General features: G+C 61.2%; 110 protein-coding genes (2 of these 110 only partly in view). 87 read left to right on the plus strand and 23 right to left on the minus strand.

The genetic code is table 11. The features are described 5' to 3' along the window. From Q8O96_RS00265 to Q8O96_RS00510, 50 genes are all read left to right on the plus strand, one after another. Positions 1-606 carry the 3' portion of a cephalosporin hydroxylase family protein gene (locus Q8O96_RS00265; RefSeq protein WP_102864042.1) on the plus strand. 132 nt of this gene lie to the left of the window's left edge, so the window shows 606 of its 738 coding nt (coding positions 133-738); its start codon lies beyond the left edge, outside the window; the stop codon is at positions 604-606. A gap of 51 nt (positions 607-657) precedes the next feature. Further along, positions 658-3,591 carry a TIGR00180 family glycosyltransferase gene (locus tag Q8O96_RS00270; protein ID WP_305948203.1) on the plus strand — a complete coding sequence of 978 codons (2,934 nt, stop codon included), beginning with the start codon at positions 658-660 and terminating at the stop codon, positions 3,589-3,591. Between the two features lie 10 nt (positions 3,592-3,601). Further along, complete coding sequence (pseB, locus tag Q8O96_RS00275) at positions 3,602-4,603, plus strand: UDP-N-acetylglucosamine 4,6-dehydratase (inverting) (RefSeq protein WP_305948204.1); 1,002 nt, start codon at positions 3,602-3,604, stop codon at positions 4,601-4,603. Beyond that, positions 4,600-5,772 (plus strand): UDP-4-amino-4,6-dideoxy-N-acetyl-beta-L-altrosamine transaminase, encoded by a 1,173-nt coding sequence (pseC, locus tag Q8O96_RS00280; RefSeq protein ID WP_305948205.1) that lies wholly within the window; start codon positions 4,600-4,602, stop codon positions 5,770-5,772. Before pseB ends, pseC begins: the two co-directional genes overlap by 4 nt. Beyond that, complete coding sequence (pseF, locus tag Q8O96_RS00285; protein ID WP_305948206.1) at positions 5,769-6,476, plus strand: pseudaminic acid cytidylyltransferase; 708 nt, start codon at positions 5,769-5,771, stop codon at positions 6,474-6,476. The genes pseC and pseF overlap by 4 nt, the downstream gene beginning before the upstream one ends. Further along, positions 6,473-7,978 (plus strand): UDP-2,4-diacetamido-2,4,6-trideoxy-beta-L-altropyranose hydrolase, encoded by a 1,506-nt coding sequence (gene pseG, locus Q8O96_RS00290; protein WP_250329304.1) that lies wholly within the window; start codon positions 6,473-6,475, stop codon positions 7,976-7,978. Before pseF ends, pseG begins: the two co-directional genes overlap by 4 nt. Then, positions 7,971-9,023 carry a pseudaminic acid synthase gene (gene pseI, locus Q8O96_RS00295; protein ID WP_102864036.1) on the plus strand — a complete coding sequence of 351 codons (1,053 nt, stop codon included), beginning with the start codon at positions 7,971-7,973 and terminating at the stop codon, positions 9,021-9,023. Before pseG ends, pseI begins: the two co-directional genes overlap by 8 nt. A gap of 231 nt (positions 9,024-9,254) precedes the next feature. Then, positions 9,255-10,181 carry a ketoacyl-ACP synthase III gene (locus Q8O96_RS00300; RefSeq protein WP_305948207.1) on the plus strand — a complete coding sequence of 309 codons (927 nt, stop codon included), beginning with the start codon at positions 9,255-9,257 and terminating at the stop codon, positions 10,179-10,181. A gap of 82 nt (positions 10,182-10,263) precedes the next feature. Further along, complete coding sequence (locus tag Q8O96_RS00305) at positions 10,264-11,553, plus strand: motility associated factor glycosyltransferase family protein (RefSeq protein WP_305948208.1); 1,290 nt, start codon at positions 10,264-10,266, stop codon at positions 11,551-11,553. Next, entirely contained in the window at positions 11,550-11,819 is a 270-nt protein-coding gene (locus Q8O96_RS00310) for a hypothetical protein (RefSeq protein ID WP_102864033.1), read from the plus strand. The genes Q8O96_RS00305 and Q8O96_RS00310 overlap by 4 nt, the downstream gene beginning before the upstream one ends. A gap of 243 nt (positions 11,820-12,062) precedes the next feature. Next, positions 12,063-12,914, plus strand: coding sequence for a flagellin domain-containing protein (locus tag Q8O96_RS00315; protein ID WP_102864032.1), 852 nt, complete (start codon positions 12,063-12,065; stop codon positions 12,912-12,914). 73 nt (positions 12,915-12,987) lie between these two features. Beyond that, entirely contained in the window at positions 12,988-13,359 is a 372-nt protein-coding gene (locus Q8O96_RS00320; protein WP_102864031.1) for a flagellar protein FlaG, read from the plus strand. Between the two features lie 82 nt (positions 13,360-13,441). Continuing rightward, positions 13,442-14,887: a flagellar filament capping protein FliD gene (gene fliD / locus Q8O96_RS00325; RefSeq protein WP_102864030.1), complete on the plus strand. Its 1,446-nt coding sequence runs from the start codon at positions 13,442-13,444 to the stop codon at positions 14,885-14,887. A gap of 129 nt (positions 14,888-15,016) precedes the next feature. Continuing rightward, positions 15,017-15,412: a flagellar export chaperone FliS gene (gene fliS, locus Q8O96_RS00330; RefSeq protein ID WP_102864029.1), complete on the plus strand. Its 396-nt coding sequence runs from the start codon at positions 15,017-15,019 to the stop codon at positions 15,410-15,412. An 11-nt stretch (positions 15,413-15,423) separates the two neighbouring features. Continuing rightward, positions 15,424-15,720: a flagellar protein FliT gene (locus tag Q8O96_RS00335; protein ID WP_102864028.1), complete on the plus strand. Its 297-nt coding sequence runs from the start codon at positions 15,424-15,426 to the stop codon at positions 15,718-15,720. A gap of 170 nt (positions 15,721-15,890) precedes the next feature. Beyond that, positions 15,891-17,366: a sigma-54 dependent transcriptional regulator gene (locus Q8O96_RS00340; protein ID WP_011059970.1), complete on the plus strand. Its 1,476-nt coding sequence runs from the start codon at positions 15,891-15,893 to the stop codon at positions 17,364-17,366. Between the two features lie 128 nt (positions 17,367-17,494). Next, a complete protein-coding gene (locus tag Q8O96_RS00345; protein ID WP_162884116.1) occupies positions 17,495-18,688 on the plus strand; it encodes a PAS domain-containing sensor histidine kinase in 1,194 nt (397 codons plus the stop codon). Positions 18,689-18,693: 5 nt separating this feature from the next. Beyond that, positions 18,694-20,100 (plus strand): sigma-54 dependent transcriptional regulator, encoded by a 1,407-nt coding sequence (locus Q8O96_RS00350; protein ID WP_102864026.1) that lies wholly within the window; start codon positions 18,694-18,696, stop codon positions 20,098-20,100. A gap of 129 nt (positions 20,101-20,229) precedes the next feature. Next, positions 20,230-20,556 (plus strand): flagellar hook-basal body complex protein FliE, encoded by a 327-nt coding sequence (gene fliE / locus Q8O96_RS00355; protein ID WP_102864025.1) that lies wholly within the window; start codon positions 20,230-20,232, stop codon positions 20,554-20,556. A 15-nt stretch (positions 20,557-20,571) separates the two neighbouring features. Further along, positions 20,572-22,359 carry a flagellar basal-body MS-ring/collar protein FliF gene (fliF, locus tag Q8O96_RS00360; protein ID WP_102864024.1) on the plus strand — a complete coding sequence of 596 codons (1,788 nt, stop codon included), beginning with the start codon at positions 20,572-20,574 and terminating at the stop codon, positions 22,357-22,359. Continuing rightward, a complete protein-coding gene (gene fliG, locus Q8O96_RS00365) occupies positions 22,352-23,371 on the plus strand; it encodes a flagellar motor switch protein FliG (RefSeq protein ID WP_011059975.1) in 1,020 nt (339 codons plus the stop codon). Before fliF ends, fliG begins: the two co-directional genes overlap by 8 nt. Before the next feature lie 9 nt (positions 23,372-23,380). Continuing rightward, complete coding sequence (fliH, locus tag Q8O96_RS00370) at positions 23,381-24,217, plus strand: flagellar assembly protein FliH (protein ID WP_102864023.1); 837 nt, start codon at positions 23,381-23,383, stop codon at positions 24,215-24,217. Further along, the gene (gene fliI / locus Q8O96_RS00375) at positions 24,207-25,565 is read left to right on the plus strand and encodes a flagellar protein export ATPase FliI (protein ID WP_102864022.1); all 1,359 of its coding nucleotides are present in this window, start codon (positions 24,207-24,209) and stop codon (positions 25,563-25,565) included. Before fliH ends, fliI begins: the two co-directional genes overlap by 11 nt. 6 nt (positions 25,566-25,571) lie before the next feature. After that, the gene (gene fliJ / locus Q8O96_RS00380) at positions 25,572-26,021 is read left to right on the plus strand and encodes a flagellar export protein FliJ (protein ID WP_102864021.1); all 450 of its coding nucleotides are present in this window, start codon (positions 25,572-25,574) and stop codon (positions 26,019-26,021) included. Positions 26,022-26,108: 87 nt separating this feature from the next. After that, positions 26,109-26,414, plus strand: coding sequence for an STAS domain-containing protein (locus tag Q8O96_RS00385; protein WP_011059979.1), 306 nt, complete (start codon positions 26,109-26,111; stop codon positions 26,412-26,414). A 5-nt stretch (positions 26,415-26,419) separates the two neighbouring features. Further along, positions 26,420-28,126, plus strand: a complete 1,707-nt coding sequence (locus Q8O96_RS00390; RefSeq protein ID WP_305948209.1) for a fused response regulator/phosphatase — start codon at positions 26,420-26,422, stop codon at positions 28,124-28,126. Positions 28,127-28,156: 30 nt separating this feature from the next. After that, positions 28,157-28,501 (plus strand): Hpt domain-containing protein, encoded by a 345-nt coding sequence (locus Q8O96_RS00395; protein WP_102864019.1) that lies wholly within the window; start codon positions 28,157-28,159, stop codon positions 28,499-28,501. A 98-nt stretch (positions 28,502-28,599) separates the two neighbouring features. Next, positions 28,600-30,003 carry a flagellar hook-length control protein FliK gene (locus Q8O96_RS00400; protein WP_115581862.1) on the plus strand — a complete coding sequence of 468 codons (1,404 nt, stop codon included), beginning with the start codon at positions 28,600-28,602 and terminating at the stop codon, positions 30,001-30,003. Between the two features lie 155 nt (positions 30,004-30,158). Further along, the gene (gene fliL, locus Q8O96_RS00405) at positions 30,159-30,659 is read left to right on the plus strand and encodes a flagellar basal body-associated protein FliL (protein WP_102864017.1); all 501 of its coding nucleotides are present in this window, start codon (positions 30,159-30,161) and stop codon (positions 30,657-30,659) included. Between the two features lie 9 nt (positions 30,660-30,668). After that, complete coding sequence (fliM, locus tag Q8O96_RS00410; protein WP_011059984.1) at positions 30,669-31,637, plus strand: flagellar motor switch protein FliM; 969 nt, start codon at positions 30,669-30,671, stop codon at positions 31,635-31,637. Positions 31,638-31,692: 55 nt separating this feature from the next. Further along, a complete protein-coding gene (fliN, locus tag Q8O96_RS00415; RefSeq protein WP_102864016.1) occupies positions 31,693-32,154 on the plus strand; it encodes a flagellar motor switch protein FliN in 462 nt (153 codons plus the stop codon). Continuing rightward, complete coding sequence (gene fliO / locus Q8O96_RS00420) at positions 32,155-32,595, plus strand: flagellar biosynthetic protein FliO (protein ID WP_102864015.1); 441 nt, start codon at positions 32,155-32,157, stop codon at positions 32,593-32,595. Then, positions 32,595-33,344: a flagellar type III secretion system pore protein FliP gene (fliP, locus tag Q8O96_RS00425; protein ID WP_102864014.1), complete on the plus strand. Its 750-nt coding sequence runs from the start codon at positions 32,595-32,597 to the stop codon at positions 33,342-33,344. Before fliO ends, fliP begins: the two co-directional genes overlap by 1 nt. 24 nt (positions 33,345-33,368) lie before the next feature. Further along, positions 33,369-33,638 carry a flagellar biosynthesis protein FliQ gene (gene fliQ / locus Q8O96_RS00430; protein WP_102864013.1) on the plus strand — a complete coding sequence of 90 codons (270 nt, stop codon included), beginning with the start codon at positions 33,369-33,371 and terminating at the stop codon, positions 33,636-33,638. Between the two features lie 4 nt (positions 33,639-33,642). Next, positions 33,643-34,425 (plus strand): flagellar biosynthetic protein FliR, encoded by a 783-nt coding sequence (gene fliR / locus Q8O96_RS00435; RefSeq protein ID WP_102864012.1) that lies wholly within the window; start codon positions 33,643-33,645, stop codon positions 34,423-34,425. Between the two features lie 3 nt (positions 34,426-34,428). Further along, positions 34,429-35,604, plus strand: coding sequence for a flagellar biosynthesis protein FlhB (flhB, locus tag Q8O96_RS00440; protein WP_102864011.1), 1,176 nt, complete (start codon positions 34,429-34,431; stop codon positions 35,602-35,604). A gap of 282 nt (positions 35,605-35,886) precedes the next feature. Beyond that, the gene (flhA, locus tag Q8O96_RS00445) at positions 35,887-38,016 is read left to right on the plus strand and encodes a flagellar biosynthesis protein FlhA (protein WP_102864010.1); all 2,130 of its coding nucleotides are present in this window, start codon (positions 35,887-35,889) and stop codon (positions 38,014-38,016) included. Positions 38,017-38,027: 11 nt separating this feature from the next. Then, a complete protein-coding gene (gene flhF, locus Q8O96_RS00450; RefSeq protein ID WP_102864009.1) occupies positions 38,028-39,350 on the plus strand; it encodes a flagellar biosynthesis protein FlhF in 1,323 nt (440 codons plus the stop codon). 118 nt (positions 39,351-39,468) lie between these two features. Further along, on the plus strand, positions 39,469-40,299 hold the full coding sequence (gene fleN, locus Q8O96_RS00455) for a flagellar synthesis regulator FleN (protein ID WP_016963180.1): 831 nt from the start codon (positions 39,469-39,471) through the stop codon (positions 40,297-40,299). After that, positions 40,296-41,036, plus strand: a complete 741-nt coding sequence (gene fliA / locus Q8O96_RS00460) for an RNA polymerase sigma factor FliA (RefSeq protein ID WP_011060003.1) — start codon at positions 40,296-40,298, stop codon at positions 41,034-41,036. Before fleN ends, fliA begins: the two co-directional genes overlap by 4 nt. Positions 41,037-41,201: 165 nt before the next feature. Next, positions 41,202-41,573 (plus strand): chemotaxis response regulator CheY, encoded by a 372-nt coding sequence (locus Q8O96_RS00465; RefSeq protein WP_003183998.1) that lies wholly within the window; start codon positions 41,202-41,204, stop codon positions 41,571-41,573. A 30-nt stretch (positions 41,574-41,603) separates the two neighbouring features. Then, on the plus strand, positions 41,604-42,392 hold the full coding sequence (locus Q8O96_RS00470; protein WP_102864008.1) for a protein phosphatase CheZ: 789 nt from the start codon (positions 41,604-41,606) through the stop codon (positions 42,390-42,392). A gap of 12 nt (positions 42,393-42,404) precedes the next feature. Next, the gene (locus Q8O96_RS00475; RefSeq protein ID WP_207167264.1) at positions 42,405-44,678 is read left to right on the plus strand and encodes a chemotaxis protein CheA; all 2,274 of its coding nucleotides are present in this window, start codon (positions 42,405-42,407) and stop codon (positions 44,676-44,678) included. Positions 44,679-44,725: 47 nt separating this feature from the next. After that, entirely contained in the window at positions 44,726-45,841 is a 1,116-nt protein-coding gene (locus Q8O96_RS00480; RefSeq protein WP_102864006.1) for a chemotaxis response regulator protein-glutamate methylesterase, read from the plus strand. Further along, entirely contained in the window at positions 45,841-46,581 is a 741-nt protein-coding gene (locus Q8O96_RS00485) for a flagellar motor protein (protein ID WP_102864005.1), read from the plus strand. Before Q8O96_RS00480 ends, Q8O96_RS00485 begins: the two co-directional genes overlap by 1 nt. Beyond that, positions 46,581-47,468: a flagellar motor protein MotD gene (gene motD / locus Q8O96_RS00490; protein ID WP_371826159.1), complete on the plus strand. Its 888-nt coding sequence runs from the start codon at positions 46,581-46,583 to the stop codon at positions 47,466-47,468. Before Q8O96_RS00485 ends, motD begins: the two co-directional genes overlap by 1 nt. Positions 47,469-47,518: 50 nt before the next feature. Further along, positions 47,519-48,307 (plus strand): ParA family protein, encoded by a 789-nt coding sequence (locus tag Q8O96_RS00495; protein ID WP_102864003.1) that lies wholly within the window; start codon positions 47,519-47,521, stop codon positions 48,305-48,307. An 84-nt stretch (positions 48,308-48,391) separates the two neighbouring features. Further along, positions 48,392-49,276, plus strand: a complete 885-nt coding sequence (locus Q8O96_RS00500) for a CheW domain-containing protein (protein WP_102864002.1) — start codon at positions 48,392-48,394, stop codon at positions 49,274-49,276. A 79-nt stretch (positions 49,277-49,355) separates the two neighbouring features. After that, a complete protein-coding gene (locus Q8O96_RS00505) occupies positions 49,356-49,838 on the plus strand; it encodes a chemotaxis protein CheW (RefSeq protein ID WP_011060011.1) in 483 nt (160 codons plus the stop codon). Further along, positions 49,839-50,231, plus strand: a complete 393-nt coding sequence (locus Q8O96_RS00510) for a DUF2802 domain-containing protein (protein ID WP_102864001.1) — start codon at positions 49,839-49,841, stop codon at positions 50,229-50,231. It abuts the gene before it with no gap. 59 nt (positions 50,232-50,290) lie between these two features. On the opposite strand, the gene Q8O96_RS00515 is transcribed toward Q8O96_RS00510, so the two are convergent. Both Q8O96_RS00515 and Q8O96_RS00520 read right to left on the minus strand, forming a co-directional pair. After that, positions 50,291-50,620 (minus strand): EscU/YscU/HrcU family type III secretion system export apparatus switch protein, encoded by a 330-nt coding sequence (locus tag Q8O96_RS00515; protein WP_305948210.1) that lies wholly within the window; start codon positions 50,618-50,620, stop codon positions 50,291-50,293. Next, a complete protein-coding gene (locus Q8O96_RS00520; protein WP_102863999.1) occupies positions 50,617-52,200 on the minus strand; it encodes a flagellar hook-length control protein FliK in 1,584 nt (527 codons plus the stop codon). Before Q8O96_RS00520 ends, Q8O96_RS00515 begins: the two co-directional genes overlap by 4 nt. A 196-nt stretch (positions 52,201-52,396) precedes the next feature. Between Q8O96_RS00520 and ccmA the strand changes: the two genes are divergently transcribed. The 11 genes from ccmA to Q8O96_RS00575 all read left to right on the plus strand — a co-directional run bounded on the left by ccmA (position 52,397) and on the right by Q8O96_RS00575 (position 61,052). Then, on the plus strand, positions 52,397-53,032 hold the full coding sequence (ccmA, locus tag Q8O96_RS00525) for a cytochrome c biogenesis heme-transporting ATPase CcmA (protein WP_115581867.1): 636 nt from the start codon (positions 52,397-52,399) through the stop codon (positions 53,030-53,032). Continuing rightward, positions 53,029-53,697, plus strand: a complete 669-nt coding sequence (gene ccmB / locus Q8O96_RS00530) for a heme exporter protein CcmB (protein WP_102864110.1) — start codon at positions 53,029-53,031, stop codon at positions 53,695-53,697. Before ccmA ends, ccmB begins: the two co-directional genes overlap by 4 nt. Before the next feature lie 78 nt (positions 53,698-53,775). Continuing rightward, positions 53,776-54,531 (plus strand): heme ABC transporter permease, encoded by a 756-nt coding sequence (locus tag Q8O96_RS00535; RefSeq protein ID WP_102863997.1) that lies wholly within the window; start codon positions 53,776-53,778, stop codon positions 54,529-54,531. Beyond that, positions 54,528-54,704 (plus strand): heme exporter protein CcmD, encoded by a 177-nt coding sequence (gene ccmD / locus Q8O96_RS00540; protein WP_011060018.1) that lies wholly within the window; start codon positions 54,528-54,530, stop codon positions 54,702-54,704. Before Q8O96_RS00535 ends, ccmD begins: the two co-directional genes overlap by 4 nt. Further along, positions 54,701-55,156 (plus strand): cytochrome c maturation protein CcmE, encoded by a 456-nt coding sequence (gene ccmE / locus Q8O96_RS00545; RefSeq protein ID WP_102863996.1) that lies wholly within the window; start codon positions 54,701-54,703, stop codon positions 55,154-55,156. Before ccmD ends, ccmE begins: the two co-directional genes overlap by 4 nt. 3 nt (positions 55,157-55,159) lie before the next feature. Beyond that, on the plus strand, positions 55,160-57,148 hold the full coding sequence (locus tag Q8O96_RS00550; protein ID WP_110595165.1) for a heme lyase CcmF/NrfE family subunit: 1,989 nt from the start codon (positions 55,160-55,162) through the stop codon (positions 57,146-57,148). Beyond that, positions 57,145-57,681, plus strand: coding sequence for a DsbE family thiol:disulfide interchange protein (locus Q8O96_RS00555; RefSeq protein ID WP_060838164.1), 537 nt, complete (start codon positions 57,145-57,147; stop codon positions 57,679-57,681). The genes Q8O96_RS00550 and Q8O96_RS00555 overlap by 4 nt, the downstream gene beginning before the upstream one ends. Then, positions 57,678-58,151 (plus strand): cytochrome c-type biogenesis protein, encoded by a 474-nt coding sequence (locus tag Q8O96_RS00560; RefSeq protein WP_102863994.1) that lies wholly within the window; start codon positions 57,678-57,680, stop codon positions 58,149-58,151. The genes Q8O96_RS00555 and Q8O96_RS00560 overlap by 4 nt, the downstream gene beginning before the upstream one ends. Further along, the gene (ccmI, locus tag Q8O96_RS00565; RefSeq protein WP_102863993.1) at positions 58,144-59,349 is read left to right on the plus strand and encodes a c-type cytochrome biogenesis protein CcmI; all 1,206 of its coding nucleotides are present in this window, start codon (positions 58,144-58,146) and stop codon (positions 59,347-59,349) included. The genes Q8O96_RS00560 and ccmI overlap by 8 nt, the downstream gene beginning before the upstream one ends. Positions 59,350-59,363: 14 nt before the next feature. Beyond that, positions 59,364-59,771, plus strand: a complete 408-nt coding sequence (locus tag Q8O96_RS00570) for a hypothetical protein (RefSeq protein WP_102863992.1) — start codon at positions 59,364-59,366, stop codon at positions 59,769-59,771. A 138-nt stretch (positions 59,772-59,909) separates the two neighbouring features. After that, a complete protein-coding gene (locus tag Q8O96_RS00575; protein WP_305948211.1) occupies positions 59,910-61,052 on the plus strand; it encodes a hypothetical protein in 1,143 nt (380 codons plus the stop codon). 10 nt (positions 61,053-61,062) lie between these two features. Here the strand turns inward: Q8O96_RS00575 and Q8O96_RS00580 are convergent, their stop codons facing one another. Continuing rightward, positions 61,063-61,947, minus strand: coding sequence for a LysR family transcriptional regulator (locus Q8O96_RS00580; RefSeq protein WP_102863990.1), 885 nt, complete (start codon positions 61,945-61,947; stop codon positions 61,063-61,065). A gap of 78 nt (positions 61,948-62,025) precedes the next feature. Then, positions 62,026-63,234, minus strand: a complete 1,209-nt coding sequence (locus Q8O96_RS00585; protein ID WP_305948212.1) for an MFS transporter — start codon at positions 63,232-63,234, stop codon at positions 62,026-62,028. Positions 63,235-63,580: 346 nt separating this feature from the next. On the opposite strand from Q8O96_RS00585, the gene Q8O96_RS00590 reads away from it, so the two are divergent. Beyond that, positions 63,581-64,030: a RidA family protein gene (locus Q8O96_RS00590; RefSeq protein ID WP_102863988.1), complete on the plus strand. Its 450-nt coding sequence runs from the start codon at positions 63,581-63,583 to the stop codon at positions 64,028-64,030. A gap of 64 nt (positions 64,031-64,094) precedes the next feature. On the opposite strand, the gene Q8O96_RS00595 is transcribed toward Q8O96_RS00590, so the two are convergent. From Q8O96_RS00595 to gcl, 8 genes are all read right to left on the minus strand, one after another. Further along, the gene (locus tag Q8O96_RS00595) at positions 64,095-65,096 is read right to left on the minus strand and encodes a sulfate ABC transporter substrate-binding protein (protein ID WP_058433729.1); all 1,002 of its coding nucleotides are present in this window, start codon (positions 65,094-65,096) and stop codon (positions 64,095-64,097) included. 90 nt (positions 65,097-65,186) lie between these two features. After that, a complete protein-coding gene (locus Q8O96_RS00600; protein ID WP_102863987.1) occupies positions 65,187-66,011 on the minus strand; it encodes an ion transporter in 825 nt (274 codons plus the stop codon). 21 nt (positions 66,012-66,032) lie between these two features. Continuing rightward, positions 66,033-66,953, minus strand: a complete 921-nt coding sequence (locus tag Q8O96_RS00605; protein WP_102878877.1) for an urea transporter — start codon at positions 66,951-66,953, stop codon at positions 66,033-66,035. 100 nt (positions 66,954-67,053) lie between these two features. Continuing rightward, entirely contained in the window at positions 67,054-68,469 is a 1,416-nt protein-coding gene (gene pyk, locus Q8O96_RS00610; RefSeq protein ID WP_305948213.1) for a pyruvate kinase, read from the minus strand. Next, positions 68,459-69,739 carry a glycerate kinase gene (locus tag Q8O96_RS00615; RefSeq protein WP_305948214.1) on the minus strand — a complete coding sequence of 427 codons (1,281 nt, stop codon included), beginning with the start codon at positions 69,737-69,739 and terminating at the stop codon, positions 68,459-68,461. Before Q8O96_RS00615 ends, pyk begins: the two co-directional genes overlap by 11 nt. Positions 69,740-69,892: 153 nt before the next feature. Then, positions 69,893-70,786 carry a 2-hydroxy-3-oxopropionate reductase gene (locus Q8O96_RS00620; protein WP_102863983.1) on the minus strand — a complete coding sequence of 298 codons (894 nt, stop codon included), beginning with the start codon at positions 70,784-70,786 and terminating at the stop codon, positions 69,893-69,895. A 124-nt stretch (positions 70,787-70,910) separates the two neighbouring features. Continuing rightward, the gene (gene hyi, locus Q8O96_RS00625) at positions 70,911-71,693 is read right to left on the minus strand and encodes a hydroxypyruvate isomerase (RefSeq protein ID WP_102863982.1); all 783 of its coding nucleotides are present in this window, start codon (positions 71,691-71,693) and stop codon (positions 70,911-70,913) included. Positions 71,694-71,840: 147 nt separating this feature from the next. Beyond that, a complete protein-coding gene (gene gcl / locus Q8O96_RS00630) occupies positions 71,841-73,616 on the minus strand; it encodes a glyoxylate carboligase (protein WP_102863981.1) in 1,776 nt (591 codons plus the stop codon). Between the two features lie 268 nt (positions 73,617-73,884). Between gcl and Q8O96_RS00635 the strand changes: the two genes are divergently transcribed. Next, positions 73,885-74,325, plus strand: coding sequence for a heme-binding protein (locus tag Q8O96_RS00635; protein WP_102863980.1), 441 nt, complete (start codon positions 73,885-73,887; stop codon positions 74,323-74,325). Between the two features lie 150 nt (positions 74,326-74,475). Here the strand turns inward: Q8O96_RS00635 and Q8O96_RS00640 are convergent, their stop codons facing one another. Next, on the minus strand, positions 74,476-75,084 hold the full coding sequence (locus Q8O96_RS00640) for a TetR/AcrR family transcriptional regulator (RefSeq protein ID WP_305948215.1): 609 nt from the start codon (positions 75,082-75,084) through the stop codon (positions 74,476-74,478). Positions 75,085-75,252: 168 nt separating this feature from the next. On the opposite strand from Q8O96_RS00640, the gene Q8O96_RS00645 reads away from it, so the two are divergent. Continuing rightward, positions 75,253-76,176 carry a DUF808 domain-containing protein gene (locus Q8O96_RS00645; RefSeq protein ID WP_305948216.1) on the plus strand — a complete coding sequence of 308 codons (924 nt, stop codon included), beginning with the start codon at positions 75,253-75,255 and terminating at the stop codon, positions 76,174-76,176. 51 nt (positions 76,177-76,227) lie between these two features. On the opposite strand, the gene Q8O96_RS00650 is transcribed toward Q8O96_RS00645, so the two are convergent. Next, on the minus strand, positions 76,228-77,016 hold the full coding sequence (locus tag Q8O96_RS00650) for a VacJ family lipoprotein (protein WP_102863977.1): 789 nt from the start codon (positions 77,014-77,016) through the stop codon (positions 76,228-76,230). Further along, positions 77,009-78,307: a serine/threonine protein kinase gene (locus Q8O96_RS00655; protein WP_102863976.1), complete on the minus strand. Its 1,299-nt coding sequence runs from the start codon at positions 78,305-78,307 to the stop codon at positions 77,009-77,011. Before Q8O96_RS00655 ends, Q8O96_RS00650 begins: the two co-directional genes overlap by 8 nt. Positions 78,308-78,541: 234 nt before the next feature. Here Q8O96_RS00655 and Q8O96_RS00660 point away from each other — a divergent pair, with 234 nt between their 5' ends. Then, complete coding sequence (locus Q8O96_RS00660; protein WP_102863975.1) at positions 78,542-78,907, plus strand: hypothetical protein; 366 nt, start codon at positions 78,542-78,544, stop codon at positions 78,905-78,907. Positions 78,908-78,939: 32 nt separating this feature from the next. Here Q8O96_RS00660 and Q8O96_RS00665 read toward each other — a convergent pair whose 3' ends face one another. Then, positions 78,940-80,493: a beta (1-6) glucans synthase gene (locus tag Q8O96_RS00665; RefSeq protein WP_102864109.1), complete on the minus strand. Its 1,554-nt coding sequence runs from the start codon at positions 80,491-80,493 to the stop codon at positions 78,940-78,942. A gap of 330 nt (positions 80,494-80,823) precedes the next feature. On the opposite strand from Q8O96_RS00665, the gene Q8O96_RS00670 reads away from it, so the two are divergent. From Q8O96_RS00670 to Q8O96_RS00680, 3 genes are all read left to right on the plus strand, one after another. Then, positions 80,824-81,675: a glycine betaine ABC transporter substrate-binding protein gene (locus Q8O96_RS00670; protein ID WP_102863974.1), complete on the plus strand. Its 852-nt coding sequence runs from the start codon at positions 80,824-80,826 to the stop codon at positions 81,673-81,675. Positions 81,676-81,865: 190 nt separating this feature from the next. Beyond that, the gene (locus tag Q8O96_RS00675) at positions 81,866-82,177 is read left to right on the plus strand and encodes a DUF485 domain-containing protein (protein ID WP_102863973.1); all 312 of its coding nucleotides are present in this window, start codon (positions 81,866-81,868) and stop codon (positions 82,175-82,177) included. Then, positions 82,174-83,832 (plus strand): cation acetate symporter, encoded by a 1,659-nt coding sequence (locus Q8O96_RS00680; RefSeq protein WP_102863972.1) that lies wholly within the window; start codon positions 82,174-82,176, stop codon positions 83,830-83,832. The genes Q8O96_RS00675 and Q8O96_RS00680 overlap by 4 nt, the downstream gene beginning before the upstream one ends. Positions 83,833-84,139: 307 nt before the next feature. Here the strand turns inward: Q8O96_RS00680 and gltA are convergent, their stop codons facing one another. Continuing rightward, positions 84,140-85,429, minus strand: a complete 1,290-nt coding sequence (gene gltA, locus Q8O96_RS00685) for a citrate synthase (RefSeq protein ID WP_011060047.1) — start codon at positions 85,427-85,429, stop codon at positions 84,140-84,142. 350 nt (positions 85,430-85,779) lie between these two features. On the opposite strand from gltA, the gene sdhC reads away from it, so the two are divergent. From sdhC to Q8O96_RS00745, 12 genes are all read left to right on the plus strand, one after another. Beyond that, the gene (sdhC, locus tag Q8O96_RS00690) at positions 85,780-86,166 is read left to right on the plus strand and encodes a succinate dehydrogenase, cytochrome b556 subunit (RefSeq protein ID WP_015634665.1); all 387 of its coding nucleotides are present in this window, start codon (positions 85,780-85,782) and stop codon (positions 86,164-86,166) included. After that, positions 86,160-86,528, plus strand: coding sequence for a succinate dehydrogenase, hydrophobic membrane anchor protein (gene sdhD, locus Q8O96_RS00695; RefSeq protein WP_011060049.1), 369 nt, complete (start codon positions 86,160-86,162; stop codon positions 86,526-86,528). The genes sdhC and sdhD overlap by 7 nt, the downstream gene beginning before the upstream one ends. Before the next feature lie 3 nt (positions 86,529-86,531). Beyond that, positions 86,532-88,304: a succinate dehydrogenase flavoprotein subunit gene (gene sdhA, locus Q8O96_RS00700; protein ID WP_102878886.1), complete on the plus strand. Its 1,773-nt coding sequence runs from the start codon at positions 86,532-86,534 to the stop codon at positions 88,302-88,304. Between the two features lie 12 nt (positions 88,305-88,316). Further along, the gene (locus Q8O96_RS00705) at positions 88,317-89,021 is read left to right on the plus strand and encodes a succinate dehydrogenase iron-sulfur subunit (RefSeq protein ID WP_011060051.1); all 705 of its coding nucleotides are present in this window, start codon (positions 88,317-88,319) and stop codon (positions 89,019-89,021) included. A gap of 263 nt (positions 89,022-89,284) precedes the next feature. Further along, positions 89,285-92,116 carry a 2-oxoglutarate dehydrogenase E1 component gene (locus tag Q8O96_RS00710; protein ID WP_102863970.1) on the plus strand — a complete coding sequence of 944 codons (2,832 nt, stop codon included), beginning with the start codon at positions 89,285-89,287 and terminating at the stop codon, positions 92,114-92,116. A gap of 42 nt (positions 92,117-92,158) precedes the next feature. Then, the gene (odhB, locus tag Q8O96_RS00715) at positions 92,159-93,379 is read left to right on the plus strand and encodes a 2-oxoglutarate dehydrogenase complex dihydrolipoyllysine-residue succinyltransferase (protein WP_305948217.1); all 1,221 of its coding nucleotides are present in this window, start codon (positions 92,159-92,161) and stop codon (positions 93,377-93,379) included. A gap of 103 nt (positions 93,380-93,482) precedes the next feature. Next, entirely contained in the window at positions 93,483-94,919 is a 1,437-nt protein-coding gene (gene lpdA, locus Q8O96_RS00720; RefSeq protein WP_102863968.1) for a dihydrolipoyl dehydrogenase, read from the plus strand. 229 nt (positions 94,920-95,148) lie between these two features. Beyond that, positions 95,149-96,315 carry an ADP-forming succinate--CoA ligase subunit beta gene (gene sucC / locus Q8O96_RS00725; protein ID WP_009047768.1) on the plus strand — a complete coding sequence of 389 codons (1,167 nt, stop codon included), beginning with the start codon at positions 95,149-95,151 and terminating at the stop codon, positions 96,313-96,315. Then, on the plus strand, positions 96,315-97,196 hold the full coding sequence (sucD, locus tag Q8O96_RS00730) for a succinate--CoA ligase subunit alpha (RefSeq protein ID WP_068587916.1): 882 nt from the start codon (positions 96,315-96,317) through the stop codon (positions 97,194-97,196). Before sucC ends, sucD begins: the two co-directional genes overlap by 1 nt. Positions 97,197-97,653: 457 nt before the next feature. Next, positions 97,654-98,967 carry a branched-chain amino acid transport system II carrier protein gene (brnQ, locus tag Q8O96_RS00735; protein WP_102863967.1) on the plus strand — a complete coding sequence of 438 codons (1,314 nt, stop codon included), beginning with the start codon at positions 97,654-97,656 and terminating at the stop codon, positions 98,965-98,967. Between the two features lie 169 nt (positions 98,968-99,136). Beyond that, positions 99,137-99,874 carry a DUF599 domain-containing protein gene (locus tag Q8O96_RS00740; protein WP_102863966.1) on the plus strand — a complete coding sequence of 246 codons (738 nt, stop codon included), beginning with the start codon at positions 99,137-99,139 and terminating at the stop codon, positions 99,872-99,874. Between the two features lie 51 nt (positions 99,875-99,925). Then, positions 99,926-100,396 carry a hypothetical protein gene (locus Q8O96_RS00745; protein WP_207167272.1) on the plus strand — a complete coding sequence of 157 codons (471 nt, stop codon included), beginning with the start codon at positions 99,926-99,928 and terminating at the stop codon, positions 100,394-100,396. A gap of 115 nt (positions 100,397-100,511) precedes the next feature. Here the strand turns inward: Q8O96_RS00745 and Q8O96_RS00750 are convergent, their stop codons facing one another. Next, entirely contained in the window at positions 100,512-100,763 is a 252-nt protein-coding gene (locus Q8O96_RS00750) for a hypothetical protein (protein ID WP_016968094.1), read from the minus strand. Between the two features lie 158 nt (positions 100,764-100,921). Here Q8O96_RS00750 and Q8O96_RS00755 point away from each other — a divergent pair, with 158 nt between their 5' ends. From Q8O96_RS00755 to Q8O96_RS00770, 4 genes are all read left to right on the plus strand, one after another. Further along, positions 100,922-101,398, plus strand: coding sequence for a PaaI family thioesterase (locus Q8O96_RS00755; protein WP_102863964.1), 477 nt, complete (start codon positions 100,922-100,924; stop codon positions 101,396-101,398). Then, positions 101,395-101,847, plus strand: coding sequence for a PaaI family thioesterase (locus Q8O96_RS00760; protein ID WP_115581881.1), 453 nt, complete (start codon positions 101,395-101,397; stop codon positions 101,845-101,847). The genes Q8O96_RS00755 and Q8O96_RS00760 overlap by 4 nt, the downstream gene beginning before the upstream one ends. Positions 101,848-101,937: 90 nt before the next feature. Then, entirely contained in the window at positions 101,938-103,842 is a 1,905-nt protein-coding gene (gene htpG / locus Q8O96_RS00765) for a molecular chaperone HtpG (protein WP_102864108.1), read from the plus strand. 71 nt (positions 103,843-103,913) lie between these two features. Continuing rightward, entirely contained in the window at positions 103,914-104,642 is a 729-nt protein-coding gene (locus tag Q8O96_RS00770) for a dienelactone hydrolase family protein (RefSeq protein WP_115581882.1), read from the plus strand. 100 nt (positions 104,643-104,742) lie between these two features. On the opposite strand, the gene Q8O96_RS00775 is transcribed toward Q8O96_RS00770, so the two are convergent. Together Q8O96_RS00775 and Q8O96_RS00780 are read right to left on the minus strand one after the other, a co-directional pair. Further along, positions 104,743-105,615, minus strand: a complete 873-nt coding sequence (locus tag Q8O96_RS00775) for a pirin family protein (RefSeq protein WP_102878894.1) — start codon at positions 105,613-105,615, stop codon at positions 104,743-104,745. A gap of 62 nt (positions 105,616-105,677) precedes the next feature. Next, positions 105,678-106,094 carry an OsmC family protein gene (locus tag Q8O96_RS00780; RefSeq protein WP_102863960.1) on the minus strand — a complete coding sequence of 139 codons (417 nt, stop codon included), beginning with the start codon at positions 106,092-106,094 and terminating at the stop codon, positions 105,678-105,680. A gap of 193 nt (positions 106,095-106,287) precedes the next feature. Between Q8O96_RS00780 and Q8O96_RS00785 the strand changes: the two genes are divergently transcribed. The 3 genes from Q8O96_RS00785 to Q8O96_RS00795 all read left to right on the plus strand — a co-directional run bounded on the left by Q8O96_RS00785 (position 106,288) and on the right by Q8O96_RS00795 (position 109,567). Continuing rightward, positions 106,288-107,265: an amidohydrolase family protein gene (locus tag Q8O96_RS00785; RefSeq protein WP_305948218.1), complete on the plus strand. Its 978-nt coding sequence runs from the start codon at positions 106,288-106,290 to the stop codon at positions 107,263-107,265. 72 nt (positions 107,266-107,337) lie between these two features. Continuing rightward, positions 107,338-107,802, plus strand: a complete 465-nt coding sequence (locus tag Q8O96_RS00790; RefSeq protein ID WP_102863958.1) for a DUF3859 domain-containing protein — start codon at positions 107,338-107,340, stop codon at positions 107,800-107,802. Between the two features lie 139 nt (positions 107,803-107,941). Then, entirely contained in the window at positions 107,942-109,567 is a 1,626-nt protein-coding gene (locus Q8O96_RS00795; RefSeq protein ID WP_102863957.1) for a methyl-accepting chemotaxis protein, read from the plus strand. Between the two features lie 120 nt (positions 109,568-109,687). Here the strand turns inward: Q8O96_RS00795 and fabB are convergent, their stop codons facing one another. The 3 genes from fabB to Q8O96_RS00810 all read right to left on the minus strand — a co-directional run. Next, entirely contained in the window at positions 109,688-110,908 is a 1,221-nt protein-coding gene (gene fabB / locus Q8O96_RS00800; protein ID WP_047302756.1) for a beta-ketoacyl-ACP synthase I, read from the minus strand. An 11-nt stretch (positions 110,909-110,919) separates the two neighbouring features. Continuing rightward, the gene (fabA, locus tag Q8O96_RS00805) at positions 110,920-111,435 is read right to left on the minus strand and encodes a 3-hydroxyacyl-[acyl-carrier-protein] dehydratase FabA (RefSeq protein ID WP_011060067.1); all 516 of its coding nucleotides are present in this window, start codon (positions 111,433-111,435) and stop codon (positions 110,920-110,922) included. A gap of 246 nt (positions 111,436-111,681) precedes the next feature. Continuing rightward, positions 111,682-112,861: the 3' portion of an ATP-binding protein gene (locus tag Q8O96_RS00810; protein ID WP_102863956.1), read on the minus strand. Its footprint extends 722 nt past the window's final position; only the last 1,180 of its 1,902 coding nucleotides appear in the window; its start codon lies off the right edge, out of view; the stop codon is at positions 111,682-111,684.

The following is a 112,861-nucleotide window of genomic DNA, read 5'->3' on the forward strand; positions in this document are numbered from 1 at the left end:
TATCACTTTTCCTGGATGGGCCGGCCGATCATCCAGCTGCCCCAGGACATGATGGCGATGCAGGAGATCATCTGGCAGGTCAAGCCGGACCTGGTGATCGAATGCGGTATCGCCCACGGCGGCTCGATCATCTACTACGCCTCGCTGCTGGAGTTGCAGGGCCATGGCGAAGTGCTGGGCATCGACCTGGATATCCGCCCGCACAACCGCGAAGCCATCGAGCAGCATCCGATGAGCAAGCGGATCCGCATGATCGAAGGTTCGAGCATCGACCCGGCCATCGCCGAGCAGGTACGGGCTGCAGCCGCCGGCAAGAAGGTGATTCTGGTCCTGGACTCCAACCACACCCACGAGCACGTGCTCGAAGAGCTGCGTCTGTATGCGCCGCTGGTGTCGGTGGACAGCTACTGCGTGGTCATGGACACCGTGGTCGAGGACATGCCGCCGGAGTTCTTCCCGGATCGTCCGTGGGGCCCGGGTGACAACCCGAAAACCGCAGTCTGGGCCTATCTGGAGGAGAACCGCGATTTCGAGATCGACTATCAGATGCAGAACAAGTTGCTGATCACCGTGGCGCCGGACGGTTACCTGCGTCGGGTTCGTTAACTATCAATGGTTGCAGGTTCAAGGCGTTTGGCCGGTTGTGGGGAAGTACCTATGTGGGTTGGAGACAAAGCAATGAATGACAAAGCACCCCTGAGTGAGCGTTTCACCCTTGTGCTGTTGTCCCACAACCGCAAAGCGTTCATGCGGCGCACCTTGCAGTATTACAGCACCTATCCGTGCTCGATCCTGGTACTGGATTCGTCGCTGGAGGCGGATGAGTCCCTGGCGCAGCTCTATCCCCAGGTCGACTATCGGCATCTGCCGCAGTTCGGCTACAAGGGGCTGCAGGACAAGCTGACCTACGGCATGAGCCTGGTGACCACGCCCTACATGGCGTTCGCTGCCGATGACGATTTTCTCCTCCATGATGCGCTGACCAGCTCCCTGGAGTTTCTTGAGGCCCATCCCGACTACGGGCTGTGCCATGGCTACGGGATGATGTACCTGGCCCGGGCTTCGGAAACCAATTACTACCGCCGTGATCGCCGGGTCATGGAGGACTATGACGCCGATGATGCCCAGGATCGGGTGATGAACTTCATGGGGCATTTCCTGCCGCCGTTCTATGCGGTAACCCGCACCGACCTGCTGCGCCAGTGGTATGAGCTGCTGCCGCCAGGGGTGAGTTTCGAATGGCAGGAAATCGGTCATTCCTTCTTCCTGCTGGCCTGCGCCAAGGCGCGGATCCTGCCGATTCCGTTTGCCGTGCGTGAGGCCAACTACGGGGCCTCGGAGCACAACACCAATGTGCTGACGGTGCTGACCTACAAGGACGCGCAATCGGTGGCCCAGCGTGAGGCGTTCGCCGAGTTCCTCGCCTCGCTGCCCACCGGTTTCAGTGGTCGGGACCCCGAGCAGGTGAAGCAGATCGCCCTGGACAGTTTCACCGCCATGGCCGACTGCTTGCTCAGCGGACGCTCCCTCAAGGGCACGGCGATCTTTCGTTCGGCCTGGGTCGAGGTCGGGGCCGAGCCGGTACGCTCCTTCGGTCCCGAGCAGTTCGTCGAGATGCCGTTCTACAACCAGCCGATGTTCGATCTGCTGACCGAGTTGGAATTCCTCATGCATGCCATGCCCACCGGGCGTCTGCAGCTCAAAGAGCTGGAGGGTGTGTTGCTGCGTCAGGAAGAGTTGATGCGGGTTCATCCCAACGACACACCAGAGAGCCTGCGCGCCCGCTTGTGGGAAGCGCTGACCCTGAACCTGTTCAACCGCGAGGTGGTCAAGCGCCTGGCCGAGTCGATGCAAGACAGCGACGAGCCCGAGGAGGCGCGCAAGCTGCAGGCCTGGGCCGAGCGCCTGGCGTCGGTACCGGGGTCGGACAGTCGTGCGCTGTTCAACGCGACCGAGTCGGGACGCTTGCTCAAATGGCTCGAGGCCCGTGCTCCGGAGCCGGCACAGCTGAGTGCCATCGCTGCGCACCTGGCCCGCCATGCTGGTGGCCCGCAAGTGCAGATCCTGCTGCTGGACCTGGACGCTGACCTGGTCAAGTTGCAGGCCACGCTCGACAGCCTGCTGGCCGGTCATTACAAGGCGTTCAAACTGGTGGTGTTCACCACGGGTGAGCTGCCAGCCACCACCACGGCCCAGGACACCTTGCATTTCGTCAAGGTCACGGAAAACAACTACGTCGAGCGCATCAATCAGGCCATGGCCCAGTCCCGTGCCGACTGGGTGCTGTTGGCCGAGGCCGGTGATCAGTTCACCGCCAGCGGCCTGCTGCGGGCGAGCCTGGAATTGCTCGGCGCCGAAGGCATTCGTGCCGTGGCCATGGACGAGATCCAGCGCCGTGCCGATGCCACTTTGACTTCGGTGTTCCGCCCCGGGGTCAACCTCGATCAATTGCAAGGCACACCGGCGCTGATGGCCCGGCATTGGTTGCTGGACCGCGAGACTGTGTTGCAGGCTGGTGGTTTCTCCCGTGAGCTCAAGCAGGCGCTGGAGCTGGACCTGTTGCTGCGCCTGATCCAGGACGGTGGCCTGTCCGGTCTGGCCCACCTGGCCGAGCCCTTGCTGATTTGTCAGGCCCCGGGGGATGAGGCTGACGCCGAAGAGCGGCAGGTGCTGACCCGGCACCTGGCCGCACGAGGTTATCGCGCTCAGGTCGGTTCGGCGCAGCCGGGTACCTACCAGATCGAGTATCAGCACGCCGAGCGCCCTCTGGTGTCGATCATCCTGCCCAGCCAGGACAATTTCGCCGAGTTGCAACGCTGCCTGGTCAGCGTGCTGCAGCGCACCCGCTACCAGCGCTATGAAGTGCTGATCGCCGAAAACCACAACCAGAGTGTCGAGCTCGACAGCTGGCTGACCAGCCTGGAAGGCCGCGGCGAGCGCATTCGTGTGTTGCGCAGCGGCCAACGCCTGAGCGCTTCGGCCTTGTTCAACATGGCGTGCCGGGAAGCTCGGGGCGAGTACCTGGTGCTGCTTGCGGCCGATGCTGAGGTGGTCAACGCCAACTGGATCGAGAGCTTGCTCAACCAGGCCCAGCGTCCGGAAGTCGGGATTGTTGGCGCCAAGCTGGTGAACGAAAACGGCGTGACCACCCAGGCCGGGCTGATCCTGGGGTTCGACGGCCACCTGGGTGCGGCCTTCGCCGGTGAGACCAAGGAGGCTGCGGGCTACATGAATAGCCTGTGGGTGGAGAAGAATTATTCAGCGGTGTCCGGTGCCTGTCTGATGATCGGCAAAGCGCTGTTCGAGGCGGTGGGCGGGCTGGATGAAGAGCATTTCGACCAGGCTTTCGCCGATGTCGACCTGTGCCTGAAAGTGGCCGATGCCGGTTACCTCACGGTACTGACGCCCCAGGCCCAGGTGCAGCATCCGGGGACGTTGCCGCAACACCCACAGGCGGCCGCGGCCCTGCAAGACAAATGGGCGGCACGCTTTGCCCAGGATATTGCCTATAACCAGAACCTGGCGTTGAGCGGCAAGGGTTTTGCCCTGGGTGCTGCCAGTGCGGTCAACTGGACCCAGTTGCTCGGATAAGGATTCAGTCATGTTCAACGGCAAGTCGATTTTCATTTCCGGTGGCACCGGTTCGTTCGGGCGCAATTTCATTCGTCGTCTGCTGGAGCAGTATCAGCCCAAGCGGGTGGTGGTGTTTTCCCGTGACGAACTCAAACAGTATGAAATGCAGCAAACCTTCAATGCCCCCTGCATGCGTTATTTTCTCGGCGATGTGCGTGATGCCGAGCGTTTGCGCCAAGCCATGCGTGGCATCGACTATGTGATCCATGCTGCCGCCCTGAAGCAGGTGCCGGCTGCCGAGTACAACCCCACGGAATGCATTCGCACCAACGTCAATGGTGCGGAGAACATCATTGCCGCGGCCATCGACAACGGGGTGAAGAAGGTCGTGGCCTTGTCCACCGACAAGGCGGCGAGCCCGATCAACCTGTACGGCGCCACCAAACTGCTGTCGGACAAGCTGTTTGTGGCGGCGAACAATATTGCCGGTGAGCAGCCAACCCGGTTTGCTGTGGTGCGCTACGGCAATGTCGCCGGCTCCCGTGGTTCGGTCGTGCCGTTCTTCAGCAAGCTGATTGCCGAGGGCGCCAGGGAACTGCCGATCACCGATGAGCGCATGACGCGGTTCTGGATCACGCTGGATCACGGCGTGCAGTTTGTTCTGGACAGCTTTGCCCGTATGCATGGCGGTGAGATCTTCGTGCCCAAGATTCCCTCGATTCGCATTGTCGATCTGGCGTCGGGCATGGCCTCTCATCTGCCGCAGAAGCAGGTGGGCATCCGTCCTGGGGAGAAGCTCCATGAGTTGATGGTGCCTCTGGATGATGCGCGCATGACCCTGGAGTTTGCCGATCACTACACGATTCAACCGTCCATTCGCTTCACCAGTGTCAATGTCGATTTTGCCGTTGATGGGGTCGGGGAGAGGGGCGTTTCGGTCGCCGAGGATTTCGAGTACCGCTCCGATACCAATCCGCACTTTCTCTCGGTGGAGCAGATTGCCGAGTTGCATGACGGGATTTCGGCATGATTCCGTACGGCCGCCAGAGCGTGGATCAGGCCGATATTGATGCGGTTCTGGCCGTCCTGCAGTCCGACTGGCTGACTCAGGGGCCCACCATAGATGCCTTTGAGCAGGCCGTGGCGGTCCGTTGCGAAGCAGCCTATGGGGTGGCCGTCTGCAATGCCACGGCGGCCTTGCACATTGCTTGCCTGGCGGCCGGCCTGGGGCCAGGCGATTGGCTGTGGACCAGCCCCAACACTTTTCTGGCTTCGGCCAACTGCGGGCGTTATTGCGGCGCGGATGTGGATTTTGTCGATATCGATCCGCAGACCTGGAATCTTGATGTCGAGGCCTTGGCTGGCAAGCTGCAGGTTGCCCAGGCCATGGGGCGCCTGCCCAAGGTGGTGGTGGCGGTGGCTTTTTCCGGACAGAGCTGTGACATGCGCCAGTTGGCGGAACTGGCCGAGCGTTATGCCTTCACCGTGATCGAGGACGCCTCTCACGCGGTGGGTGCGCGCTATGCCGGCCGGCCTGTCGGGTGCGGCGAGTTTGCCGCCATGACCGTGTTCAGCTTTCATCCGGTGAAGATCATTACCAGTGCCGAGGGAGGGATGGTTCTGACCAATCGTCCTGAGTTGGCGGATCGTTTACGGCGCTTGCGTAGCCACGGTATGACCCGTGATCCGCAACAGATGAGTGAGGCCAGCCATGGTCCCTGGTATTACCAGCAAGTGGAGCTGGGCTTCAACTATCGAATGACCGATCTTCAGGCGGCGCTGGGCTTGTCACAGTTGAAAAAACTGGATGGCTTTGTAGCGCGACGCCAGTACCTGGCAACCCGATACCAGCAGCTGTTGCAGGACTTGCCGTTGACGCTGCCCAAGGCTCAGGCTGATGCGCAGTCAGCCTGGCACCTGTATGTGGTGCGCTTGCAGCTCGACGGACTGCAGCGCTCCCATCGGCAGGTCTTCGAGGGGCTGCGTGAGGCGGGAATCGGGGTCAACCTGCATTACATTCCGGTGCACCTGCAGCCCTATTACCAGGCATTGGGCTTCGCCCAGGGGGACTTTCCCGAGGCTGAGCACTATTACGCAGAAGCCATCAGCCTGCCGATTTATCCCGGGTTGAGTGACAGCGAGCAGGACTATGTTGTCCAGCAGGTGCGACGCTGGATTCAGGAGCCGTCAATATCGTGAGCGCAATCGCCATCATTCCTGCCCGAGGCGGCAGCAAGCGTATCGCGCGCAAGAACCTCAGGGCCTTTGACGGCGTGCCGATGCTCGCTCGCTCCATCGACAAGGCATTGAGTTGCGGATTGTTCCAGCGAGTGGTGGTCAGCACCGACGATCCAGAGATCGCCGAACTGGCGCTCGCCTGTGGCGCCGAGGTGCCGTTTATTCGGCCACAGTCCCTGGCAGATGACTTCACCGGCACGGCAGCGGTGATTGTCCATGCCCTGCAGGTGTTGCAGGAGCAGGGGCAGGTGTTTGAGTACGCGTGTTGTATCTACGCCACCGCGCCCTTGCTGCAGGTGCGTTATCTGCGCCAGGGGCTGGAGACGCTGGTGCAGCACCCGGACAAGGCGTTCGCCTTCTCGGTATGCAGCTTCGGCTTTCCCGTGCAGCGGGCGCTGACTCTCGATGAGCAAGGGGCGCTCAATGCCCTGTACCCGGAATTTCGCCAGAGCCGTTCCCAGGATCTGCCACCGGCCTATCAGGATGCCGGGCAGTTCTACTGGGGCAGGAGCCAGGCCTGGCTGGAGGGGGAGGTGCTGTTCTCGCCCCGCAGCCTGCCGGTGATCCTGCCCCGTCATCTGGTGCAGGACATCGATACCGAAGAGGACTGGCAGCGAGCTGAATACCTGTATGCCGCGCTGAAGGCCGCAGGAGAGCTGGAGTGAGGGTGCTGATTCGCGCCGACGCGTCGCCGGCCATCGGCAGTGGCCACGTGGCCCGCTGCCTGACCCTGGCCCAGGAACTGCGCCGTCAGGGCGCTGATGTGGCGTTCGCCTGTCGGCGTCTGCCCGGTCATCGCCTGGAGGCGCTGCGGGCCGAGGGCTTCCAGGCCTTTGAATTGCCGGAGTGCTACGTCGGCGAGCATCCAGAACTGGGGATCGAGGCGCCCTTGCCCTGGCAGGCGGACATTGCCGCGCTGCAGCTGGCATTGGCCTCTCAGCCGGCCTTCGACTGGGTGCTGGTGGATCATTACGGCCTTGATCATCAATGGCAGAGCGCCGCTCGCCAATGGGCGCCGAGGATTGCCGCGATCGATGATCTGGCCAACCGCAAGCATGCCGTGGACCTGTTGCTGGACCAGAATTTCAGCGGCAGTGCCCAGGCTTATTCCGGATTGCACGATGCGTCGTGCCGGACCCTGTTCGGTCCGCACTACGCCTTGCTGCGCGAAGAGTTCCGCCGTCCACCGATATCGATCCGGCCACAGGCGCGGCGCTTGCTGGTGAACTTCGGCGGCTTCGATGCCGCCGGTCAGACCCACAAGGCCATGTTGGCGCTGCTGGAATTTCACGATCTGCAGGTGGACTTCGTCGCCGGCAGCGGCAACCCGGACTGGCAGGCCATGCAGGCCCTGGCTGCCGAACGGCCGCACTGGCGACTGCACAGCTATGTGAAGGATTTTGCCGGGCTGTTGGCCGAGGCCGACCTGTGCCTGGGCGCGGGAGGCGGTACCAGCTGGGAGCGGGCGGTATTGGGCGTGCCTACGCTGTGCATCACCGTGGCCGCTAACCAGGAGGCCAATGCCCGGTTGCTGGCCGAGGCGGGTGCCCACTTGTACCTGGGGGCCTGTGAGCAGGTCAGCGTGGAGCAGGTGCGCCAGGCCCTGAGCCTGTTGCTGGGCAATCCGGGGCTGCGGCATAGCCTGTCTCGCCGGGCCCGCGAGCTGGTGGATGGTCGGGGCGTGCAGCGAGTGGCGGCGGCGTTGTTCACTGCGGTACTGCGCTTGCGTCCGGCGACTGTGGAGGATGCCCGGCTACTGTTCGACGGGCGCAATGCTGAGCCTGTCAGGCGTTGGTCCCTGCAGCCTGAGGCGCTTGAGTGGCCGGACCATGTGCGCTGGCTGGAGGCCGCTGTGAGAGATCCGCAGCGGCTGTTGCTGATAGCGGAGACAGCCGCAGGGGCCGTGGGGGTGCTGCGCTATGACCGCCAAGGCGTTCAGGTGGATGTGTCGATCTACCTGTTTGCCGAGCACCTGGGCTTGGGCTGGGGGCGGACGCTGCTGGAGCAGGGCGAGGCTTGGCTGATGCGCCATTGGCCCGATGTGCAGCGTCTGGGGGCTAGGGTGCTGGCAGAGAATCAGGTTTCGCTGACATTGTTTCGCCGGGCCGGCTATTGCCAGGCGCCCTGTGAATTCACCCGTGTGTTGAAGGAACATCTGGATGACTAGTTTCAAGATCGGCTCGCGCTGCGTGGGCGCGGGTGCGGCGCCGTTGATCATCGCCGAGATGAGCGGCAACCATAATCAGTCGCTGGATGTGGCCCTGCAGATTGTCGAGGCCGCAGCCAGGGCCGGTGCCCATGCCCTGAAGTTGCAGACCTACACCGCCGACACCATGACCCTGGACCTGGATCAGGGCGAGTTTTTCATCAAGGACCCGGACAGTCTTTGGGCCGGTTCATCGCTATACGACCTGTACCAGCGTGCCCATACGCCATGGGAGTGGCACGAGCCGATCTTCGCTCGGGCACGTGAGTTGGGCATGCTGGCGTTTTCCACACCGTTCGACGAGAGCGCGGTGGACTTTCTCGAGAGCCTCGACGTTCCGGCCTACAAGATCGCCAGTTTTGAGAACACCGACCTGCCGCTGATTCGCCGGGTCGCTGCCACCGGCAAGCCGCTGATCATTTCCACCGGCATGGCCAGCATCGCCGAGCTGGACGAAAGCGTGCAGGCCGCCAGGCAGGCCGGCTGTCGGGATCTGGTATTGCTCAAGTGCACCAGCACCTATCCGGCTTCGCCGGCCAACAGCAACCTGCTGACTATTCCTCATCTGCGGGAACTGTTCGGCTGTGAGGTGGGCTTGTCCGATCACAGCATGGGGGTTGGGGTCTCGGTGGCTGCTGTGGCCCTGGGCGCCACGGTGATCGAAAAGCACTTCACCCTGGACCGTTCGGCCGGTGGGGTCGACGCCAGTTTTTCCCTGGAGCCAGGGGAGTTGGCCAGCCTGGTGGTGGAAACCGAGCGGGCCTGGCAGGCCATGGGGCAAGTGCGCTATGGCGCTACTCAGGCCGAGAGCAAGTCGCTGATGTACCGTCGGTCGTTGTATGTCACCCGGGACATGCAGGCCGGGGAGCTGTTCAGTGCCGACAACGTGCGGGCAATCCGTCCCGGGCTGGGGCTGGCTCCCAAGCACTACGATGCGCTGCTCGGCCGTCGTGCGCGTCAGGCCCTCAAGCGCGGCACGGCACTGGACTGGGCGCTCATCGAATAGGCCTTTGTGTGGCTGATTCGGCAAAATAGCGTGACCTGTGAGTCATAACGTGCATCTTCACTGTATTGTATTGCCCGGGAAGATGGCGCCAGCCCTGCGTGACAGGACCCGTGATAGCCCTTGGTTCTTCCCGATGCCGTTGTGTTAGGCGCAAGTATCTGTGTTTCTTTCGGCAGCCCCTGCTCAGTGACTGAGCGGGGGTATTGAGCTGTTTATTATTGGGAAGCCGTAATGATTGGCATAAAAAGCATTGCGAGCTACGTGCCTGTAGCCGGCGTGGACAATTACGCACAAGGTGCAAAATTCGCCAAGGATGAAGATTTCATCCTGGGCAAGATTGGTTCTGCTTTTTTGCCGCGCAAAGACGACGGGCAAGAGACTTCCGATCTGTGTGTCGAAGCGGTCAATGCCCTGTTCGCCAGCAACCCGGAACTCAAGCGTGAAGCTATCGACGTATTGATCGTGGTCACCCAGAACGGTGACGAGGAGGGGCTGCCTCACACTGCCGCGATCGTTCAGGACAAACTGGGACTGCCGACCACAGTGGCGGCTTTCGATATTTCGCTGGGCTGTTCCGGGTATGTCTACGGTATCTACGCCATCAAGGGCTTCATGGAAGCTACGGGCCTGAAGAACGGCCTGTTGGTGACCGCCGATCCCTATTCGAAGATCGTCGATCCCGAAGACCGCAACACCACCATGCTGTTCGGCGATGCCGCCACTGCCACCTGGCTGGGCGAGGGCGCGACCTGGCAGTTGGGCAAGGCCAAGTTCGGCACCGATGGCTCCGGTGCTCCGCACCTGAAAGTCAGCGACGGCGTGTTCTTCATGAATGGCCGCCAAGTGTTCAACTTCGCGCTGCTCAAGGTGCCTGCCCACCTGCACGAGTTGCTGGCCGAGTCGGGCTTGCAGCCGGACGATATCGATGCGTTTTGCATTCACCAGGGCAGTGCGGCCATTGTCGACGCCGTGGCCCGGCGCTTTGAGGGCGATCCGGACAAGTTCATCAAGGACATGGTGGAAACCGGTAATACGGTTTCCTCGAGCATTCCGCTGTTGCTGGAAAAACACATGTTCGATTCCAGCTGGAAGCGCGTTGCCTTGAGTGGTTTCGGCGTTGGCTTGTCCTGGGGGTCGGCGATCATCTATCGCTCCTGACGCTCAGCGTTCAGCGGCACACGTAGCGCTCAAGGTGTAATCTTGAGCGCTATTTTTTTGCGCGAGTGATAAGCGAGGCAGCATGAGCGACAGCTTGGAACACAATGCCCGGGTTTTGGGCGAGCGCTGGCCGGTGCTGCTGGAGCGGCTACTGGCTGAAGACAGTGGTGCGCTGCAGGCCGATCTGGTTGAGGGGCTGGGCTCGACCCTGAGCATTGCAGGTATTCAGCTCACCAGTCGTCATGATCGCACCCGTGAGGCGCATACCCAGGCCGCCAGCCTGCCTGAGGCGCCGGTCCTGCATCTGTACGGCTGTGGCTTGGGGGATCTGCAACGGGCGTTGCTCCAGCGGCCGGAGCTGAAGCGCCTGTACGTGCACATCCTCAATGGCGCGGTGTTCAGGCTGGTGCTGCAACTACTTGATCAGCAGGACTGGCTGGCCGATCCTCGGGTCGAGTTGCTGTATGCCGGCGATCTGCCGGAGATTCAACTGCCGTTCTTTGCCCTGCCAGCCGAGTTGGTGCTGGCCGATGATTACAGCGCGAAGATTCGTGATCGGCTGATCAGCGAGACCCATCTGTCCTTCAACAATCGTCTGTTCTCGGCCGATACGCCGGATATCGCCGCGCGTCTGGCCACCATCGAGCCTTGGGTTCGGGCAGATCGAGATGTTGCCGAACTGTTCGATCTTCATCCTGGGCGCGAGGTGTTCGTGATCGCTACTGGACCAAGTCTGGAACAGCATTACCCGGCATTGCGGGCCGTGGCCGGACAACCTGAGCGGCCGTTGTTGATCTGTGTGGATACAGCCTATCTGCCTCTGCTCAAGCAAGGCATCCGGGTGGACCTGGTGGTCAGTATCGATCAGCGAATCTCCACGCGTCACCTGCCGGGCCAGGGTAGTGAAGGCGTCACCCTGGTCTATATGCCTCTGGCGGACCCGCTGGTTCTTGACGGGTGGCAAGGGCCGCGGTATGTGGGCTATTCCTCCAGTCCGGTATTCCAGGCGTTGCGCCAGCGGTTGCCGCGGGCGCAGTTGCATGCCGGAGGCAGCGTGATTCATCCAGCCGTGGATCTCGCGGTGAAGATGGGAGGCAGGCGGATCACTCTGTTTGGTGCTGATTTCGCTTTTCCTCAGAATCGTACTCACGCCGGTTGGCAGGACGGTGATCTCGGGCCTCAGGCCGACGTGGCCCGGCATTGGGTGATGGACGGTTACGGGCAGCGGGTCAAGACTCAGCTCAACTTTCGCAGCTATCTGTGCGAGCTGGAGCGTTACATCGCGAGTCGGCCTGAAGTGGCGTTCTTCAATACCAGTCGCAGTGGCGCGATGATCCTGGGCACCACCTTCCATGGGGACTTTGTTCAATGACGCGACTTGAGCCTGTGTTTGATCGTGCGCGGGAAGTTGCCGATCTGTTCCGGCTGGGCCGGGATGTAGAAGCTGTAGGGGGCATGGTGGAGTTGTTCGAGCCCATACAGTTGTGGGTGGACAGTGCGCCGGTTTCGGTTCAGCAGGACTGGGCTCGGCTGCTGGGCCTGATGCTGGCCTGCCAGGAAATGCAGAACTGGTTGGCTCTGGCTGATTATCTTGAATATGAAATGTTGGATTGGCTGCAGGTTGGGCTCGATGGTTGACGGGGTATCCCATCTGAGGGCTCAAAGTTGGTTTTTGCGTGGGTTTTCTGGCGTCATTTTTTCGCTTGTTGATGGGCTTAACCCCTTGTTTTCCAAGGGGTGGCAGGGTGATGGCAAATATTTTTGAAAAAGCCCTAAAGCAACTTGCATTGGCGACGATAACTATTACGAAGGTTCTCTAGGCCATTACCCGGCGGTTGCCAGGGCCGGAAGCCGCAGTACCCAACCAACGAGGAATTCGTCATGGCTTTAACAGTAAACACTAACGTCACGTCGTTGAACGTTCAGAAGAACCTGAACCGCGCTTCCGACGCTCTGTCGACTTCGATGACTCGCCTGTCTTCCGGCCTGAAAATCAACAGTGCAAAAGACGACGCCGCCGGCCTGCAGATCGCTACCCGTATGACTTCGCAGATCCGTGGTCAGACCATGGCTATCAAGAACGCCAACGACGGTATCTCCATCGCCCAGACCGCTGAAGGCGCGATGCAAGAATCCACCAACATCCTGCAGCGTATGCGTGAACTGGCTGTTCAGGCACGAAACGACTCCAACGGTACTCAAGACCGTGTTGCTCTGAACAAAGAATTTGCTCAGATGTCGGACGAACTGACCCGTATCGCCAAGTCGACCAACCTGAACGGCAAGAACCTGATCGACGGTACTGCTGGCACCATGACCTTCCAGGTTGGTTCCAACACTGGCGCTACCAACCAGATCACCATCACTCTGGCCAGCGGCTTCGACGCTGCAACCCTGAGCGTGGGTTCCGCAACCATCGCCATTACCGGTACTGACAGCACCACTGCTGAAGCCAGCACCAAAGCTGCCATGGACGCCATCGACAAGGCGCTGCAGACCATCAACTCCAGCCGTGCCGACCTCGGTGCTGCCCAGAACCGTCTGACCAGCACCATCTCCAACCTGCAGAACATCAACGAAAACGCCAGTGCTGCACTGGGTCGTGTACAAGATACCGACTTCGCTGCTGAAACTGCCCAGCTGACCAAGCAGCAGACTCTGCAACAAGCTTCGACCGCAGTTCTGGCCCAGGCCAACCAACTGCCGTCCGCTGTACTGAAACTGCTTCAGTAATAGCTGGCTAAGCTTTGGCGGGGGAGTGCGCTGGTCGTGCTCTCTCGCTTTTTTACTTTAAGAGGTGATGGACATGGATATGAGCGTGAAGCTGAACTTGTCTTATCCAGCGGCCAAGCCAGTGACGCCCGTTGCTGACAAGCCCGTGGAGAAGCCTCGAGAGGTGGTGCCTGCTGTGGTTGAAGTTGCCAGTCAGGACAGCAAGAAAGACGCTCAGACCGAGCAGGATAAGTTGAAGATGGCCGTTCAGGAAATCGAGAAATTCGTCCAGTCGGTCAAGCGTAACCTGGAGTTCTCGATCGACGAGCCCTCCGGCCAGGTTGTGGTCAAGGTGATTGCCAGTGATTCGGGTGAGGTGGTTCGTCAGATCCCCAACGAAGAAGTGCTGAGATTGGCCAATAGCTTGAATGACGCCAGCAGTCTGCTGTTCAGCGCGAAAGTCTGATAGCTGGCATGAAACTTGTTGCTGTGTTCTTTTGGACGTTGTAGTGGTCAAAAGTCCGGCGGCACACTGAAGGGAGAAACACATGGCAAGTCCAATTCTACCGGGTACCGGTCTGGGTTCCGGCCTCGACACCGGTGCTATCGTCAAGGCGTTGGTTGCGGCTGATAAAGCGGCCAAGCAGGGTCAGATCGACCGTGCAACTGCCAGCAACAGTGCGAGCATTTCCGGTATCGGCACCTTGCAATCGCTGTTGTCGACTTTTCAGAGCACCCTGTCGGTCACAGGGCTTGGAAGTTCGGTCAATCCCTCCTTTGCCGGCTTTGCGGCGACCTCCAGCGACAATAAAATTGTGGATGCCACAGCCGACAACTATGCGGTAGCTGGCAAATACACTGTTGAGGTGTCCAACCTTGCAACTTCGTCAAAAGTGGCCAGTAAGGCTTTTGCCGGAGGAAATACCAGTGCCATTCCGAGTGGTACGTTGAACATCACTCAAAATGGCATTAACTATCCGCTGACGATCGGCGCGAATGCGACATTGCAGTCGGTGCGTGACTCGATCAACGCCGACTCCAAGATGGCCATGTCCGGAATCAGTGCCAACATTGTGACTGACTCGTTCGGCTCGCGTCTGGTGATTGGCTCTGACAAGACCGGTGCGGGCTCTGATATTTCTGTCAGCGGTATCGCCGGGTTGGAAATTGACGGCACCCAATCCATGGGGGCGGGCGCCGCGGCATCGGGCAACATTGGTGGGCTGGCCAAGGATGCGGTTTTCAAAATCGATGGTATGCAACTGACCAGCAAGACCAATACCGTCACTCAGGCTGTTTCCGGTCTCAAGCTCAACTTGTTGGCCCCGACACAGACCGATAAGCCTATCACTATCACTGTTGCGACCAATACAGAAGGTCTGAAAACTTCGATTCAGAAGTTTGTCGATGCCTATAACGCCGTGGCCAATGGTATTTCGACCCTGACCAAGCCCTCGCTGGACGACGACGGCAAGCTGACGGTCCCAGCTCAGTTGACCGGTGACGCTCTGCCTCGTTCGATTCTGGCGGCGATTCGTGCGCCGTTGTCGGAAGTGGGGGCGGGTGACAAGTTGACGGTGCTGGCGCAGTTGGGGATTACCACCAACCAGAAGACTGGCGCCTTGGACTTCGACGATAAGAAGTTCACTGCCGCCATGACCGATAAAAAGCTCGGTGGCGAGGTGCAGAAGCTGTTTTCCGGCGATGGCACCAATCCGGGCCTGCTTGATCGTATGACTTCCGCTATCAAGCCGTTTACTCAGGGCGTAGGCAGTATGACCGAGGGGATTCTCACCACTCGGACCAAGACCCTGGATATCACCAAGAAAAAGCTCAGCGATCAGCAGGAAGCTCTGGATCGCCGTGTGGCGACGCTGACCGCGGTACTGACCAAGAAGTACAACGACATGGATACTTTGGTGGGCAAGTTGAAGGCCACCGCCAGTAACATCACGTCGATGTTCGAAGCATTGAACGCACAGAAAAAAGGCTAATATCCAGCCTGCGCCAAAAGCCCGGCAGCGTTTTTTCAGCGCTCCGGGCTTTTGCATTTGATCTAAAGTTTTTTGACGTTGCGTCGATACATTGCTTATACGAACCCTTGATTTTTGAAGAGGTATCACATGAATCCGATGTTAGCCCTTCGGCAGTACCAGAAGGTGGGTGCACAGGCACAGACCTCAGAAGCCAGTCCGCATCGTCTGGTACAGATGTTGATGGAAGGCGGTCTGGATCGTATTGCGCAGGCCAAGGGCGCGATGGAGCGCAAGGATATCGCCAACAAGGGCGTGTTCATCGGCAAGGCCATTGGCATCATCGGTGGCTTGCGTGAGGGGCTGGACCTGGAAAACTCCATGGATACCCTGGGGGATCTGGATGGTCTCTACACCTACATGATGAAGCGTCTGACTGAAGCCAATATCAAGACCGATCCGAAGATTCTCGATGAGGTCGCTGATCTGCTGCGTACGGTCAAGGAAGGCTGGGATGCCATCGCTGCACCGGGTCCGCAGTTCTAAGGAGGAACACCATGAGTGCTGTCCTGCAACGCATCGAAGAAACCCGCGAAGCCCTGGTTGGTGCCTTGGCTGAGCGCAACTGGCAAGCCATTGGCGAGTTGGATCTTGCCTGCCGTTCGTGCATGGAAGATGTGCTTGGTGAGGCTCAGGTTGACGAGGTCGCCTTGCGGGACAATCTGGAGGAGTTGCTGGGTGTTTACCGGCAGCTGCTTGAGGTGGCAACCGGTGAGCGTCAGGCAATAGTCGACGAGATGTCGCAGATCACCCAAGCACAGAACGCAGCAAAGGTTTACCATTTGTTCGGTTAATGTTGAGTTAATCCGAACGTTGCGCGCCATAAATTTGACTGTGCACGCATTTTTGACTTAACTAGTGGCTGTTTTCAGATTTCAGGCGTCTATAAGGCAGAAAATGCCTAAAGCGCGTCTAGCTTGCCCCTCATTCTGGGCATTGAGTTGACTAGGGAAGTTGCTATTGCATGTGGCGTGAAACCAAAATTCTGCTGATCGATGACGATAGCGTGCGCCGCCGCGACTTGGCGGTGATTTTAAATTTTCTCGGTGAAGAAAATTTACCCTGCGGTAGCCATGACTGGCAGCAGGCTGTCGGCTCTTTGTCGTCAAGTCGTGAAGTAATTTGCGTCCTCATCGGGACTGTAAATGCTCCTGGTGCGCTTTTGGGCCTGTTAAAGACACTCTCAACCTGGGATGAGTTCCTTCCGGTTTTGTTAATGGGTGAAAATTCTTCCATCGACTTGCCAGAAGACCAGCGTCGTCGAGTGCTTTCCACTCTGGAAATGCCTCCTAGCTACAGCAAGTTGCTTGACTCCCTGCACCGTGCCCAGGTCTATCGTGAAATGTACGATCAGGCCCGCGAGCGCGGTCGTCACCGCGAGCCCAACCTGTTTCGCAGTCTGGTAGGCACCAGTCGTGCGATCCAGCACGTGCGGCAGATGATGCAGCAAGTGGCGGATACCGATGCCAGCGTGCTGATCCTTGGTGAGTCCGGGACCGGCAAGGAAGTGGTAGCTCGTAACCTGCACTACCATTCCAAGCGTCGTGACGCGCCATTCGTTCCGGTCAATTGCGGAGCCATTCCTGCAGAGTTGCTGGAAAGCGAGTTGTTCGGCCATGAGAAGGGCGCATTTACCGGGGCCATTACCAGTCGTGCCGGGCGCTTTGAGCTGGCCAACGGTGGCACCCTGTTCCTCGACGAAATCGGTGATATGCCGCTGCCAATGCAGGTCAAGCTGTTGCGGGTGCTGCAGGAGCGTACCTTCGAGCGCGTAGGTAGCAACAAGACCCAGGGTGTCGATGTGCGAATCATCGCAGCCACCCATAAAAACCTTGAAAGCATGATTGAAGTGGGCAGTTTCCGTGAGGATCTGTACTACCGCCTCAACGTGTTCCCCATCGAGATGGCGCCGTTACGTGAGCGAGTGGAAGACATTCCGTTGCTGATGAACGAGTTGATCTCGCGCATGGAGCATGAGAAACGCGGTTCGATCCGCTTCAACTCCGCGGCCATTATGTCCCTGTGCCGGCATGGCTGGCCGGGTAACGTCCGCGAACTGGCGAACTTGGTGGAGCGCATGGCGATCATGCATCCGTACGGCGTGATCGGTGTGGTCGAGCTGCCCAAGAAGTTTCGCTACGTCGATGATGAAGACGAGCAGTTGGTGGACAGTCTGCGCAGTGACCTGGAAGAGCGCGTGGCGATCAATGGCCATGCGCCGGACTTTGCTGCCACCGCCATGCTGCCGCCGGAAGGCCTGGATCTGAAGGATTACCTCGGTAGCCTGGAGCAGGGTCTGATCCAGCAAGCGCTGGACGATGCCAATGGCATTGTGGCTCGAGCTGCAGAACGCCTGCGCATTCGTCGCACCACCCTGGTGGAGAAGATGCGCAAGTACGGCATGAGTCGTCGTGAAGGTGATGAACAGGCGGATGATTGACGCCTGTTTTTCAAGTTGTTGAAAAAAGGGCGGTTTTTTTTAGGCACGGGTATTGCTAAGTCTCTTGCAACGTTCCGTTTAACTGACGGTCAGCCACGCGAGAAAGCACGATGCCCCAAGCCGCCCAGATGTCTCCTGTCCCTGATACTTCGGGGCAATCGTCGTCCGTAGAGCAGGCAAGCCGGCTGGGTCTTGAGCAGGCCTTCGCCTTGTTCAACCAGATGTCGAGCCAACTTACTGACTCCTACAGCATGCTTGAGGCTCGGGTGACTGAGCTCAAGGGCGAGTTGGCTGTGGTCAGTGCCCAGCGGATGCAGGAGCTGGCGGAAAAAGAGCGTCTGGCCAACCGTCTGCAAAACCTTCTCGACCTGTTGCCCGGTGGCGTCATCGTCATTGATGGCCAGGGTATCGTCAGCGAGGCCAACCCGGCGGCGTGTGATTTGCTGGGGCTGCCGCTGGAAGGGCAGTTGTGGCGCAACATCATCGCCCGCAGCTTTGCTCCCCGCGAGGATGACGGTCATGAAATATCCCTGCGCGATGGCCGGCGCCTATCGATCGCTACCCGCTCACTGGATGCCGAACCTGGGCAACTGGTGCTGCTTAACGATTTGACTGAAACCCGTCATCTGCAGGATCAACTGGCCCGTCACGAGCGCCTGTCTTCCCTGGGCAAGATGGTCGCTTCTCTGGCGCATCAGATTCGCACGCCGCTCTCTGCGGCCCTGTTGTATGCCAGTCACCTCACCGAGCATGAACTGCCAGTGGCCACTCATCAGCGTTTCGCTGGGCGCCTCAAGGAGCGACTGCACGAGCTGGAGCACCAGGTGCGCGACATGCTGGTGTTCGCTCGTGGTGAGCTGCCCCTCACTGATCGCCTGACTCCCAAGTCGCTGCTGCAATCACTGCAGGCCGCGGCCCTGACCCATGTCCAGGATGTTGCCGTGCGCTGGCAGTGCGACAGTCATCAGGGAGAGTTGCTGTGCAATCGCGACACCCTGGTGGGTGCCTTGCTCAACCTGATCGAGAATGCCGTGCAAGCCAGTGCCGGCGCGGCGCGGCTCAAGGTGCACCTGTACAGTCGTGGTGACACCTTGCGGCTGTGCATCAGTGACAGCGGTAGTGGCATCGATGCGGCGGTGCTGGAGCGTCTGGGAGAGCCGTTTTTCACCACCAAGGCCAATGGGACCGGACTTGGCCTGACGGTGGTCAAGGCGGTGGCCCGAGCGCATCAGGGAGAATTGTCGCTGCGTTCCCGTCCTGGGCGCGGTACTTGTGCGCTGGTGACATTGCCTCTGTTCTCCAGTGCTCATGGAGTGGAGTGAAGGTAATGGCAATCAAGGTTCTACTGGTTGAAGACGATCGCGCGTTGCGCGAGGCCCTGGCGGACACTCTGCTGCTGGCCGGTCATGACTACAAGGCGGTCGGCAGTGCGGAAGAGGCGCTGGAAGCGGTCGCCGTGGAGTCCTTCAGCCTGGTGGTCAGCGATGTCAACATGCCTGGCATGGATGGTCATCAGTTGTTGGGTCTGTTGCGTGCCCGCCAACCGCAGTTGCCGGTGTTGCTGATGACTGCCCATGGCGCCGTCGAGCGAGCCGTGGAGGCCATGCGTCAAGGCGCTGCCGATTATCTGGTCAAGCCCTTTGAGCCTCGTGCCCTGCTGGAATTGGTGGCGCGCCATGCCCTGGGTTGCCTGGGGGCGGGCGAGGATGAGGGGCCTGTAGCCTTTGAGCCGGCCAGTGCGCAATTGCTGGAACTGGCCGCGCGCGTGGCCCGTAGTGATTCCACTGTGCTGATTTCCGGCGAGTCCGGCACGGGCAAGGAAGTGCTGGCACGTTACATCCACCAGCATTCCCATCGAAGTGCCCAGCCCTTTATCGCCATCAACTGTGCGGCGATTCCCGACAACATGCTCGAAGCCACCCTGTTCGGGCATGAGAAGGGTTCTTTCACGGGGGCTATCGCCGCGCAGCCCGGCAAGTTCGAGCAGGCCGACGGTGGCACTATTCTCCTGGACGAAATTTCCGAAATGCCCCTGGGGCTGCAGGCGAAGTTGCTGCGGGTGTTGCAGGAGCGTGAAGTGGAACGGGTGGGGGCGCGTAAACCTATCGCTCTGGATATCCGGGTAGTGGCCACCACGAACCGCGACTTGGCAGGAGAGGTGGCGGCCGGACGCTTCCGCGAGGATCTGTATTACCGTCTTTCGGTGTTTCCTCTGGCCTGGAGACCATTGCGCGAGCGTACCGCCGATATCTTGCCGCTGGCCGAGCGTCTGCTGGCCAAACACGTCAATAAAATGAAACATGCCGCCGCCAGGCTCTCGGCTGAGGCGCAAGCATGTCTGCTGGCCTATCCATGGCCGGGCAACGTCCGGGAGTTGGACAACGCTTTGCAGCGGGCATTGATCCTGCAGCAGGGCGGCCTGATCCAGCCGGAAGATTTCTGCCTGGCCGGGCCGGTGGCCTGTGCACCCCTGCCGGCTCTGGCTCCTGCCGGTCAGTCGGCGTTGCGCGGCGTGGTCGGCGAGGATGAGGGCGTGCCTCAGGAGTCGGGTGGCCTGGGGGATGATCTGCGGCGCCGGGAATTTCAGATGATCATCGATACCCTGCGTTCCGAGCGTGGGCGGCGCAAGGAGGCGGCGGAGCGTCTGGGGATCAGTCCGCGCACCCTGCGTTACAAATTGGCGCAGATGCGTGACGCCGGAATGGACGTCGAGGCCTATCTGTTTGCGACCTGATGACTGATATGCAAAGTCCTGGATGGGCTTTTGTTGAGTTGGGCCATGGAGCTGGCACCCTTGTTGCTAACACCTCACTAACCGCACGGTGAGCGTCAAAAAATTGCGGGTCGTCAGAGAGAGTAGACCATGAGCCAAGGTGTTGAATTTAATCGGTTGATGCTGGATATGCGGGCCATGCAAATGGACGCGATGTCGCAGCCTAAATCCGCCGCAGTGGCAGAGGTCAGCGGCAGCAGTTTCGCTGACATGCTTGGCCAGGCCGTGAACAAGGTCAACGATACCCAGAAGGCGTCCAATCAGTTGGCCAGTGCCTTCGAGATCGGCAAAAGCGGTGTGGACCTGACGGATGTGATGATTTCCTCGCAAAAGGCCAGCGTGTCTTTTCAAGCCTTGACCCAGGTTCGTAACAAGCTGGTTCAAGCGTATCAAGACATCATGCAGATGCCGGTTTAAGGACGAGATTGAGTCATGGCAGAAGCAGTCGCCGATAACGTACCGGCCAAGGCCACCCCGATAGACGGTAAACCGCCGCTGTTCGGTTTGTCCTTCCTGGAAAACCTGTCCCAGATGACCATGCTGCGTCAGGTTGGCCTGTTGGTAGGCCTGGCCGCCAGCGTGGCGATCGGCTTTGCCGTGGTGCTGTGGTCTCAGCAGCCCGATTACCGGCCGCTGTACGGCAGCCTGGCCGGGATGGACGCCAAGCAAGTCATGGACACCCTGGCTTCTGCCGACATTCCTTACACCGTCGAGCCCAACTCCGGTGCCTTGCTGGTCAAGGCCGATGACCTGTCTCGTGCCCGCCTGAAACTGGCCGCCGCCGGTGTGGCACCGGGTGACGGCAATGTCGGCTTCGAGATCCTTGATAAAGAGCAAGGCCTGGGCACCAGCCAGTTTATGGAAGCGACCCGTTATCGTCGCGGCCTGGAAGGCGAGCTGGCCCGCACAATCTCCAGTCTGAACAATGTCAAGGGCGCCCGGGTGCACCTGGCGATTCCCAAAAGCTCGGTGTTCGTGCGCGACGAGCGCAAGCCCAGTGCTTCGGTGCTGGTAGAACTGTATTCCGGCCGCTCCCTGGAGCCAGGCCAGGTCATGGCCATCGTTAACCTGGTGGCTACCAGCGTCCCCGAATTGAGCAAGTCCCAAGTCACAGTGGTCGACCAAAAGGGCAATCTGCTCTCCGATCAAGCGGAAAACTCCGCGCTGACCATGGCCGGCAAGCAGTTCGACTACAGTCGTCGCCTGGAGGGCATGCTGACCCAGCGGGTGCACAACATCCTGCAGCCAGTGCTGGGCAACGATCGTTACAAGGCTGAGGTCTCGGCGGATGTTGACTTCAGCGCCGTTGAATCCACTTCCGAACAGTTCAACCCGGACCAGCCGGCCTTGCGCAGCGAGCAGTCGGTCAACGAGCAGCGCTCCAGCAGCAATGGTCCGCAAGGCGTTCCGGGTGCTCTGAGCAACCAGCCGCCTTCGCCGGCTTCGGCGCCGCAAACCACCGGTGGTGCTACCGCCGCCGCGGGCATGGTGCAGCCAGGTCAGCCGCTGTTGGACGCCAACGGTCAGCAGATCATGGATCCGGCTACCGGCCAGCCGATGCTGGCACCGTACCCGTCAGACAAGCGTCAACAATCCACCAAGAACTTCGAGCTCGATCGTTCCATCAGCCACACCAAGCAACAGCAGGGGCGTCTCAATCGCCTGTCGGTAGCGGTGGTGGTGGATGATCAGGTCAAGGTCAACCCGGCCAACGGCGAAACCAGTCGCGCTCCCTGGAGCGCCGATGAATTGGCGCGCTTCACTCGTCTGGTGCAGGACGCAGTGGGCTTCGATGCCAGCCGTGGCGACAGTGTCAGCGTAATCAACGTGCCGTTCTCCGCCGAGCGCGGGGAAGTGATCGCCGACATTCCGTTCTACTCGCAGCCGTGGTTCTGGGACATCGTCAAGCAAGTGCTGGGCGTGTTGTTCATCCTGGTGCTGGTGTTCGGCGTGCTGCGTCCGGTGCTCAACAACATCACTGGCGGCGGCAAGAACAAGGAACTGGCAGGGCTGGGCAGCGATGTCGAGCTGGGCGGCATGGGCGGCCTGGACGGCGAGCTGGCCAACGACCGCGTCAGCCTGGGCGGTCCGCAAAGCATTCTGCTGCCGAGCCCGAGCGAGGGTTATGACGCTCAGTTGAACGCAATCAAGAGTCTGGTGGCTGAAGACCCGGGTCGTGTGGCTCAGGTCGTGAAAGAGTGGATTAACGCAGATGAGTGATAACCGAGCCGCTACCGCCAAACTGACCCGGGTCGACAAAGCCGCGATTCTGCTGCTGTCCCTGGGTTCCACCGATGCCGCGCAAGTGCTGCGCCACATGGGGCCCAAAGAGGTTCAGCGTGTGGGTGTGGCCATGGCGCAAATGGGCAACGTGCACCGTGAGCAGGTCGAGCAGGTGATGAGCGAGTTCGTCGACATTGTCGGCGATCAAACCAGTCTCGGCGTCGGTTCCGATGACTACGTGCGCAAAATGCTGACCCAGGCCCTGGGCGAAGACAAGGCCAACGGCCTGATCGACCGTATCCTCCTGGGTGGCAACACCAGTGGCCTGGACAGCCTGAAGTGGATGGAGCCACGGGCCGTGGCCGACGTGATCCGTTACGAGCACCCGCAGATCCAGGCCATCGTGGTGGCTTACCTCGATCCGGATCAGGCCGGTGAAGTGCTGGGCAACTTCGACCACAAGGCGCGCCTGGACATCATTCTGCGGGTTTCCTCGCTCAATACTGTGCAACCAGCGGCCCTGAAAGAGCTGAACCAGATTCTCGAGAAGCAATTCTCCGGCAACTCCAACGCGTCCCGTACCACCTTGGGCGGTATCAAGCGCGCAGCCGACATCATGAACTTCCTCGACAGCTCGATTGAAGGCCAGCTCATGGACTCGATCCGCGAAGTCGACGAAGACCTGTCTGGCCAGATCGAAGACCTGATGTTCGTGTTCAACAACCTGGCCGATGTCGATGACCGCGGTATCCAGGCCCTGTTGCGCGAAGTGTCTTCCGATGTCCTGGTTCTGGCCCTCAAGGGGTCGGACGAAGGGGTCAAGGAAAAGATCTTCAAGAACATGTCCAAGCGTGCGGCGGAGCTGCTGCGCGACGACCTGGAAGCCAAGGGCCCGGTTCGCGTCAGCGACGTGGAAACTGCGCAGAAGGAAATCCTCACTATTGCCCGCCGTATGGCCGAAGCCGGAGAGATTGTTCTCGGTGGGAAGGGCGGCGAAGAAATGATCTAAGGTCGCTTTATGTCGTCCAGCAGTGATGAGTCCCAAAGCGAACTGATTCGTGCCCGGGACGTCGAGGGTTTTGACGTCTGGGCACTGCCCAGTTTCGATCCCGAGCCGCCCGAGCCTGAGCCGGAGCCTGAAGAGGTGCCGGAAGAAATCGAGGAAGTGCCGCTGGAAGAAGTCCAGCCACTGACCCTGGAAGAGCTCGAGAGCATTCGCCAGGAAGCCTATAACGAAGGTTTCGCCACCGGCGAGAAGGAAGGCTTCCACAGCACCACGCTCAAGGTTCGCCAGGAGGCTGAAGTCGCCCTGGTCGCCAAGTTGCAGGCGCTCGAACAGTTGATGGTCAATTTGTTCGAGCCCATCGCCGAGCAAGATACGCAGATCGAACAAACCCTGGTGGATCTGGTCAAGCACGTCACCCGGCAGGTGATCCAGCGTGAGCTGGTGATGGATTCCAGTCAGATCGAACACGTCATGCGCGAGGCCCTCAAGCTATTGCCGCTGGGGGTTGGCAATGTACGTCTTTATGTCAATCCGCAAGACTTCGAGCAGGTCAAGAGCCTGCGCGAGCGGCACGAGGAAAGCTGGCGCATCGTCGAGGACGAGGCGCTGCTACCCGGAGGTTGCCGAGTCGAGACCGAGCACAGCCGCATCGACGCCAGCATCGAAACCCGGATCACCCAGGCCTTGGATCAACTGTCCGATCAGTTGCATGAGCAGTCGCTGCACCCGGCGGCTGCGGACCTGAGCCTGGACCTCGGCCCAAGGACTCCGTCGGCGCCGGATGTCGACGCTGCAGAGTCCAGCGTTCCAGAGCAGGCCGAGCCTGCGGAACACCCCGATGCGCCTTGAACGCACCAGTTTCGGCAAGCGCCTGGAAGGTTACGCTGAGGCCGTCAAGCTACCAGGTCAGCCGATTCTTGAAGGCCGCCTGCTGCGCATGGTCGGCCTTACTCTTGAAGCCGAGGGCCTGCGCGCCGCCATGGGCACCCGTTGCCTGGTGATCAACGATGACAGCTATCACCCGGTTCAGGTCGAGGCGGAAGTCATGGGCTTTTCCGGGAGCAAGGTGTTCCTGATGCCGGTGGGCAGCGTGGCCGGGATCGCTCCTGGTGCTCGGGTTGTCCCTCTGGCTGATACCGGGCGCCTGCCCATGGGCATGGCCATGCTCGGGCGTGTGCTGGATGGCGCCGGACGCGCTCTGGATGGCAAGGGCGGCATGCGTGCCGAGGACTGGGTGCCGATGGACGGTCCTACCATCAACCCCCTCAAGCGCGACCCCATCAGCCAGCCGCTGGATGTGGGCATTCGCAGCATCAACGGTTTATTGACGGTAGGTCGCGGCCAGCGCCTCGGTCTGTTCGCCGGTACCGGCGTGGGCAAGAGTGTGCTGCTGGGCATGATGACTCGCTTCACCGAGGCCGACATCATCGTGGTCGGGCTGATCGGCGAGCGGGGTCGTGAGGTCAAGGAGTTCATCGAGCACATTCTCGGTGAAGAGGGGCTCAAGCGTTCAGTGGTGGTGGCTTCGCCAGCGGACGATGCGCCGTTGATGCGTTTGCGGGCGGCGATGTACTGCACGCGGATCGCCGAGTATTTTCGCGACAAGGGCAAGAACGTCCTGTTGCTGATGGATTCCCTGACCCGTTTCGCCCAGGCCCAGCGGGAGATCGCTCTGGCCATTGGCGAGCCGCCGGCCACCAAGGGTTACCCGCCTTCGGTGTTCGCCAAGCTGCCCAAGCTGGTGGAGCGGGCCGGTAATGCCGAGGCCGGTGGTGGCTCGATTACCGCGTTCTATACCGTGCTGTCCGAGGGTGACGATCAGCAGGACCCGATCGCCGACTCGGCTCGGGGCGTGCTCGACGGGCATATCGTGCTGTCCCGGCGCCTGGCCGAAGAAGGGCATTATCCCGCCATCGATATCGAGGCCTCCATCAGCCGGGTCATGCCGGCGGTGATCAGCCCCGACAACATGGCTCGGGCGCAATACTTCAAGCAGTTGTGGTCGCGTTATCAGCAGGCTCGGGACTTGATCAGCGTTGGCGCTTACGTCGCCGGTGGCGATCGCGATACCGACACCGCAATCTCCCTGCAGCCGGCGATGGTTGCCTACCTGCGCCAGGGCCTTAACGACAACGTCAGCCTGGGTCATAGCCAGACCCACCTGGAAATGCTTTTCGCTCCAGCGACGGGGGGCTAACCGGCCATGGCCGACAGCCGTGCGGCGCGTCTGGCGCCGGTGGTGGACATGGCGGAAAACGCCGAGCGTACCGCTGCCCAGCGTCTGGAGTACTTTCACGGCCAGGTGCGTGTGGCCCAGAGCAAGCTCGGGGACCTGGAGCGTTTTCGTGGCGACTACCAGGAGCAGTGGGTCGAGCGCGGCAAGCTCGGCGTCAGTGGTCACTGGTTGATGAACTACCAGTATTTTCTCAGTCAGCTGGATACCGCCGTGGCCCAGCAGCGGCAAAGCCTTGCCTGGCATCAAAACAACCTCGATCGCGCGCGCGAGGCCTGGCAGCAGGCTTATGCCCGGGTGGAAGGGCTGCGCAAGCTGGTGCAGCGTTACATTGATGAGGCTCGAGCGCTTGAGGACAAGCGCGAACAGAAGCTGCTGGATGAACTTTCCCAGCGTCTGCCCCGTCAGAACCCTTATTGAGAGCGCTCATTTTTCGTCCGCAGGTTGTTCGCCGGGTCAGTGGGTGCTAAACCTTTTAAACGTCGTCAATGACAAGGAAGCAGTCACATGTCGGTCGTTACAGAAATATCCCCGGACGGACAAAAACTCACGATTTCCATCAGGGGGCGCTTCGATTTCGGACGCCACCAGGAGTTTCGTGAATCCTATGAGCGCCTGAACCGGACGCCGGAGTCCATCGTGGTGGACCTCAAGGAAGCCACCTACCTCGACAGCTCGGCCCTGGGCATGCTGTTGCTGTTGCGTGATCATGCCGGTGGCGACAATGCCGATGTCCGGGTGATCAACAGCAACTCGGATGTGCGCAAGATCCTTGCCATCTCCAATTTCGACAAGCTTTTCGACATCAGTTGAGCGGTATGCGCTCGATGACCGAGCCCCTGTGTGTGCTGATCGCCGAAGATGGCGCGGCGGACCGCTTGCTGCTGTCTGGCATTATCCGGCGCCAGGGGCACCAGGTGCTGGCGGCCAGTAATGGGGCCGAGGCCCTGGCGTTGTTCGAGCAGCAGCGTCCGCACATAGTGCTGATGGACGCGATGATGCCGGTGATGGACGGCTTTGAGGCGGCGCGACGGATCAAGACCCTGGCGGGCGAGACCCTGGTGCCGATCATCTTCCTCACCTCCCTGAGTGAAGGGGAGGCGCTGGCTCGCTGTCTGGAGGCAGGTGGCGACGACTTTCTGGCCAAGCCCTATAACCCGGTGATTCTGGGGGCCAAGATCAACGCCATGGACCGTTTGCGGCGCCTGCAGGAAACCGTGCTGGCGCAGCGGGACCAGATCACTCGTCACCACGATTACTTGATCAACGAACAGCGGGTGGCCAAGGCGGTGTTCGACAAGGTCGCCCACTCCGGTTGCCTGGATGCGCCGAACATCCGCTACCTGCAGTCGCCTTACGCGCTGTTCAATGGCGATTTGCTGCTGGCGGCCTACACCCCGGCGGGTGACATGCATGTGCTGTTGGGGGACTTCACCGGTCATGGCTTGCCAGCGGCGGTGGGGGCCATGCCCCTGGCCGAGGTGTTTTATGGCATGACCGCCAAGGGTTACGGGCTGCCGGAAACCCTGCGGGAGATGAATGCCAAGCTCAAGCGCATTCTGCCGGTGGATATGTTCTGTTGTGCGACCCTGCTGTGCCTGAGTACCCAGCGACGGTCAGTGGAGGTGTGGAATGGCGGCATGCCCGAGGGGTATCTGTATCGTCATGCCGGCAGTGCGCGTACGCCCCTGGTGGCGCGACATCTGCCCCTCGGGGTGCTGAGTGCCGAGGCTTTCGAAGATCGCACTGAAGTGTTCCCCATGGCGCCGGGGGATCGGGTATTCCTGCTGTCCGATGGGGTGATCGACACCTGCAACACCGCCGATGAGTTGTTTGGTGTGGAGCGGTTGCACCGGGTGTTTGCCGCCAACCGCGAGCAGGAGCGACTGTTCGAGGAGATTCAGCAGGCCCTGGAGGACTTTGGTGGCAGTGCCCGGGACGATGTGAGCATGGTTGAAGTCGGCTTGCCAGAATTTCCCAGGCTGGCGCCGCCGGCCCCGGTGTACTCCGACAGCGGCCAGTCCTGTCCGCTGGATTGGTCGGTGAGCTTCGAGTTCCGCGCCGCTACCCTCAAGCGCTTCAATCCTTTGCCGTATCTGTTGCAGTTGTTGCTGGAGGTGCACGGCCTGCGCTCCCAGAGCGGGGCTCTGTACAGCGTGCTGGCCGAACTCTATTCCAATGCCTTGGAGCACGGTGTGCTCAAGCTCGACTCTCGGCTTAAACGGGATGCCGAGGGCTTCAGTCGCTATTATCGCGAGCGATCCGTGAGGCTGGCGGAGCTTGAGGATGGCTTTGTGCGGGTGCATTTGCAGGTGCAGCCTCTGGAGGCGGGAGGGCGCCTGATAGTGCGGGTCGAAGACAGTGGCGAGGGCTTCGATGTCGCGGCGATCCTGGCTCGGCCCAACGATACCGGGCGCTTGTCGGGGCGCGGTGTCAGCCTGATCCGACAGATGAGTCGCCAGGCGGAGTGGGCGGACGATGGGCGCAGTGTCTGCGTGGAGTTTTCCTGGGAGGCTCTGGCATAATCCTGGGGTTCTTGATCAAGGAGTGAACAAGTGGCTGAGATACATCTGGACCACACGGTGCTCAACGCATTGCAGGAGGTCATGGAGGATGAATACCCCGTCCTGCTGGACACTTTCGTCTGCGACTCCGAGGAACGAGTGCGGCTGTTGCGCAAGTCCGAGGATGCTCTGCAGCTAGTGGCGACCGCCCATAGTCTCAAGGGCAGTAGCAGCAATATGGGGGCGATCCGCCTGGCTGAGCTCTGTCATGAGCTTGAGGTGCGGGCCGGACAGTCGGCCGTTGATGGCATTCGCCAGCTGGTGGGGGAGATCGATGGCGAGTTCGCCATTGTCCGGCGCTTGTGCGAGCAGGAATTGCAGCGCTTCCACTGCTGAGAAACGACCTTTTGTCAGCGGGTTGATAAAGCTGGCTCGACCTTTGCAGTCAAGTCTCTGAACTGTACCTTTGATCCCCGTGCAGCGGAGACTGTCCCATGGCTGTTACCCCTAATTCGCTTCTTCAGGCCACAGCTCAGGCCAACGCTAAGTCCAAGACTCAAGCGGCCCCTGCCAGCCCTCTGGCAAGCGTTGCCGAGCCTGGGGACAAGGCGTCCAGCTTCGCGCAGCTCTATGCCAAGGAGTCTCAGAGCAAGCCGCAGAACAAGTCGCCGGCCCTCGCCGACAACTCGCCCAAGCCCGTACGGGACAAGAGCGTCGACAACAGTCCGAAGAAGGATGTTGCCAGCGATCAGTCTGCCGCGCCGCAGCCAGCGGTTGCCGATAGCGGCAAAACCTTGCCTGCCGATAAGCCGGTGAGCAGCGACAGCAAGCCCGCCACTGCCGCCAGTGATGACAGCAAGCCGGCCGATACCACGCAGGCCGACGCCTCGGTGGATCCGGCGCCGGTGGACCCGAGTCTGTTGCCGACGATCCAGCCGCAACCTCAGGTCGCCGAAGTGCCGCCGCCGGTAGTGGCTGCGCAACCTCAGGTGGAAGTGCCCGTGGCGCCGCCCGCTGGAGTGGTGGCAGCGGTAGTGCCGACGGTGGCGCCTGTGGCGGAGCCGCCCAAGGAGGCCTTCGATCCTGAGGCTGATCCGCTGGATGCCTTGCCAGCGCTGCGTCTGGCCATGGAGCAAGGCGGGCATGTCTCGGCTTCCAGTCAGTCTCAGCCCAAGGCTGCACCCGCGAATGCCGATGCCGACGGTCAGTTGACGTCGGTGCAGAACTTCGCCAATGGCATGGCCGGCATGCTTGAGCAGCACACCAGCAAGAACAGTACCGAGCAGGGCGGCGAAAAGGCCTTCACTGGCCTGATTGCCGACGGCCTGAAAGACCTCAAGGGGGCGTCCAGCGATACCCGGGTGGATGATTTCGCCAATCGTCTGGCGGCCCTGACTCAGGCCGCGACGCCGAAGACCGCCAATGCGGTGCCGGTCAACCAGCCGCTGGCCATGCACCAGAGCGGTTGGACCGATGAAGTGGTCAATCGAGTGATGTACCTGTCCAGCGCCAACCTCAGGTCGGCGGACATTCAGTTGCAACCTGCGGAGCTGGGACGCCTGGATATTCGCGTACACATGATTCCTGATCAGCAGACCCAGGTGACCTTCATGAGTGCTCATGCCGGTGTCCGTGAAGCCCTGGAAGGGCAGATGCACCGTATGCGAGACATGTTCAACCAGCAGGGGTTGGGGCAGGTGGACGTCAACGTTTCCGACCAGTCTCGCGGCTGGCAGGGTCAGGAACAGGCGCAGCAGGAGCAGAACCGCAGGAGTGGTTCCAGCACCAGTGGCACGCGCCTGGACGGTGGCGACGAAGAGTTGCCCCATGGCGTGGCTGAAGTGGCTGCCCCGGTGCAGACCGTGATTGGCACCAGCGCTGTGGACTATTACGCCTGATTGAGTGACAGAGGGGGCGTGGCCGAGAGAGCTCGCCATGCCCCTTGCTTCTCCTTCCCCGCTGCTTATCCCCCCATTTCGGACAAATCTGGCATAACACTTGCTCTTGCCTTGCCGTGCGACTGTGAACCCCCGAATAGTGACGGATTATTGGCATGGCGAAGAGCGAAGCAGCAGAAAAACCCACCGCAGGGAAAAGCAAACTCAAGCTTATCCTCTTGATTGTTCTGGCGTTGTTGCTGGCCATCGGCTTGTCGGTCGGCGCCACCTGGTACTTCATGCACAGTGCTCAGAGCAAGCCTGCGCCGGTTGCGGAAACCGCCAGCAACGTCAAGCCGGCAGCGATCTACGAGCCCATGGCCCCGGCCTTCGTCGTCAACTTCACGCAGAACGGTCGTCAGCGCTACATGCAGGTGAGCATTACCCTGCTGGCGCGCAACCAGGCCGACCTGGATGCGCTGAAAGTGCACATGCCGGTGATCCGCAACAACCTGGTGATGCTGTTCTCTGGACAGAGTTTCGACACCCTGGCGACTCCGGTTGGCCAGGAAATGCTCCGCCAGAAGGCCACTGCCAGCGTCCAGGAAGTGGCGCAGAAAGAGGTGGGCAAAGTAGTGGTCGAGCAGTTGCTCTTTACTAACTTCGTACTGCAGTAGGAACACGACATGGCCGTGCAGGACCTGCTGTCCCAGGATGAGATCGATGCGCTGCTCCATGGCGTCGATGACGGTCTGGTACAGACCGAACACGCTGCCGAACCCGGCAGTGTCAAAAGCTACGACCTGACCAGTCAGGATCGCATCGTCCGCGGACGCATGCCGACCCTGGAAATGATCAACGAGCGTTTCGCCCGCTATACAAGGATCAGCATGTTCAACATGCTGCGTCGTTCCGCCGATGTGGCGGTAGGTGGCGTGCAGGTCATGAAGTTTGGTGAGTACGTGCACTCGCTGTATGTGCCCACCAGCCTCAACCTGGTGAAGATCAAGCCGCTGCGTGGCACGGCGCTGTTCATTCTCGACGCCAAGCTGGTGTTCAAGCTGGTGGACAACTTCTTCGGCGGCGACGGCCGCCACGCGAAGATCGAAGGGCGTGAATTCACGCCTACCGAGCTGCGGGTGGTGCGCATGGTACTGGAGCAGGCCTTCGTCGATCTGAAGGAAGCCTGGCAGGCGATCATGCCGGTCAACTTCGAGTACATAAACTCGGAAGTGAACCCGGCCATGGCCAACATCGTCGGCCCCAGCGAAGCCATCGTGGTGTCGACCTTCCACATCGAACTCGATGGCGGTGGCGGCGACCTGCACGTGACCATGCCGTACTCGATGATCGAGCCGATCCGCGAAATGCTCGACGCCGGCTTCCAGTCTGACCTGGATGACCAGGACGAGCGCTGGAGCAAGGCCCTGCGCGAGGACGTGCTGGATGTGGCAGTGCCGCTGAGCGCCACCGTGGCCCGTCGTCAGTTGCGCCTGCGGGACATCCTGCACATGCAGCCGGGCGATGTGATCCCGGTGGAACTGCCGGAAGACATGATCATGCGTGCCAACGGCGTACCGTCGTTCAAGGTCAAGCTGGGTTCCCACAAGGGCAACCTGGCGCTGCAAGTGATCGAGCCGATCGAGCGCCGTTGAGCGGCGCTCCAACCTGTTTGCTGTTCAATGAATTTTTGCCCGTCGAGGACCCAAGATGGCTGACGAAATTAACTCCCAGGACGACCAGGCACTGGCCGATGAATGGGCTGCTGCACTGGAAGAAACCGGTGATGCCGGCCAGGCCGATATCGACGCCTTGCTGGCCGCCGATGCAGGCGCCGCATCCGGCTCCGGGCGTTTGCAGATGGAAGAGTTCGGCAGCATGCCCAAGAGCCATGAGCCGGTCACGCTAGACGGTCCCAACCTGGACGTGATTCTCGATATCCCGGTATCGATCTCCATGGAAGTGGGCAGCACCGACATCAACATCCGCAACCTGCTGCAGCTCAACCAGGGGTCGGTGATCGAGCTTGACCGCCTGGCGGGCGAGCCGCTGGATGTGCTGGTCAACGGCACCCTGATCGCCCATGGCGAGGTGGTGGTGGTCAACGAGAAGTTCGGTATTCGCCTGACTGACGTGATCAGCCCCAGCGAACGCATCAAGAAGCTGCGCTAAGTGAGCAAGCTGCTTGGCGTGGTCGTGCTCGGTTTGCCCCTGGGCGCCCTGGCTGCAGAGTCGGCGGCGACAGCTGCGGCTGCAGCCCCGGCAGTGGGCAGCGTCAGTGGGCAGTTGACCCAGCTGGTGCTGGGCCTGCTGCTGGTGATCGGGCTGATTTTCTTCCTCGCCTGGCTGCTGCGCCGGGTGCAGCAGGCCGGTCCCGCCGGGAAGGGGCAGGTGATCGAGTTGATCGGCTCCCGGGCCCTGGGGCCGCGCGATCGCCTGGTGCTGGTGCAAGTGGGCAGCGAGCAGATTCTGCTGGGCCTGACCCCGGGCACCATCACCCCGCTGCATGTACTCAAAGAACCGGTGCAGGTGCCCAGTGCCGAGCAGGCGACGCCCGAGTTTGCCCAGCGCCTGATGGAGCTGTTGGGCAAGGATCATAAGGATAAGAAGTAATGCCGTTGCGCATCATCTTGACGTTGGCACTGATGCTGGTGGCGCCGCTGGCGCTGGCGGCCGACCCGTTGTCGATCCCGGCGATTACCCTGGGCACCAATGCCGACGGTCAGCAGGAATACTCGGTCAGCCTGCAGATCCTGCTGATCATGACCGCGCTGAGTTTCATCCCGGCGTTCGTCATGCTGATGACCAGCTTCACCCGGATCATCATCGTTTTCTCGATCCTGCGTCAGGCCCTGGGTCTGCAGCAGACGCCGTCCAACCAGATCCTCACCGGCATGGCGCTGTTCCTCACCATGTTCATCATGGCTCCGGTGTTCGACCGGGTGAACCAGGATGCCTTGCAGCCTTACCTGGCGGAAAAACTCACGTCCCAGGAGGCGGTGGCCAAGGCCCAGGTGCCGATCAAGGACTTTATGCTGGCGCAGACTCGCAGCAGTGACCTGGAGTTGTTCATGCGCCTGTCCAAGCGCACCGACATTGCCAGCCCCGACCAGGCACCGCTGACCATCCTGGTGCCGGCGTTCGTCACCTCGGAGCTCAAGACAGCCTTCCAGATCGGCTTCATGATCTTTATCCCGTTCCTGATCATCGACCTGGTGGTGGCCAGTGTGCTGATGGCCATGGGCATGATGATGCTGTCGCCGCTGATCATTTCCTTGCCGTTCAAGATCATGCTGTTTGTTCTGGTGGATGGCTGGGCCCTGATCATCGGCACCTTGGCAGGCAGTTTCGGCGGTGTTTAAAACCTTGTTTGCGGGTGCTCGACAATGACTCCTGAAGTCGCGGTAGACCTGTTTCGCGAAGCCCTCTGGCTGACCACCCTGATGGTGGCAGTGCTGGTGGTGCCCAGCCTGCTGGTGGGCTTGATGGTGGCCATGTTCCAGGCGGCCACCCAGATCAACGAACAGACCCTGAGCTTTCTGCCGCGCTTGCTGGTGATGCTGGTGACCCTGATTGTCGCCGGTCCCTGGCTGGTGCAAACCTTCATGGAATACATCCGTCAGTTGTACGGCAGTATTCCTCAGCTGATCGGCTGAGCCGATGTCCCTGTTGGCGCTGACCGACACTCAGATCAGTACCTGGGTGGCGAGCTTCATGCTGCCGCTGTTCCGGGTCACTTCGCTGCTGATGGTGATGCCGATATTCGGTACCACTCTGGTGCCGCGTCGCGTGCGTTTGTATTTCGCCCTGGCGATTACCGTGGTCATAGTCCCCGGCCTGCCGCCCATGCCCGAAGTGCGTGCCTTGGATCTCAGCGGCCTGCTGCTGATTGCCGAGCAGATTCTGATCGGTGCGGTGCTGGGGTTTTCCCTGCAGCTGTTCTTCCAGTCCTTTGTGGTCGCCGGGCAGATCGTGGCGATCCAGATGGGCATGGGCTTCGCTTCCATGGTCGACCCTACCAACGGCGTCTCGGTGGCGGTGATCGGGCAGTTTTTCACCATGCTGGTGACCCTGCTGTTCCTGGCCATGAACGGCCATCTGGTGGTCTTTGAAGTCCTTACCGAAAGCTTCACCACCCTGCCAGTGGGCGGTGGCCTGATGGTCAACCACTACTGGGAGCTGGCGGGCAAGCTCGGTTGGGTCATGGGGGCTGCGCTGTTGCTGGTACTGCCGGCGATCACCGCGCTGCTGGTGGTCAACATCGCCTTTGGCGTGATGACCCGAGCCGCCCCGCAATTGAATATCTTCTCCATCGGCTTTCCCCTGACGCTGGTGCTCGGCATGGGCATTGTCTGGGTCAGCCTGGCTGACATTCTCAATCAGTATCAACCGCTGGCCTCCGAGGCCCTGCAGTTTTTACGCGAACTGGCAAAGGCGCGTTGAGCTATGGCAGAAAGCGAGAGCGGTCAGGACAAGACAGAAGACCCCACGGAGAAACGCAAGAAGGACTCCCGGGAAAAGGGTGAGATTGCCCGTTCCAAGGAGCTCAATACCCTGGCAGTCATGTTGGCAGGGGCGGGCGGTCTGCTGGTGTATGGCGGTGGTCTGGCCCAGGACCTGCTGGAAATCATGCGTCTGAATTTCTCCTTGCCCCGGGAGGTGCTGCTCAGCCCGGGAGCCATGGGGCAGTACCTGCTGCACTCGGGCAAGATCGCCATCCTGGCGGTGCAGCCGGTGCTGCTGACCTTGCTGCTGGCGGCCATCATCGGGCCGATTTCCCTCGGGGGCTGGTTGTTCGCGGGCAAGAGTCTGGCGCCCAAGTTCAGTCGGATGAATCCGGCGAGTGGTCTTAAGCGGATGTTTTCCACCAATGCGTTGATCGAGCTGCTCAAGGCCCTGGCCAAATTCGGCCTGGTGCTGTTCGTGGCGCTTTCGGTGCTGTCGGCGGACATTGATGATCTGCTGCGCATTGCCCACGAACCGCTTGAGCTGGCGATCATCCACAGCGTCCAGGTGGTGGGCTGGAGCACGTTGTGGATGGCGTGCGGGCTGATCCTGATCGCGGCGGTGGATGTGCCGGTGCAGATTTACCAGGCCCATAAGAAGTTGTTGATGACCAAGCAGGAGGTGCGTGACGAGCACAAGGACCAGGAAGGTCGTCCTGAGGTCAAGCAGCGGATTCGCCAGACCCAGCGCGAGATGTCTCAGCGGCGGATGATGGCGGCAATCCCCGAGGCTGACGTGGTGATCACCAACCCGACTCACTACGCCGTTGCCCTCAAGTATGACGCCGAGAAGGGTGGGGCTCCGGTGTTGCTGGCCAAGGGCAGCGATTTCTTGGCCCTGAAAATCCGCGAGATTGCCGTGGCCCATGAAGTGATGCTGCTGGAGTCGCCGGCTTTGGCGCGCTCCATCTATTACTCCACTGAGCTTGAAGAAGAAATCCCTGCGGGCCTGTATCTGGCGGTGGCGCAGGTCCTGGCCTACGTCTACCAGATCCGCCAGCACCGTGCGGGCAAGGGCAAGCGTCCGGACCCGCTCAAGGACTTGCCGATTCCGGCAGATCTGCGGCGCGACACCGGCGGCAAGCAATCCTCGGGCGGCCCCATCGAGCCTCTGTAGCTGTAGGTATGCAGGGCCTGGCTTGCCAGCGAGTGCGTCCTGCTTTCGTCAGAAAAATGGCTAATTGCCATTATTTCGCCTTGTAACCTTGTTTCTTGCAGCTGGCCCAGGGCGCTTCGCTAGTCGGCAATGGTGGTCCCGCGATCTTGTTCGCCGGTAGCCCGGTTCTTCCTGGTCAAGGGTGGGATTGCGCCGCTTTGGCAAAGTTGGAAGGCTTCTTGCAATAGCAGCCCCGAGCCGCTTCAGGCGTCAAAAGTTTGCTTTACGGAACGGGGTAAATCGGTGGATCGCTCTCAGTTAATCAACACGGCTCGCAGTAACCTGGTTGACCTCGGTCGAGGCAACCTGGGTGTACCTGTGCTGCTGTTGGTCATGCTGGCCATGATGATGCTGCCAGTACCGGCGTTCCTGCTGGATGTGTTCTTCACCTTCAACATCGCCCTGTCGATCGTAGTCCTGCTGGTCTGTGTGTACGCCCTGCGACCACTGGATTTCGCGGTGTTCCCCACCATTCTGCTGGTAGCCACCTTGTTGCGGTTGGCACTCAACGTGGCCTCGACCCGGGTGGTGATGCTCCACGGTCAGGAAGGCCATGCCGCCGCCGGTAAGGTGATCCAGGCCTTCGGTGAGGTGGTGATCGGCGGTAACTATGTCGTGGGTATCGTGGTCTTCGCGATCCTCATGATCATCAACTTCGTGGTGGTGACCAAGGGTGCCGGACGGATTTCCGAGGTGAGCGCGCGCTTCACCCTGGATGCCATGCCCGGCAAACAGATGGCCATCGACGCCGACCTCAACGCCGGCTTGATCGATCAGAATCAGGCCAAGCTGCGCCGTCTGGAAGTGGCCCAGGAGGCCGAGTTCTACGGCTCCATGGACGGTGCCAGCAAGTTCGTTCGCGGCGACGCCATCGCCGGCCTGCTGATCCTCTTCATCAACCTGATCGGCGGCATGGCGGTCGGTATCTTCCAGCACAACATGACCTTTGCCGACGCCGGCAAGGTCTATGCCTTGCTGACCATCGGTGACGGTTTGGTGGCGCAGTTGCCATCGCTGCTGCTGTCCACCGCGGCCGCCATCATGGTGACTCGTGCTTCGGGCTCCGAAGATATGGGCAAGCAGATCAACCGGCAGATGTTCGCTTCGCCCAAGGCGCTGGCAGTGGCTGCGGGCCTGATGGCGGTGATGGGGCTGGTGCCGGGCATGCCGCACTTCTCCTTCCTCAGTCTGGCGGCAGTGGCCGGTGGTGCGGCTTATCTGCTCTGGAGAAAGCAGAATCTGGTCAAGGTCAAGGCTCAGGAAGAAGTCCAGCGTCAGCAAGACTTGCTGCCTTCTCCGGCTCGGGCCATGGAGACCAAGGAGCTGGGTTGGGACGATGTGACTCCGATCGACATGATCGGCCTGGAAGTTGGCTACCGCCTGATTCCTTTGGTGGATCGCAACCAGGGCGGGCAACTGCTGGCGCGGATCAAGGGTGTGCGCAAGAAGCTGTCCCAGGACCTGGGCTTCCTTATGCCCACTGTGCATATCCGTGACAACCTGGACCTGGCCCCCAGTGCCTATCGCCTGACCCTGATGGGGGTGATCCTGGCGGAGGCCGAGATCTATCCGGATCGCGAACTGGCGATCAACCCCGGGCAGGTCTACGGCACCCTCAACGGTATCTCGGCCCGTGACCCGGCCTTTGGCCTGGAGGCGGTGTGGATCGAAATCAGCCAGCGGCCTCAGGCGCAGTCCCTGGGCTACACCGTGGTGGACGCCAGTACCGTGGTCGCCACCCACTTGAACCAGATTCTGTACAAGCACTCCAGCGAGCTGATTGGTCACGAGGAGGTGCAGCAGCTGCTGCAAGTGCTGGCCAAGAGTTCGCCGAAGCTGGCGGAGGAGTTGGTGCCGGGTGTGCTGTCGTTGTCGCAGTTGCTCAAGGTGTTGCAGGCGCTGCTGGCCGAACAGGTGCCGGTACGGGACATCCGCAGCATTGCCGAGGCGATCGCCAACAATGCCGCCAAGAGTCAAGATACTGCCGCTTTGGTTGCCGCGGTTCGGGTCGGCTTGTCTCGCGCCATCGTCCAAAGCATTGTAGGTACTGAGTCTGAGCTGCCTGTGATTACCTTGGAGCCAAGGTTGGAACAAATTTTGCTCAGCAGTTTGCAGAAGGCAGGACAAGGCCAGGAAGAAGGCGTTCTGCTGGAGCCAAGCATGGCTGAAAAGCTGCAACGTTCGCTGATCGAAGCGGCGCAGCGTCAAGAGATGCAAGGTCAACCGGTGATTCTGTTGGTAGCGGGTCCGGTCCGCGCCATGCTCTCGCGGTTCGGGCGTCTCGCCGTTCCCGGGTTGCATGTGCTGGCGTACCAGGAAATTCCCGACAACAAGCAAGTGACCATCGTTGCGACAGTAGGGCCCAACGGCTGAGGTAGTGGGTTATGCAAGTTAAGCGTTTTTTCGCCGCCGATATGCGTCAGGCCATGAAACTGGTTCGTGATGAGTTGGGCGCTGAAGCCGCCATCATCGGCAACCGGCGGATTGCCGGGGGCGTCGAGTTGACGGCTGCCCTGGATTACAAGTTGTCAGCCTTGTCGCCGCGGGTTCCGAACATGGAACTTGAAGACGAGTTGCGCAAGACCCAGTCGCGTATCGTCACCGCCCAGGCCGAACTGAGCCTGCGGGGCGAGGGCGACAGTGCCTCGATCACCAATCGCCAGTTGTTCGCCGGTCTGCCGTTGACTGCCGCCGAGCCGCTGATCGAGCCGACCCTGACCGAGCGTCCGCGTCCGGCCCCGGCTCCTGTTGCTCCGGCGCCCGATAACCGGGCCTTGGACTCCATGCGTTTCGAACTCAACGGTCTGCGTGAGCTGCTGGAAGTGCAGTTGGGCTCCCTGGCCTGGAGCCAGTTGCAGGGCAGCCGCCCGGAGCAGGCCAACCTCTGGCGTCGCCTGCAGCGCATCGGCCTGTCCGGCCCGCTGGCGCGCGACCTGCTGGCACTGATCAGCGAAATCGACGAGCCCCGCCAGGCCTGGCGCATGTTGCTGGCGCACCTGGCGCGGATGATCCAGACCCCGGAAGTCGAGCCGCTCGAAGAGGGGGGCGTGATTGCCATGGTCGGCCCTGCCGGCATGGGCAAGACCACCACCCTGGCCAAGCTGGCAGCGCGCTATGTACTCAAGTACGGCGCACAGAACATTGCTCTGGTGAGCATGGACAGCTTCCGTATTGGCGCCCAGGAGCAGCTCAAGACCCTGGGGCGCATCCTTAATGTGTCGGTGACCCATGTCGATCCTGGTCAGTCCCTGGCTCAAGCCCTGGACCCGCTGCTGCGCAAGCGCGTGGTGTTGATCGACACCGCCGGCCTGCAAGCCAGCGACCCGGCGTTGCGCATGCAACTGGAAAGCCTGGCCGGTCGTGGGATTCGGGCGAAGAATTACCTGGTGCTGGCCACCACCAGCCAGAAGCAGGTGCTGACGGCCGCCTACCACAGCTACAAGCGCTGCGGTCTGGCCGGTTGCATCCTCACGAAACTGGATGAAACAGCTAGTCTTGGCGAGGTCTTGAGCCTGGCCATCAGTCACGAATTGCCAGTGGCCTATCTCACCGATGGCCCACGGATTCCCGACGATTTGCATCTGCCTCGCCGCCACCAGTTGGTGAGTCGTGCTGTCAGTGTGCAGATGCAGGAAGAACCCAGCGAAGAAGCCATGGCCGACATGTTCGCTGACCTCTATCACAGCCCGACCAAGCGGGTCGGCTGAGGTAGACATGAATAGATTGCAGTGTATCTACATCGATGGTCTGCCATGCATTGTTCCAATGGTGAACGCGCAGCCAGTTATGTGGCCCCGTCTAAGTAAGACAAGGTAAAGAAAGAACATGGGCAGCATGCATCCCGTACAGGTGATTGCGGTGACCGGCGGCAAAGGTGGCGTCGGCAAGACTAATGTGTCAGTGAACTTGTCCCTGGCTCTGGCTGAGCTCGGTCGGCGGGTCTTGCTGCTGGACGCCGATCTGGGACTGGCCAACGTCGATGTCCTACTGGGTCTGACCCCCAAACGCACCCTGGCGGATGTCATCGAAGGGCGCTGTGAGCTGCGCGACGTGCTGCTCCAGGGGCCTGGCGGCATTCGCATCGTTCCGGCCGCCTCGGGCACCCAAAGCATGGTGCACCTGAGTCCTGCCCAGCATGCGGGCCTGATCCAGGCCTTCAGCGACATCGGCGACAATCTCGATGTGCTGGTGATTGACACTGCTGCGGGCATTGGTGACTCGGTAGTCAGTTTCGTCCGCGCTGCCCAGGAAGTGTTGCTGGTGGTCTGCGACGAACCGACCTCCATCACCGACGCCTACGCGCTGATCAAGTTGCTCAACCGCGATTACGGCATGAACCGTTTCCGGGTCTTGGCCAACATGGCCCAGAGTCCTCAGGAAGGGCGCAACCTGTTTGCAAAATTGACCAAGGTCACGGATCGTTTCCTGGACGTGGCCTTACAATACGTCGGCGCAGTTCCCTACGACGAAAGCGTACGCAAGGCCGTGCAAAAGCAGCGTGCGGTCTATGAAGCCTTTCCTCGTTCGAAGTGTGCATTGGCGTTCAAGGCCATCGCGCAAAAAGTCGATACCTGGCCGTTGCCGGCTAACCCACGCGGGCATCTGGAGTTTTTTGTCGAGCGCCTAGTGCATCAAACAGCGGGACCGGTGCTATGACTGCCAGCGGCTACAACCTCTACAAGAAGTCGGCACGTGACAGCCAATACGAATTGATCGAGCGCTATGCGCCACTGGTCAAGCGTATTGCCTATCACCTGCTGGCGCGGTTGCCGGCCAGTGTTCAGGTGGAAGACCTGATTCAGGCCGGAATGATCGGTTTGCTCGAAGTGTCGACCAAGTACGACGCGAGCAAGGGGGCGAGTTTCGAAACCTACGCGGGTATCCGTATCCGAGGGGCGATGCTTGACGAGGTTCGCAAAGGCGATTGGGCACCGCGTTCGGTGCACCGTAATACGCGCATGGTCAGTGATGCCATTCGCGCAATTGAAGCTAAAACCGGTCGCGATGCTAAAGATCACGAAGTTGCGGCCGAACTTCAATTGAGTCTCGACGATTATTACGGGATTTTGAACGACACCTTGGGCAGCCGCCTGTTCAGTTTCGACGATCTGTTGCAGGACGGCGAACATGAAGGGCTGCATGAGGATGGCGCCAGTGCTCATCTCGAGCCGTCACGGGACCTGGAGGATGAACGCTTCCAGGCTGCGTTGGCGGATGCGATTGCCAATTTGCCGGAGCGCGAGCGACTGGTGTTGGCGCTGTACTACGACGAAGAGCTGAACCTCAAGGAAATCGGTGAGGTCCTGGGGGTCAGCGAGTCGCGGGTCAGCCAGTTACACAGCCAGTGCGCAGCCCGCTTGCGGGGGCGTTTGGGGGAGTGGCGAGCGCGCTGACAGGCAGTGTGGGGACACTGCGATCAGGACCGGTGAAGCAAGCGCTGCACCGGTCTTGCAGTATGTGCTCCATGCAGTCGTTGTGTGTTATGCCGAATTGATTGAATGGCGCGTTCAGGTGCTGGATGCGTTTAAGACTGCTTGGAGGTCGAATTGGACAAGAACATGAAAATCCTCATCGTTGATGACTTTTCAACGATGCGGCGGATCATAAAAAACCTGTTGCGTGATCTGGGTTTCACCAACACGGTCGAGGCCGACGATGGCACTACCGCCATTCCGGTACTCAACAGCGGGAGCATCGACTTTCTGGTAACGGACTGGAACATGCCGGGCATGACCGGTATCGACCTGCTGCGCCACGTGCGGGCCGATGAAAAACTCAAGCACCTGCCGGTATTGATGGTGACTGCTGAAGCCAAGCGCGAGCAGATCATCGAAGCGGCCCAGGCCGGCGTAAACGGCTATGTCGTCAAACCATTCACGGCTCAGGCGTTGAAAGAGAAGATCGAAAAGATCTTCGAACGCATCGGTTGATGTACGTAGCCATTCCGCCACGGGGGAGCTATGGAGCATAACGAATCTTCACTGGGCGACTTTGAGTCGACCCTGAAAAAACATGCGCTGGAACTGGTCGAAAGCCTTGAAAAGGGCAGGTTTGGCGAAGCGGTGCAATTGATCCATGAGCTCAATCAGACCCGTGACCGCGGCCTGTATCAGGAAGTGGGCAAGCTCACCCGCGAGCTGCATAGCGCGATCGTCAATTTCCAGATTGACCCGCACATGCCGCAAGCCGAGGAAGTTTCACAGATCACGGATGCCACTGAGCGCCTGTCCTATGTGGTCCGGCTCACGGAAGCCGCCGCCAACCGCACCATGGATCTGGTGGAGATCAGCACTCCGTTGGTCAATGGCCTGAGCACTGAAGCCCAGGCCTTGAGCGCAGACTGGGGGCGCTTTATGCGGCGCGAGGTCGGCGCTGAAGAGTTTCGCGAACTGGCACGCCGGGTCGACAGTTTCCTGACGCGTAGCGAGCAGGAAACCCGCACCGTCTCGGGCCACCTCAACGACATTCTGCTGGCGCAGGATTACCAGGACCTGACCGGTCAGGTGATCAAGCGTGTGACCCAGTTGGTCACGGAAGTCGAGAGCAATCTGCTCAAACTCGTCTTGATGGCCAGTCAGGTCGATCGTTTCGCTGGCATCGAACATGACCGTGAATCGATCCTCGCTGAAAAAGATCCGCAAAAACATCTCGCCAAGGGTGAAGGTCCGCAGATTCATGCCGATAAACGGGAAGACGTTATGTCCGGTCAGGACGATGTAGACGATTTGCTTTCCAGCCTTGGATTCTAGGAGCACCCATTAATGAGCTTCGGCGCCGATGAAGAGATCCTTCAGGATTTCCTGGTTGAGGCCGGCGAGATTCTAGAGCAACTGTCCGAACAACTGGTCGAGCTGGAAAGCCGGCCAGATGATGCGGACTTGCTCAATGCAATTTTTCGCGGTTTTCACACTGTTAAAGGGGGCGCCGGCTTCCTCCAGCTCAATGAGCTGGTGGAGTGCTGCCACATCGCCGAGAACGTCTTCGACATCCTGCGCAAGGGTGAGCGACGGGTCGATTCGGAGCTGATGGACGTGGTGCTCGAGGCGCTGGACGCGGTGAACGGCATGTTCAGCCAGGTCCGTGAGCGCACCGAAATCACTGCCGCGACACCTGAGCTGCTGGCCGCCTTGGCGCGCCTCGCTGAGCCTGCCGGTGCCGAACCTGCAGCGCCGGCGGTCGAAGAAGTGGCCGAAGTCGCTGTCGAGCCTGAGCCCGAGGCTGAGGCCCCATCAGGGGATATCACCGATAACGAATTCGAACTCTTGCTCGACTCGCTGAATGCCGCCAAGGCCGACGCCGAGGCTGCGCCTGCTGCCGCACCGGTGGCCGAGGGTGAGCCTGCCAGCGACGAGATCACCGATGCCGAGTTCGAGTCCCTGCTGGACCAGCTGCATGGCAAGGGGCAGTTCGCTCCCGATGCTGTAGCTCCCGCAGCGCCTCCTGCTGCCGCTGGTGCTGCCGCGGCTGGCGACGAAATCACCGATGACGAATTCGAAGCCCTGCTGGACCAGTTGCATGGCAAGGGCAACTTTGCCGTGGACGCACTGGAGTCAGCAGTGGCCGCGGTGCCTGCCGCGCCGGCGCCAAGCGCCGCCGCAGCCGGCAGCGACCTGATCACCGATCACGAATTCGAATCCCTGCTCGATGAGCTGCACGGCAAGGGCAAGTTCTCTGAGGCTCCGGGTGCGGCCAAACCGGCAGCGGCTGTTGCTGCGGCACCGGCTGCTGCAACCAGCACCGCCGTCGCCAAGCCCGTGGCCAAGAAGCCCGAAGCCAAGGCCGAGGCGGCAAAACCGGCAGCGGCTGCAGCGCCGGCACCGGCTCGTGCCGCAGCGGCGCCACCAGCGGAAAAGCCTGCCAGCGAAGCAGAAACCACGGTGCGGGTCGATACTGCGCGCCTGGACGAAATCATGAACATGGTGGGCGAGCTGGTGCTGGTGCGTAACCGTCTGGTGCGCCTGGGGCTCAACAGCGGCGACGAAGCCATGTCCAAGGCGGTGTCCAACCTGGACGTGGTGACCGCCGACCTGCAGACCGCGGTGATGAAGACCCGCATGCAGCCGATCAAGAAGGTGTTCGGGCGCTTCCCGCGTCTGGTTCGCGACCTGGCCCGACAGCTCAAGAAAGAGATCAACCTGGAGCTGGTGGGGGAAGAAACCGACCTCGACAAGAACCTGGTCGAGGCCCTGGCCGATCCACTGGTGCACTTGGTGCGCAACGCGGTGGACCATGGCATCGAGTCGCCGGAAGAGCGCGAGGCCTCGGGCAAGGCCCGTGGCGGCAAAGTGGTGCTGGCGGCGGAGCAGGAAGGTGACCACATCCTCCTGTCGATTTCCGACGACGGCAAGGGCATGGACCCCAACGTTCTGCGAGCCATTGCCGTCAAGCGCGGCGTGATGGACAAGGACGCGGCCGACCGCCTGAGCGACACCGAGTGCTACAACCTGATCTTCGCCCCGGGCTTCTCCACCAAGACCGAGATCTCCGACGTCTCCGGCCGTGGCGTGGGCATGGACGTGGTGAAGACCAAGATTTCCCAGCTCAATGGCTCGATCAACATCTACTCGACCAAGGGCCAGGGTTCGAAGATCGTCATCAAGGTGCCGTTGACCCTGGCGATCATGCCGACCCTGATGGTGATGCTGGGCAACCAGGCGTTCGCCTTCCCGCTGGTCAACGTCAACGAAATCTTCCACCTCGACCTGTCCCGCACCAATGTGGTGGATGGGCAGGAAGTGGTGATCGTGCGTGACAAGGCACTGCCCCTGTTCTACCTCAAGCGCTGGCTGGTCAGTTCCGCGGCTCATGAAGAGCAGCGTGAAGGCCACGTAGTGATCCTTTCGGTGGGCACCCAGCGGATCGGTTTTGTCGTCGATCAACTGGTAGGTCAGGAAGAAGTGGTCATCAAGCCCTTGGGCAAAATGCTTCAGGGAACCCCGGGCATGTCCGGCGCCACCATTACCGGTGACGGCCGCATCGCTCTGATTCTCGATGTTCCGAGCATGCTCAAGCGTTACGCCGCACGGCGTATTTGATTCGGCGGGGAGGGGCGGTTGGCCTCGCCCCACCTAACGGAGTGTTTATGGCAGTCAAAGTCCTGGTGGTGGACGATTCGGGTTTTTTCCGCCGCCGCGTCTCGGAAATTCTTTCAGCGGATTCGAATATCCAGGTCGTCGGTACGGCGACCAATGGTAAAGAGGCGATCGATCAGGCCCTGGCCCTCAAGCCGGACGTGATCACCATGGACTACGAGATGCCGATGATGGATGGCATCACCGCAGTGCGGCATATCATGCAGCGCTGCCCGACGCCGGTCCTGATGTTCTCTTCCCTGACCCACGAAGGCGCTCGAGTGACCCTCGATGCGCTGGATGCCGGGGCTGTGGATTTCCTGCCGAAGAATTTCGAAGACATCTCGCGCAATCCCGAGAAGGTCAAGCAACTGCTGTGCGAGAAAGTCCACAGCATTTCGCGCAGTAATCGCCGTTTCAGCAGCTACAGCGCCCCGGCGCCGCAACCGGCTGCACCGGCTCCGGCGCCGTCGAGCTTTGGCGGCAGTCGTCCGGCGCCTGCGCCTGCTCCTGTCCGTGCTCCTGCACCGGCTGCCGGCCCGGCATCGCCAGCGCCCAAGCGCAAGGCCTACAAGCTGGTGGCGATCGGTACTTCCACCGGTGGCCCGGTGGCGCTGCAGCGGGTCCTGACCCAACTGCCGGCCAACTTCCCGGCACCTATCGTGCTGATTCAGCATATGCCCGCGGCCTTCACCAAGGCCTTTGCCGAGCGTTTGGACAAGCTGTGCCGGATCAGCGTCAAGGAAGCGGAGGATGGCGACATCCTGCGTCCAGGCCTGGCGCTGCTGGCGCCGGGCGGCAAGCAGATGATGATCGACGGTCGTGGCGCGGTGAAGATTCTTCCTGGCGATGAGCGTCTGAACTACAAGCCGTGCGTGGACATCACCTTCGGTTCTGCGGCCAAGTCCTACAGCGACAAAGTTCTGGCGGTGGTCCTCACCGGCATGGGCGCCGACGGTCGCGAAGGCGCCCGCCTGCTCAAGCAGGGCGGCAGCGCGGTCTGGGCCCAGGATGAAGCCAGCTGCGTGATCTATGGCATGCCCATGGCCATCGTCAAAGCCAATCTGGCGGACGCGGTGTACAGCCTGGACGACATCGGGCGGCATCTGGTCGAGGCCTGTCTCTGATGGATGTGCTCAGCCTAATCGGGATCATCATGGCGTTTGTCGCCATCATCGGCGGCAACTACCTGGAAGGGGGTCACCTGTCGGCCCTGGCCAATGGCCCGGCGGCACTGATCGTGCTCGGCGGCACCATCGGCGCGGCCTTGCTGCAGTCGCCTTTGAGTGCCTTCAAGCGAGCCATGCAGATCCTGGTGTGGATTCTGTTTCCGCCTCGGGTGGACCTGCCCGGGGGCATCGATCGGGTGGTCAACTGGAGCCTGACCGCGCGCAAGGAGGGCCTGCTGGGCCTGGAAGGCGTGGCGGACGCCGAGCCTGACACCTATTCGCGCAAAGGCTTGCAGCTGTTGGTCGATGGTGCCGAGCCGGAAGCCATCCGCAGCATCCTTGAAGTGGACTTCTACACCCAGGAAAGCCGGGATATCGAGGCTGCCAAGGTCTTCGAAAGCATGGGCGGCTATGCGCCGACCATCGGCATCATCGGTGCGGTGATGGGCCTGATCCACGTGATGGGCAACCTGGCTGATCCATCGCAGTTGGGCAGTGGTATTGCCGTGGCCTTCGTCGCCACCATCTACGGTGTGGCCAGTGCCAACCTGGTGCTGTTGCCGATCGCGGCCAAGCTCAAGGCCATTGCCTTGCGCCAGTCCCGTTACCGGGAAATGTTGCTCGAAGGCATTCTGTCGATTGCCGAAGGCGAAAACCCTCGCTCCATCGAGTTGAAGCTGCAAGGCTTCATGGACTGATTATGGCTCGTCGTCGCCAGCAAGAAGAACACGTCAACCACGAACGCTGGTTGGTTTCCTACGCCGACTTCATCACTTTGCTGTTCGCGTTTTTCGTCGTCATGTACTCCATCTCCTCGATCAACGAGGGCAAGTACAAGGTGATTTCCGAAGCCTTGATCGGGGTCTTCACCGACTCCGATCGCAGTCTCAAGCCGATTCCCATCGGTGACGAGCGGCCCAAGACCGTGACCCCGGCCAAGCCGCTGGTCAAGGACAGCGAACAGACCGACGCCGGGATCTCCGGTGGCAGTGACCCGCTGAAAAGCATCGCCGATGACATCAGCGCCGCTTTTGGCGACCTGATCAGCTCCAACCAGATGACCGTGCGTGGCAATGAGTTGTGGGTGGAGATCGAACTCAACTCCAGCCTGTTGTTCGGCAGCGGCGATGCCATGCCCAGCGATCAGGCGTTCACCATCATCGACAAGGTGGCGAAGATCCTCAAACCCTTCGACAACCCGATTCATGTCGAAGGCTTCACCGACAACCTGCCGATCCAGACCGCGCAGTACCCGACCAACTGGGAGTTGTCTTCGGCCCGCTCGGCGAGCATCGTGCGGATGCTGGCGATGCAGGGGGTGAACCCCGCGCGAATGGCTTCGGTGGGGTATGGCGAGTTCCAGCCGGTGGCCAACAATGCCACCGCCGAAGGCCGGGCACGCAATCGCCGGGTGGTGCTGGTGGTATCGCGCAACCTGGATGTGCGTCGCAGCCTGACCGGTACCGGAACCGCCAACGCGACACCGGATGCGGCACTCAAGCGTGCTGGCACACAAACTGCACCAACCCCAGTGAAAACGCCGGTACAGGGAAGCGCCGTCAATTCTCCGTCACCCGCTTTATAACTTAGCGCTATGTCTCGCCCCGCTGTGGCCGGGCGGGAGGAACAAACCGAATGAGAGTCTGGGCAGTTGCCAATCAAAAGGGTGGTGTCGGTAAAACCACCAGTTCCATCGCTTTAGCCGGTTTGCTGGCCGAGGCGGGCAAGCGCGTGGTCGTGGTCGATCTCGACCCCCACGGTTCCATGACCAGCTACTTCGGCTATGACCCGGACAGCCTGGAGCACAGCAGCTACGACCTGTTCCTGCACAAGGGCAATGTGCCCCAGGACCTGCCGGGCCAGTTGTTGCTGGGCACCAGCCATGAGCGCATTTCACTGTTGCCGTCGAGCACCGCCCTGGCCACCCTTGAGCGTCAGTCACCGGGGCAGAGTGGTTTGGGCCTGGTGATCGCCAAGAGCCTGGCACAGCTGTGGCAGGACTTCGATTACGCGGTGATCGACAGCCCACCGCTGCTCGGTGTGTTGATGGTCAACGCCCTGGCGGCCAGCCAGCAGTTGGTGATCCCGGTGCAGACCGAGCACTTGGCGGTCAAGGGGCTGGAGCGCATGGTCAACACCCTGGCGATGGTCAATCGCTCGCGCAAGCAGCCGCTGCCGTTCACCATTGTGCCGACCCTGTTCGACCGCCGGACCCAGGCTTCCCTGGGCACTCTGCGGATCCTGCGGGACAAGTTTCCCGACGAAATCTGGCAGGGCTATATCCCGGTGGATACCCGCTTGCGGGATGCCAGCCGGGCAGGGGTCACCCCATCTCAGTTCGATGGCAAGAGCCGCGGTGTACTGGCCTACAAGGCCTTGCTCAAGCATCTGCTGGCCCAACAACTCGTGGCGCAGGTGGCTTGACGTGAAGCGCTATTCAAGTCACTCGACTGCTCGGCCGATAACCCCTACAGATCACTGTATCGGGGTTTTTGCGTGGGCATCCTCATGAACCGTCCTCTGGATATCAAGAGCCGGCCTCAGCTGGCGCTGCAATCGTACCTGGACGCCTTGCTGCAGGATGCTACCGAAGAGGAACAGCTACCGGAGCCTCCGGTCCAGGTTGCTCCGCCGGTCCCGCCGGTAATGTCCCAGGCTTCCAGCGAAGTGCTGGATGAGTTCCAGGCTGCAGTGTTGGAAGAGCAGGCGCGGGACGCACAGGCCCAGCACCAGGCGGCACCTGCTGTCCGGGATGCTGCACCTGCACCTGCGGTAATGGAGGCGCCGGAACCCTTGCCGAGCTCGATCTCGCCGGTGGTGCCGATGCTCCAGGCCCTGGTGCCGCCACTGGTGGAAGTTCATCTGCCGCCGAACAATACACCGCCTCCGGTTTCCGGTAGCGACCGTCCCAGCTGGGCGGCCGAACCTTTCGAGTGCCTGTTGTTCGATGTCGCCGGCCTGACCCTGGCAGTGCCGTTGGTGTGCCTGGGGTCGATCTATTCCCTGGCAGGGCAGGAGCTGACACCGCTGTTCGGCCAGCCGGAATGGTTCCTCGGCATCCTGCCGAGCCAGGCCGGTAATCTGAAAGTCCTGGATACCGCTCGCTGGGTCATGCCGGATCGCTACCGTGATGATTTTCGCCAGGGCTTGCAGTATGTGATCTCGGTCCAGGGCTACGAGTGGGGGCTGGCAGTGCATCAGGTCAGTCGCTCCCTGCGCCTGGACCCCAACGAAATCAAGTGGCGCAGTCATCGTGGCCAGCGTCCGTGGCTGGCCGGCACGGTGATTGAGCATATGTGCGCCTTGCTTGACGTTGCTGAACTGGCCGAGTTGATTGCCACCGGCGGCGCCAAGCAGATGGCTATCAGTCAAGCGGCCCACAAACCGAAGTAAACCAACAACAGGCTATGTCCGTCGGACGTGGCCACACAGAACACACGCCGTTTTCAACGGTTTTTTGAGGGGTCAGGGTATGAATAAGTCGTCGTCTGCACAGGGTTCCGAAGATCCGATCCTGCAATGGGTCACCTTCAAGCTGGATAACGAGTCCTACGGCATCAACGTGATGCGCGTCCAGGAAGTCCTGCGCTACACCGAGATCGCTCCGGTACCGGGTGCTCCCAGCTATGTGCTGGGGATCATCAACCTGCGGGGCAATGTGGTCACCGTGATCGACACCCGTCAGCGTTTCGGCCTGGTGCCGACCGAAGTCAACGACAACACCCGGATCGTCATCATCGAAGCCGACAAGCAAGTGGTCGGGATCATGGTCGACAGCGTGGCGGAAGTGGTTTACCTGCGTCAGTCGGAAGTCGAGACCGCGCCGAATGTCGGTAACGAAGAGTCGGCCAAGTTCATTCAGGGTGTCTGCAACAAGAACGGCGAACTGCTGATTCTGGTTGAACTGGACAAGATGATGAGCGAAGAGGAATGGTCGGAACTGGAGAGTATCTGATTGATCCTCGAGGTAGCGGTGATTGTCCTGGCGATCCTTTGGGTCGCCACTGTGGCGCTATTCCTGTCGTACACCCGCAATCAGCGGCAGATCGCCGCCCAGCAGGCCGAAGGCGATGCCGTGCGCGACCAGCGGATCAAGGAGCTGGCCAAGCGCGTCGATCATTACCAGAGCGGTACGGTGCGCATGGGTGAGGATCTGCATGAGCTGCGAGCGGTGGTGGCGCCGTTGCCGGACAAACTGGCCCAACTGGAGCAGCGTGACCCCTCCAGCCTGTCCTTCGCCCAGGCCGCGCGCCTGGTGGGCATGGGCGCCAGTGTCGACGAGCTGACCCAGTCCTGCGGCCTGACCCAGGCCGAGGCGGAGCTGGTCAGCAAGCTGCACAAGGGCTAGCCACAAGTCGCAAGCTTCCCGAGGGAAGCTTGCGACTCAGCGCTTGCCGCGGCTTCTCTTCAATAATCGTCACCGCGCTCGGTGATGTCTTTCTCCAGTTCCACCTGATGCGGATCATGCCCGGCCGGAAACTTGCCCTTGAGGTTCCAGGCGAAGGCGATGATTTCGGCGATGGTCCGGTACAGCTCCGGTGGAATGCTCTCGCCCAACTCCAGGCGCGCCAACAGCTTCACCAGCTCGGCATTCTCATAGATCGGCACTTCATAGTCCCGGGCGATCTTCAGGATGGCTTCGGCCAGTTCATCGTCGCCCTTGGCGGTCAGGGTCGGGGCTTGCTGGCCGTCGTACTTGAGGGCAATGGCCTGGCGTGGAGGAGGTGAGTGTTTCATGCGGTTTCGTCGACCCAGCGTTGTTCCAATCGGGTTTGCGGGCCCTGGGGCGGGATGCCCAGGTGGCAGTCCAGGTCACCGACATCCAGCCCTGAAGCCAGCAGGCGTTCGCGCAGGTTGCCCAGGTGGCTTTCGATCAGGCTCGCGGTGTAGGGGCGTTCGGCCCACAGCTGGCTGGACAGCCGACCTTGAATCAGTTGTGCCTGGACCTGCAAAGGGCCCAGGGGCTCCAGGTCGAAGGCCAGATCGAGCCGCCACAAGGCCTGCTTGGGTTCTCGCTCTTCACGTTTTTGTTGCGGCTCAGGCTCCGGCGCTTCTTCGCGCTGCATTTTGACCTGCAAGGGCACGATGTCCTGCAGGTTGCGCATGGGAATTTCCAGCTGCCAGGTGGTCAGTTGCCGGCCATCGTCGGTCTGGCCGCTCTGTTCCAGGCTCGCCAGTTGATGGCTCTGCAGGCGTGATACCGCGGCGGCGGCCAGGCGCAGCAACTGTTGCAGATCGCCTTCACCTTCCAGGCTTTGCAGCAGACGCTCCGGCAGCGGGAAGCCGCTGGGTGAGGTCTTGGCGCTGACCTGGCCGAGGGTGCCCAGGGCGCTGCGCACGAAGCTCGGCAGCGATTGCGCCAGGGTGTTGGCGGCGATGATCGCATTGAAGCTGCTGGAGGAGGGTAGCCCCGGGGTCAACTGAGCGATCAGGCGCAGCAGGTCGCCCTTCAGGTCTGGCGTCTGACCGGGATTGGTGCCGGCCAGCAGCTTGGCTTCCAGAAACAGGCCGCTGCCCAGCAGAGCCTGGGCCACGCCGCGCGTGGTGCTCAACTGCTGATGGTCCGGCAGGCCGGCCAGCAAGCGCTCCACGGCGGCCCGCAGGTCGGCGGAGGAAGTGGCCAGTTCGCTGTCGGCGGGCAGGTTCTGCAGGAGGTTGATCAATCCGTTCAGGGAACCCTGGCGGCTTTGCTGGCTGGCCAGTTGTGCGGCGATGGCCAGTTGTTCCTGGCGGTTGCCCAGAGGGACGAAGTTCAGGGTCTGTGCATCCGAGACCTGGGCGCTGAGCAGGCTGCCGATACGCAGCGGCTGCGGGCTGTCGATGCTCAAGGTGGCGCCACTTTGCGCGGTGTTGAGCAGGCTCACCAGGGAACGGTAGATCGCCGGCTGATTGCTGCCCTGGGGCAGGAGCTGGGTAGTCAGCACCTTGCCCTGGAGCAGGGTGCCGGCGGGCAGTTGGCTGGTATCCAGGCGCGTCAGGGCGGCGACGCTGGAGGCGATGGCCTGCTGCACGGTGATCGCCAGGTTGCCGGCCGAAGGCTGGATCACCGCCAGGCTGGTGCCCTGGGGCAAGGGCTGGCTGCTGGTGGCTTGCACGGTGGTTTGCCGGCCGTTGTCCAGGGTCACCTTGAGCAGCAGCTGGAAGGTCTGGTCGGTCTGCTTGAGCGACAGCACTTCAGCCTTGGCGCTCTGACCGGCGGCAATCAGGCCTTCCAGTGGCGGCACCAGCTTGAGCAATTCGCCGCTGATCGGCTGAGGGCGCGAGGGGCCGGGAGCGGGCGCCTGGGGCAGTGGCAGGATGTTTATTTCGCCAGTCATTCGGACACAACCTGTGGAAATTAGCCCTCTTGAGAGTAGGGCTTCGCATGTATAATGCCGCCCGTCTTTGGGGGAGTGGGGAAAACATTGCAAATGTTTGACGCAGCTCTCTAGAACAGGCCGCCAATGCATTTATCCTGCATCCCTTTAACGGCCGCTCCACTGCCGACTTGAACCCGTAAAGGCCCACCATCCCTTGACCAGCCCTCTTCTCGAAGCCGTAGCACTCGCCTGTGAGCGCGACTGGCGGATGCTGTTTGAACACCTGGAGTTGCGTCTGACCGGCGGAGACATGGTACAGATCAGTGGCCCCAACGGCAGTGGCAAGACCAGCCTGCTGCGTTTGCTCGCCGGCCTGATGCAACCCACCAGCGGTCAGGTGCTGCTCAATGGCCAGCCCTTGCATGCCCAGCGCGCCGAACTGGCGCGCAACCTGTTGTGGATTGGCCATGCCGCCGGAATCAAGGATGTCCTGACCCCCGAGGAAAACCTCAACTGGCTCTGTGCCTTGCACCAGTCGGCAACGCGCGACGCTATCTGGCAGGCCCTGGCGGCCGTCGGCCTGCGCGGCTTCGAGGACGTCGCCTGTCACACCCTGTCTGCCGGCCAGCAGCGTCGTGTGGCCCTGGCCCGGCTGTATCTGGACGGCCCGCCGCTGTGGATCCTTGACGAGCCCTTTACCGCCCTGGACAAACAGGGGGTGGCCCAGCTCGAGGAGCACCTGGCCAATCATTGTGAACGTGGCGGCATGGTGGTCCTGACCACTCACCACACGCTGACCCGTATGCCGTCCGGCTACCGCGATCTGGATCTGGGGCGGTGGGCGGCATGAGCGTCTTTGCCCAATTGCTGGCCCGTGAAGCGCGCTTGCTGTTCCGACGCCCGGCGGAGTTGGCCAATCCCCTGGTGTTCTTCGCCATCGTCGTTGCACTGTTCCCATTGGCCGTGGGACCTGAGACAAATCTGTTGCAAACCTTGTCTCCCGGGTTGGTCTGGGTAGCGGCCTTATTGTCCGTCCTGCTCTCGCTGGACGGGCTTTTTCGCAGTGATTTCGAGGACGGATCCCTTGAACAGTGGGTCCTTTCGTCGCACCCCCTGCCTCTTCTGGTTTTGGCCAAGGTACTGGCACACTGGGCCTTTTCCGGCCTGGCACTGGTATTGCTTGCACCCTTGCTGGCCTTGATGCTCGGCTTGCCTGCCGCCTGCCTGCCGGTGTTGCTGGCTTCATTGATGCTGGGCACTCCGGTGCTGAGCCTGTTGGGCGCAGTGGGCGCAGCATTGACGGTGGGGTTGAAGCGTGGAGGCTTGCTGCTGGCGTTACTGATCCTGCCTCTGTACATCCCGGTATTGATTCTCGGCAGTGGCGCCCTGCAGGCGGCACTGCAGGGCATGCCGGCGACAGGTTATCTGCTGTGGCTTGGGAGCCTGACCGCCCTGGCAGTGACCCTTACACCCTTTGCAATAGCTGCTGGCCTGAAGATCAGCGTCGGCGAATAATGAGGTCTGGTTGTTTTTTAACCAGTAAAGACCCTGGCTGTTCGTGAACGCGAAGAGCAACCGTGATGGAAGCAATGAATGAACTGGACTTGGTTTCATAAGCTCGGCTCGCCTAAATGGTTTTACGGCATCAGCGGCAAGCTGCTGCCCTGGCTGAGCGTCGCCGCCGTGTTGCTGATCGGTATCGGCGTCGTCTGGGGCCTGGCCTTTGCGCCACCGGATTACCAGCAGGGCAACAGCTTTCGCATCATCTATATCCATGTGCCAATGGCGATGCTGGCCCAGTCCTGCTACGTCATGCTGGCCGTGTGCGGTGTGGTCGGGCTGGTGTGGAAAATGAAACTGGCCGATGTCGCCCTGCAATGCGCGGCGCCCATCGGGCATTCGATCACCTTCCTGGCCCTGGTAACCGGGGCGATCTGGGGCAAGCCGACCTGGGGTTCCTGGTGGGTCTGGGATGCGCGACTAACGTCGATGCTGATCCTGCTGTTTCTGTACGCAGGTCTGATTGCGCTCAATGCCGCCATCAGCAATCGTGACAGCGCCGCCAAGGCCTGCGCGGTACTGGCGATTGTCGGCGTGGTGAATATCCCGATCATCAAATACTCGGTGGAGTGGTGGAACACCCTGCACCAGGGGGCGACTTTCACCCTCACCGAAAAGCCCGCCATGCCGGTGGAAATGTGGCTGCCGCTGCTGCTGACGTCCTTGGGTTTCTATTGTTTCTTTGGCGTGCTGCTGTTGCTGCGCATGCGCCTTGAGGTGCTCAAGCGCGAAGCCCGCACCAGTTGGGTCAAGGCCGAAGTCCAACGCAGCCTGGAGACCGCACAATGAGCTTTGCATCCTTCAGCGATTTTCTCGCCATGGGCCATCACGGCCTCTACGTCTGGTCGGCCTATGGCATTTGCCTGGTCGTCCTGGCTCGTGAGCTGGTGGCGCCGATCCTGGCGCGCAAGCGTTATCTGCAACAAGAGGCGCGTCGTCTGCGCCGGGAGAACGGTAAGTGAATCCGCTGCGTAAAAAGCGTCTTTTGATCATCCTGGCGATCCTGGTGGGCGTCGGCATTGCCGTCGGTCTGGCCCTCAGTGCGCTGAAGGAAAACATCAACCTGTTCTACACCCCGACCCAAATTGCCAATGGCGAAGCACCGCTGGACACGCGGATTCGCGCTGGCGGCATGGTCGAGGCCGGCTCCCTGCAACGTTCCGCCGACTCCCTGGACGTCAAATTCGTGGTCACCGACTTCAACAAGTCAGTGACCATCACCTACCGCGGCATCCTTCCGGACCTGTTCCGCGAAGGGCAGGGCATTGTCGCCCTGGGCAAGCTCAACGCCGATGGCGTGGTGGTGGCCGATGAAGTGCTGGCCAAGCACGACGAGAAATACATGCCGCCGGAAGTCACCAAGGCGTTGCAAGACAGCGGCCAGTCGGCACCGACACCAGCGAAAGAGGGTTAAGCCATGAGTTCCGCACTGTTCGTTCCCGAACTCGGTCATCTGGCGATGATCCTCGCCCTGTGCTTTGCCCTGGTCCAGGCGGTGGTGCCATTGCTGGGTGCCTGGCGCGGCGACCGCCTGTGGATGAGCCTGGCCCAGCCAGCAGCCTGGGGCCAGTTCGCGTTCCTGGTATTCGCCTTCGGCTGCCTGACCTACGCCTTCATGAGTGACGATTTCTCGGTGGCCTATGTCGCCAGCAACTCCAACAGCGCCTTGCCCTGGTACTACAAGTTCAGCGCCGTGTGGGGCGCCCACGAAGGTTCGCTGCTGCTCTGGGCGCTGATCCTCGGGGGCTGGACCTTCGCTGTGTCGGTGTTCTCGCGCCAGTTGCCACAAGTGATGCTGGCCCGGGTGCTGGCGGTGATGGGCATGATCAGCACCGGCTTCCTGCTGTTCCTGATCATGACCTCCAACCCGTTTTCGCGAATCCTGCCCCAGGTACCGGCGGACGGTCGTGACCTCAACCCGCTGTTGCAGGACATCGGCCTGATCGTCCACCCGCCCATGCTGTACATGGGTTACGTCGGTTTCTCGGTGGCCTTTGCCTTTGCCATTGCCGCGCTGCTGGGCGGTCGCCTGGACGCTGCCTGGGCTCGCTGGTCGCGGCCCTGGACCATCGTCGCCTGGGCCTTCCTTGGCATCGGTATCACCCTGGGCTCCTGGTGGGCCTACTACGAACTGGGCTGGGGCGGCTGGTGGTTCTGGGACCCGGTGGAAAACGCTTCCTTCATGCCCTGGCTGGTGGGCACGGCCTTGATCCACTCCCTGGCCGTGACGGAAAAGCGCGGTGTATTCAAGAGCTGGACCGTGCTGCTGGCCATTGCCGCGTTTTCCCTGAGCCTGCTGGGGACCTTCCTGGTGCGCTCCGGGGTCCTGACTTCAGTGCACGCCTTCGCTTCGGACCCTGAGCGTGGCGTGTTCATCCTGATCTTCCTGCTGTTCGTAGTGGGCGGCTCCCTGACCCTGTTTGCCCTGCGGGCGCCGGTGGTCAAGAGCCATGTGGGCTTCAACCTGTGGTCCCGGGAAACCCTGCTGTTGGGCAACAACCTGGTGCTGGTGGTGGCGTCCTCGATGATCCTGCTGGGCACCCTGTATCCGCTGGTGCTGGATGCCCTGACCGGGGCCAAGCTGTCGGTGGGCCCGCCGTATTTCAATGCGCTGTTCATTCCGCTGATGGCCCTGCTGATGGTGGTGATGGCGGTGGGCGTGCTGGTGCGCTGGAAAGACACCCCGGTGAAATGGCTGCTGGGCATGCTCGGTCCGGTGCTGCTGGGCAGCGTGGCCCTGGCCGTGGTGGCCGGCATTGCCTACGGCGACTTCAACTGGGCGGTGTTGGCGACCTTCTTGCTGGCGGCCTGGGTGCTGCTGGCCGGGGTGCGTGACATCTTCGACAAGACCCGCCACAAGGGCCTGATCAAGGGCCTGCCAAGCCTGACTCGCAGTTATTGGGGCATGCAGCTGGCGCACCTGGGCATTGCGATCTGCGCCCTGGGCGTGGTGCTGTCGAGCCAGAACAGCGCCGAGCGCGACCTGCGCCTGGAGCCAGGCGAGTCCATGGAGCTGGCCGGTTATCAGTTCATCTTCGAAGGCGCCAAGCATTTCGAAGGGCCGAACTTCACTTCCGACAAGGGCACTGTGCGTGTGGTGCGCAACGGCAAGGAGGTGGCGGTGCTGCACCCGGAAAAACGCCTGTACACCGTGCAGAGTTCGATGATGACCGAAGCCGGCATCGATGCCGGTTTCACCCGTGACCTGTATGTCGCCCTGGGCGAATCCCTGGGTGATGGCGCCTGGGCGGTGCGGGTGCACGTCAAGCCGTTCGTGCGCTGGATCTGGTTCGGCGGCCTGCTCACCGGGTTCGGTGGCTTGCTGGCGGCGATGGATCGGCGTTATCGGGTCAAGGTTAAAAGCCGCGTGCGCGAAGCGCTGGGCATGACAGGAGCCGCCGCATGAGACGCTGGATGATGATGTTGCCCCTGGCAGTGTTCCTGGTGGTGGCGGTGTTCCTCTATCGCGGGTTGTATCTGGACCCGGCCGAGCTGCCGTCGGCGATGATTGGCAAGCCGTTCCCGGAGTTCTCCCTGCCGTCGGTGCAGGGCGATAAGACCCTGACCCGCGCTGACCTGCTGGGCAAGCCGGCTTTGGTCAACGTCTGGGGCACCTGGTGCATTTCCTGCCGGGTCGAGCATCCGGTGCTGAACAAGCTGGCCGAGAAGGGCGTGGTGATCTACGGCATCAACTACAAGGACGTCAATGCCGACGCCCTGAAGTGGCTGGCCGAGTTCCACAATCCCTACCTGCTGGATGTGCGTGACGAGGAGGGCTCCCTGGGGCTCAATCTGGGTGTCTATGGTGCCCCGGAAACCTTCTTCATCGATGCCAAGGGCATCATCCGTGACAAGTTCGTCGGGGTGATCGACGAAGTGGTGTGGCGCGAACAGCTGGCGGCCAAGTACCAGGCCCTGGTAGACGAGGCCAAACCATGAAGCGCTGGTTAGCCGCCGCCATCCTGGGCCTGAGCATCGCTGGCGTGGCCCACGCTGCCATCGATACCTACCAGTTCGCCAATGACACCGACCGCGAAAGGTTTCGCGAGCTGACCAAGGAACTGCGCTGCCCCAAGTGCCAGAACCAGGACATCGCCGATTCCAATGCACCGATTGCCGCCGACCTGCGCAAGGAGATTTTCCGCATGCTCGGCGAGGGCAAGGACAATCAGCAGATCATCGACTTCATGGTGGATCGCTACGGTGACTTCGTGCGTTACAAGCCGGCCCTGACCGGCAAGACCGCCTTGCTCTGGTTCGGTCCTGCCGGCCTGTTGCTGGGCGGGCTGGTGATCATTGCCGTGATAGTCCGGCGTCGTCGCGTCGAACGCAGCGACAGCCCGAACACGCTTTCCGTCGAAGAGCGTCAGCGCCTCGACCAACTGCTGGATAAAACCCCCCATGATTGATTTCTGGCTTGCAGCAGGTCTGCTGCTCCTGATCGCCCTGAGTTTCCTGTTGATCCCGGTATTGCGTGAGCGTCGTGCCCAACGTGAGGAGGATCGTACCGCGCTGAACGTGGCGCTTTATGAAGAGCGCGTGGCCGAGCTGCATGGCCAGCAAGCGCAAGGCGTGCTCAGTGCCGAGCAGATGGACGCGGGGCGCGCGGAAGCGGCCCGGGAACTGCTGGCGGACACCGAAGGCAGCGGCCCAGTGCGGACCTCGCGTCTGGGCAAACCGCTGCCGCTGTTGGCGGCGCTGCTGGTACCGGTGCTGGGCTTGGGTCTGTATCTGCATTTTGGTGCCAGCGACAAGGTCGAGCTGACCCGGGAGTTCGCCCAGGCGCCGCAGTCCATGGAAGAAATGACCCGGCGCCTGGAGCGCGCAGTGGCGGCCCAGCCGGATTCTGCCGAGGGCCTGTATTTCCTTGGGCGTACCTACATGGCCCAGGACCGTCCAGCGGACGCGGCGAAGATCTTCGAGCGTACCGTGGCCCTGGCCGGACGCCAGCCCGAGCTGTTGGGGCAGTGGGCCCAGGCTCAATACTTCGCCGATAACAAGCAATGGTCGGACAAGGTCCAGGGCTTGACCGATGAAGCGTTGAAGGCCGATCCCAACGAAGTCACCAGTCTCGGGTTGCTGGGTATCGCCGCTTTCGAAGGCGGGCGTTTCCAGGAGGCCATCGATTACTGGAAGCGCCTGCAGGCGCAACTGCCGCCGCAGGACAATTCCCGTGCCGCGCTGCAGGGAGGCATTGATCGCGCCAGCGAAAAACTGCTGGCGGCCGGTGGCAAGGTCGCGGCCGAGCCTGCGGTCAAGGCCAAGGGCGCCTTGCTCAAGGTCCGGGTCGATCTGGCGGCGGAGCTCAAGGCCAAGGTCCAGCCGGGTGACAGCGTGTTCATCTTCGCCCGTGCCACCCAGGGCCCGCCCGCGCCGTTGGCGGCCAAGCGCCTGACCGTCGCCGACCTGCCGGCCACTGTGGAGCTGGGGGATAGCGACGCGATGATGCCGCAGTTGAAACTGTCGAACTTCCCTGAAGTCCAACTGGTTGCGCGCATTTCCCGTGCCGGCCAGCCAACGGCCGGTGAGTGGATCGGGCAGAGCCAGCCCCTGCCCAGCAGCACCACGGCCGCGCAACAGCTGACCATCGACAGTCCGGATCAATAATCAGAGAAGCCGCCATGACCGCCATCGCTCGTATCACCCTGTTGTCACTGGTCCTGGGGTTGAGTGCTTGTACGGTCCACCGGCCGGCGCCGACCTCCTCTGAACCCATCCCGCCTGCGGGGCCGAGTACGCGCCCGGCCCCGTCCACGGCTCCCGCGCCAGGCAAGCCCGGGGCGCCGATTCCCGCCGCCAAGCCCCTGCCACGCACCTCCGCGAGCTTTGCTCCGCCACCCGGCGGGCACAGTCACTGGGATGCGCGGCTGGGGGTCTATGTGCTGGATAACCAGAGCAACACCTTCTATCGCCAACGCACCTATTACCGTTGGAACAACGGCTGGAGCCGCTCCATCAGCCCCGACGGTCCCTGGGAAGACACCGACATCCATGGTGTACCCGCAGGGCTGGGGCGTCAGTTCCAGTAATTTTCAACTCCATCGACTGACAGCAAAGGCGCGGGCCAGAGCCGGCGCCGGCCTTGCCATGGTCAGCGGATTATTTAAGCCCTGCCCAGGCTGGCCGATACAGCGGGGTGTTCCTGAGTATCAGCCGTTGAGCGCCCGATGAAGAAAGACCTGAACAAACCCTATGTCGCGCCGATGCTGTTCTGGCTGGCCGTGGTCTGCGTCCTGTTGCTGTTGTACGGCCTGGGGCCGGCGGACGTGCCGGAGCTGATCTATCTGTCCCTGGCACCGGTGTACCTGCTGGTGGCCTTCGCCTTCATGTACTACTTCTTCTGCTGGAGCCTGATCTCGGTTTTTCGCTTGGGGGAGGTCGGCTGGAAGAAAGTCGACTACGGCTGGTTGCTGCTGGCTGCCCTGGCCCTGATCAGCGCCACCCAGGCGGTGCGGGTGGACTGGTTCCAGAGTGACTACCAGCTGGCACAAAGCGCCCGGGACGCAGCGCAGCGCAGAGTGCTGGCCGAGATCGACGACATGCTCGGCAGCGCTCACTGCAAGGCGGCGCAGGAGCTGCATGAGCCCCAGGATGCCGCCCAGGTCAGCAACCTGTGCGAACGCTTTGGCATATTGGAGCGTTCTGCCGATGGGCGTCTTTCGGCTTTGGCCGTGATCAAGGTGCAGCAGGCCCTGGGCGACCTTCGTGGTGAGTATTCAGCGCCGCTGGTGCAGCAATGGCTGCAGCGTCTGGGGGACACCTTCAGTGAGCTGGAGCACCAGCGGGCCGAGGTACACCGTCTGCATGGCCTGACCGAGGCCAGTCATACCGAGAGACTCTATGGCTACTGCGCACCTTTGCTGCTGGTGATCGCCCTGGCGCTGCGGGCGTCCAAGGTGACCGGCGAGGTACTGCTCAAGGCGCCGCGCCGGCGCAAGCTGTGGCTGATCGTCAACCGGCGGGTAGTGATCGACGGCCTGGGCTTTGTCCGCGGTGCCCGCGCGCGCCTGGACGAAGCCCTGAGGAACTGGCGTGTGGCGCAATGGGGCGTGGTGCACCTGTCCTGCCCGTTCATTGCCGGAGCCAGCCCCCAGGACACCCCGGTCCCGGTGATCCCGGGTTTCTACGAGAACGAGTTCCAGCTCGCCAGTCTTGGCGAGTTCGACAGCAGTGAGTTCGTCCAGTGGGCCGCGATCCAGACCATCGACGTCCTGTATCTGGTGGGTGAAACCGACCTGAGCCTGATCGACCGGCTGCGGCGCTGGGGTGAGGCGGCGAATATCGAAGTGCTGGTGCGCGAGCGGATCTGAGGCCGGGGTTTCACAGACGCTCCAGCAACTGCTCCACATAGTCCACGAACGCCCGGGCCTTGGCACTCACCAGGCGCCCGCCGGGAAACACAGCCCACAGCTGTTGCCGGGGCAGTTGCCAATCCGTGAGCACGGCCTTGACCGCACCCTTGGCCAGCTCCGGGGCAAACATCCATTGCGAGGCCATTGCCAGCCCCTGGTGGGCCAGTACCGATTCGCGCAAGCCTTCTGCGGCATTCACTCGAACCCTGCCACTGACACTTACCCGTTGCTCGTCGTCGCCCTGGGAAAAGTGCCAGAGATTACCGGGCCCCCGGCTGTAGATCACCGCTTGATGCCCGGTCAGTTCACCGGGATGCTGCGGCTCGCCGTGCTCGGCGAAGTACTCGGGAGTGGCCAGCAGCAGGCGCGGGCACTCGGCGATCTGGCGGGCGATGAGGGTCGAGTCGGCGAGGCTGCCCATGCGCAAGGCGACATCGACTCCCGCCTCCACCAGATTGATGGTGTGATCATCCATCACCACGTCGATCTGCAACTCGGGGTGCTGCTCCAGAAAGGGCCCCAGGTGAGGAATGATATGCAGGCGGGCGAAGGTCACCGCCGCACAGATGCGCAAGGTGCCACGCAACTGGGAGGCCGAGCCCCGGGCGGCATTTTCCGCTTCGCTGGCTTCCTCCAGGGTGCGTTTGGCCCGTTCGAAGAAGGCCAGGCCGGCTTCGGTGGGGCTCAGGCCGCGGGTGGAGCGCAGCAACAGCCGCACCTGCAGATAGGCCTCCAGTTGGGCGATGCTTTTCGATACGGCGGGCTGACCCAGGTTCAGACGCCGGGCGGCAGCGGAGAAGGAGCCGCTTTCCACCACATGTACAAAGGTTTCCATCGCGGCCAGGCGGTCCATCGGTTGTCCTTGCTGGGTTGAGAAGGGGGCACTTGAGCAGTGTGCGCCAAAACGTTCACCGGGTCCTGGGCGCACGGCCTAGGCGCGGGCCGCGCGGCGGTTGTCCGCCACCAGCAGGAAGCGCAGCAGGGCCAGCAATGGAAACCCACTGCCCACCAGCACCACTCCCAGCCAGCCGCCATGTTCGTACACCGCACTGGCAATCGACGAGCCGAAGGCGCCACCGATGAAGATGCTGGTCATGTACAGCGCGTTGAGGCGACTGCGACTGTGGGCGTCCAGGGCATACACCGCCCGTTGGCCGAGCACCATGTTCATCTGCACACAGAAATCCAGGACCACCCCGGTCACTGCCAGGCCGATGACGCTGTAGGCGGGATGGATCAGTGTCGGGATAAAGCTCAGGGCTGCCAGGAGCATGGCCAGCAGCGAGGCGATGCGGGTATGGCCGGCATCCGCGAGGCGTCCGCTGATGGGGGCGGCGATGGCGCCGATGGCGCCCACCAGGGCGAAGATCGCAATCTGGCTTTGTGACAGGCCGTGATGCCGTGCCAGTTCCAGGGGCGCGGCGGTCCAGAACAGGCTGAAGGTGGCGAACATGCAGCCCTGGTAGAAGGCTCGCTGGCGCAGGACCGGCTGCTGGCGCAGCAGGCCGCCCAGGGAGCGCAGCAGTTGGCCGTAGGTGGCGCTGTGGGCCGGCTGACGCTTGGGTATGGTCAGCATCAATACCAGGCTGATGGCGGCCATCAGCACGGCGGCGGCGATGAACATTGCGCGCCAGCCGAAGAGATCGGCCACCACGCTGGACACCGGGCGGGCCAGGAGAATGCCCAGCAGCAGGCCGCCCATGATGCCGCCCACCACTCGTCCTCGGGACTCCTCGGGGGCCAGGTGCGCAGCCAGGGGAATGAGGATCTGGACCGACACCGAGCTGAAGCCGATCAGCAGCGATACCAGGAGGAAGACGTTGGGCTGCTGGGTATAGGCAGCCCCCAGCAGGCTGGCGATGGCCACCAGGGTGGTGATGATCATCAACCGACGGTTTTCCAGCAGGTCTCCCAGGGGCACCAGGAAGAACAGGCCCAGGGCATAGCCGATCTGGGTCAGAGAAACGATCAGGCTGGCGATGGAGCTGGACAGGCCCAGGTCCGGTGCGATCAGCTCGATGATCGGTTGTGCGTAATAGATGTTGGCGACGATGGCGCCGCAGCAGAAGGCGAACAGCAGCACCATGCCTCGGGTCATTGTCACGTTGCTGGCGGGCAGCACCTGGGTCGTGGAAGTCATCAGGTTTCTCTTGGCGGCGAAAGGATGGAACAAGGTTAAGAGACCGCGCGGTCACTCAGTAGAGAGGGCGGGGCGATAGCATTCATTCCTGTTGGGAATAAATCTCTGAGTCATGAGGCTCTGGAGATGGCCGGGGCGTGCCGCTGCCGAGGGCTGATGATACATTTACTTACATCTTGTTCGATAGCATGCTCATGGTCTTCAGGGCCCTGGGGGCAGCCTGCTCAAGGCTGGCAACCCCGCGCTGAAGCTTGCGTTGCCAAATGTTGCTGCGCGGCGCTAGCAGTGGAAGTCGCTGAGGCCTTGGTTTAGGGTTTCCGGTCGTTCAGTGCGGTGGGAGTCCCTTATGGAAAAGTCAACGTTCAACCCAGCCAGTGTGTTCAATTCCCTGCAATACGGTTTCAGCCAGGCGGTGGAGGTGCGCGGCGGTCGACGCCTGCTGCTGTCCGGTCAGGTGGGGGTGGATGAGCAGGAGCGCACCGTAGGACCGGGCCTGCGGCAGCAGACCGAGCAGGCCTTCGACAATATCGAGAAGGTTCTGGCCGAGGCGGGAGGTCAACTGGCGGATGTGGTGATGTTGCGGATCTACATCGCCGAAGCGGCGCGGGATCAGCAGGAGCACATCAGCGCGGTATTGCTCGAGCGTTTTGCCAGCCAGCCACCGGCGTCCTCATGGATCATCGTCAGCGGGCTGTCGTTGCCGGAGTGGTTGATCGAAGTCGAGGCGGAGGCGGTGCTGGATGAGCGTTATCAGGCGGCCGAAGCCGCGCAGTTCAGTTCGGCGCGGGCTCTGTGACTCCCTGATCGGCGGCATAAAAAAAGCGACCTTCACGGTCGCTTTTTTTATCGGGCTACCAGCGTCACTTGGCGTTGGTATAGATCTGGTCGAAGACCCCGCCGTCGTTGAAGTGGGTCTTCTGCACGCTGCGCCAGTCGCCGAAGGTCTTCTCCACCGAGAGGAAGTCGACTTTCGGGAAACGGTCGGTGTACTTGGCCAGGACTTTCGGGTCCCGTGGGCGCAGGTAGTTGTTGGCGGCGATTTCCTGGCCTTCCGGCGACCACAGGTACTTCAGGTATTCCTCGGCCGCAGCGCGGGTGCCTTTCTTCTCCACCACCTTGTCCACCACCGACACCGGCGGCTCGGCTTCAGCGGAGACGCTTGGGTAGATCACTTCGAACTGATCGCGACCGAATTCGCGGGCGATCATTTCCGCTTCGTTCTCGAAGGTCACCAGCACGTCGCCGATCTGGTTGGTCATGAAGGTGGTGGTGGCGGCGCGGCCACCGGTGTCCAGTACCGGGGCCTGCTTGAACAGCTTGCCGACGAAGTCCTTGGCCTTGTTCTCGTCGCCGCCGTTCTTCAGCACGTAGCCCCAGGCCGAGAGGTAGGTGTAGCGGCCGTTACCCGAGGTCTTGGGGTTGGGCACTATCACTTGCACGCCATCCTTGAGCAGGTCTGGCCAGTCTTTCAGGGCCTTGGGGTTGCCTTTGCGCACGATGAACACGGTGGCCGAAGTGAAGGGCGCACTGTTGTTCGGCAGGCGCGTTACCCAGTTGTCCGGCACCAGTTTGCCGTTGTCCGCCAGGGCGTTGATGTCGGTGGCCATGTTCATGGTGATGACATCCGCCGGCAGGCCGTCGATCACCGAGCGCGCCTGCTTGCTGGAGCCGCCGAAGGACATCTGCAGGGTGATGTTTTCGTTGTGCTCGGCTTTCCAGTGTTTCTGGAAGGCGGTGTTGTAGTCCTTGTAGAAGTCGCGCATCACGTCGTAGGACACGTTGAGCAGGGTCGGTGCGGCCTGGGCGACGCTGCCCAGGGCCAGGCCGGCGGCCAGAAGCGAGGCGCTGAAGAGTTTTTTCACTGCGCATTCCTTTTGTTCGAGAGTGAAGGCAATTTGCCGCCGACTATAGCCGGGGCGCTATATCTCTTTAAAGATTAAAAAGTACTTTGCTTATTCCATTTTCTTGAACAGCGCGTTGCCACAGCGCGAGCAGAAGGCCGCGGCCGGTTCGTGACTGTTCTTGCGGCACACTGGGCAGTCGTGCTTGAGCTGTTCGCCGCGCATGGCGCTGGCCAGTTCCGCAGTGAAGATCCCGGTAGGCACGGCAATGATCGAGTAACCGGTGATCATCACCATCGACGAAATCATCTGGCCGATCACGGTCTTGGGCACGATATCGCCATAGCCCACGGTGGTCAGGGTGACGATGGCCCAGTAGATGCCCTTGGGGATACTGGTAAAGCCATGTTCCGGGCCTTCCACCACGTACATCAGGGTGCCGAACACCGTGACCAGGGTGCAGACGCTGAGCAGGAACACCAGGATCTTCTGCTTGCTGCCGCGCAGGGCATCGAGCAGGTAATGGGCCTGTTTCAGGTAGGGCGACAGCTTGAGCACGCGGAAGATCCGCAGCATGCGGATGATACGAATGATCAACAGGTACTGGGCGTCGCTGTAGTACAGGGCGAGGATGCCTGGGACGATCGCCAGCAGGTCCACCAGGCCATAGAAGCTGAAGGCATAGCGCAGGGGTTTGGGGGAGCAATACAGGCGCAGTCCGTACTCGATGAGGAAGATCAGGGTGAAGCCCCATTCGATGTACGCCAGGACGTCGGCGTAGTTGCTGTGCACCTCGTCAATGCTGTCGAGGATCACGATCACCAGGCTGGCGAGGATGATCAGCAGCAGGGTCGTATCGAAGCGTCTTCCGGCCACCGTATCGGTCTGGAAGATCATCACGTAGAGGCGCTGGCGCCAGTTGTCGCGGTTAACCATGGGAGTCGCCTGAATCAAAGATCAGCGAAGCCTAGGGGGAGTTGCCGGGGGAGCGCAAGGTGCGTGGTCCCCAGGCGCTGGCCCCAGGACCCGGGTGGCGACATGCATCAGCCAGCAGGCCAGGACGAAGGGGGCGGTGAGGGGTGCTAGCCCCAGGGCGACGATGCCCGGGGTGATCAGCAGCGCCAGGCACATCCCTGCCAGTGGCCGCCACGGACGTCGGGCCCCTTGGCCCAGGGCCAGGGCCACCAGTGCGCAGTTGTAGCCGCCCAGACCCAGTAGGGCACGGCCGGGCTCATGCAGCAGCAGTGTCAAGGCCAGGCCGCTGGCGGAACCGATCAGGGCCCAGGTCGCTGCGCGGCGGTTGGCCAGCAGCAGGCCGAGGAGAATCAGCAGCCCGGCCAGTGGCTGACTGAGGAACATGATCTGGCCCAGGCCCTGGAACAGTCCGCTCAGCAGGCTCCACAGGGACAGGCCGGGCACCGCCTGGGGCATGGATTGCATGGGTTCCATCAGGCTCAGCAACAGCCAGCCCAGGCCCACGAAGGGCGCGGTGTAGGCCGGCAGGCTGGCGGGGCTGCGGGCCCGTTTCAGCCATTGCTGGGTGATGATCGCGCTGAGGCCGGCGGCGGCGATGATCAGCGGCGGCAGCAGCACTGACCAGGGTAGGTACAGGCTCAGCAGCAGGCCCAGGAGCACGCCGTTATAGCTGAAGAGTCCGGCTTGCCGGTCGGCCTTGGCATAGCCCCGTTGCTGGGCGGTGAGCAGGCCGGCCAGGGCACCCAGCAGGGCGCCCCCGAGCAGGGCCGGGGCGCTGATCAGGATCGCCAGCAGGCACAGCAGGCCGCACAGCGGGTGGCGCTGGAGGAAAATCTGACTGAAACCGTTGAGCAAGGCAGTGGCCCAGTCGGGGCAGAAGGCATTGAAAGACTGTGCAGGCATGACGAGAGTCGGCGAATGCGGTGGTTGTCGTACCGCAGCGTTCGACCCCAGCGGCATCCTCTTTGGGAGGCTCGCTGCAGGTCGCGGGCGCTGCGGCGGGTCAGAGAAGGGTTTCGACGCGCAGGGAGTTGGTGGTTCCCGGCTGGCCGAACGGCACGCCGGTGGTGATCACCACGGTATCCCCGCGTTTGGCCAGGCCCTGGGCCTGGGCGATTTCCAGTGCCGTGGCACAGACCTCGTCCACCTGGCGCAAGCGGTCATTGACCACCGAGTGCACGCCCCAGGCCAGGCTCAAGCGGCGCGCTGTCTGCAGGTTCGGCGTCAGGTTGAGGATAGGTACCGAAGGACGTTCCCGGGCGGCACGCAGGGTGGAGCTGCCGGACTCGCTGTAGTTCACCAGCACCGCCACGGGCAGGATGCTGCACACCCGGCGGATCGCGCAGCTGATGGCGTCGGATACCGTGGCTTCGGCCTGGGGGCGGCTGACGTCCAGTTGAGTCTGGTAGTCGGGGCCGGTTTCCACCTGGCGAATGATCTTGCTCATCATCTGCACCGCTTCCAGCGGGTATTCCCCGGAGGCGGTTTCCGCCGAGAGCATCACCGCATCGCTGCCTTCGGCCACGGCATTGGCGACGTCGGTCACCTCGGCTCGGGTGGGCGCCGGGGAGAAACGCATGGACTCCAGCATCTGGGTGGCGACCACCACGGGTTTGCCCAGCTGACGGCAGGTGCTGATGATGTTCTTCTGGATCTGCGGCACGCTTTCCGCCGGGACTTCCACCCCCAGGTCACCTCTGGCCACCATGATCGCATCGCTCAGTTTGGCGATTTCCCGCAGTTGGGCCACGGCGGAAGGCTTTTCGATCTTGGCCATCAGGTAGGCCTTGTCGCCAATCAGGGTACGGGCTTCACGGATGTCTTCCGGACGTTGCACGAAGGACAGCGCCACCCAATCCACGCCCAATTCCAGGCCGAAGCTCAGGTCGCGGCGGTCCTTGGCGGTCAGCGGGCTGAGGTCGAGCACGGCCTGGGGCACGTTGACGCCCTTGCGGTCCGACAGTTCGCCGCCATTGAGCACGGTGGTCTCGATGGCGTCCGCGTGCTTGGCGATGACCCGCAGGCGCAGCTTGCCGTCGTCCAGAAGCAGGTCCATTCCGGGCTCCAGGGCCGCGATGATTTCCGGGTGTGGCAGGTTGACCCGCTGGGCGGTCCCCGGCGTCGGGTCCAGGTCCAGGCGCAGGGCCTGGCCGCGTACCAACTGCACCTTGCCCTTGGCGAAGGTGCCGACCCGCAGTTTCGGTCCTTGCAGGTCCATGAGGATGCCCAGGGGGTAGTTCAGTTCGCGTTCGATCTGGCGAATCCACTCATATCGCTGGGCATGGTCGGCATGGCTGCCGTGGCTGAAGTTGAGTCGGAAGATGTTTACGCCGGCCTGCACCAGTTCGCGGATGTCCTCGATGCTGTCGGTGGCCGGCCCCAGGGTGGCGAGGATTTTGACTTTCTTGTCAGGCGTCATGTTTGGGGTTCTCGAGGATCAGGATGGCGCGGAAGTCGTTGACGTTGGTACGGGTCGGCTCGGTGACGATCAAGTCGTCCAGGGCTGCGAAGTAGCCATAGCCATTGTTGTTGTCCAGCTCGTCGCTGGCGCTCAGGCCCAGGGCCGCAGCCCGAGCGTAGCTGTCCGGGGTCATGATCGCCCCGGCATTGTCTTCGGAGCCGTCGATGCCGTCGGTATCGCCGGCCAGGGCGTAGATCCCGGGATGCCCCTTGAGGCTGTCGGTGAGGCTCAGGAGGAACTCGGCGTTGCGGCCGCCGCGACCTTTGCCGCGCACGGTAACCGTGGTTTCACCACCGGAAAGGATCACGCAGGGCGCCGCCAGGGGCTGGCCGTGCAAGGCCACTTGGCGGGCGATGCCGGCGTGAACCTTGGCCACCTCCCGGGATTCGCCTTCCAGGTCGCCGAGGATCAGCGGGCTGTAGCCGGCCTGGCGGGCTTTGACCGCGGCGGCTTCCAGGGATTGCTGGGGGCGGGCGATCAACTGGAAGTGGCTGCGTTCCAGGCACGGGTCGCCGGGCTTGACGGTTTCCGAGTCGGGGTTCTGCAACCAGTTGCGTACTGCTGCGGGTACTTCAATGGCATAGCGCTTGAGAATCGCCAGGGCTTCGGCCGAGGTACTCGGATCGGCCACTGTGGGGCCGGAAGCGATGACCGTGGCCAGATCGCCAGGGACGTCGGAAATGGCATAGGTGTAGACCGTGGCCGGCCAGCAGGCCTTGGCCAGGCGTCCGCCCTTGATCGCCGAGAGGTGCTTGCGCACGCAGTTCATCTCGCCGATGGTGGCGCCGGATTTCAGCAGGGCCTTGTTGATGGCCTGCTTGTCGGCCAGGGTGATGCCCGTGGCGGGCAGGGCCAGCAGCGCCGAACCGCCGCCGGACAGCAGGAAAATCACCCGATCCTGTTCTGACAGGTTGCTGACCAGCTCCAGTACCCGCTTGGCCACGGCCAGGCCGGCCGCGTCGGGCACCGGGTGAGCGGCCTCGACCACTTCGATCTTGGTGCACGGGGCGCCGTGGCCGTAGCGGGTAACCACCAGCCCGGAGACGTCGCCCTGCCAGCTGTGTTCCACGACTTGGGCCATGGCCGCCGCTGCCTTGCCGGCACCGATGACGATGACGCGGCCGCTGCGGTCGCTGGGGAGATGGGCTTCGAGAACCTGTTGCGGATGGGCGGCGTCGATGGCTGTGGCGAACAGCTCTCGGAGGAATTGTTGCGGATCGACCGACATGGCGGGCTCCCGGATTTCTTGTTATGGGGGGCTTGAAACGGGTGTAGCCGCCACCTCAGGCGGCGACAAGGTCAGCAGGGCCTGTCCCTGGCCCGCCGTGAGGCGTTTCCTGCGAACCTTGGCGCCGCCTGTGGCAGCGGCTACGGATGCTGCTTAGTGCTTATCGCGGATCGAGAAGTTGGCCATGTGTTCCAGGCCCTTGATCAGGGCCGAGTGGTCCCAGTTGCCGCCACCAATAGCGGTGCAGGTGCTGAACACTTGCTGGGTATTGGCGGTGTTGGGCAGGTTGATCCCCAGCTCGCGAGCGCCACTGAGGGCCAGGTTCAGGTCCTTCTGGTGCAGGTTGATGCGGAAGCCTGGATCGAAGGTGCCCTTGATCATGCGTTCACCGTGCACTTCGAGGATCTTCGAGGAGGCAAAACCGCCCATCAGCGCTTCACGCACCTTGGCCGGATCGGCACCGTTCTTCGAGGCGAACAGCAGGGCTTCGGCCACGGCCTGGATGTTCAGGGCGACGATGATCTGGTTGGCCACCTTGGCGGTCTGACCGTCACCGTTGCCCCCCACCAGGGTGATGTTCTTGCCCATGCTCTGGAACAGCGGCAAGGCGCGCTCAAAGGCCTGGCTGTCACCGCCGACCATGATGCTCAGGGTCGCGGCCTTGGCCCCGACTTCACCGCCGGATACCGGTGCGTCCAGGTACTGCGCGCCTTTCTCGTTGATCTTGGCGGCGAAGGCCTTGGTCGCGGTGGGGGAGATGGAGCTCATGTCGATGACGATCTTGCCCTTGCCGATCCCGGCGGCAACGCCGTCGGCACGCAGCAGCACGTCTTCGACCTGAGGGGTATCGGGCACCATGATGATGACGAATTCGGCTTCCTGGGCCACTTCTTTGGGCGAGGCCAGGGCCACCGCGCCGGCGGCGATCAGGTCGGCCGGGGCCTTGCCGTGGTGTTCCGAGAGCAGCAGGGAGTGGCCGGCTTTCTGCAGGTTTGCCGCCATGGGATGACCCATGATGCCGGTGCCGATAAATCCGATTTTAGCCATGATAAAAATCCTCTATTCAAACGGACCTTGCAGGAGCTGGCTGGCCAGCGCAGGTGGCCGCAAGGGCCGCTGCAAGGCTTGCGGGCCTGTTCGCCGGCAAGCCGGCTCCTACGCAGGTCCAGGGTCAGATTGCGTTGTGGGTTTTCAGCCAGCCGAGGCCCGCTTCGGTGGTGGTCAGCGGTTTGTACTCGCAGCCGACCCAGCCCTGGTAGCCGATGCTGTCCAGGTGCTCGAAGAGGAAGCGATAGTTGATCTCGCCGGTGCCGGGTTCGTTGCGTCCAGGGTTGTCTGCCAGCTGGATGTGGTTGATCTGGCTGAGGTGGTTGGCCATGGTCCGCGCCAGGTCACCTTCCATGATTTGCATATGATAGATGTCGTACTGCAGGAACAGGTTGGCACTGCCCACTTGTTCGCGGATCGACAGCGCCTGGGCGGTGTTGTTGAGGTAGAAGCCGGGAATGTCGCGGGTGTTGATGGCTTCCATCACCAGCTTGATGCCGACCGCCTGCAGTTTGTCGGCGGCGTACTTGAGGTTGGCGACGAAGGTCTTTTCCAGCAGCGCGGCGTCAGCCCCCTGGGGACGGATGCCGGCCAGGCAGTTGACCTGGGTGTTGCCCAGGACCTGCGCGTAGGCGATGGCCAAGTCGACGCCGGCACGGAATTCCTCGACCCGGTCGGGCAGGCAGGCGATCCCGCGCTCACCCTTGCCCCAGTCGCCGGCGGGCAGGTTGAACAGCACCTGGGTCAGGCCGTGGGCATCGAGTTGCGCCTTGATCTCGGCGGAGCTGAATTCGTAGGGGAACAGGTATTCGACGCCGCTGAAACCGGCATCGGCGGCGGCCTTGAAGCGAGCGAGGAAGTCCTGTTCGGTGAACAGCATGGACAGGTTGGCGGCAAAACGCGGCATGGTGGTCTCCTGTGAATCGGTGAAGCCTGTAGAGCAGGCCAAGGCTGCAGTCGAGTTGCCCCGGCAGTGCCTCTTGAAGAGGGTGCGGGGCAGATCCCGGCCAGGTTCTGTGAACCTGATGGCAGCCTGGAGGCGCGGCTACAGGGTTTAGTCGAGCAGGGAAATGGCGGTAGGGGCGTCGTTGCCCACCAGCGCCAGGTCTTCGAACTCGTTGACCGCGTTGATTTCGGTGCCCATGGAAATGTTGGTCACGCGCTCCAGGATGATCTCCACGACCACCGGTACCTTGAAGGTCTGGAGCATTTCCTGGGCCTGGCGCAGGGCCGGCTGGATGTCCTTGGGTTCGAACACCCGCAGGGCCTTGCAGCCCAGGCCTTCGGCGACCGCGACGTGGTCCACGCCGTAGCCGTTGAGCTCCGGCGCGTTGAGGTTGTCGAAGGACAGCTGCACGCAGTAGTCCATCTCGAAGCCGCGCTGGGCCTGGCGGATCAGCCCCAGGTAGGAGTTGTTCACCACCACGTGGATGTACGGCAGGTTGAACTGTGCTCCTACTGCCAGCTCTTCGATCATGAACTGGAAGTCGTAGTCGCCGGACAGGGCCACCACCTGGCGGTTCGGATCGGCCTTGACCACGCCGAGGGCGGCGGGGATGGTCCAGCCCAATGGGCCGGCCTGACCGCAGTTGATCCAGTGGCGTGGCTTGTAGACGTGGAGGAATTGCGCACCGGCAATCTGCGACAGGCCGATGGTGCTGACGTAGCAGGTGTCCTTGCCGAAGACCTGGTTCATCTCTTCGTAGACCCGTTGCGGCTTGACCGGCACGTTGTCGAAGTGGGTCTTGCGATGCAGGCTGGCCTTGCGCTGCTGGCAGTCATGCAGCCAGGCGCTGCGATCTTTCAACTTGCCGGCGGTCTGCCATTCGCGAGCCACTTCCAGCAGCACGGTCAGGGCGCTGCCAGCGTCGGAGACGATGCCCAGGTCCGGAGTGAATACCCGGCCGATCTGGGTTGGCTCGATGTCCACGTGAATGAACTTGCGGCCTTCGGTGTAGACGTCCACCGAGCCGGTGTGGCGGTTGGCCCAGCGGTTGCCGATGCCCAGCACCGTGTCGGATTTGAGCAGGGTGGCGTTGCCGTAGCGATGGGAGGTCTGCAGGCCGACCATGCCCACCATCTGTGGGTGATCGTCAGGGATGGTGCCCCAGCCCATCAGGGTCGGGATCACTGGAATGCCGGTCAGTTCGGCGAACTCCACCAGCAGATCGCTGGCATCGGCGTTGATCACACCGCCACCGGCCACCAGCAACGGGCGTTCGGCCTGGTCCAGCAGGGCCAGAACCTTTTCCGCCTGCAGCCGGGTGGCCGCCGGTTTGGCCAGAGGCAGTGGCTGGTAGGCGTCGATGTCGAATTCGATCTCCGCCATCTGCACGTCGAACGGCAGGTCGATCAACACCGGACCAGGACGGCCGGAGCGCATTTCATAGAAGGCTTTCTGGAAGGCGTAGGGCACCTGGCCCGGTTCCAGCACGGTGGTGGCCCACTTGGTCACCGGCTTGACGATGCTGGTGATGTCCACGGCCTGGAAGTCTTCCTTGTGCAGGCGGGCCCGGGGCGCCTGGCCGGTGATGCAGAGAATCGGGATCGAGTCGGCCGAGGCACTGTACAGGCCGGTGACCATGTCGGTGCCGGCCGGGCCGGAAGTGCCGATGCACACGCCGATGTTGCCGGCCTTGGTGCGGGTGTAGCCCTCGGCCATGTGCGAGGCGCCTTCGACGTGGCGAGCGAGGACGTGATCGATGCCTCCGACCTTCTGCAGCGCGGAATACAGCGGGTTGATGGCGGCACCCGGGATGCCAAAAGCGGTATCGACCCCTTCACGGCGCATCACCAGAACGGCGGCTTCGATTGCTCTCATTTTGCTCATGGTTTTGTGCCTCTTGCGTTTTGTAATTGTATACAAGTGGTTTTGCGCAAAGTGTATTCACGGCGGATGGCGCAGGTCAATCCATTTTCTTGAACGGTAGCGGCTTTCGATGGGGCCCTATAAACCGGCGTCCTTTTGTCGCATGAGCTACCTTTCTCGAATTATTGTATACAAAAAATAAATTCATTGTGTTCTATTTGCTGCATCGGACTTCTCCTGCAAGAAGCTTCCACCAGGCTTTCTCAATAACAAGATAAGGACGGCACCCATGAGCGCTTTAACCTTGAAAGTCGCAGTCAACCTGGCCAATCAGGCCATCAATGCGGGGCGCAAGATCAACGCGGCCCCGCTGACCATCGCGGTGCTGGATGCCGGCGGGCACCTGGTGACCCTGCAACGGGAGGATGGCGCCAGCCTGTTGCGTCCGCAGATCGCCATCGGCAAGGCCTGGGGCGCGGTAGCCCTGGGCAAGGGCTCGCGCCTGCTGGCGCTGGATGCGCAGCAGCGCCCGGCGTTCATCGGTGCGTTGAATGGCCTGGGACAGGGCAGCGTGGTGCCCGCGCCGGGCGGGGTGTTGATTCGGGATCAGGCGGGGGCGGTGCTGGGAGCGATCGGCATCAGTGGCGATACCTCGGACATCGATGAGCAATGCGCGATCAGCGCGATCGAGGCTCAGGGGCTGGCGGCTGACGCCGGCGTCAGCGCTTAGCCCTTAACCTCGCGGGCCCGGCCCTGGCCCGTAGCCGCTGCCGAGCCCGCGAGGCTGCGAAAAGGTCCGCAGGACCTTACTGGTGTCTTGATATTCCTGTGCGCAGTTTGCAGCAACAACACAAATGCACGGGAAGGGGCCGAAACGCGATCAGCGATCCAGTTCACAGCCTTTGAGCACCAGGCGGATGATGGTCTGCGCCGCGGCTTCGTAGTCGTCTTCGTCAAGTTTGCTCTTGCCGGTGACCACCGAGATCTGCCAGTCGAAGTCGGCGTAGGTCTGGGTCGCGGCCCAGATGCTGAACATCAGGTGGTTGGGGTCGAGCGGGGCGATCAGGCCGCGATCGATCCAGGTCTGGATGCATTCGATGTTGTGCTTGGCCTGGGCGTTGAGCTGTTCCACCTGGTCCGGGCTCAGGTGCGGCGCACCGTGCATGATTTCGCTGGCGAACACCTTGGAGGCATAAGGCAGGTCGCGGGAGATGCGGATCTTCGAGCGGATGTAGCCGCTGAGCACTTCACTGGGTACGCCGTCGGCATTGAACGGAGTGGAAGCCTGGAGGATCGGTTCGATGATGCTTTCCAGCACCTCGCGGTAGAGGTTTTCCTTGGACTTGAAGTAGTAGTAGACGTTGGGCTTGGGCAACCCGGCCTTGGCGGCGATGTCGCTGGTCTTGGTCGCTGCAAAGCCCTTGTCGGCAAACTCTTCACTGGCGGCCCGCAGGATCAGTTCTTTATTGCGCTCGCGGATGGTGCTCATAAACCGGGGGATTCCTTGCCTGTTCGGGCGGTTGCGCATGGTAGCACCGGGGTCGCGAGGGGCTCAAGAATGCCCGTTGGCCGCGGTTTTCCTGCTTCTGACATCTCGCTTGTCCGGCCTTTGACGCGCTATGCTGCGCGCCTTATTTCACGCAGGGAAGCCTGGCCCATGGCAGGAAGCAGTTTGCTGGTTTTGATCGACGACATCGCCGCAGTTCTTGATGACGTAGCCTTGATGACCAAGATGGCGGCGAAGAAGACCGCCGGAGTATTGGGCGACGATCTGGCGCTCAATGCCCAGCAGGTTTCCGGGGTTCGCGCGGAGCGGGAAATTCCCGTGGTCTGGGCCGTGGCCAAGGGCTCGTTTCGCAACAAATTGATCCTGGTGCCGGCGGCGCTGGCCATCAGTGCCCTGGCGCCCTGGCTGGTGACGCCGTTGCTGATGATCGGCGGGGCCTACCTGTGTTTCGAAGGCTTCGAGAAGCTGGCGCACAAGTACCTGCCCCACGGCGACGATGCGGCCGAACATGAGCGGACCTTGCAGGCGCTGGCAGACCCTCAGGTGGATCTGGTGGCCTTTGAGAAGGACAAGATCAAGGGCGCGATTCGTACCGACTTCATCCTTTCCGCGGAAATCATCGCTATTACTCTGGGCACGGTGGCAGGCGCCTCCCTGAGCCAGCAGGTGGTGGTGCTCTCGGGGATTGCGATTGTCATGACCGTTGGCGTCTACGGTCTGGTGGGGGGCATCGTCAAGCTCGATGACCTGGGGTTGTGGCTGGCGCAGAAACCGGGCGCCCTGGCCAAACGCGTCGGTGGTGCCATCCTGCGAGCGGCGCCGTGGATGATGAAGAGTCTGTCGGTGATCGGCACGGCGGCGATGTTCATGGTGGGTGGCGGCATCCTCACCCACGGCGTACCTGCCGTGCACCATCTGATCGAGGGCCTGGCCGAGCGTAGTGCCGCCGTCATGGGCCCGGTGTCGGTGATCATGCCGACCCTGCTCAATGCCGTGGCCGGGATCATTGCCGGTGGGCTGGTACTGCTGGCCGTGACGCTACTGGGCAAAGGCTGGCGTGCCTTGCGCGGCTGAGATCCGAGTCAGCCGGTTGCCGCTCTTGCGGTCGGCAACCGGTACAGCAGGTTACTCGGCGATCTGCAGTTTGCGCGATTCGGTGTACACGTAGCGCACCTTCTCGTATTCAAACGGCGAGTTCAGCTGGCCATAGCGAAAGCTGGTCTGGTAGCGCTTGTCGACACCACGCAGCGCCCAGATCTCGGGGTGATTGCTGCTGACTTCCGAGACGTTGAGGAAGTTGATCGCCGATTCGGCGGTGTAGTCCACCGCCAGCCCCGCGGTGTCCCGCAGGTTCGACGGACCGAGGATCGGCAGCACCAGATAGGCCCCCGCGGGCACGCCATAGAAGCCCAGGGTCTGGCCGAAGTCTTCGGTTTGGCGCGGCAGGCCCATCTTGGTCGCCGGGTCCCACAGGCCGGCAACACCGATGGTGGTGTTGAGCAGCAGGCGCGCGGTGGTTTCCATTGAGCGCTGGCCCTTGAACTGCAACAGGCTGTTCATCAGGTTCGGGACGTCGCCGAGGTTATTGAAGAAGTTGCTGACCCCGCTGCGCAGGAAACTCGGGGTCACATAGCGATAACCGTCCACCACCGGCAGGAACACCCATTGATCGAAGCGGTAGTTGAAGTGGTAGACCCGGCGGTTCCATGACTCCAGCGGGTCATAGATATTCAGTGCATTGAGGGTCGAACGCTCGAACTCGCGCTGGTCCAGCCCCGGGTTGAACTTGAGTTTCTTCAACGGCTCGGTGAAGCCGTCGGGGTCCTGAACCGTGGGGGTGTGGGCCTTGCTGTTGTCGGCTTGGGCATAGCCTGCGCAGAGCAACGCAGCGATAAGCAGGAGATGTTTAGCCACGGAAGAACTCCAGCATGGCGTCGCTGTTGACGCGGTAGTTGAGGTTGCCGCAATGCCCGCCATGGGGGTAGACGGTCAGGCGGTCGCCAAAGGTTTTGCGCAGGAAGCCCAGGTCGCCGGGGCCGAGGATCACGTCATCGGCGTTATGCATCACGGCAATCTTCGGGCTGGCCTTGAGGTAGTCCTGCAGGGCGTAGAGGCTTACCTGGTCGATCAGTTGCAGCAGGCTGCCGCCGTCGGTGCGGGCGCGCCACATCGGGATCACCTGTTCGGTCAGGTAACAGTCGAAGTCGCACTGCAGGGCGCGCTTGAGAAACGGGGTAAGGCTGGTGCCTTCGCGGATCGGGTACTTGGGCGGGGTGATCAGGCCGCGGCGGTTGATCAGGTCCGAGGTGAAGGCGATGTCTGCTGCCGAGAAGCGGAAGGAGGTACCGATCAGCATGGCCATCTGTTCGTTGGTCAGGTGTTGCTTGGACTGCTGGAAGTCGTAGAGCAGGGCGTCGTTGAGGTCGATGTAGCCCTTCTGCTGGAAGTAGCGGGTCAGCTTGCCCAGCACCAGTTCATAGAAGGTGGTGCTGTTGTTGATGCCCTTGACCTCGGTCTGTACCAGTTTGTCGAGGTTGGTGATCGAGGTGTAGAGGTTGACCGGCGGGTTGAGCAGCAGCACCTTCTTGAAGTTGAAGCTGCGTCGGGTCTCATCCAGTTTGCTGATGAACGCCGCGTCCAGGGCGCCGAGGCTGTAGCCGGTGAGGTAGAACTCGGTGATCGGCAGCTTGGGGTGCTGGGCCCGTACGGCCTGCATGACCCGGTACATGTCTTCGGCGTCTTCCTGGCTCACCCCGGGGGTGGCGAAGCGCGAGGCGGCAGTAATGAAGTCGAAGCTGGTGGGCGAGGATAGCTGCACCACATGGTAGCCGGCCTTGTAGTAGAGCTTCTTCAGGTACTCGTTGAGGCTGCTGTCGTAGCGCGCGCCGGTGCCGGCGATCAGGAAGATCAGTGGCGCGGCGTGGTCCTGGGTGGCGATGCGGTAGGTGAGCTTCTTCACCGCCCAGAAATTGTCTGGGAGGATGAACTCGCGCTCCGGCCGCAGGTTCAGGCTGTAGTCGGACTGACGGATGTCATCGTTGGCGGGCAGTTCCGGGCGCAGCTCCGGGGGGGTGGTGGCGATGGTGGCTTCAAAGGGGTTGGTCAACGGGTAGCCATAGCTGGCCGGGTCGACATCCACCGCCAGTGCGGACGCACTCAGGATAAGGCCGCCGAACAGGGCAGCGAGGCGCAAGGAACGAAGCATGACTGTATCCCTAGAAGGAAGGTACCGAATGAGGTTCGCAGGCTATGACCACCGCGCTGCTGCCGAAGTGCCATGGGTGGGCACAAATAACCCCGGCCACAGGCCAGTTGGGGGGTGATAGTAGTCGGACGATACACTTTGCCGCTATTTGCTGAACAGTTATCTGTGCGTCGTGCTTGCCAAGCGTCCGTGGGCGATTATGCTGGGCGCCGTTTTGATTGTTCGGAGTGTTTCATGTCCCGCCGCCTTCCCGTGATTGTGCTGCTCGTTGTCCTGCCGCTGTGGCTGGCCGCCAGTTATGGCCTGCGCTATGGCTTTATGGAGGATGCTCGGTGGGTGGGCGTCTGTGTCGATGAGGCCGGTCGCTGGGAGTGTTCGCTACGTTCCAGCCTGGGCTGGATGATCCACTTCAAGGTGCTGGGCTGGAGTGCCTTGGGCGCAGCGCTGCTGGGGTTTGTCGTGCCCGGTCGGGCGGGCTGGTGGCTGGCGGTGCTGGCCTTGCTGGCGGGCATTCCGGCCCTGGCCTTGTATAACACTACGCTGGCGGTGTTTGCGGTGGTGATTGCGGCCTTGCGCCTGGTGCGCGCCGCCAAGCCCTAGCCGCAGGCGAAACCTGCGGCTAGGGCTGTAGTTCAGGCGATGCGGGCCCGCAGGCTGCGCCACAGCGCGGCCACCATCAGCAGGCTGACCAGAGCCCAGCCCCAGGCCTGCTGGTTGGCCAGGCCTTCCTGATACAGCTGCGGAGCGATGCCGGCACCCAGGATAAAGGTCAGCAAGGCGATTTCGCGGCGTGGCACGCGCACCGGGCGGCACAGGTAGACCAGCGCCGGCAGCAGCAGGGCCGCGCTCGGGAAGCTGCGGTAGCGCGGGTCGAACACCAGCTCCAGCATCATCACCGCGGCGGCGAATCCTGCCGTTGCCAGCAACCAGCCTGCACGCTTTTCCAGGGCATTGAAGGCCCGCAGACGCCAGCCTTCGCGAGGGCTCAAGGCCAGGGTGGCATGGGCCAGAATCAGCAGGTTCAGGCCCAGTAGCAGTCCGGCCCAGCACCATTCGCCAGTGAAGCGGCTGGTGACCCGCGCCAGTTCGCCCCAGGTACCGATGGTGCACGCCGCCAATGCGCCCAGCAGCGGCAAGAGCAGCGCAGCGCGTCGGCTGCGAACCCGGCCACCCAGGATCAGGGTGCCGAGGAATATCACTGCGCCCGCCCCCAGCCATTGTGGCCAGTAAGGCAGGTTGGACACCGGGCCTGCGAGGATGCCCTTGTCCTGGCGATCGGCATCGAACAACCCCCAGTAACCGCCGACTGCGCCTTCGCTGGCGCGTTTCCAGGGCTGATCGAAGGCTTCGATCAGGTTGTAGTGCCAGCCGTTGTGTTCCGCCAGGGCAACGAAGCCACGAATGAACTTGGCCTCGTTGACTCGGCTCGGCAGCGCCGTTTCCCGCTGGCGGCCTTCGCTGGGCCAGCCGGTTTCACCGATCATCACGTCCTTTGGGGCAAAGCGGTTGCCGAATACCTGGCGTACCTCGGCCACGTGGTTCAGGGCCGCGTCGATGTTCGAGGGGTCGTCTTCCCAGTACGGCAACAGGTGAATGGTGAGGAAGTCCACCGCTGGCGCGATCTCCGGGTGCTTGAGCCAGAATTCCCAGACATCGGCATAGGTGACCGGCTGCTTGACCCCGGCCTTGACCTTGAGGATCAGCCGCGACAGTTGCGGCCCGGTGACTTCCTTGCGCAGCAGCGCCTCGTTGCCGACGATCACCGCGCTGACGACATCCGGGTTGGCATTGGCCGAGGCGATCAGCAGGTCGACTTCTTTCTCGGTGTCTACTGGGTTGCTATTGACCCACGCGCCGATCATCAGCTTCAGGCCGTGCTTGCGCGCCAGCTCGGGCAGGGCTTCGAGGCCGGTCATGGAATAGGTGCGGATGCATTCGAAGCGGGTGGCCAGCAATGCCAGGTCGGCGTCCATGCGTTCGGGGCGCAGTTTGAACGGCTGGTCGAAGGGCGATTGGTCCTTGTCGAACGGCGTATAGGAGGCGCATTGCAGTTTGTGGCTGGCGCTGGCGACGTCCGGCAGCGACACCGGCCGGCCAAGGCCGTACCAGTAACTACCAAGGGCCAGCAGGCCGAGCAGGCAGGCGAACAGATAAGCGAGGGTGGGGAAGCGGGCTGTGGCGGACATGGTCAGGCCGTAGTGGAACAAAGCGGGGCATCTTACCCGCATTTGTCCATAGCTTGGTGGCCTGCATGATTTTGACATGCAAAGTTTGGGCGGGCCCTTAGTCGGGGAGGTCGCAGCACCTGGTTACTGGCTATCTGATGTCGTTGCTGGTTGCCTTGAGGTCGCAGGCAGAGCAGGTCGCGGGCGGTGGCGGGTTGATGATCGAAGCATCAGTACTCCGCTGATGATCGAACGCGTTCGCGGTGAGGCGTGATGGGGGCGCTGAGCACCATAACCATACGTTGACGTGCCCGGCAGCCGCCTGGCACTGCACTTTTCGGGGAAGTAACGATGAAGATGCGACGACTCTTAGGCGCAGGTGCCGCACTGGTACTTGCCATCAGCTCCACTCTGGCCAGTGCCGACAGCAAAACCCTGAGCATCGGCTACGTCGACGGCTGGTCCGACAGCGTGGCGACTACCTATGTGGCGGCGGAGGTGATCAAGCAGAAGCTCGGTTACGACGTCAAACTGCAAGCGGTGGCGACCGGGATCATGTGGCAGGGCGTGGCCACCGGCAAGCTCGATGCCATGCTCTCGGCCTGGTTGCCGGTGACTCACGGCGAATACTGGACCAAGAACAAGGACAAGGTTGTCGACTACGGTCCCAACTTCAAGGACGCCAAGATCGGTCTGATCGTGCCGGAGTACGTCAAGGCCAAGACCATTGAGGATCTCAAGACCGATACCAGCTTCAAGAACAAGATTGTCGGCATCGACGCCGGTTCAGGGGTGATGCTCAAGACCGACCAGGCGATCAAGGACTACGGCCTGGACTACAAGCTGCAGGCCAGTTCCGGTGCGGCGATGATCGCCGAACTGACCCGGGCCGAGGATAAGCAGGAATCCATCGCCGTGACCGGCTGGGTACCGCACTGGATGTTCGCCAAGTGGAAACTGCGCTTCCTCGAAGATCCGAAAGGGGTGTATGGCGCCGCTGAAACCGTCAACAGCATCGGCAGCAAGGGCCTGGAGAAGAAGGCGCCAGAGGTGGCAGCGTTCCTGAAGAAGTTCCAGTGGGCGTCGAAGGATGAAATCGGCGAGGTCATGCTGGCCATTCAAGATGGCGCAAAACCGGATGTGGCAGCCAAGGACTGGGTGAGCAAGCACCCGGAGCGGGTTGCCGAGTGGACTGCTAAATAGCCGTCAGGCGTCTAGAGCGAGGGTTGTGAGGCCGGCCGCTGAAATCAGCGGCCGGCCTTGTGTTTTTTTGGGGGGGAAGTTGGCGAGGTGGCTAATGTCGTTCTAATACTAAGGTCGTCTGGAACCTGCCTCACAGCCGCATAGAGTGGATTAGGTTCTACCTAAAATCTGTGCTGCGAGGATAAAAACAATGAACGACAGCATTTACCTCTCGATTCAAAACAGCCCGCGTTTCAAGGAGCTGGTCAGTAAGCGAGAGCGGTTCGCCTGGATTCTCTCGGCGATCATGCTTGGGCTTTACTCGGGCTTCATTCTGTTGATCGCTTACGGTCCGCAGATCCTGGGCGCCAAACTCAGTCCAACTTCATCCATCACCTGGGGCATTCCCATTGGTGTCGGCTTGATTGTCTCGGCCTTCATCCTGACCGGTATCTATGTGCGACGCGCCAACGGCGAGTTCGATGACCTGAACAATGCGATCCTGAAGGAGGCTCAGCAATGATCCGACGTCTATTCGCAGCACTCGGTCTTGCCGCTTTCGCTCCTGCCCTGTGGGCCGCAGACGCTTTGACTGGCGAAGTCCACAAGCAACCCCTCAACGTCTCGGCGATCGTGATGTTCGTGGTCTTCGTCGGGGCCACCCTGTGCATCACTTACTGGGCCTCCAAGCGTAACAAGTCGGCTGCCGACTATTACGCCGCGGGTGGCAAGATCACCGGCTTCCAGAACGGCCTGGCGATTGCCGGTGACTACATGTCGGCGGCGTCCTTCCTGGGGATTTCCGCGCTGGTGTTCACTTCCGGCTATGACGGCCTGATCTACTCCATTGGCTTCCTGGTGGGCTGGCCGATCATTCTGTTCCTGATCGCCGAGCGCCTGCGCAACCTGGGCAAGTACACCTTTGCCGACGTGGCGTCCTATCGCCTCGGGCAGACTCAGATCCGCACTCTGTCGGCCTGTGGTTCGCTGGTGGTGGTGGCGTTCTACCTGATCGCGCAGATGGTGGGTGCCGGCAAGCTGATCCAGCTGCTGTTCGGCCTCGACTACCATGTGGCGGTGATCCTGGTGGGGATCCTGATGTGCCTGTATGTGCTGTTTGGCGGCATGCTGGCCACCACTTGGGTACAGATCATCAAGGCAGTGCTGCTGCTGTCCGGTGCGTCCTTCATGGCGCTGATGGTGATGAAGCACGTCAACTTCGATTTCAACACCCTGTTCTCCGAGGCGATCAAGGTTCACCCCAAAGGTGAGGCGATCATGAGCCCTGGCGGTCTGGTGAAGGACCCGATCTCGGCATTCTCCCTGGGGCTTGCGCTGATGTTCGGTACTGCCGGCCTGCCGCATATCCTGATGCGCTTCTTCACCGTGAGCGATGCCAAGGAAGCCCGTAAGAGCGTGCTCTATGCCACTGGCTTCATCGGTTACTTCTACATCCTGACCTTCATCATCGGCTTTGGCGCGATCCTGCTGGTGAGCACCAATCCGGCCTTCAAGGATGCCGCAGGCGCCTTGCTGGGTGGCAACAACATGGCGGCGGTGCACCTGGCCAATGCGGTGGGCGGCAGCGTGTTCCTCGGCTTCATCTCGGCGGTGGCTTTCGCCACCATTCTGGCGGTAGTGGCGGGCCTGACCCTGGCAGGTGCTTCGGCGGTGTCCCACGACCTCTATGCCAGTGTGATCAAGAAGGGCAAGGCCAACGAGAAGGATGAGATTCGCGTTTCCAAGATCACTACCGTGGCCTTGGGCGTGCTGGCCATCGGCCTGGGCATTCTCTTCGAGAGTCAGAACATTGCGTTCATGGTGGGCCTGGCGTTCTCCATCGCTGCCAGTTGCAACTTCCCGGTGCTGCTGCTTTCCATGTACTGGAAGAAGCTCACCACGCGTGGCGCCATGATTGGCGGCTGGTTGGGCCTGGTCAGTGCGGTGGCATTGATGGTTCTCGGTCCGACCATCTGGGTGCAGATCCTGCACCACGAGAAGGCAATCTTCCCGTACGAGTACCCGGCGCTGTTCTCGATGATCATTGCCTTTGTCAGTATCTGGTTCTTCTCCATCACTGACAAATCGGCCTCGGCGGCCAATGAGCGGGCCTTGTTCTTCCCGCAGTTCGTGCGTTCGCAGACCGGCCTGGGCGCCAGTGGGGCGGTGTCGCACTAAGCTCGGCCTGTGTATCGGCTTCTATATAGAAGCTGTGTAGTAGCAAAATGCCTCGTTCGAAAGATCGGGGCATTTTTTTGTCTGCACGCCCTGTTCAGATACCCTCGACTGCGGGCGCAGCGATGGTCGAGATACAAGGAGCTGGCGTGCCAGCGAAGGCATATTCGAGGGGGAGGCAGGGCTGCGGAGTTCTTCGCCGGCAAGCCGGCTCCGACAGGGGGGAGGTGAGGGGAGGGGAGCAGAAACAAATACGACCTCTGTTAGAGGCCGTATCCGGTGCAGCTAAGACGTGTGCGCAAGGCAGGTCTTACTTGCGGTCTTCCAGCTTGGTGATGTCGCGCGATTCGTAGCCGGTGTACAGCTGACGAGGACGGCCGATCTTGTAAGGACTGGAGAGCATTTCCTTCCAGTGGGAGATCCAGCCGACGGTCCGCGCCAGGGCGAAGATCACGGTGAACATGCTGGTTGGAATGCCGATCGCCTTGAGGATGATCCCCGAGTAGAAGTCGACGTTCGGGTACAAGGAGCGTTCAATGAAGTACGGATCGGTCAGGGCGATCTCTTCCAGGCGCATGGCCAGTTCGAGCTGAGGATCGTTGTTGATGCCCAGTTCTTTCAGGACTTCGTCGCAGGTCTGCTTCATTACGGTGGCGCGCGGGTCGCGGTTTTTATACACGCGGTGACCGAAGCCCATGAGTTTGAACGGATCGTTCTTGTCCTTGGCCTTGGCGATGAACTTGTCGATGTTCGAGACATCGCCAATTTCGTCGAGCATGGTCAGTACGGCTTCGTTGGCACCGCCGTGGGCAGGGCCCCAGAGCGCGGCGATACCGGCAGCGATACAGGCGAACGGGTTGGCGCCCGAGGAGCCGGCAAGGCGTACGGTGGAAGTCGAGGCGTTCTGTTCGTGGTCGGCGTGGAGGATGAAGATCCGGTCCATCGCCTTGGCCAGTACCGGGCTGATCGGTTTGATCTCGCACGGGGTGTTGAACATCATGTGCAGGAAGTTTTCCGCGTACGACAGGTCGTTGCGCGGATACATCATCGGCTGGCCCATGGAGTACTTGTAAACCATCGCTGCCAGGGTCGGCATCTTGGCGACCAGGCGCACGGCGGAAATTTCGCGGTGCTGCGGGTTATTGATGTCCAGGGAGTCGTGGTAGAACGCCGAGAGTGCACCCACTACGCCGCACATTACCGCCATTGGGTGGGCGTCGCGGCGGAAACCGTTGAAGAAGCTCTTCAGCTGCTCGTGAACCATGGTGTGGTTTTTCACGGTGCTGACGAACTGGGCCTTCTGTTCGGCGGTGGGCAATTCACCGTTGAGCAGCAGGTAGCAGGTTTCCAGGTAGTCCGACTTTTCAGCCAGCTGTTCGATCGGGTAGCCGCGGTGCAGCAGAATGCCGTTGTCGCCGTCGATATAGGTGATTTTCGACTCGCAGGAGGCGGTCGACATGAAACCCGGGTCAAAAGTGAAGCGGCCCGTGGCCGTCAGGCCCCGAACATCAATTACATCGGGACCAACGGTGCCGGTTAAAATGGGCAGCTCGACGGGGGCTGCGCCCTCGATGATCAACTGCGCTTTTTTGTCAGCCATGTGGCCTCCTATTTATGCTTGAAATCATCAGACAGACCCCCCACGCAGGGCCCGCACCACTATAGTGAGATAAATCTGAATGTCAATTTGCCTAAAGTCTTGTCCCAGAAGGCTTTGGGAGGGATTTTTTAGCGAAATTCAGCGCCATTTACGCCTTTTATAAGGCTAACGCAATCAGCTATTAGGGGAAGGTGTTTGCGTTGTCATTAGTAGCCTAACTGTCTATACTCGGCCACCGACCTCCGTAGGCTTCTGGGCCCGCTTTATTGGGGGTCGCACTCCCTGGGTAGTGGTTACCTGACCAGTGCACTCCCCAACAACTTTGCCCTGATTGTTAGGGGCTCTTCAGTGTGAAAAAAGCCGTGAATAGCCAACGACCTGTAAACCTAGACCTAAGGACCATCAAACTCCCCATCACCGGCGTTACGTCGTTTCTTCACCGTGTTTCCGGCATCATCCTCTTCCTGGGCATCGGCATCATGCTTTATGCATTGAGCAAATCCCTGGGCTCCGAGGAAGGCTATGCCGAGGTGAAGGCGTGCTTGACCAGTCCGCTGGCCAAATTCGTTGCGTGGGGCCTCCTGTCCGCCTTGCTGTATCACTTGGTGGCCGGTGTACGCCATCTGATTATGGACATGGGCATCGGTGAGACGCTGGAAGGCGGCAAGCTGGGCTCGAAAATCGTTATCGCCGTATCCGTGGTGGTAATCGTTCTGGCGGGAGTTTGGATATGGTAACCAGCGTTACGAACCTGTCGCGTTCGGGCCTTTATGACTGGATGGCACAGCGTGTGTCTGCGGTCGTTCTCGCGGCTTATTTCATTTTCCTGATCGGATACCTCGTAGCGAATCCGGGCATTGACTACACCCAGTGGCATGGCCTGTTCGCAAACAACTGGATGCGTATCTTCAGTCTGCTGGCCATGGTGGCCCTGGGCGCTCACGCCTGGGTCGGCATGTGGACCATCTCGACTGACTACCTGACGCCGATGGCGCTGGGCAAGTCGGCGACAGCAGTGCGTTTCCTTTTCCAGGCAGTATGCGGCGTTGCAATGTTCGCTTACTTCGTCTGGGGTGTGCAGATTCTCTGGGGTATCTGATTCATGGCTAACATTCCAACCATTTCTTTCGACGCCATCATCATTGGCGGCGGCGGCGCCGGCATGCGTGCCGCACTGCAGCTGGCCCAGGGCGGCCACAAGACTGCTGTGATCACCAAGGTGTTCCCGACCCGTTCGCACACTGTGTCTGCCCAAGGCGGCATCACTTGCGCGATCGCCTCGGCGGACCCGAACGATGACTGGCGCTGGCACATGTACGATACCGTCAAGGGTTCCGACTACATCGGTGACCAGGACGCTATCGAATACATGTGTCAGGAAGGTCCGGCTGCGGTCTTCGAGCTGGACCACATGGGTCTGCCGTTCTCTCGTACTGAAACCGGTCGTATCTATCAGCGTCCTTTCGGTGGTCAATCCAAGGATTACGGTAAGGGCGGCCAGGCTGCTCGTACCTGTGCTGCGTCCGACCGTACCGGTCACGCGCTGCTGCACACCCTCTATCAGGGCAACCTGAAAGCCGGTACCACCTTCCTCAACGAGTGGTACGCGGTCGATCTGGTGAAGAACCAGGACGGCGCTTTTGTCGGCGTGATCGCGATCTGCATCGAAACCGGCGAAACCACCTACATCCGCTCCAAGGCCACCGTTCTGGCTACCGGCGGTGCAGGTCGTATCTATGCTTCCACCACCAACGCCCTGATCAACACCGGTGACGGTGTAGGCATGGCGCTGCGTGCCGGCGTTCCGGTGCAAGACATCGAAATGTGGCAGTTCCACCCGACCGGTATCGCCGGCGCTGGTGTACTGGTGACTGAAGGCTGCCGCGGTGAAGGCGGTTACCTGATCAACAAGCACGGCGAGCGTTTCATGGAGCGTTATGCTCCGAACGCCAAGGACCTGGCAGGTCGTGACGTTGTTGCGCGCTCCATGGTCAAGGAAATCATCGCCGGCAACGGCTGTGGCCCGAATGGCGACCACGTGATGCTCAAGCTCGATCACCTGGGCGAGGAAGTGCTGCACAGCCGCCTGCCTGGCATCTGCGAGCTGTCCAAGACCTTTGCCCACGTTGACCCGGTGGTTGCTCCAGTTCCGGTCGTTCCAACCTGCCATTACATGATGGGCGGCGTTGCCACCAACATTCATGGTCAGGCGATCACTCAGAACGCTGCTGGCGAAGACACCATCATCCCTGGTCTGTTCGCAGTGGGTGAAGTGGCTTGCGTATCGGTACACGGCGCCAACCGTCTGGGCGGCAACTCGCTGCTGGACCTGGTGGTGTTCGGTCGTGCAGCTGGCCTGCACCTGGAAAAAGCGCTGACCGACGGTATCGAATACCGCGATGCCAGCGACACCGACGTCGACGTTGCCCTGAACCGCCTGGCCAAGCTCAACGAGCGCACCACCGGTGAAGACGTTGCAACCCTGCGCCGCGAGCTGCAGAACTGCATGCAGAACTACTTCGGTGTATTCCGTACCGGCGAGTACATGCAGAAGGGTATTGCTCAGCTGGCTGAGCTGCGCGAGCGTATCGCCAACGTCAAGATCAACGACAAGTCTCAAGCTTTCAACACTGCGCGTATCGAAGCACTTGAGCTGCAGAACCTGCTGGAAGTGGCTGAAGCCACTGCCATCGCTGCCGAAGTGCGTAAAGAGTCCCGCGGCGCTCACGCCCGTGAAGACTTCGAAGACCGTGACGACGAAAACTGGCTGTGCCACACCCTGTACTTCCCGGGTGAGAAGCGCGTTGCCAAGCGTGCGGTCAACTTCTCGCCGAAGACTGTTCCGACTTTTGAACCAAAAGTCCGGACTTACTAAAGGGTGATCGATATGTTGCAAGTTGAAGTTTATCGTTACAACCCTGACACCGACTCGGCTCCGAAAACCCAGGTTTTCCAGGTCGACACCGGTGGCAAGGACTTGATGGTGCTGGACGTGCTGGCGCTGATCAAAGAGCAGGACGAGGGTTTCTCCTATCGTCGTTCCTGCCGTGAAGGCGTTTGCGGTTCCGATGGCATGAACATCAACGGCAAGAACGGCCTGGCGTGCATCACGCCGCTGTCCGCCGTGGTCAAGAAGAACAAGCTGGTTGTTCGTCCGCTGCCAGGTCTGCCGGTTATCCGTGACCTGGTCGTCGATATGAGCATCTTCTACAAGCAATACGAGAAGGTGAAGCCATTCCTGCAGAACGACACGCCGGCTCCGGCCATCGAGCGTCTGCAGTCCCCGGAAGAGCGCGAAAAGCTCGACGGTCTGTACGAGTGCATCCTGTGCGCTTGCTGCTCGACCTCTTGCCCGTCCTTCTGGTGGAACCCGGACAAGTTCCTGGGTCCGGCTGCTCTGCTGCAAGCCTATCGCTTCCTGGCAGACAGCCGTGACACCAAGACATCCGAGCGTCTGGCTTCCCTGGACGACCCGTTCAGCGTATTCCGCTGCCGGGGGATCATGAACTGCGTCAACGTTTGTCCGAAGGGCCTGAACCCGACTAAGGCCATCGGTCACATTCGTAACATGTTGCTGCAGAGTGGCGTGTGATTCAGCTGTTGTACCCGTAGGACCGCTGTACCCGTAAAAGCCAAGGCGCGGGCTTCAACCCGCGTCATGGCTCTAACCTGAGCAGCAGCTCACAAAGTGGCTGCTTTTATTTTTGAAGAAATGAGACAAGCAGGGGCATCCGGGCTGGTACCCGGACTATCAGCGTGATCCTAAGTGGCTTGTTTTGGTCGCTGCATTCGGACTTCTGCAAGCTTGCTCGGTGTCTTCGCCGGTGGTGTTCCCCTAACCGAGGGTGACCAAGCATGCAAGAAAGCGTGATGCAGCGCATGTGGAACAGCGCCTACCTATCCGGTAGTAACGCTGCCTATGTGGAAGAGCTCTACGAGCTCTACCTGCACGACCCTAACGCTGTGCCAGAAGAGTGGCGCACTTACTTTCAGAAGTTGCCTACCGACGGCAGCACTGCCATCGATGTTTCGCACTCGACAATCCGCGATCATTTCGTCTTGCTGGCAAAGAACCAGCGCCGCGCCCAACCGGTATCCGCCGGCAGCGTGAGCAGTGAGCACGAGAAGAAGCAAGTTGAAGTGCTGCGATTGATCCAGGCCTATCGGATGCGTGGCCACCAGGCAGCCCAGCTGGACCCGCTGGGGCTGTGGCAGCGTCCTGCACCTGCAGACCTGTCGATCAATCATTACGGCTTGACCAATGCCGATCTTGATACGACCTTCCGTGCCGGCGACCTGTTCATCGGCAAAGAGGAAGCGAGCCTACGCGAAATTCACGAAGCGTTGCAGCAGACATATTGCCGCACCATCGGAGCTGAATTCACGCACATCACCGATTCCGAACAGCGTCAGTGGTTCCAGCAGCGTCTGGAAAGCGTACGCGGTCGTCCGACCTATTCCGCCGACATCAAGAGCCACCTGCTCGAGCGCGTCACCGCCGGCGAAGGCCTGGAAAAATACCTGGGTACCAAATACCCGGGCACCAAGCGTTTCGGTCTGGAAGGTGGTGAAAGCCTGATTCCAATGCTCGACGAGCTGATCCAGCGTTCCGGTTCCTACGGCACCAAGGAAGTCGTGATCGGCATGGCTCACCGTGGCCGTCTCAACGTGCTGGTCAACACCTTCGGCAAGAACCCGCGCGAGCTGTTCGACGAGTTCGAAGGCAAGAAGAAGGTCGAGCTGGGCTCCGGTGACGTTAAGTATCACCAGGGCTTCTCGTCCAACGTGATGACTGCCGGCGGCGAAGTTCACCTGGCCATGGCGTTCAACCCGTCCCACCTGGAAATCGTTTCTCCAGTGGTCGAGGGTTCGGTGCGCGCCCGTCAGGATCGTCGCAACGACCAGACCGGCGACAAGGTTCTGCCGATCTCGATCCACGGTGACGCGGCGTTTGCCGGTCAGGGCGTGGTGATGGAAACCTTCCAGATGTCCCAGACCCGCGGTTTCCGTACCGGCGGCACTGTGCACATCGTCATCAACAACCAGGTAGGTTTCACCATCAGCAACCCGCTGGACTCGCGCTCCACCGAGTACGCTACCGACGTTGCGAAGATGATCCAGGCGCCGATCCTCCATGTGAATGGTGATGATCCGGAAGCCGTGTTGTTCGTGACCCAGCTGGCCATTGACTACCGCATGCAGTACAAGCGCGACGTGGTGATCGACCTGGTCTGCTACCGTCGTCGCGGCCACAACGAGGCCGACGAGCCAAGCGGCACCCAGCCACTGATGTATCAGCAGATCACCAAGCAGCGCACCACCCGTGAGCTGTATGCCGATCGCCTGATCCAGAGCGGTGTGCTCGACGCAGAGCGTGTTCAGGCGAAAGTCGATGAGTACCGCAATGCGCTGGACAACGGTCTGCACGTAGTGAAGAGCCTGGTCAAGGAACCGAACAAAGAGTTGTTCGTGGACTGGCGTCCATACCTGGGCCACACCTGGACCGCACGTCACGACACCACCTTCGATCTCAAGACCCTGCAGGAACTGTCCGCCAAGTTGCTGGAGCTGCCGGAAGGCTTCGTGGTTCAGCGTCAGGTTGCGAAGATCTACGAAGACCGTCAGAAGATGCAAGCCGGCGGCCTGCCGATCAACTGGGGTTACGCTGAAACCATGGCGTACGCGACCCTGGCGTTCGAAGGTCACCCGATCCGCATGACCGGCCAGGACATCGGCCGCGGCACCTTCTCGCACCGCCACGCCGTTCTGCACAACCAGAAAGATGCCAGCACTTATGTGCCGCTCAAGCATCTGTTCGAAGGGCAGCCGCGCTTTGACCTGTACGACTCCTTCCTGTCGGAAGAGGCAGTACTGGCATTCGAATACGGCTACTCGACCACCACGCCGAACGCGCTGGTGATCTGGGAAGCCCAGTTCGGCGACTTCGCCAACGGTGCGCAAGTGGTGATCGACCAGTTCATCACCAGCGGCGAGCACAAGTGGGGCCGTCTCTGCGGTCTGACCATGCTGCTGCCTCACGGTTACGAAGGTCAGGGCCCTGAGCACTCCTCGGCGCGTCTGGAGCGTTACCTGCAACTGTGTGCCGAGCACAACATTCAGGTGTGCATGCCGACCACTCCGGCACAGATCTACCACTTGCTGCGCCGTCAGGTGATCCGCCCTCTGCGCAAGCCACTGGTGGTTCTGACTCCGAAGTCGCTGCTGCGCCACAAGCTGGCCATCTCGACTCTGGAAGATCTGGCCGAAGGTTCGTTCCAGACCGTGATTCCGGAAATCGACGTACTGGACCCGAAAAAGGTCGAGCGCCTGATTCTGTGTAGCGGCAAGGTCTACTACGACCTGTTGGAAAAACGCCGTGCCGAAGGTCGTGAAGACATCGCCGTCGTGCGTATTGAGCAGCTGTACCCGTTCCCTGAGGACGATCTGAACGAAGTCCTGGCTCCGTATACCAACCTCAAGCATGTGGTTTGGTGTCAGGAAGAGCCGATGAACCAGGGCGCCTGGTACTGCAGCCAGCACCATATGCGTCGCATCGTAGGCAATCACGACAAGTCGCTCGTACTCGAGTACGCGGGCCGTGACGCCTCTGCTGCGCCTGCTTGTGGCTACGCGTCGATGCACGCCGAGCAGCAGGAAAAACTGCTGCAAGATGCCTTCACTGTTTAACGCCTTCGCGCACCTGAAACCGAATTTAAGGAACCACTGATAATGGCTATCGAGATCAAAGCCCCCACTTTCCCGGAATCGGTTGCCGATGGCACCGTTGCCACCTGGCACAAGCAACCGGGCGAAGCCGTCAAGCGCGACGAGCTGATCGTCGACATCGAGACCGACAAGGTTGTGCTGGAAGTGCTGGCCACCGCTGATGGCGTACTGGGCGCTATCGTCAAGAACGAAGGCGACACCGTTCTGTCCGACGAAGTTCTGGGCTCCATCGTTGAAGGCGGTGCTGCTACCGCTGCTCCTGCTGCCGCCGCTCCGGCCGCTGCCGCTGCTGCCCCGGCTGCCGCTGACGGCGAAGACGATCCAATCGCCGCTCCTGCCGCGCGCAAGCTGGCTGAAGAAAACGGCATCAACATCGCTTCCGTTGCCGGTACCGGCAAAGGCGGTCGTGTGACCAAGGAAGACGTGGTGGCTGCCGTTGCCGCCAAGAAAGCCGCTCCGGCTGCCGCGCCTACCAAGGCTCCGGCTCCAGCCGCTGCTGCTCCAGTCTTCGCTGCCGGCGATCGCGTCGAGAAGCGCGTACCTATGACCCGTCTGCGGGCCAAGGTTGCCGAGCGTCTGGTTGAAGCCCAGTCGAACATGGCCATGCTGACCACCTTCAACGAAGTCGACATGACCGAAGTCATGGCTCTGCGTTCGAAGTACAAGGACCTGTTCGAGAAGTCCCACAATGGCGTGCGCCTGGGCTTCATGTCGTTCTTCGTCAAGGCCGCCACCGAAGCGCTGAAGCGCTTCCCTGCGGTCAACGCTTCGATCGACGGTTCCGACATCGTCTACCACGGCTACGCCGACATCGGTGTTGCGGTGTCCAGCGACCGTGGCCTGGTGGTTCCGGTTCTGCGTAACGCCGAGCTGATGAGCCTGGCCGAAATCGAAGGCGGCATCGCCACCTTCGGCAAGAAGGCCCGCGACGGCAAGCTGTCGATGGAAGAGATGACCGGTGGTACTTTCACCATCACCAACGGTGGTACTTTCGGTTCGATGATGTCGACCCCGATCGTCAACCCACCGCAAGCCGCTATCCTGGGCATGCACAACATCCTGCAACGTCCTATGGCGATCAACGGCCAGGTAGTAATCCGTCCGATGATGTACCTGGCGCTGTCCTACGATCACCGTCTGATCGACGGTAAAGAAGCTGTGACGTTCCTGGTGACCATCAAGAACCTGCTGGAAGACCCGGCGCGTCTGCTCCTGGACATCTAAAAAGCAGTTGCAAGCTGCAAGCGACAAGTTCCGAGCCCTTAAGGCAAGGGACTTCAAGCTTGCGGCTTGCGGCTTCTAGCTTGCCGTTAAAAGGAACCTTTTTATGACTCAGAAATTCGACGTAGTAGTGATTGGCGCGGGCCCAGGCGGTTATGTAGCTGCAATCAAGGCAGCACAGCTTGGTCTGACGACTGCTTGCATCGAGAAGTACACCGATAAAGAGGGCAAGCTGGCCCTCGGCGGTACTTGCCTGAACGTCGGTTGCATTCCTTCCAAGGCGCTGCTGGACAGCTCCTGGAAATTCCATGAGGCCCAGGACGGTTTCGCCATCCACGGTATCAGCCACGCTGGCGTGACCATGGACGTACCGGCCATGGTCGGTCGCAAGGCCAACATCGTCAAAGGCCTGACCAGCGGTGTTGCCACCCTGTTCAAAGCCAACGGCGTCACTTCGATCCAAGGCCACGGCAAACTGCTGGCCGGCAAGAAAGTCGAAGTCACCAAGCCGGACGGTTCGGTTGAAGTCATCGAAGCTGAAAACGTGATCCTGGCTCCAGGTTCGCGTCCAATCGACATTCCACCAGCCCCGGTCGATCAGAATGTCATCGTCGACTCCACCGGCGCCCTGGAATTCCAGGCCGTACCAAAACGTCTGGGCGTGATCGGCGCTGGCGTTATTGGTCTGGAACTGGGTTCGGTCTGGTCGCGTCTGGGCGCGCAAGTGACTGTCCTGGAAGCCCTGGACACCTTCCTGATGGCAGCTGACACCGCTGTTTCCAAGGAAGCGCTGAAAACCCTGACCAAGCAGGGTCTGGACATCAAGCTGGGCGCTCGCGTGACCGGCTCCAAGGTCAACGGAGAAGAAGTCGTGGTGACCTACACCGACGCCAACGGCGAACAGACCATCACTTTCGACAAGCTGATTGTCGCCGTTGGTCGCCGTCCGGTGACCACCGATCTGCTGGCTGCCGACTGCGGCGTAACCCTCGACGAGCGCGGTTTCGTGCACGTTGACGATCACTGCGCTACTACCGTACCGGGCGTCTACGCCATTGGTGACGTGGTGCGCGGCATGATGCTGGCTCACAAGGCCTCGGAAGAGGGCATCATGGTTGCCGAGCGCATCAAGGGCCACAAGGCCCAGATGAACTATGACCTGATCCCTTCGGTTATTTATACTCACCCGGAAATTGCATGGGTCGGTAAAACCGAGCAGGCCTTGAAAGCTGAAGGCGTTGAAGTTAACGTCGGCACCTTTCCGTTTGCCGCCAGCGGCCGTGCCATGGCAGCCAACGACACCGGTGGTTTCGTCAAAGTCATCGCCGATGCCAAGACTGACCGCGTATTGGGCGTCCACGTGATTGGCCCAAGCGCTGCGGAACTGGTTCAGCAAGGTGCAATCGGCATGGAATTCGGCACCAGCGCCGAAGACCTGGGCATGATGGTTTTCTCTCATCCGACCCTGTCCGAAGCCCTGCACGAAGCAGCTCTGGCTGTGAATGGCACTGCCATCCACATTGCCAACCGCAAGAAACGCTAAGCAATAATAAGAAACCACGGCGGTTGGCCCGTCGTGAGCCTTGTGCGCAAGACTCACCGCGGAATATCCGCTGGACTCGACCTCTTGAGGTAGCGCCACACACTGGACCGGGGCCCAGGCTCCGGGTTCAGGTGTGGCGCTGGTTTGAGAGTAGCGGTCACAGGTGGTGCGGCACTCAATCTTGAGCGCAGCGCCGAATGCGCAGTACCTAACGAAGACGGTAAAAAGCATGAATCTTCACGAGTATCAGGGTAAGCAGCTGTTCGCTGAATACGGCCTGCCAGTATCCAAAGGCTACGCGGTAGACACCCCGGAAGAAGCAGCAGAAGCTTGCGACAAAATCGGCGGCTCCGAGTGGGTTGTCAAAGCCCAGGTTCACGCCGGTGGTCGCGGTAAAGCGGGCGGCGTTAAGCTGGTTCGCAGCAAAGAAGACGCTAAGGCATTCGCTCAGCAGTGGTTGGGCAAGCGTCTGGTGACCTATCAGACTGACGCCAATGGCCAGCCTGTCACCAAGATCCTGGTTGAATCGTGCACTGATATCGCTAAAGAGCTGTACCTGGGCGCTGTCGTTGACCGTTCGAGCCGTCGCATCGTGTTCATGGCTTCCACCGAAGGTGGCGTGGACATCGAGAAAATCGCTCACGACACTCCAGAAAAAATTCTGAAAGCCACTATCGACCCACTGGTTGGCGCTCAGCCATTCCAGGGTCGCGAGCTGGCTTTCCAGCTGGGTCTGGAAGGCAAGCAAGTTGCCCAGTTCGCCAAGATCTTCGTGGGTCTGGCCAAACTGTTCCAGGATCACGATCTGGCCCTGCTGGAAGTGAACCCGCTGGTGATCAAGGCTGACGGCGATCTGCACTGCCTGGACGCCAAGATCAACATCGACGCCAACGCCATGTACCGTCAGCCTAAGCTGAAGACCTTCCACGATCCGTCGCAGGACGATCCGCGCGAAGCGCACGCTGCCAAGTTCGAACTGAACTACGTAGCCCTGGAAGGCAACATCGGCTGCATGGTCAACGGTGCCGGCCTGGCCATGGGTACCATGGACATCGTCAACCTGCACGGCGGTAAGCCAGCCAACTTCCTCGACGTGGGCGGCGGTGCTACCAAAGAGCGCGTGACCGAAGCTTTCAAGATCATCCTGTCCGACACCAACGTCGCAGCAGTACTGGTCAACATCTTCGGCGGCATCGTTCGCTGCGACATGATTGCCGAAGGCATCATCGGCGCTGTGAAAGAAGTCGGCGTGAAAATCCCGGTTGTTGTTCGCCTTGAAGGCAACAACGCTGAACTGGGCGCTAAAGTACTGGCAGAAAGCGGCTTGAACATCATCGCTGCTACCAGCCTGACCGACGCTGCTCAACAAGTTGTCAAAGCTGCGGAGGGCAAATAATGAGCGTCCTGATCAATAAAGACACCAAAGTTATCTGCCAGGGTATTACCGGTTCGCAAGGTAGTTTCCACACCCAGCAAGCCATCGAATACGGCACCCAAATGGTGGGTGGCGTAACTCCTGGCAAAGGCGGCACCGAGCACCTGGGCCTGCCAGTGTTCAACACCGTGAAAGACGCTGTAGCTGCCACTGGCGCCACCGCCAGCGTGATCTACGTTCCGGCTCCTTTCTGCAAGGACTCGATCCTGGAAGCAGCTTTCGGCGGCATCAAGCTGATCGTCTGCATCACCGAAGGCATTCCTACCCTGGACATGCTGGACGCTAAAGTTAAGTGCGACGAGCTGGGTGTTACCCTGATCGGCCCTAACTGCCCAGGCGTGATCACTCCAGGCGAATGCAAGATCGGCATCATGCCAGGTCACATTCACTTGCCAGGCAAGGTCGGTATCGTTTCCCGTTCCGGCACCCTGACTTACGAAGCCGTTAAGCAGACCACTGACGCCGGTTTCGGTCAGTCCACCTGCGTCGGCATCGGTGGTGACCCGATCCCAGGCTCCAACTTCATCGACATCCTGAAGCTGTTCCAGGAAGACCCGAAGACCGAAGCGATCGTGATGATCGGCGAGATCGGCGGTTCGGCTGAAGAAGAAGCGGCTGCCTACATCAAGGCTCACGTGACCAAGCCGGTTGTTTCCTACATCGCTGGTGTGACTGCTCCTCCGGGCAAGCGCATGGGCCATGCTGGCGCAATCATCTCTGGCGGCAAAGGCACTGCAGACGAGAAATTCGCTGCGCTGCAAGACGCAGGCGTGAAAACCGTGCGTTCGCTGGCAGACATCGGCAAGGCCCTGGCCGAGCTGACCGGTTGGGCTGTCAAGTAAGCCTCGCGCTTAACTGACGCTTCAACCACAAAGGCCACCTTCGGGTGGCCTTTGTGCTTTCTGCCGTAGGAGCCGGCTTGCTGGGAAGAGGCCTTCAGTTGCTGCCTTGGGGGAGGGCTTCGCTGGCAAGCCAGCTCCTATACAAGCCGCGCTGACCTAATTCGGCTTCTATAGGCTTCGGCTCCCAGCATGCTGGCTGGTGTGCGGGGATGGGATTAAGCCCGATGGAAATATAATTTCGAAAATGCGACATCCCAATGTCGCATATCAGAAAATTCTCATTGCGCCGGTGCGTTCGTCTTGCAGATTCGGTAGGCTAGCCGCCTCTTTTTGCGTCTGCTGCCCACAAGGTAACTGCGCGCTAAACGGGTCAGTCTTATACGGATTGACAGCATTTCCCTCACCCATAAGGGAAATCCCTCTCTAAATTCCGATTCAGTAGTGTGGTATTTCCTTAATGAAAGTGTTGAAAGGCCAGGACATTCTGGCACTCGGCTTCATGACTTTTGCCCTGTTCGTTGGGGCTGGCAACATCATCTTTCCTCCTATTGTCGGTTTGCAGTCCGGACCCCATGTCTGGATGGCGGCGCTAGGTTTTCTGATCACGGCGGTCGGCCTGCCAGTGATCACCGTGGTTGCCCTGGCCAAGGTCGGTGGCGCCATGGATGCCCTGAGCAGCCCCATCGGTAAAGTCGCTGGCGGTCTGTTGGCGGCGGTCTGCTACCTGGCGGTTGGCCCGCTGTTCGCCACGCCGCGCACGGCCACTGTGTCCTTTGAAGTGGGCCTGGCGCCACTGACTGGCGAGAGCCCGCTGGCGCTGTTCCTCTACAGCTCGGCCTACTTCCTGCTGGTGTTCTTCATCTCCCTGTATCCGGGCCGCTTGTTGGATACCGTTGGCCGTTTCCTGGCGCCGTTGAAGATCATCGCGCTGGCGGTTCTGGGTATTGCAGCGGTCGCGCTGCCAGCGGGTACTGTTGGCGAGGCCACGCCCGAATATGTGGCAGCGCCGTTTTCTCAAGGTTTCATCAATGGTTACCTGACCATGGATACCTTGGGCGCTCTGGTGTTCGGTATCGTTATCGTCAACGCCATTCGCTCGCGAGGAGTCGAGTCGCCTCGACTGATCACCCGTTACGCGGTGATCGCCGGTCTGATCGCCGGGGTTGGTCTGGCCCTGGTTTATATCAGCCTGTTCCGTCTCGGTTCGGGCAGCCATGAAGTGGCCGCCGGTGCCACCAATGGCGCGGCGGTGCTGCATGCCTATGTCCAACACACCTTTGGCTCCCTGGGCAGCGGCTTCCTTGCGGTACTGATCTCCCTGGCTTGCCTGGTGACCGCTGTGGGCCTGACCTGTGCCTGCGCCGAGTATTTCAGCCGCGTAACACCGTTGTCCTATAAGACTCTGGTGGTGATCCTCGCGGTCTTCTCGCTGTTGGTGTCGAACCTTGGCCTGACCAAGCTGATCGCCTTCTCGATCCCGGTACTGACCGCCATTTATCCACCGTGCATTGCCCTGGTGGCCCTGAGCTTCTGCAAGGACTTCTGGCGGGACCAGCGGCGTATCGTTGGCCCGGTGATGCTGGTGTCTTTCGTGTTCGGTCTGATCGATGCGCTCAAGGGGGCCGGCCTGGCCGATGGTTTGCCTAGCCAGCTGGCCCACTTGCCGTTGAGCGAGCAAGGCCTGGCCTGGCTGGTGCCTTCGGTGATCGTCCTGGCGGTTGCGGTGATTTTCGACCGTATTCTGGGCAAGCCGGCCCAAGCCCTGGCTTGATCTGCCGCTGATGGCTCTGGATCGCCACAAGCGATCCATGAGCGCCAAGGAAAATGCCTCGTATCCATCGATACGGGGCATTTTTTATGGGGCTTGGGCGGTGTCTTTTTCCTCGGCGTGGCGTCGAAGCAGTGTCCTTGTCTTTTGCCAACGCCTTACAGGAATTTGCATGTCGTTTGTCCAAGCCAACCTGATTCATCTACTGGCCGCTCTGTGGTTCGTCGTCTGCTGGGGCGGCTATACCCGCTATGCCACCTGGAAGGGCCGGGACACGGCATGCCTGGCCAGTGTCCTGCACCTGTACCGCGAGGACTGGATGCGTCGCATGCTGCTGCGGGACAACCGTATCGCCGACGCCAGTGTGATCGGCAACCTGGAGCGCAACGCTTCGTTCTTCGCTTCCAGTACCCTGATCATCCTGGCAGGCATCCTCACAGTGCTCGGTGCATCGGAGCGCGCGGTGTCGCTGCTGGCGGACATTCCGCTGGTGCAGCAGGCGTCCCAGGGCATGTCGGAGATCAAGTTGCTGTGCCTGGCGCTGGTGTTCGTATATGCCTTTTTCACCTTCAGCTGGTGCATGCGCCAGTACAACTTTGCGGCGGTGCTGGTGGGGTCGGCGCCGATGATCGGCGAGCGACATGTCTCCGAACAGGAGCGCAAGGCGTTTGCTTTGCGGGCAGCCCGGGTGATTTCCATGGCGGCCAACCAGTTCAACTTCGGGCTGCGTTCCTACTATTTCGGCATGACCATGCTGGCCTGGTTCGTCAGCCCCTGGTTGTTCATGCTGATGAGTGCAGGCGTGGTGTTCGTCCTGTACCGGCGGGAGTTTCATTCCGACGTACTTGACGTCATGGTCTATACCCCGACTGAACAGCCTTTGGCCGATAGCTCCAAAGACGCAGTCTGAGCGGGGAGGGCTGATCGATTGATCTGTTGCCCGGTTAAAAGGAGTTGGCCAATGAGTAAGCTGCGTGCCCTGATGTGCCTGTGCCTTTCATTCATTTTGTTGTCCGGTTGCCGGGTGCAAACCCTGTATCTGAATGGCGACGCCCGTGGCCAGGTGGTGGATGCATTGAGCGGCATGCCGATCGCCGGGGCCAGGGGCACCTTGTGTGGGGCGCAGTTCCTGACTGGCGAGGACGGACGCTTCCAGGTCGAGCAGGCAACCGACTGGGAGCTGGTGATGGTGCTGGCCGGCCGCGCGCCCCAGGACACCCCGCACCCTTGCTACATGAGTATCACCGCGGTCGATTACCAGACTCGCCAGTGGTTGGCACCCTTTACCGCCCACTACGACTTTCCCATCAGGCTATTGCCCGTATCCAGTTCCTTGCGCTATGGGTTGGAGACTTCAGCCAGTGGAGTGTCTGGACACCCGTTGCAGGCAGAGCCGCTCCAGAATGAGTTGTTCCTGGAATCAGGGTATTGAGCGTCAGGGCTTAGTTATCTATTCGACAACTAAATACCGTTGTATTGAGCTGTTGTTTTGCAGATAAGAAAAAGCCCGCACTTGGCGGGCTTTTTGGTGTTGCGCTAAAACCGACTTAGTTGGTTTTAGGTGCTGCTTCCTTGGCGCTTTCTTCAGCAGCGGCCTTGTTGGATTCAGCCTGATCTTTGGCGGCTTCGGCGTTTTCTTTCGCTGCCTCGTTCACTTTATCCTGAGCTTCGTTCATTTTTTGTTGAGCTTGCTCAGCATGTTGGTTGGCATCTTGAGCTTTGTCCTCGGATTTTTTGTCGCAGGCAGCCAGACCGAGGGAAGCGGTCAGCATCAGGGCAATAGCTAAAGTCTTACGCATGGGGTGTTTCTCCTTAGTGAAGATATCTACTGGCCTTTCGATCATGGCCTTGTGATTTAAGTTCCTTGAGGGTCACAGATATATTAAGTATTCGTTTCACGGAACTTTTGTCTGCTTCATTCAATGCACATTCCTGACAATAACAAGAGGCATAAGCCATGGTGCAGAACCCAATTTTCGAGCGTGCGACGCGCTTTCTTTCCGCTCTGCGCCACTGTCAGGTGCTGGATATCAGGGTACACAGCGCCTCGGTGGAAGGCATGACTCTGACCTTGCCCTACAGCCCGCAGATTGTCGGTGACCCGCAAACCGGGATCATTCATGGCGGCGCCTTGACCACGCTGATGGACAGCGCCTGCGGCATGGCCACGCTTTGTGTGCTGCCGGAGTTCGAAGTGTGTCCGACCCTGGACCTGCGCATAGACTATATGCATCCGGCGATGCCTCATCACGACGTGCACGGCTTTGCCCAGTGTTACCGGGTCACCACTGACGTGATCTTCACCCGTGGCTTTGCCTATCAGGACGATCCCGAACGCCCCGTGGCCCACGTGGTCGGTACCTTCATGCGCATGGGCAAGGGGCTCAAGGGCAGTCGTGGGTTCGCCGGCTCCATCAAGGGAGAGCGGGCATGAGCGTGGGTCTTGCAGGGTTGTTGGAGCAGGCTCGTCAGCAGGGCGATTACGCTGCGTTGCTGGAGCAGATTCCCTACGCCAGATTGATCGGCATCGAGTGCACGCCGCTGGGGGATGAGCTGCTGTTTCGCCTGCCGGCCAATAAGGACAATATCGGCAATCCTCTGCTGCCGGCCCTGCACGGTGGGGTGATTGCCGGTTTCATGGAGCTGGCGGCAGCCTTGCATTTGCTGATTCTCACCGGCTCGCCCGGCGTGCCGAAGATCATCGATTTTTCCCTCGACTACCTGCGTGCCGGACAGTTTCGTGACACCTTCGCTCGCTGCCAGGTGTGGCGGCAGGGGAGGAGGGTGGCCAACGTCGCCATCACGGCCTGGCAGAGCACCGCCGACGAGCCAATTGCTACCGCCCGGGCACATTTCAAGATTGAAGAGAGTCTCGCCCCTTGAAATCCAGTCAGCTACCCCCACTTCCATGTCATCCCGCCGCTCTCCGCTTCCGGAGCGCGACCACAGCCATCTGATTGGAGTTTGATGACCATGAGTGTGGAAACTCAAAAGGAAACCCTGGGCTTCCAGACCGAGGTGAAGCAACTGCTGCACCTCATGATCCATTCGTTGTATTCCAACAAGGAAATCTTCCTTCGCGAATTGATCTCGAACGCCTCTGACGCCGTCGACAAATTGCGTTTCGAAGCCCTGTCCAAGCCCGAGTTGCTGGAAGGTGGCGCCGAACTGAAAATCCGTGTGAGCTTCGACAAAGACGCGAAAACCGTCACCCTCGAAGACAACGGTATCGGCATGAGCCGTGAAGATGTCATCACTCACCTGGGGACCATCGCCAAGTCCGGCACTGCTGATTTCATGAAGAACCTCACCGGCGACCAGAAGAAGGACTCGCACCTGATCGGTCAGTTCGGCGTGGGTTTCTACTCCGCGTTCATCGTTGCCGACCAGGTTGAAGTGTTCAGCCGTCGTGCCGGCCTGCCGGCCAGCGAAGGCGTGCACTGGTCGTCCAAGGGCGAAGGCGAGTTCGAAGTAGCGACCCTCGACAAGGCCGAGCGCGGTACCCGCATCGTCCTGCACCTCAAATCCGGTGAAGACGAGTTCGCCGATGGCTGGCGCCTGCGCAACATCATCAAGAAGTACTCCGACCACATCGCGCTGCCGATCGAGTTGCCCAAAGAAGCCGCTGCCGCCGAAGGCGAAGAGAAACCGGCGTTGGAGTGGGAAACCGTCAACCGCGCCAGTGCCCTGTGGACCCGTCCGCGTACCGAGATCAAGGACGAGGAATACCAGGAGTTCTACAAGCACATCGCCCATGACTTCGAGAACCCGCTGAGCTGGAGCCACAACAAGGTCGAAGGCAAGCTGGAGTACAGCTCGCTGCTCTACGTGCCGGCCCGTGCACCGTTCGATCTGTACCAGCGTGAAGCGCCGAAGGGCCTCAAGCTCTACGTACAGCGCGTGTTCGTCATGGATCAGGCTGAGTCCTTCCTGCCGCTGTACCTGCGCTTCATCAAGGGCGTGGTGGATTCCAACGACCTGTCGCTGAACGTCTCGCGGGAAATCCTGCAGAAAGACCCGATCATCGACTCGATGAAATCGGCACTGACCAAGCGCGTCCTCGACATGCTGGAAAAACTGGCGAAGAACGAGCCAGAGCAATACAAGGGCTTCTGGAAGAACTTTGGCCAGGTGATGAAGGAAGGCCCGGCCGAAGACTTCGCCAACAAGGAAAAGATCGCCGGCCTGCTGCGCTTCGCGTCCACTCAGGGCGACGACGGCGAGCAGAACGTGTCCCTGGCCGACTACCTGGCTCGCGCCAAGGAAGGTCAGGACAAGATCTACTTCCTCACCGGCGAATCCTACGCTCAGGTGAAGAACAGCCCGCATCTGGAAGTCTTCCGCAAGAAAGGCATCGAAGTGCTGCTGCTCACCGACCGTATCGACGAGTGGCTGATGAGCTACCTCAACGAATTCGACGGCAAGAGCTTTGTCGATGTGGCGCGTGGTGACCTGGACCTGGGCAACCTGGACTCGGAAGAGGACAAGAAGGCTGCCGAGGAAGTCGCCAAGACCAAGGAAGGCCTGGTGGAGCGGATCAAGACCGCCCTGGGCGAGAGCGTCAGCGAAGTTCGGGTTTCCCACCGCCTGACCGACTCCCCGGCGATCCTGGCCATCGGCGAGCAGGACCTGGGGCTGCAAATGCGCCAGATCCTTGAAGCCAGCGGGCAGAAGGTTCCGGATTCCAAGCCGATCTTCGAGTTCAACCCGACTCACCCGCTGATCGAGAAACTCGACGGTGAGCAGAGCGAAGAGCGCTTTGGCGACCTGTCGCACATCCTCTTCGATCAGGCGGCCCTGGCGGCCGGTGACAGCTTGAAAGACCCGGCGGCCTATGTGCGCCGACTGAACAAGCTGCTGGTTGAACTGTCGGTTTAACCACGTTGCAAGAAAAACCCGCTTCGGCGGGTTTTTTCATTCTGGTGTTCCTCTACTGGAGAAGCTGAGTCATGAGTCAAATCACAGTGCGTTCCGTGGTCTATCAGATCGATGGCCAGCCCTATGAAGGTCGACTGGCCTTCGATGCCGCCCATCAAGGCGCGCGCCCGGGGTTGCTGATGGCGCCGAACTGGATGGGCGTCAGCGCCGGCGCGGAGAAGATCGCCGAGGCGGTGGCGGCCAAGGGCTACGTGGTACTGATCGCTGATCTGTATGGCCAGTCGCTGCGTCCCAGCGATGCCAGTGAGGCCGGGGCCGCGATGATGCCGCTCAAGGATGACCGGGCGCTGTTGCGCAAGCGCATGCAGGCGGCCTTTGCGGCCTTGCAGAGTCAGGGCGAAGCAGCGGTGGACACTTCCAGGCTGGCCACCTTCGGTTTCTGCTTTGGCGGCTGCTGCGCCCTGGAGCTGGCCCGCAGTGGCGCGCCAGTGAAGGCGGCGGTGTCGTTTCACGGCACCCTGGACACCCCCAACCCTAGCGACGCGAACAATATCAAGGGTTCGGTACTGGTACTGCACGGTGCGGCGGACCCGTTAGTGGCCAAGGAGCAACTGCCGGCCTTCGAGGCGGAAATGGATGCGGCGGGTGTGGACTGGCAACTGGTCAGCTATGGCGGTGCGGTGCATTCCTTCACCGATACCCACGCCAATGTACCGGGCAAGATGATGTACGACGCCAAGACCTCGGCGCGGGCCTTCGCCACCATGCATTACCTGCTGGACGAAGTTTTCCGCGGCTGACCTGTCGCCCCTGATTCCGGAGCTGGCTTGCCAGCGAAGGCGTCAGTGAGAGCAACGCCAGACTCACGGGCCTGTTCGCCGGCAAGCCGACTCCTAGCGATCAGTGGCGGGCGGGTGGCAATTCGATGCGCTCGCTTTCTCCTGGCACCTGTGGCCAATCCCCGGCCGCCCAGCGTTGCCGCGCCTCCTCGATACGCGCCGGATCGCTGGCCACGAAGTTCCAATTGATCCGGCGCGGACCGTCCAGGGGCGCGCCGCCGATCAGCACTGCGTGACAATCGCTTTCGGCGAACAGCGTGGCGTTCTCCCCCTCCGGCAATACCACTAGCGCGTGCACGGGCAAAGGCTCGCCGTCCAGTTGTGCCGCGCCGTCCAGTACATACAGCGCGCGCTGCGGGTGCTCGGTGGGAATCAGCAGGCTGGTGGCGGTCTGCAGTCGCAGTTCGGCGTACAGGGTGGGGGAGAGTACCGGCACCGGCGATTCCAGGCAGAAGCCGCTGCCGGCGATCATGCGGATGCTCACCCCCAGGTTGTCGCTCACCGGCAGGCTGCTGGCCGGGTGATGGCTGTAATGCCCCGGGCCTTGCTCCTGCTCTTGGGGCGAGGCCAGCCAGACCTGCAGGCCGTGCATGGCGAACCCCTGGGCCAGCAAGGGGGCTGGCGTGCGTTCGACATGGGCGATGGCGCTGCCGGCGGTCATCCAGCTGACGTCTCCGGCCTCCACGATCTGGTCGGAGCCCAGGCTGTCCTTGTGCTGGATCTGCCCGGCGAACAGGTAGGTCAAGGTGGACAGGCCGATATGCGGATGTTGGCGGATATTCATGCCCTTGCCCGGCGGGTAGCGGGTTTCCAGCATATGGTCGAAGAACACGAAAGGCCCGACACTGCGGCACTGGGCCGAAGGCAGGGGGCGCAGGATGGGCTGGCCTTCAACGTCCTCGGCACGGGGACGGATCACGAGGGGTGAGTTCATGGCGGATTCCAGGCTGATGGGGTTATGCCCGGGAGCATAACCCGCGTGTGCCAGCCTTGCCGCTATTGGCTGAAGGCGCCTTCGGACAGGTGAGTCTCGATGCTGACTTCGCTGGTGGTCATCAGCTTGTGGATCGGGCAACGGTCGGCCACCCGGTGCAACTCCTCACGCTGGGCGTCGGTGAGCACGCCCTTGAGGGTCAGCTTTACATGCAGGGCGTATTTGCCTTGCGGCTCCTGGCTGTTGTCGTGCTTGAGCTCCACCGTGACCCCGGTCAGCGGGATGTTCTTCTTCTGCGCATAGAGCTTCAGGGTCAGGGCCTTGCAGGCCCCCAGGGCGGCATCGAAGTAGTCATGGGGCTCGGGGGCGGTGCCTTCGCCACCGGCGTACTGGGGCAGGTCGGTGAACAACTGGTGGTCATCCACCTGGATGCTGTGGCGGAAACCTTCGCTGGACTCGGTATTGACGGTAATGGTCATGGCAAACCTCAGGCAGTGATGAATATCGGATCAGGCTGTAAAGGTGCTGAAGTTATAGAGCATGGGGAGCCACAGGCGTTCCCCTTTTTTCTGAACCTGCTGCTGGGGTGCAGGGTCTACCCGGCTGCAACCCTTTGGAGACGCTGCGGTGTACTGGAATCATTTATACGGAACCTGCCTTGGAGCGTTGCTGATGCTGCTGCCCGGCGTGGCGGCCCAGGCACGGGATTACCGCTACAGCGATGCTCACTTGCATTACGTGGACTTCTTCCAGGAATCCGCGGGCATGGATGCGTTGCTCGAGGCCATGGCTGACAACCGTATTGAACAGGTGATGATTTCCGGAATTCCGGTGGCCAAGAAATGGCACGAGGATGAACCCAAGCGTCCACGCTATTACGCCGGTGATGATGCTGATGCCTACTGGTACAGCGCCACCGACGTGCTGGTGGCGGCTGCGGTTAAGCAACTGCCCCCTGAGCAGCGTCAGCGTTTTCATCCCTTCCTGTCCGGTTTCAATCCCAATGACAAGAACTCCGCGGCGCATATCCAGCGCATGCTCGACCTTGATCCGGGGCTGTGGCAGGGCATCGGTGAGGTCTTCACCCGCCATGACGACCTCACGGCCTTGACTGCCGGAGACACGCCACGGGCCAACAACGAGGCGATGACCAAGGTCTATCACCTGGCGGCGGAGAACGACCTGCCGGTCATGCTGCATTCCAACATCACCTCCAAGCGCGAACGCAACCCGCTGTACCTGGCAGAAATCGAAGCGCCGCTGCGCAATCACCCCCATACGCGCTTTATCTGGGCCCACGCTGGCACCAGTGCCGAGATCCATCGTCACCAGACCCGCCTGGAATTCTTGCTGCCGACCCTGACGCGGCTGCTGGAGAGCTACCCCAATCTGTACATCGACCTGTCCTGGAGCCTGCTCACGCCCTATCTGCTGGATGAGCAGGGCAACCCCAGCCAGGCCTGGCTGCAGTTGGTGGAGCGCTTCCCGGAGCGCTTCATGCTCGGTTCGGATGTGGTTGGGCGCTTCAACAAGCTGGGGCGCGAGCTGCACAGCTTCGATGTCTTCCTCGATGCCTTGCCGGAGGAGGTGGCGCGCAAGGTGGCCCATGACAATTTCCTCGCCATCCTTCCCGCCAAAAGTCGCCCCTAGCAGGCCCCAGTCTGTCATCAGCCTGTCACGCCTGCTTCATAAGCTCGCGCCATCTCAATCAAGGAGCGTGATATGCACCTCACTCGTTTAAGCGCATTGGCGGCGCTGATGATCTTCACTGGCCTGGCCAGTGCCGAAGTCCGTGTTGAAGGACCGGTGGAATACGGCGTGTTCGAAGGGCCCAAGGCCGAGCTGCAATCGGGGGAGCGGGTGCTGCGCCGCAGCAACGAGAAGATCCAGCAAACCTCGGTGGTGCCCGCCAAGCTGGGGACCAAGTTCGGTATGCGTTACCAGTTGCTGGGCAAGGTGGCCGAGGATCAGCCCCTGACTCTGCTCTACCTGACTCCGGGCATCCGTACCCCGGACGGGGCGCGCCACGACAAGTTCGAGATCACCCAGAAACTGGTACCCAATGCACCTCAGGATGTGATGGCCTACGAATTCACGGAGAACCATGAAGTGGTGCCCGGCGAATGGCACTTCATGGTCTTTCAGGGCGACCGTTTGTTGGCAGAACAGCGATTTTCTGTGCGCTGAATCGTTTTACGCCCAAGTATTGGAGTGCTAGGGCGTTTTGATATCACGTTTTTGTCTTACGCAATTTTCCAACGGCCCGATACCGTCTAAGAGCACCCTGCTGCAAGTTCTTGCAGCGCTCTAGGAAGGAGCCAGAGGAATGAGCCTTAGAAGTCTCAATATCGCGCCGCGCGCAGGCCTGGGTTTCGGCTTGCTGGCGCTGATGGTGTTTGCCCTCGGGGCATTCGCCCTGATGCAGATGGCCAATATGCGCCAGCAGTCCGATGAAGTGGAAAGCAACTGGCTGCCCAGCGTCATGTTCGTCGGTGACATGAGTCAGGACCTGCTGCGCATCCGTGCCCTGACCCTGCGTCTGCTGATCAATCGCGACCCGCAAGCGCTTGTCCAGAACGAAAAGAAGATCAACGACATCAAGACTGGCCTGGGGGTTGCCCAGGGGCGCTATGAGTCATTGATCGTGCTGCCCCAGGAACGGGTCCTGTTCGATCGTTTCAAGGCCATTGAGAAGCAGTACCTGCAGCGCCAGGCCCAGGTCATGGCCTTTTCCAGCCAGAACCAGCTGGAAGAGGCGATCAAGGTGGTCAATGGCGAAATGAATCAATTGGCCGATGAAATGGCGGCGACCCTGCATGAACTGGTCGAGTTGAACAAGCAGAGCGCGACCCAGGCCACGGACCTGGCCCAGGCCGTGTTCAGCAAGTCGCGGGTCTGGGTGGTGGGCATGATCGCGGTGGCGGCGCTGGTGACCATTGGCCTGGCATTGTTGCTGACCCGCAGCATCGTCCTGCCCCTGGCCCAGTCCCTGAGTGTCGCCGAGGTGGTGGCCGGCGGCGACCTGACGGGTGACATCACGGTGGTTGGCAAGGATGAGCCGGCGCGTCTGTTGCAGGCGCTCAAGGCCATGCAGCACAGCCTGCGGGAAACCATCCGGCGCATTTCCGACTCTTCCAGCCAGTTGGCCTCCGCCTCGGAAGAGCTCAGTTGCGTGACCGAGGATGCGACCCGGGGCCTGCATCAGCAGAGCCTGGAAATCGAGCAGGCGGCCACTGCGGTGAATCAGATGACCGCCGCGGTGGAGGAGGTGGCCAGCAATGCCGTGGCCACCTCCGAAGCCTCTCGGGAGTCGGACCGGATCGCCCAGCATGGGCGTGAGCAGGTGCATCAGACGGTGCTCTCCATCGAGTTGCTGGCCGAGGATGTGACGACCAATGCCAGCCAGGTGGAAGAGCTGGCACAGAAGGTCTATGGCATCAGCAAGGTGCTGGATGTGATTCGCTCCATCGCCGAACAGACCAACCTGCTGGCACTGAACGCGGCCATCGAGGCTGCGCGAGCCGGGGATGCCGGGCGCGGGTTTGCCGTGGTGGCGGATGAAGTGCGGGCCCTGGCCCATCGGACTCAGCAGTCGACCCAGGAAATCGAGCAGATGATTGGCGGGATCCAGCAAGGCACCGACCAGGCGGTCAGTTCCATGCAGCACAGCAACAGCCGGGCCCGCTCGACCCTGGAAGTGGCCAAGGCGGCAGGTCAGGCGCTGGAGGAAATCGCTTCGGCCTTCACCCTGATCAACGAGCGCAATATCGTGATTGCCAGTGCCTCGGAGCAGCAGGCCGCGGTGGCGCGGGAAGTGGATCGCAATCTGATGAACATCCGCGATCTGGCGTTGCAGACCTCGGCGGGGGCCAACCAGACCAGCGCCGCCAGCCAGGAGCTGTCGCGGCTGGCGGTGGATCTGAACACCATGGTGGCGCGCTTCTCGGTGTGAGGCGCTTTCGCTGGCAAGCAGGCTCGTGCAGGTTGCTTGGGCGTCGGCTTACCGGCGAACGCCAGGCGAAAAAAAGCCCCGAACCAGTCGGGGCTTTTTCATTCGGCGAAGCGGCGGGGCTTACTTGCCCTGCCAGCGTTTCAGCACCAGGGTAGCGTTGGTGCCACCGAAGCCGAAGCTGTTGCTCATCACGGTGTTGATGGTGGCGTCTTCGCGAGTCTTGGTCAGGATCGGCATGTCGGCCACTTCCGGGTCCAGCTCGTCGATGTTGGCCGAACCGGCCATGAAGTTGCCTTCCATCATCAGCATGCAGTAGATCGCTTCGTGAACGCCGGCGGCGCCCAGGGAGTGACCCGACAGGCTCTTGGTGGAGCTGATGGCTGGAGCTTTGTCGCCGAACACTTCACGCACACCCTTCATCTCGGCAACGTCGCCGACCGGAGTCGAGGTGCCGTGGGTGTTCAGGTAGTCGATCGGTGCGTCGACGGTGGACATGGCCATCTGCATGCAGCGGATTGCGCCTTCGCCGCTTGGAGCCACCATGTCGTAGCCATCGGAAGTGGCGCCGTAGCCGACGATTTCCGCGTAGATCTTCGCGCCACGGGCCAGAGCGTGTTCCAGTTCCTCGACCACCACCATGCCGCCACCGCCGGCGATGACGAAACCGTCACGCTTGGCGTCGTAGGCGCGGGAGGCTTTTTCCGGGGTTTCGTTGTACTGGGTGGACAGGGCGCCCATGGCGTCGAACAGGAACGACTGGGTCCAGTGCTCTTCTTCACCGCCGCCGGCGAAGACGATGTCCTGCTTGCCCATCTGGATCTGTTCCATGGCGGTACCGATGCAGTGAGCACTGGTGGCGCAGGCAGAAGCGATGGAGTAGTTCAGGCCCTTGATCTTGAACGGCGTGGCCAGGCAGGCGGAAACGGTGCTGCTCATGGTCCGCGTTACACGGTACGGGCCAACGCGCTTGACGCCTTTCTCGCGCAGGATGTCCAGTGCTTCCATCTGGTTCAGGGTCGAAGCGCCGCCGGAGCCGGCGATCAGGCCGGTGCGGGGGTTGGACACTTGCTCTTCGCTCAGGCCGGAGTCGGCGATGGCGTCTTTCATGGCCAGGTAGGCGTAAGCCGCTGCGTGGCCGACGAAGCGATAGATCTTGCGATCGATCAGTTCTTCAAGATTCAGGTCAATGGAGCCGGAAACCTGGCTACGCAGACCCATTTCGGCATATTCCGGGTTGAAGCGGATGCCAGGGCGACTTGCACGCAGGTTAGCGGAGACGGTCTCTTTGTCATTGCCCAGGCACGAAACAATGCCCAGACCAGTGATAACGACGCGGCGCATGCGGATAACCCTTAGAAGTTGTCAGTTGAGGTAAACACGCCGACCCGGAGGCCTTCGGCGGTATAGATTTCGCGGCCGTCAACGCTGACCGAACCATCGGCGATGGCCATGTTCAGCTTGCCCTTGAGCACGCGCTTGATGTGAATGTTATAGGTGACTTTTTTCGCGGTCGGCAGTACCTGGCCGAAGAATTTCACTTCCCCCGAACCCAGGGCGCGGCCGCGGCCCGGCAGGCCTTGCCAGCCGAGGAAAAAACCGACCAGTTGCCACATGGCATCCAGGCCCAGGCAGCCCGGCATCACCGGATCGCCCTCGAAGTGGCAAGCGAAGAACCACAGGTCTGGAGTGATATCCAGCTCAGCGACCAATTCACCTTTACCGTACTTGCCACCCTCTTCGCTGATATGGGTGATGCGATCCACCATCAGCATGTTGGGGGCGGGCAGTTGCGCGTTACCTGGGCCGAACAGCTCACCGCGACTGCAGCGCAGCAGGTCTTCCCGAGTAAAGGCGTTTTGTTTGGTCATGCGAGCTCCTCAATAGTCCCGTGCGGCAGGGTTGGGCAATCTTCCCGGCCGATCGAAGCGTTCATGCCTCGAGCCGGCAGCCTACTCATAGACTATTGCGTTGTAGTGAAAGTCACAGCGCAAAGGGCATGAATGTACACTTGTGCACTGAAATTTTTTTTGAGGGCCTTTTCGGGGCCCGTCGGGTGCCTAAGACTGCCGCACTTTCGCCCGTCACGCCAGTCGCACCTGTTGGAAAATAGCCTGTTACTGCACCCAACGTTGGAGAATTTGCTGCAGATCAGCCCGCTTGAACGGCTTGGCCAGGTAGTCGTTCATGCCCGCCGCCAGGCAGGCTTCGCGGTCGCCCTGCAAGGCGTTGGCGGTCAGGGCGATGATCGGTAAATCAGCGCAGCCGGGCAGTTGGCGGATCTGCCGGGTGGCTTCGTAGCCGTCGACCAGTGGCAGTCGGCAGTCCATCAGAATGGCCTCGAAAATCAGGCTTTCGGCGCTGCGTACCGCCTGGGCGCCGTCGGTGACGATGCTGACGGTGAAGCCCAGGCTGCGCAACATGGCCTGGATCACGGTCTGGTTCACCGGGTTGTCCTCCACCAGTAGCACGTTGCGGCCTTCGCCCTGGTGAGCGGCTGTGTTCACTCGCGGCGCCAGCACGGGCAGGCTTTGCTGAAACAGCGCCAGGGGGATTTCCAGGGTGAACACCGAGCCCTGGCCTTCCTCGCTCTGGGCCCGCAGGGTGCCGCCCATGCGTTCAGCCAGGGTCCGGGCGATCGGCAGGCCCAGGCCCGTGCCGCCGTAGCGTCGGGAAATCGAGCTGTCGGCCTGCTGGAATGCATCGAACATCAGTTCCAGGCTGGCCGGGCTGATGCCAATCCCGCTGTCGCGCACTGAGCAGGTGAACCACAGGAGTTCGTGATCCAGGGTCTGCCACTGGGGCTCGATGGTGACGCTGCCTTGTTCGGTGAACTTCAGCGCGTTGCCGATCAGGTTGACCAGGATCTGGCGGATTCGCGTCGGGTCGCCCTTGACCTGCAGCGACTCCATGCCCGGCGGCAGCTGCAGTTGCAGGTCCAGGCCTCGTTGCAATGCGCTGTGCTGGAAGGCCTGGGCGCAGCTGCTGATCAACTCGGCGAGGTTGAACGGAATGTGTTCCAGCTCCAGGGCCGAGCGTTCGATGCGCGAGAAGTCGAGGATGTCATTGATCACCTTCAGCAGGTGCTCGGTGGACTCCGAGGCCAATGCCGCGTACTCGCTCTGCTCCTGGGTCATCTCGGTGGTTTCCAGCAATTGCAGCATCCCCAGTACGCCGTTCATCGGGGTACGCAGCTCATGGCTCATCATCGCCAGGAAGTCCGATTTGGCCTTGTTCGCCCGCTCGGCATCTTCCCGGGTCTGGATCAGTTGTGACATTGCCTGTTGCTGCTCACGG

The organism is Pseudomonas sp. LPH60 (assembly GCF_030718165.1).
Classification (GTDB): Bacteria; Pseudomonadota; Gammaproteobacteria; order Pseudomonadales; family Pseudomonadaceae; genus Aquipseudomonas; species Aquipseudomonas danubii.

Excerpts from the sequence above, each read along its gene's own strand:
- Q8O96_RS00350 (WP_102864026.1), top strand. The coding sequence starts at position 18,694 with ATGGCAATCAAGGTTCTACTGGTTGAAGACGATCGCGCGTTGCGCGAG.
- fliL (WP_102864017.1), top strand. The coding sequence starts at position 30,159 with ATGGCGAAGAGCGAAGCAGCAGAAAAACCCACCGCAGGGAAAAGCAAA.
- pyk (WP_305948213.1), bottom strand. The coding sequence starts at position 68,469 with ATGACGCCTGACAAGAAAGTCAAAATCCTCGCCACCCTGGGGCCGGCC.
- Q8O96_RS00385 (WP_011059979.1), top strand. The coding sequence starts at position 26,109 with ATGTCGGTCGTTACAGAAATATCCCCGGACGGACAAAAACTCACGATT.
- fliR (WP_102864012.1), top strand. The coding sequence starts at position 33,643 with ATGTCCCTGTTGGCGCTGACCGACACTCAGATCAGTACCTGGGTGGCG.
- Q8O96_RS00660 (WP_102863975.1), top strand. The coding sequence starts at position 78,542 with ATGTCCCGCCGCCTTCCCGTGATTGTGCTGCTCGTTGTCCTGCCGCTG.
- Q8O96_RS00505 (WP_011060011.1), top strand. The coding sequence starts at position 49,356 with ATGAATAAGTCGTCGTCTGCACAGGGTTCCGAAGATCCGATCCTGCAA.
- Q8O96_RS00575 (WP_305948211.1), top strand. The coding sequence starts at position 59,910 with ATGAAGAAAGACCTGAACAAACCCTATGTCGCGCCGATGCTGTTCTGG.
- fliD (WP_102864030.1), top strand. The coding sequence starts at position 13,442 with ATGGCAAGTCCAATTCTACCGGGTACCGGTCTGGGTTCCGGCCTCGAC.
- sdhD (WP_011060049.1), top strand. The coding sequence starts at position 86,160 with ATGGTAACCAGCGTTACGAACCTGTCGCGTTCGGGCCTTTATGACTGG.
- Q8O96_RS00775 (WP_102878894.1), bottom strand. The coding sequence starts at position 105,615 with ATGAACTCACCCCTCGTGATCCGTCCCCGTGCCGAGGACGTTGAAGGC.
- Q8O96_RS00500 (WP_102864002.1), top strand. The coding sequence starts at position 48,392 with ATGAACCGTCCTCTGGATATCAAGAGCCGGCCTCAGCTGGCGCTGCAA.
- Q8O96_RS00465 (WP_003183998.1), top strand. The coding sequence starts at position 41,202 with ATGAAAATCCTCATCGTTGATGACTTTTCAACGATGCGGCGGATCATA.
- Q8O96_RS00555 (WP_060838164.1), top strand. The coding sequence starts at position 57,145 with ATGAGACGCTGGATGATGATGTTGCCCCTGGCAGTGTTCCTGGTGGTG.
- Q8O96_RS00535 (WP_102863997.1), top strand. The coding sequence starts at position 53,776 with ATGAACTGGACTTGGTTTCATAAGCTCGGCTCGCCTAAATGGTTTTAC.
- lpdA (WP_102863968.1), top strand. The coding sequence starts at position 93,483 with ATGACTCAGAAATTCGACGTAGTAGTGATTGGCGCGGGCCCAGGCGGT.
- hyi (WP_102863982.1), bottom strand. The coding sequence starts at position 71,693 with ATGCCGCGTTTTGCCGCCAACCTGTCCATGCTGTTCACCGAACAGGAC.
- Q8O96_RS00675 (WP_102863973.1), top strand. The coding sequence starts at position 81,866 with ATGAACGACAGCATTTACCTCTCGATTCAAAACAGCCCGCGTTTCAAG.
- Q8O96_RS00705 (WP_011060051.1), top strand. The coding sequence starts at position 88,317 with ATGTTGCAAGTTGAAGTTTATCGTTACAACCCTGACACCGACTCGGCT.
- ccmI (WP_102863993.1), top strand. The coding sequence starts at position 58,144 with ATGATTGATTTCTGGCTTGCAGCAGGTCTGCTGCTCCTGATCGCCCTG.
- fliM (WP_011059984.1), top strand. The coding sequence starts at position 30,669 with ATGGCCGTGCAGGACCTGCTGTCCCAGGATGAGATCGATGCGCTGCTC.
- Q8O96_RS00560 (WP_102863994.1), top strand. The coding sequence starts at position 57,678 with ATGAAGCGCTGGTTAGCCGCCGCCATCCTGGGCCTGAGCATCGCTGGC.
- Q8O96_RS00300 (WP_305948207.1), top strand. The coding sequence starts at position 9,255 with ATGATTGGCATAAAAAGCATTGCGAGCTACGTGCCTGTAGCCGGCGTG.
- ccmB (WP_102864110.1), top strand. The coding sequence starts at position 53,029 with ATGAGCGTCTTTGCCCAATTGCTGGCCCGTGAAGCGCGCTTGCTGTTC.
- Q8O96_RS00580 (WP_102863990.1), bottom strand. The coding sequence starts at position 61,947 with ATGGACCGCCTGGCCGCGATGGAAACCTTTGTACATGTGGTGGAAAGC.
- Q8O96_RS00270 (WP_305948203.1), top strand. The coding sequence starts at position 658 with ATGTGGGTTGGAGACAAAGCAATGAATGACAAAGCACCCCTGAGTGAG.
- Q8O96_RS00680 (WP_102863972.1), top strand. The coding sequence starts at position 82,174 with ATGATCCGACGTCTATTCGCAGCACTCGGTCTTGCCGCTTTCGCTCCT.
- Q8O96_RS00710 (WP_102863970.1), top strand. The coding sequence starts at position 89,285 with ATGCAAGAAAGCGTGATGCAGCGCATGTGGAACAGCGCCTACCTATCC.
- Q8O96_RS00645 (WP_305948216.1), top strand. The coding sequence starts at position 75,253 with ATGGCAGGAAGCAGTTTGCTGGTTTTGATCGACGACATCGCCGCAGTT.
- fliS (WP_102864029.1), top strand. The coding sequence starts at position 15,017 with ATGAATCCGATGTTAGCCCTTCGGCAGTACCAGAAGGTGGGTGCACAG.
- flhB (WP_102864011.1), top strand. The coding sequence starts at position 34,429 with ATGGCAGAAAGCGAGAGCGGTCAGGACAAGACAGAAGACCCCACGGAG.
- gcl (WP_102863981.1), bottom strand. The coding sequence starts at position 73,616 with ATGAGCAAAATGAGAGCAATCGAAGCCGCCGTTCTGGTGATGCGCCGT.
- sdhA (WP_102878886.1), top strand. The coding sequence starts at position 86,532 with ATGGCTAACATTCCAACCATTTCTTTCGACGCCATCATCATTGGCGGC.
- Q8O96_RS00550 (WP_110595165.1), top strand. The coding sequence starts at position 55,160 with ATGAGTTCCGCACTGTTCGTTCCCGAACTCGGTCATCTGGCGATGATC.
- fliG (WP_011059975.1), top strand. The coding sequence starts at position 22,352 with ATGAGTGATAACCGAGCCGCTACCGCCAAACTGACCCGGGTCGACAAA.
- Q8O96_RS00315 (WP_102864032.1), top strand. The coding sequence starts at position 12,063 with ATGGCTTTAACAGTAAACACTAACGTCACGTCGTTGAACGTTCAGAAG.
- Q8O96_RS00770 (WP_115581882.1), top strand. The coding sequence starts at position 103,914 with ATGAGTCAAATCACAGTGCGTTCCGTGGTCTATCAGATCGATGGCCAG.
- Q8O96_RS00480 (WP_102864006.1), top strand. The coding sequence starts at position 44,726 with ATGGCAGTCAAAGTCCTGGTGGTGGACGATTCGGGTTTTTTCCGCCGC.
- fliA (WP_011060003.1), top strand. The coding sequence starts at position 40,296 with ATGACTGCCAGCGGCTACAACCTCTACAAGAAGTCGGCACGTGACAGC.
- brnQ (WP_102863967.1), top strand. The coding sequence starts at position 97,654 with ATGAAAGTGTTGAAAGGCCAGGACATTCTGGCACTCGGCTTCATGACT.
- Q8O96_RS00585 (WP_305948212.1), bottom strand. The coding sequence starts at position 63,234 with ATGACTTCCACGACCCAGGTGCTGCCCGCCAGCAACGTGACAATGACC.
- Q8O96_RS00795 (WP_102863957.1), top strand. The coding sequence starts at position 107,942 with ATGAGCCTTAGAAGTCTCAATATCGCGCCGCGCGCAGGCCTGGGTTTC.
- fliQ (WP_102864013.1), top strand. The coding sequence starts at position 33,369 with ATGACTCCTGAAGTCGCGGTAGACCTGTTTCGCGAAGCCCTCTGGCTG.
- Q8O96_RS00400 (WP_115581862.1), top strand. The coding sequence starts at position 28,600 with ATGGCTGTTACCCCTAATTCGCTTCTTCAGGCCACAGCTCAGGCCAAC.
- pseB (WP_305948204.1), top strand. The coding sequence starts at position 3,602 with ATGTTCAACGGCAAGTCGATTTTCATTTCCGGTGGCACCGGTTCGTTC.
- Q8O96_RS00755 (WP_102863964.1), top strand. The coding sequence starts at position 100,922 with ATGGTGCAGAACCCAATTTTCGAGCGTGCGACGCGCTTTCTTTCCGCT.
- Q8O96_RS00470 (WP_102864008.1), top strand. The coding sequence starts at position 41,604 with ATGGAGCATAACGAATCTTCACTGGGCGACTTTGAGTCGACCCTGAAA.
- sucD (WP_068587916.1), top strand. The coding sequence starts at position 96,315 with ATGAGCGTCCTGATCAATAAAGACACCAAAGTTATCTGCCAGGGTATT.
- Q8O96_RS00635 (WP_102863980.1), top strand. The coding sequence starts at position 73,885 with ATGAGCGCTTTAACCTTGAAAGTCGCAGTCAACCTGGCCAATCAGGCC.
- Q8O96_RS00760 (WP_115581881.1), top strand. The coding sequence starts at position 101,395 with ATGAGCGTGGGTCTTGCAGGGTTGTTGGAGCAGGCTCGTCAGCAGGGC.
- Q8O96_RS00655 (WP_102863976.1), bottom strand. The coding sequence starts at position 78,307 with ATGCTTCGTTCCTTGCGCCTCGCTGCCCTGTTCGGCGGCCTTATCCTG.
- gltA (WP_011060047.1), bottom strand. The coding sequence starts at position 85,429 with ATGGCTGACAAAAAAGCGCAGTTGATCATCGAGGGCGCAGCCCCCGTC.
- Q8O96_RS00605 (WP_102878877.1), bottom strand. The coding sequence starts at position 66,953 with ATGCCTGCACAGTCTTTCAATGCCTTCTGCCCCGACTGGGCCACTGCC.
- pseI (WP_102864036.1), top strand. The coding sequence starts at position 7,971 with ATGACTAGTTTCAAGATCGGCTCGCGCTGCGTGGGCGCGGGTGCGGCG.
- Q8O96_RS00790 (WP_102863958.1), top strand. The coding sequence starts at position 107,338 with ATGCACCTCACTCGTTTAAGCGCATTGGCGGCGCTGATGATCTTCACT.
- Q8O96_RS00340 (WP_011059970.1), top strand. The coding sequence starts at position 15,891 with ATGTGGCGTGAAACCAAAATTCTGCTGATCGATGACGATAGCGTGCGC.
- Q8O96_RS00665 (WP_102864109.1), bottom strand. The coding sequence starts at position 80,493 with ATGTCCGCCACAGCCCGCTTCCCCACCCTCGCTTATCTGTTCGCCTGC.
- Q8O96_RS00785 (WP_305948218.1), top strand. The coding sequence starts at position 106,288 with ATGCTGCTGCCCGGCGTGGCGGCCCAGGCACGGGATTACCGCTACAGC.
- Q8O96_RS00495 (WP_102864003.1), top strand. The coding sequence starts at position 47,519 with ATGAGAGTCTGGGCAGTTGCCAATCAAAAGGGTGGTGTCGGTAAAACC.
- fliN (WP_102864016.1), top strand. The coding sequence starts at position 31,693 with ATGGCTGACGAAATTAACTCCCAGGACGACCAGGCACTGGCCGATGAA.
- fliJ (WP_102864021.1), top strand. The coding sequence starts at position 25,572 with ATGGCCGACAGCCGTGCGGCGCGTCTGGCGCCGGTGGTGGACATGGCG.
- odhB (WP_305948217.1), top strand. The coding sequence starts at position 92,159 with ATGGCTATCGAGATCAAAGCCCCCACTTTCCCGGAATCGGTTGCCGAT.
- fliP (WP_102864014.1), top strand. The coding sequence starts at position 32,595 with ATGCCGTTGCGCATCATCTTGACGTTGGCACTGATGCTGGTGGCGCCG.
- Q8O96_RS00320 (WP_102864031.1), top strand. The coding sequence starts at position 12,988 with ATGGATATGAGCGTGAAGCTGAACTTGTCTTATCCAGCGGCCAAGCCA.
- Q8O96_RS00485 (WP_102864005.1), top strand. The coding sequence starts at position 45,841 with ATGGATGTGCTCAGCCTAATCGGGATCATCATGGCGTTTGTCGCCATC.
- fliI (WP_102864022.1), top strand. The coding sequence starts at position 24,207 with ATGCGCCTTGAACGCACCAGTTTCGGCAAGCGCCTGGAAGGTTACGCT.
- Q8O96_RS00750 (WP_016968094.1), bottom strand. The coding sequence starts at position 100,763 with ATGCGTAAGACTTTAGCTATTGCCCTGATGCTGACCGCTTCCCTCGGT.
- Q8O96_RS00640 (WP_305948215.1), bottom strand. The coding sequence starts at position 75,084 with ATGAGCACCATCCGCGAGCGCAATAAAGAACTGATCCTGCGGGCCGCC.
- Q8O96_RS00590 (WP_102863988.1), top strand. The coding sequence starts at position 63,581 with ATGGAAAAGTCAACGTTCAACCCAGCCAGTGTGTTCAATTCCCTGCAA.
- fleN (WP_016963180.1), top strand. The coding sequence starts at position 39,469 with ATGGGCAGCATGCATCCCGTACAGGTGATTGCGGTGACCGGCGGCAAA.
- Q8O96_RS00670 (WP_102863974.1), top strand. The coding sequence starts at position 80,824 with ATGAAGATGCGACGACTCTTAGGCGCAGGTGCCGCACTGGTACTTGCC.
- sucC (WP_009047768.1), top strand. The coding sequence starts at position 95,149 with ATGAATCTTCACGAGTATCAGGGTAAGCAGCTGTTCGCTGAATACGGC.
- Q8O96_RS00475 (WP_207167264.1), top strand. The coding sequence starts at position 42,405 with ATGAGCTTCGGCGCCGATGAAGAGATCCTTCAGGATTTCCTGGTTGAG.
- Q8O96_RS00335 (WP_102864028.1), top strand. The coding sequence starts at position 15,424 with ATGAGTGCTGTCCTGCAACGCATCGAAGAAACCCGCGAAGCCCTGGTT.
- flhF (WP_102864009.1), top strand. The coding sequence starts at position 38,028 with ATGCAAGTTAAGCGTTTTTTCGCCGCCGATATGCGTCAGGCCATGAAA.
- fabA (WP_011060067.1), bottom strand. The coding sequence starts at position 111,435 with ATGACCAAACAAAACGCCTTTACTCGGGAAGACCTGCTGCGCTGCAGT.
- fliE (WP_102864025.1), top strand. The coding sequence starts at position 20,230 with ATGAGCCAAGGTGTTGAATTTAATCGGTTGATGCTGGATATGCGGGCC.
- Q8O96_RS00390 (WP_305948209.1), top strand. The coding sequence starts at position 26,420 with ATGCGCTCGATGACCGAGCCCCTGTGTGTGCTGATCGCCGAAGATGGC.
- fliH (WP_102864023.1), top strand. The coding sequence starts at position 23,381 with ATGTCGTCCAGCAGTGATGAGTCCCAAAGCGAACTGATTCGTGCCCGG.
- htpG (WP_102864108.1), top strand. The coding sequence starts at position 101,938 with ATGAGTGTGGAAACTCAAAAGGAAACCCTGGGCTTCCAGACCGAGGTG.
- Q8O96_RS00570 (WP_102863992.1), top strand. The coding sequence starts at position 59,364 with ATGACCGCCATCGCTCGTATCACCCTGTTGTCACTGGTCCTGGGGTTG.
- Q8O96_RS00740 (WP_102863966.1), top strand. The coding sequence starts at position 99,137 with ATGTCGTTTGTCCAAGCCAACCTGATTCATCTACTGGCCGCTCTGTGG.
- Q8O96_RS00305 (WP_305948208.1), top strand. The coding sequence starts at position 10,264 with ATGAGCGACAGCTTGGAACACAATGCCCGGGTTTTGGGCGAGCGCTGG.
- Q8O96_RS00620 (WP_102863983.1), bottom strand. The coding sequence starts at position 70,786 with ATGGCTAAAATCGGATTTATCGGCACCGGCATCATGGGTCATCCCATG.
- Q8O96_RS00345 (WP_162884116.1), top strand. The coding sequence starts at position 17,495 with ATGTCTCCTGTCCCTGATACTTCGGGGCAATCGTCGTCCGTAGAGCAG.
- Q8O96_RS00520 (WP_102863999.1), bottom strand. The coding sequence starts at position 52,200 with ATGACTGGCGAAATAAACATCCTGCCACTGCCCCAGGCGCCCGCTCCC.
- fliF (WP_102864024.1), top strand. The coding sequence starts at position 20,572 with ATGGCAGAAGCAGTCGCCGATAACGTACCGGCCAAGGCCACCCCGATA.
- Q8O96_RS00780 (WP_102863960.1), bottom strand. The coding sequence starts at position 106,094 with ATGACCATTACCGTCAATACCGAGTCCAGCGAAGGTTTCCGCCACAGC.
- fabB (WP_047302756.1), bottom strand. The coding sequence starts at position 110,908 with ATGCGCCGCGTCGTTATCACTGGTCTGGGCATTGTTTCGTGCCTGGGC.
- Q8O96_RS00600 (WP_102863987.1), bottom strand. The coding sequence starts at position 66,011 with ATGGTTAACCGCGACAACTGGCGCCAGCGCCTCTACGTGATGATCTTC.
- ccmD (WP_011060018.1), top strand. The coding sequence starts at position 54,528 with ATGAGCTTTGCATCCTTCAGCGATTTTCTCGCCATGGGCCATCACGGC.
- pseC (WP_305948205.1), top strand. The coding sequence starts at position 4,600 with ATGATTCCGTACGGCCGCCAGAGCGTGGATCAGGCCGATATTGATGCG.
- Q8O96_RS00745 (WP_207167272.1), top strand. The coding sequence starts at position 99,926 with ATGAGTAAGCTGCGTGCCCTGATGTGCCTGTGCCTTTCATTCATTTTG.
- Q8O96_RS00615 (WP_305948214.1), bottom strand. The coding sequence starts at position 69,739 with ATGTCGGTCGATCCGCAACAATTCCTCCGAGAGCTGTTCGCCACAGCC.
- Q8O96_RS00515 (WP_305948210.1), bottom strand. The coding sequence starts at position 50,620 with ATGAAACACTCACCTCCTCCACGCCAGGCCATTGCCCTCAAGTACGAC.
- Q8O96_RS00310 (WP_102864033.1), top strand. The coding sequence starts at position 11,550 with ATGACGCGACTTGAGCCTGTGTTTGATCGTGCGCGGGAAGTTGCCGAT.